General features: G+C 70.9%; 106 protein-coding genes and 1 riboswitch. Of the genes, 15 read left to right on the forward strand and 91 right to left on the reverse strand.

The genetic code is table 11. The features are described from left to right. Window positions 1-535 precede the first annotated feature (535 nt). Window positions 536-1,822: a tyrosine--tRNA ligase gene (gene tyrS / locus SALPAC6_RS0108940; protein ID WP_018253079.1), complete on the reverse strand. Its 1,287-nt coding sequence runs from the start codon at window positions 1,820-1,822 to the stop codon at window positions 536-538. A gap of 92 nt (window positions 1,823-1,914) precedes the next feature. Between tyrS and SALPAC6_RS0108945 the strand changes: the two genes are divergently transcribed. Next, window positions 1,915-2,307, forward strand: coding sequence for a PaaI family thioesterase (locus SALPAC6_RS0108945; RefSeq protein ID WP_018253080.1), 393 nt, complete (start codon window positions 1,915-1,917; stop codon window positions 2,305-2,307). A 39-nt stretch (window positions 2,308-2,346) separates the two neighbouring features. Here the strand turns inward: SALPAC6_RS0108945 and SALPAC6_RS0108950 are convergent, their stop codons facing one another. Both SALPAC6_RS0108950 and SALPAC6_RS0108955 read right to left on the reverse strand, forming a co-directional pair. Beyond that, the gene (locus tag SALPAC6_RS0108950) at window positions 2,347-2,970 is read right to left on the reverse strand and encodes a hypothetical protein (protein ID WP_018253081.1); all 624 of its coding nucleotides are present in this window, start codon (window positions 2,968-2,970) and stop codon (window positions 2,347-2,349) included. Window positions 2,971-2,988: 18 nt separating this feature from the next. Next, complete coding sequence (locus SALPAC6_RS0108955; protein WP_018253082.1) at window positions 2,989-3,492, reverse strand: GNAT family N-acetyltransferase; 504 nt, start codon at window positions 3,490-3,492, stop codon at window positions 2,989-2,991. Between the two features lie 133 nt (window positions 3,493-3,625). Here SALPAC6_RS0108955 and SALPAC6_RS0108960 point away from each other — a divergent pair, with 133 nt between their 5' ends. Both SALPAC6_RS0108960 and SALPAC6_RS0108965 read left to right on the forward strand, forming a co-directional pair. After that, window positions 3,626-4,510 carry a universal stress protein gene (locus tag SALPAC6_RS0108960; protein WP_018253083.1) on the forward strand — a complete coding sequence of 295 codons (885 nt, stop codon included), beginning with the start codon at window positions 3,626-3,628 and terminating at the stop codon, window positions 4,508-4,510. A 69-nt stretch (window positions 4,511-4,579) separates the two neighbouring features. Further along, window positions 4,580-5,419 carry a universal stress protein gene (locus SALPAC6_RS0108965; protein ID WP_026189460.1) on the forward strand — a complete coding sequence of 280 codons (840 nt, stop codon included), beginning with the start codon at window positions 4,580-4,582 and terminating at the stop codon, window positions 5,417-5,419. 11 nt (window positions 5,420-5,430) lie between these two features. On the opposite strand, the gene SALPAC6_RS25655 is transcribed toward SALPAC6_RS0108965, so the two are convergent. Both SALPAC6_RS25655 and SALPAC6_RS0108975 read right to left on the reverse strand, forming a co-directional pair. Further along, window positions 5,431-6,273, reverse strand: a complete 843-nt coding sequence (locus tag SALPAC6_RS25655) for an ABC transporter permease (protein ID WP_223874433.1) — start codon at window positions 6,271-6,273, stop codon at window positions 5,431-5,433. Next, window positions 6,270-7,193 carry an ABC transporter ATP-binding protein gene (locus tag SALPAC6_RS0108975; protein ID WP_018253086.1) on the reverse strand — a complete coding sequence of 308 codons (924 nt, stop codon included), beginning with the start codon at window positions 7,191-7,193 and terminating at the stop codon, window positions 6,270-6,272. Before SALPAC6_RS0108975 ends, SALPAC6_RS25655 begins: the two co-directional genes overlap by 4 nt. Window positions 7,194-7,317: 124 nt before the next feature. On the opposite strand from SALPAC6_RS0108975, the gene SALPAC6_RS0108980 reads away from it, so the two are divergent. Together SALPAC6_RS0108980 and SALPAC6_RS0108985 are read left to right on the forward strand one after the other, a co-directional pair. Further along, complete coding sequence (locus tag SALPAC6_RS0108980) at window positions 7,318-8,520, forward strand: sensor histidine kinase (RefSeq protein ID WP_018253087.1); 1,203 nt, start codon at window positions 7,318-7,320, stop codon at window positions 8,518-8,520. Continuing rightward, a complete protein-coding gene (locus tag SALPAC6_RS0108985; protein WP_018253088.1) occupies window positions 8,517-9,173 on the forward strand; it encodes a response regulator in 657 nt (218 codons plus the stop codon). The genes SALPAC6_RS0108980 and SALPAC6_RS0108985 overlap by 4 nt, the downstream gene beginning before the upstream one ends. A 34-nt stretch (window positions 9,174-9,207) precedes the next feature. On the opposite strand, the gene SALPAC6_RS0108990 is transcribed toward SALPAC6_RS0108985, so the two are convergent. Genes SALPAC6_RS0108990 through SALPAC6_RS0109000 form a run of 3 tightly spaced genes read right to left on the reverse strand, consistent with a single transcriptional unit; the run spans window position 9,208 to window position 9,937 of the window. After that, window positions 9,208-9,477 carry a hypothetical protein gene (locus tag SALPAC6_RS0108990; RefSeq protein WP_018253089.1) on the reverse strand — a complete coding sequence of 90 codons (270 nt, stop codon included), beginning with the start codon at window positions 9,475-9,477 and terminating at the stop codon, window positions 9,208-9,210. Beyond that, window positions 9,474-9,671, reverse strand: a complete 198-nt coding sequence (locus tag SALPAC6_RS0108995) for a hypothetical protein (RefSeq protein ID WP_018253090.1) — start codon at window positions 9,669-9,671, stop codon at window positions 9,474-9,476. Before SALPAC6_RS0108995 ends, SALPAC6_RS0108990 begins: the two co-directional genes overlap by 4 nt. Continuing rightward, window positions 9,671-9,937, reverse strand: a complete 267-nt coding sequence (locus SALPAC6_RS0109000; RefSeq protein ID WP_018253091.1) for a hypothetical protein — start codon at window positions 9,935-9,937, stop codon at window positions 9,671-9,673. The genes SALPAC6_RS0108995 and SALPAC6_RS0109000 overlap by 1 nt, the downstream gene beginning before the upstream one ends. Before the next feature lie 181 nt (window positions 9,938-10,118). Here SALPAC6_RS0109000 and SALPAC6_RS0109005 point away from each other — a divergent pair, with 181 nt between their 5' ends. The 3 genes from SALPAC6_RS0109005 (at window position 10,119) to SALPAC6_RS0109015 (ending at window position 11,513) form a co-directional block, all read left to right on the forward strand. Then, complete coding sequence (locus SALPAC6_RS0109005) at window positions 10,119-11,009, forward strand: helix-turn-helix domain-containing protein (protein ID WP_026189462.1); 891 nt, start codon at window positions 10,119-10,121, stop codon at window positions 11,007-11,009. Further along, on the forward strand, window positions 11,002-11,193 hold the full coding sequence (locus SALPAC6_RS0109010) for a DUF397 domain-containing protein (protein WP_018253093.1): 192 nt from the start codon (window positions 11,002-11,004) through the stop codon (window positions 11,191-11,193). Before SALPAC6_RS0109005 ends, SALPAC6_RS0109010 begins: the two co-directional genes overlap by 8 nt. A 125-nt stretch (window positions 11,194-11,318) precedes the next feature. Further along, window positions 11,319-11,513 (forward strand): DUF397 domain-containing protein, encoded by a 195-nt coding sequence (locus SALPAC6_RS0109015; RefSeq protein ID WP_018253094.1) that lies wholly within the window; start codon window positions 11,319-11,321, stop codon window positions 11,511-11,513. A gap of 48 nt (window positions 11,514-11,561) precedes the next feature. Here SALPAC6_RS0109015 and SALPAC6_RS0109020 read toward each other — a convergent pair whose 3' ends face one another. The 25 genes from SALPAC6_RS0109020 to rpe all read right to left on the reverse strand — a co-directional run bounded on the left by SALPAC6_RS0109020 (window position 11,562) and on the right by rpe (window position 35,532). After that, a complete protein-coding gene (locus SALPAC6_RS0109020) occupies window positions 11,562-12,209 on the reverse strand; it encodes a DNA-3-methyladenine glycosylase (protein ID WP_018253095.1) in 648 nt (215 codons plus the stop codon). Window positions 12,210-12,273: 64 nt separating this feature from the next. Then, on the reverse strand, window positions 12,274-13,737 hold the full coding sequence (gene argH / locus SALPAC6_RS0109025; protein WP_018253096.1) for an argininosuccinate lyase: 1,464 nt from the start codon (window positions 13,735-13,737) through the stop codon (window positions 12,274-12,276). 11 nt (window positions 13,738-13,748) lie between these two features. Continuing rightward, entirely contained in the window at window positions 13,749-14,957 is a 1,209-nt protein-coding gene (locus SALPAC6_RS0109030) for an argininosuccinate synthase (RefSeq protein WP_018253097.1), read from the reverse strand. Continuing rightward, entirely contained in the window at window positions 14,954-15,469 is a 516-nt protein-coding gene (locus tag SALPAC6_RS0109035) for an arginine repressor (protein WP_018253098.1), read from the reverse strand. The genes SALPAC6_RS0109030 and SALPAC6_RS0109035 overlap by 4 nt, the downstream gene beginning before the upstream one ends. After that, entirely contained in the window at window positions 15,466-16,431 is a 966-nt protein-coding gene (argF, locus tag SALPAC6_RS0109040) for an ornithine carbamoyltransferase (RefSeq protein WP_018253099.1), read from the reverse strand. Before argF ends, SALPAC6_RS0109035 begins: the two co-directional genes overlap by 4 nt. Continuing rightward, window positions 16,428-17,717, reverse strand: coding sequence for an acetylornithine transaminase (locus SALPAC6_RS0109045; protein WP_026189464.1), 1,290 nt, complete (start codon window positions 17,715-17,717; stop codon window positions 16,428-16,430). Before SALPAC6_RS0109045 ends, argF begins: the two co-directional genes overlap by 4 nt. Next, a complete protein-coding gene (gene argB, locus SALPAC6_RS0109050) occupies window positions 17,714-18,601 on the reverse strand; it encodes an acetylglutamate kinase (RefSeq protein ID WP_018253101.1) in 888 nt (295 codons plus the stop codon). The genes SALPAC6_RS0109045 and argB overlap by 4 nt, the downstream gene beginning before the upstream one ends. Before the next feature lie 58 nt (window positions 18,602-18,659). After that, complete coding sequence (argJ, locus tag SALPAC6_RS0109055; RefSeq protein ID WP_018253102.1) at window positions 18,660-19,832, reverse strand: bifunctional glutamate N-acetyltransferase/amino-acid acetyltransferase ArgJ; 1,173 nt, start codon at window positions 19,830-19,832, stop codon at window positions 18,660-18,662. Beyond that, the gene (gene argC / locus SALPAC6_RS0109060; RefSeq protein ID WP_018253103.1) at window positions 19,829-20,830 is read right to left on the reverse strand and encodes an N-acetyl-gamma-glutamyl-phosphate reductase; all 1,002 of its coding nucleotides are present in this window, start codon (window positions 20,828-20,830) and stop codon (window positions 19,829-19,831) included. The genes argJ and argC overlap by 4 nt, the downstream gene beginning before the upstream one ends. A gap of 172 nt (window positions 20,831-21,002) precedes the next feature. Further along, on the reverse strand, window positions 21,003-23,588 hold the full coding sequence (pheT, locus tag SALPAC6_RS0109065) for a phenylalanine--tRNA ligase subunit beta (RefSeq protein ID WP_018253104.1): 2,586 nt from the start codon (window positions 23,586-23,588) through the stop codon (window positions 21,003-21,005). A gap of 36 nt (window positions 23,589-23,624) precedes the next feature. Next, window positions 23,625-24,692 (reverse strand): phenylalanine--tRNA ligase subunit alpha, encoded by a 1,068-nt coding sequence (gene pheS / locus SALPAC6_RS0109070; protein WP_018253105.1) that lies wholly within the window; start codon window positions 24,690-24,692, stop codon window positions 23,625-23,627. A gap of 166 nt (window positions 24,693-24,858) precedes the next feature. Next, window positions 24,859-25,842, reverse strand: coding sequence for a TrmH family RNA methyltransferase (locus SALPAC6_RS0109075; protein WP_026189465.1), 984 nt, complete (start codon window positions 25,840-25,842; stop codon window positions 24,859-24,861). Between the two features lie 29 nt (window positions 25,843-25,871). Then, window positions 25,872-26,264, reverse strand: a complete 393-nt coding sequence (gene rplT / locus SALPAC6_RS0109080) for a 50S ribosomal protein L20 (RefSeq protein ID WP_018215009.1) — start codon at window positions 26,262-26,264, stop codon at window positions 25,872-25,874. 33 nt (window positions 26,265-26,297) lie between these two features. Continuing rightward, complete coding sequence (rpmI, locus tag SALPAC6_RS0109085) at window positions 26,298-26,492, reverse strand: 50S ribosomal protein L35 (protein WP_011905775.1); 195 nt, start codon at window positions 26,490-26,492, stop codon at window positions 26,298-26,300. Between the two features lie 20 nt (window positions 26,493-26,512). Next, window positions 26,513-27,127, reverse strand: coding sequence for a translation initiation factor IF-3 (infC, locus tag SALPAC6_RS0109090; RefSeq protein ID WP_018253107.1), 615 nt, complete (start codon window positions 27,125-27,127; stop codon window positions 26,513-26,515). A gap of 338 nt (window positions 27,128-27,465) precedes the next feature. Then, window positions 27,466-27,930, reverse strand: a complete 465-nt coding sequence (locus SALPAC6_RS0109095) for a PH domain-containing protein (RefSeq protein ID WP_018253108.1) — start codon at window positions 27,928-27,930, stop codon at window positions 27,466-27,468. 135 nt (window positions 27,931-28,065) lie between these two features. Further along, on the reverse strand, window positions 28,066-28,911 hold the full coding sequence (gene hisG / locus SALPAC6_RS0109100; RefSeq protein ID WP_026189466.1) for an ATP phosphoribosyltransferase: 846 nt from the start codon (window positions 28,909-28,911) through the stop codon (window positions 28,066-28,068). 48 nt (window positions 28,912-28,959) lie between these two features. Beyond that, window positions 28,960-29,223: a phosphoribosyl-ATP diphosphatase gene (locus SALPAC6_RS0109105; RefSeq protein WP_018253110.1), complete on the reverse strand. Its 264-nt coding sequence runs from the start codon at window positions 29,221-29,223 to the stop codon at window positions 28,960-28,962. A 73-nt stretch (window positions 29,224-29,296) separates the two neighbouring features. Next, window positions 29,297-29,794 carry a 6,7-dimethyl-8-ribityllumazine synthase gene (ribH, locus tag SALPAC6_RS0109110; protein ID WP_018253111.1) on the reverse strand — a complete coding sequence of 166 codons (498 nt, stop codon included), beginning with the start codon at window positions 29,792-29,794 and terminating at the stop codon, window positions 29,297-29,299. A 55-nt stretch (window positions 29,795-29,849) separates the two neighbouring features. Continuing rightward, window positions 29,850-31,052, reverse strand: a complete 1,203-nt coding sequence (locus SALPAC6_RS0109115; protein ID WP_018253112.1) for a bifunctional 3,4-dihydroxy-2-butanone-4-phosphate synthase/GTP cyclohydrolase II — start codon at window positions 31,050-31,052, stop codon at window positions 29,850-29,852. Continuing rightward, window positions 31,049-31,747 (reverse strand): nicotinamide riboside transporter PnuC, encoded by a 699-nt coding sequence (gene pnuC / locus SALPAC6_RS0109120; protein WP_018253113.1) that lies wholly within the window; start codon window positions 31,745-31,747, stop codon window positions 31,049-31,051. Before pnuC ends, SALPAC6_RS0109115 begins: the two co-directional genes overlap by 4 nt. Beyond that, the gene (locus SALPAC6_RS0109125; protein WP_018253114.1) at window positions 31,747-32,412 is read right to left on the reverse strand and encodes a riboflavin synthase; all 666 of its coding nucleotides are present in this window, start codon (window positions 32,410-32,412) and stop codon (window positions 31,747-31,749) included. Before SALPAC6_RS0109125 ends, pnuC begins: the two co-directional genes overlap by 1 nt. Window position 32,413: 1 nt before the next feature. Further along, window positions 32,414-33,475 (reverse strand): bifunctional diaminohydroxyphosphoribosylaminopyrimidine deaminase/5-amino-6-(5-phosphoribosylamino)uracil reductase RibD, encoded by a 1,062-nt coding sequence (gene ribD, locus SALPAC6_RS0109130; protein WP_018253115.1) that lies wholly within the window; start codon window positions 33,473-33,475, stop codon window positions 32,414-32,416. Between the two features lie 162 nt (window positions 33,476-33,637). After that, window positions 33,638-33,811, reverse strand: a riboswitch (FMN riboswitch). A 58-nt stretch (window positions 33,812-33,869) separates the two neighbouring features. Further along, window positions 33,870-34,850 (reverse strand): GGDEF domain-containing response regulator, encoded by a 981-nt coding sequence (locus SALPAC6_RS0109135; protein ID WP_026189467.1) that lies wholly within the window; start codon window positions 34,848-34,850, stop codon window positions 33,870-33,872. A 1-nt stretch (window position 34,851) separates the two neighbouring features. Further along, window positions 34,852-35,532 carry a ribulose-phosphate 3-epimerase gene (gene rpe / locus SALPAC6_RS0109140; protein ID WP_018253117.1) on the reverse strand — a complete coding sequence of 227 codons (681 nt, stop codon included), beginning with the start codon at window positions 35,530-35,532 and terminating at the stop codon, window positions 34,852-34,854. 223 nt (window positions 35,533-35,755) lie between these two features. Here rpe and SALPAC6_RS0109145 point away from each other — a divergent pair, with 223 nt between their 5' ends. Beyond that, window positions 35,756-36,637 carry a septum formation family protein gene (locus tag SALPAC6_RS0109145; protein WP_018253118.1) on the forward strand — a complete coding sequence of 294 codons (882 nt, stop codon included), beginning with the start codon at window positions 35,756-35,758 and terminating at the stop codon, window positions 36,635-36,637. A gap of 45 nt (window positions 36,638-36,682) precedes the next feature. On the opposite strand, the gene SALPAC6_RS0109150 is transcribed toward SALPAC6_RS0109145, so the two are convergent. The 19 genes from SALPAC6_RS0109150 to pyrR form a co-directional block, all read right to left on the reverse strand. Continuing rightward, window positions 36,683-38,212 carry an RsmB/NOP family class I SAM-dependent RNA methyltransferase gene (locus tag SALPAC6_RS0109150; protein WP_018253119.1) on the reverse strand — a complete coding sequence of 510 codons (1,530 nt, stop codon included), beginning with the start codon at window positions 38,210-38,212 and terminating at the stop codon, window positions 36,683-36,685. Next, window positions 38,209-39,135, reverse strand: a complete 927-nt coding sequence (fmt, locus tag SALPAC6_RS0109155) for a methionyl-tRNA formyltransferase (RefSeq protein ID WP_018253120.1) — start codon at window positions 39,133-39,135, stop codon at window positions 38,209-38,211. Before fmt ends, SALPAC6_RS0109150 begins: the two co-directional genes overlap by 4 nt. Window positions 39,136-39,142: 7 nt before the next feature. Further along, window positions 39,143-39,703: a peptide deformylase gene (gene def, locus SALPAC6_RS0109160; protein WP_018253121.1), complete on the reverse strand. Its 561-nt coding sequence runs from the start codon at window positions 39,701-39,703 to the stop codon at window positions 39,143-39,145. Window positions 39,704-39,750: 47 nt separating this feature from the next. Next, window positions 39,751-41,016: a cytochrome P450 gene (locus SALPAC6_RS0109165; protein ID WP_018253122.1), complete on the reverse strand. Its 1,266-nt coding sequence runs from the start codon at window positions 41,014-41,016 to the stop codon at window positions 39,751-39,753. A gap of 97 nt (window positions 41,017-41,113) precedes the next feature. Next, window positions 41,114-42,097: an AAA family ATPase gene (locus SALPAC6_RS0109170; RefSeq protein WP_018253123.1), complete on the reverse strand. Its 984-nt coding sequence runs from the start codon at window positions 42,095-42,097 to the stop codon at window positions 41,114-41,116. A gap of 256 nt (window positions 42,098-42,353) precedes the next feature. Beyond that, window positions 42,354-44,276, reverse strand: a complete 1,923-nt coding sequence (locus SALPAC6_RS0109175) for a primosomal protein N' (protein ID WP_018253124.1) — start codon at window positions 44,274-44,276, stop codon at window positions 42,354-42,356. Window positions 44,277-44,335: 59 nt separating this feature from the next. Next, complete coding sequence (gene metK / locus SALPAC6_RS0109180; protein ID WP_018253125.1) at window positions 44,336-45,535, reverse strand: methionine adenosyltransferase; 1,200 nt, start codon at window positions 45,533-45,535, stop codon at window positions 44,336-44,338. An 86-nt stretch (window positions 45,536-45,621) separates the two neighbouring features. Continuing rightward, window positions 45,622-46,833, reverse strand: a complete 1,212-nt coding sequence (coaBC, locus tag SALPAC6_RS0109185) for a bifunctional phosphopantothenoylcysteine decarboxylase/phosphopantothenate--cysteine ligase CoaBC (RefSeq protein WP_018253126.1) — start codon at window positions 46,831-46,833, stop codon at window positions 45,622-45,624. 13 nt (window positions 46,834-46,846) lie between these two features. Beyond that, window positions 46,847-47,113, reverse strand: coding sequence for a DNA-directed RNA polymerase subunit omega (gene rpoZ, locus SALPAC6_RS0109190; protein WP_013285517.1), 267 nt, complete (start codon window positions 47,111-47,113; stop codon window positions 46,847-46,849). 43 nt (window positions 47,114-47,156) lie between these two features. Then, entirely contained in the window at window positions 47,157-47,690 is a 534-nt protein-coding gene (locus SALPAC6_RS0109195; protein WP_018253127.1) for a nucleoside/nucleotide kinase family protein, read from the reverse strand. Window positions 47,691-47,715: 25 nt separating this feature from the next. Next, entirely contained in the window at window positions 47,716-48,033 is a 318-nt protein-coding gene (gene mihF / locus SALPAC6_RS0109200) for an integration host factor, actinobacterial type (RefSeq protein ID WP_007458370.1), read from the reverse strand. Window positions 48,034-48,210: 177 nt separating this feature from the next. Next, window positions 48,211-49,047, reverse strand: coding sequence for an orotidine-5'-phosphate decarboxylase (gene pyrF / locus SALPAC6_RS0109205; protein ID WP_018253128.1), 837 nt, complete (start codon window positions 49,045-49,047; stop codon window positions 48,211-48,213). A 106-nt stretch (window positions 49,048-49,153) separates the two neighbouring features. After that, window positions 49,154-50,428 (reverse strand): adenosylmethionine--8-amino-7-oxononanoate transaminase, encoded by a 1,275-nt coding sequence (locus SALPAC6_RS0109210; RefSeq protein WP_018253129.1) that lies wholly within the window; start codon window positions 50,426-50,428, stop codon window positions 49,154-49,156. 115 nt (window positions 50,429-50,543) lie between these two features. Further along, window positions 50,544-51,560, reverse strand: coding sequence for a quinone-dependent dihydroorotate dehydrogenase (locus SALPAC6_RS0109215; protein WP_018253130.1), 1,017 nt, complete (start codon window positions 51,558-51,560; stop codon window positions 50,544-50,546). Window positions 51,561-51,603: 43 nt separating this feature from the next. Next, window positions 51,604-54,951, reverse strand: coding sequence for a carbamoyl-phosphate synthase large subunit (gene carB, locus SALPAC6_RS0109220; protein WP_018253131.1), 3,348 nt, complete (start codon window positions 54,949-54,951; stop codon window positions 51,604-51,606). Then, window positions 54,944-56,104: a glutamine-hydrolyzing carbamoyl-phosphate synthase small subunit gene (gene carA / locus SALPAC6_RS0109225; RefSeq protein ID WP_026189469.1), complete on the reverse strand. Its 1,161-nt coding sequence runs from the start codon at window positions 56,102-56,104 to the stop codon at window positions 54,944-54,946. The genes carB and carA overlap by 8 nt, the downstream gene beginning before the upstream one ends. Window positions 56,105-56,162: 58 nt before the next feature. Then, window positions 56,163-57,440 (reverse strand): dihydroorotase, encoded by a 1,278-nt coding sequence (locus SALPAC6_RS0109230; RefSeq protein ID WP_018253133.1) that lies wholly within the window; start codon window positions 57,438-57,440, stop codon window positions 56,163-56,165. After that, complete coding sequence (locus tag SALPAC6_RS0109235; RefSeq protein WP_018253134.1) at window positions 57,437-58,363, reverse strand: aspartate carbamoyltransferase catalytic subunit; 927 nt, start codon at window positions 58,361-58,363, stop codon at window positions 57,437-57,439. Before SALPAC6_RS0109235 ends, SALPAC6_RS0109230 begins: the two co-directional genes overlap by 4 nt. 58 nt (window positions 58,364-58,421) lie before the next feature. After that, the gene (gene pyrR, locus SALPAC6_RS0109240) at window positions 58,422-59,003 is read right to left on the reverse strand and encodes a bifunctional pyr operon transcriptional regulator/uracil phosphoribosyltransferase PyrR (RefSeq protein ID WP_018253135.1); all 582 of its coding nucleotides are present in this window, start codon (window positions 59,001-59,003) and stop codon (window positions 58,422-58,424) included. Window positions 59,004-59,287: 284 nt separating this feature from the next. Between pyrR and bldD the strand changes: the two genes are divergently transcribed. Continuing rightward, window positions 59,288-59,776, forward strand: a complete 489-nt coding sequence (gene bldD, locus SALPAC6_RS0109245) for a transcriptional regulator BldD (RefSeq protein WP_018253136.1) — start codon at window positions 59,288-59,290, stop codon at window positions 59,774-59,776. Between the two features lie 100 nt (window positions 59,777-59,876). On the opposite strand, the gene nusB is transcribed toward bldD, so the two are convergent. The 6 genes from nusB to aroC all read right to left on the reverse strand — a co-directional run bounded on the left by nusB (window position 59,877) and on the right by aroC (window position 64,239). Continuing rightward, on the reverse strand, window positions 59,877-60,287 hold the full coding sequence (gene nusB, locus SALPAC6_RS0109250; RefSeq protein ID WP_188115247.1) for a transcription antitermination factor NusB: 411 nt from the start codon (window positions 60,285-60,287) through the stop codon (window positions 59,877-59,879). A gap of 23 nt (window positions 60,288-60,310) precedes the next feature. Then, on the reverse strand, window positions 60,311-60,868 hold the full coding sequence (gene efp, locus SALPAC6_RS0109255) for an elongation factor P (protein WP_011905742.1): 558 nt from the start codon (window positions 60,866-60,868) through the stop codon (window positions 60,311-60,313). Window positions 60,869-60,963: 95 nt separating this feature from the next. Beyond that, window positions 60,964-61,395: a type II 3-dehydroquinate dehydratase gene (gene aroQ, locus SALPAC6_RS0109260; RefSeq protein WP_018253138.1), complete on the reverse strand. Its 432-nt coding sequence runs from the start codon at window positions 61,393-61,395 to the stop codon at window positions 60,964-60,966. After that, complete coding sequence (gene aroB, locus SALPAC6_RS0109265) at window positions 61,392-62,465, reverse strand: 3-dehydroquinate synthase (RefSeq protein ID WP_026189470.1); 1,074 nt, start codon at window positions 62,463-62,465, stop codon at window positions 61,392-61,394. Before aroB ends, aroQ begins: the two co-directional genes overlap by 4 nt. 92 nt (window positions 62,466-62,557) lie before the next feature. Further along, window positions 62,558-63,061, reverse strand: coding sequence for a shikimate kinase (locus tag SALPAC6_RS0109270; RefSeq protein WP_018253140.1), 504 nt, complete (start codon window positions 63,059-63,061; stop codon window positions 62,558-62,560). Next, window positions 63,061-64,239 carry a chorismate synthase gene (gene aroC / locus SALPAC6_RS0109275; protein ID WP_033666522.1) on the reverse strand — a complete coding sequence of 393 codons (1,179 nt, stop codon included), beginning with the start codon at window positions 64,237-64,239 and terminating at the stop codon, window positions 63,061-63,063. The genes SALPAC6_RS0109270 and aroC overlap by 1 nt, the downstream gene beginning before the upstream one ends. Before the next feature lie 155 nt (window positions 64,240-64,394). On the opposite strand from aroC, the gene SALPAC6_RS0109280 reads away from it, so the two are divergent. Then, window positions 64,395-65,660, forward strand: a complete 1,266-nt coding sequence (locus SALPAC6_RS0109280) for a cation:proton antiporter (protein WP_018253142.1) — start codon at window positions 64,395-64,397, stop codon at window positions 65,658-65,660. Between the two features lie 36 nt (window positions 65,661-65,696). Here the strand turns inward: SALPAC6_RS0109280 and SALPAC6_RS27515 are convergent, their stop codons facing one another. The 25 genes from SALPAC6_RS27515 to SALPAC6_RS0109400 all read right to left on the reverse strand — a co-directional run bounded on the left by SALPAC6_RS27515 (window position 65,697) and on the right by SALPAC6_RS0109400 (window position 95,819). Then, window positions 65,697-66,440 carry a DUF1990 domain-containing protein gene (locus tag SALPAC6_RS27515; protein ID WP_317889033.1) on the reverse strand — a complete coding sequence of 248 codons (744 nt, stop codon included), beginning with the start codon at window positions 66,438-66,440 and terminating at the stop codon, window positions 65,697-65,699. Window positions 66,441-66,533: 93 nt separating this feature from the next. Next, window positions 66,534-67,472: a glycosyltransferase family 2 protein gene (locus tag SALPAC6_RS0109285; RefSeq protein ID WP_050563490.1), complete on the reverse strand. Its 939-nt coding sequence runs from the start codon at window positions 67,470-67,472 to the stop codon at window positions 66,534-66,536. Further along, window positions 67,469-68,041 (reverse strand): glycosyltransferase, encoded by a 573-nt coding sequence (locus tag SALPAC6_RS0109290; RefSeq protein ID WP_223874266.1) that lies wholly within the window; start codon window positions 68,039-68,041, stop codon window positions 67,469-67,471. The genes SALPAC6_RS0109285 and SALPAC6_RS0109290 overlap by 4 nt, the downstream gene beginning before the upstream one ends. A 149-nt stretch (window positions 68,042-68,190) precedes the next feature. Next, window positions 68,191-68,673 carry a glycosyltransferase family protein gene (locus SALPAC6_RS0109295; RefSeq protein WP_018253145.1) on the reverse strand — a complete coding sequence of 161 codons (483 nt, stop codon included), beginning with the start codon at window positions 68,671-68,673 and terminating at the stop codon, window positions 68,191-68,193. Window positions 68,674-68,775: 102 nt separating this feature from the next. Beyond that, the gene (locus SALPAC6_RS0109300) at window positions 68,776-70,038 is read right to left on the reverse strand and encodes a hypothetical protein (protein WP_018253146.1); all 1,263 of its coding nucleotides are present in this window, start codon (window positions 70,036-70,038) and stop codon (window positions 68,776-68,778) included. Next, entirely contained in the window at window positions 70,038-70,937 is a 900-nt protein-coding gene (locus tag SALPAC6_RS0109305) for a sulfotransferase domain-containing protein (protein ID WP_018253147.1), read from the reverse strand. Before SALPAC6_RS0109305 ends, SALPAC6_RS0109300 begins: the two co-directional genes overlap by 1 nt. Window positions 70,938-70,945: 8 nt before the next feature. Continuing rightward, a complete protein-coding gene (locus SALPAC6_RS0109310; protein WP_018253148.1) occupies window positions 70,946-72,523 on the reverse strand; it encodes a lipopolysaccharide biosynthesis protein in 1,578 nt (525 codons plus the stop codon). Then, window positions 72,520-73,911, reverse strand: coding sequence for an O-antigen ligase family protein (locus tag SALPAC6_RS0109315; protein WP_018253149.1), 1,392 nt, complete (start codon window positions 73,909-73,911; stop codon window positions 72,520-72,522). Before SALPAC6_RS0109315 ends, SALPAC6_RS0109310 begins: the two co-directional genes overlap by 4 nt. Before the next feature lie 2 nt (window positions 73,912-73,913). Beyond that, window positions 73,914-75,590 carry a hypothetical protein gene (locus SALPAC6_RS0109320; RefSeq protein WP_018253150.1) on the reverse strand — a complete coding sequence of 559 codons (1,677 nt, stop codon included), beginning with the start codon at window positions 75,588-75,590 and terminating at the stop codon, window positions 73,914-73,916. Next, window positions 75,583-76,125: an acyltransferase gene (locus tag SALPAC6_RS0109325; protein ID WP_026189474.1), complete on the reverse strand. Its 543-nt coding sequence runs from the start codon at window positions 76,123-76,125 to the stop codon at window positions 75,583-75,585. The genes SALPAC6_RS0109320 and SALPAC6_RS0109325 overlap by 8 nt, the downstream gene beginning before the upstream one ends. Before the next feature lie 85 nt (window positions 76,126-76,210). After that, entirely contained in the window at window positions 76,211-78,136 is a 1,926-nt protein-coding gene (locus tag SALPAC6_RS0109330) for a hypothetical protein (protein WP_018253152.1), read from the reverse strand. 248 nt (window positions 78,137-78,384) lie between these two features. Then, window positions 78,385-79,212: a shikimate dehydrogenase gene (locus tag SALPAC6_RS0109335; RefSeq protein ID WP_026189476.1), complete on the reverse strand. Its 828-nt coding sequence runs from the start codon at window positions 79,210-79,212 to the stop codon at window positions 78,385-78,387. Next, window positions 79,202-80,425 (reverse strand): endolytic transglycosylase MltG, encoded by a 1,224-nt coding sequence (mltG, locus tag SALPAC6_RS0109340; RefSeq protein ID WP_018253154.1) that lies wholly within the window; start codon window positions 80,423-80,425, stop codon window positions 79,202-79,204. The genes SALPAC6_RS0109335 and mltG overlap by 11 nt, the downstream gene beginning before the upstream one ends. Further along, the gene (ruvX, locus tag SALPAC6_RS0109345) at window positions 80,422-80,883 is read right to left on the reverse strand and encodes a Holliday junction resolvase RuvX (protein ID WP_018253155.1); all 462 of its coding nucleotides are present in this window, start codon (window positions 80,881-80,883) and stop codon (window positions 80,422-80,424) included. Before ruvX ends, mltG begins: the two co-directional genes overlap by 4 nt. 64 nt (window positions 80,884-80,947) lie before the next feature. Continuing rightward, window positions 80,948-83,626 carry an alanine--tRNA ligase gene (gene alaS / locus SALPAC6_RS0109350; RefSeq protein WP_018253156.1) on the reverse strand — a complete coding sequence of 893 codons (2,679 nt, stop codon included), beginning with the start codon at window positions 83,624-83,626 and terminating at the stop codon, window positions 80,948-80,950. Further along, a complete protein-coding gene (locus tag SALPAC6_RS0109355) occupies window positions 83,623-83,928 on the reverse strand; it encodes a hypothetical protein (protein WP_018253157.1) in 306 nt (101 codons plus the stop codon). The genes alaS and SALPAC6_RS0109355 overlap by 4 nt, the downstream gene beginning before the upstream one ends. A 32-nt stretch (window positions 83,929-83,960) precedes the next feature. Continuing rightward, a complete protein-coding gene (locus SALPAC6_RS0109360) occupies window positions 83,961-84,422 on the reverse strand; it encodes a DUF948 domain-containing protein (RefSeq protein ID WP_018253158.1) in 462 nt (153 codons plus the stop codon). 153 nt (window positions 84,423-84,575) lie between these two features. After that, window positions 84,576-85,385 carry a hypothetical protein gene (locus SALPAC6_RS0109365; RefSeq protein WP_018253159.1) on the reverse strand — a complete coding sequence of 270 codons (810 nt, stop codon included), beginning with the start codon at window positions 85,383-85,385 and terminating at the stop codon, window positions 84,576-84,578. Between the two features lie 1,487 nt (window positions 85,386-86,872). After that, the gene (locus tag SALPAC6_RS0109370) at window positions 86,873-88,378 is read right to left on the reverse strand and encodes a replication-associated recombination protein A (protein ID WP_026189477.1); all 1,506 of its coding nucleotides are present in this window, start codon (window positions 88,376-88,378) and stop codon (window positions 86,873-86,875) included. A 110-nt stretch (window positions 88,379-88,488) separates the two neighbouring features. After that, window positions 88,489-89,868 carry an MFS transporter gene (locus SALPAC6_RS0109375; protein ID WP_018253161.1) on the reverse strand — a complete coding sequence of 460 codons (1,380 nt, stop codon included), beginning with the start codon at window positions 89,866-89,868 and terminating at the stop codon, window positions 88,489-88,491. Then, on the reverse strand, window positions 89,868-90,464 hold the full coding sequence (locus SALPAC6_RS0109380; RefSeq protein ID WP_018253162.1) for an ArsR/SmtB family transcription factor: 597 nt from the start codon (window positions 90,462-90,464) through the stop codon (window positions 89,868-89,870). Before SALPAC6_RS0109380 ends, SALPAC6_RS0109375 begins: the two co-directional genes overlap by 1 nt. 167 nt (window positions 90,465-90,631) lie before the next feature. After that, entirely contained in the window at window positions 90,632-92,455 is a 1,824-nt protein-coding gene (gene aspS / locus SALPAC6_RS0109385) for an aspartate--tRNA ligase (protein ID WP_018253163.1), read from the reverse strand. Window positions 92,456-92,636: 181 nt separating this feature from the next. Beyond that, entirely contained in the window at window positions 92,637-93,572 is a 936-nt protein-coding gene (locus SALPAC6_RS0109390; protein WP_018253164.1) for an acyl-ACP desaturase, read from the reverse strand. A 148-nt stretch (window positions 93,573-93,720) separates the two neighbouring features. Further along, on the reverse strand, window positions 93,721-95,049 hold the full coding sequence (gene hisS / locus SALPAC6_RS0109395; RefSeq protein ID WP_018253165.1) for a histidine--tRNA ligase: 1,329 nt from the start codon (window positions 95,047-95,049) through the stop codon (window positions 93,721-93,723). Between the two features lie 53 nt (window positions 95,050-95,102). Further along, entirely contained in the window at window positions 95,103-95,819 is a 717-nt protein-coding gene (locus SALPAC6_RS0109400; protein ID WP_018253166.1) for an MBL fold metallo-hydrolase, read from the reverse strand. Between the two features lie 222 nt (window positions 95,820-96,041). Here SALPAC6_RS0109400 and SALPAC6_RS0109405 point away from each other — a divergent pair, with 222 nt between their 5' ends. Both SALPAC6_RS0109405 and SALPAC6_RS0109410 read left to right on the forward strand, forming a co-directional pair. After that, window positions 96,042-96,959 (forward strand): peptidylprolyl isomerase, encoded by a 918-nt coding sequence (locus SALPAC6_RS0109405; protein WP_018253167.1) that lies wholly within the window; start codon window positions 96,042-96,044, stop codon window positions 96,957-96,959. Between the two features lie 43 nt (window positions 96,960-97,002). Next, complete coding sequence (locus SALPAC6_RS0109410) at window positions 97,003-97,833, forward strand: peptidylprolyl isomerase (protein ID WP_018253168.1); 831 nt, start codon at window positions 97,003-97,005, stop codon at window positions 97,831-97,833. A gap of 64 nt (window positions 97,834-97,897) precedes the next feature. On the opposite strand, the gene SALPAC6_RS0109415 is transcribed toward SALPAC6_RS0109410, so the two are convergent. The 8 genes from SALPAC6_RS0109415 to ruvC form a co-directional block, all read right to left on the reverse strand. Then, window positions 97,898-100,357, reverse strand: coding sequence for a RelA/SpoT family protein (locus SALPAC6_RS0109415; RefSeq protein ID WP_018253169.1), 2,460 nt, complete (start codon window positions 100,355-100,357; stop codon window positions 97,898-97,900). A gap of 273 nt (window positions 100,358-100,630) precedes the next feature. Then, window positions 100,631-101,197: an adenine phosphoribosyltransferase gene (locus SALPAC6_RS0109420; RefSeq protein ID WP_018253170.1), complete on the reverse strand. Its 567-nt coding sequence runs from the start codon at window positions 101,195-101,197 to the stop codon at window positions 100,631-100,633. 87 nt (window positions 101,198-101,284) lie between these two features. Continuing rightward, window positions 101,285-102,469 (reverse strand): protein translocase subunit SecF, encoded by a 1,185-nt coding sequence (gene secF / locus SALPAC6_RS0109425; protein ID WP_018253171.1) that lies wholly within the window; start codon window positions 102,467-102,469, stop codon window positions 101,285-101,287. Between the two features lies 1 nt (window position 102,470). Next, window positions 102,471-104,501, reverse strand: coding sequence for a protein translocase subunit SecD (gene secD / locus SALPAC6_RS0109430; RefSeq protein ID WP_018253172.1), 2,031 nt, complete (start codon window positions 104,499-104,501; stop codon window positions 102,471-102,473). A 238-nt stretch (window positions 104,502-104,739) separates the two neighbouring features. Continuing rightward, window positions 104,740-105,078 carry a preprotein translocase subunit YajC gene (gene yajC, locus SALPAC6_RS0109440; protein WP_026189479.1) on the reverse strand — a complete coding sequence of 113 codons (339 nt, stop codon included), beginning with the start codon at window positions 105,076-105,078 and terminating at the stop codon, window positions 104,740-104,742. 144 nt (window positions 105,079-105,222) lie between these two features. Continuing rightward, on the reverse strand, window positions 105,223-106,281 hold the full coding sequence (ruvB, locus tag SALPAC6_RS0109445) for a Holliday junction branch migration DNA helicase RuvB (RefSeq protein WP_018253174.1): 1,059 nt from the start codon (window positions 106,279-106,281) through the stop codon (window positions 105,223-105,225). A 55-nt stretch (window positions 106,282-106,336) separates the two neighbouring features. Further along, window positions 106,337-106,939 carry a Holliday junction branch migration protein RuvA gene (gene ruvA, locus SALPAC6_RS0109450; RefSeq protein WP_018253175.1) on the reverse strand — a complete coding sequence of 201 codons (603 nt, stop codon included), beginning with the start codon at window positions 106,937-106,939 and terminating at the stop codon, window positions 106,337-106,339. After that, complete coding sequence (ruvC, locus tag SALPAC6_RS0109455; protein WP_018253176.1) at window positions 106,936-107,463, reverse strand: crossover junction endodeoxyribonuclease RuvC; 528 nt, start codon at window positions 107,461-107,463, stop codon at window positions 106,936-106,938. Before ruvC ends, ruvA begins: the two co-directional genes overlap by 4 nt. A 211-nt stretch (window positions 107,464-107,674) precedes the next feature. On the opposite strand from ruvC, the gene SALPAC6_RS0109460 reads away from it, so the two are divergent. Together SALPAC6_RS0109460 and SALPAC6_RS25660 are read left to right on the forward strand one after the other, a co-directional pair. Next, entirely contained in the window at window positions 107,675-108,457 is a 783-nt protein-coding gene (locus SALPAC6_RS0109460; protein WP_018253177.1) for a 3-hydroxybutyrate dehydrogenase, read from the forward strand. A gap of 43 nt (window positions 108,458-108,500) precedes the next feature. Further along, window positions 108,501-109,110 (forward strand): IS630 family transposase (locus tag SALPAC6_RS25660; RefSeq protein WP_033774414.1); only part of this gene is annotated, 610 nt, incomplete at its 3' end.

Here is a 109,110-nt window from a genome sequence, read left to right on the forward strand (position 1 = left end):
CGGCACTGGCTTTCCAAACACCCTGTTGAGTTCTCAAAGAACAACCACACACCATCAGAACCCCACACCAGGGCCCCTCCGGAGGCAACCGCTCCCACCCACCGCTCTCGCGTCAGGCACTTTTACTACTTTACCCGGTGGTTTCCGCCGTGTCAAACCGCTTTGCTGCGATCTGTTGACTTCGTCCACTTTTGGGCACCATGACATCACCGACTGTCGTCGCCTTCGTCATGGTTTCGGCAGACCGGCCGCTTGCGGTTTCCCGCTAGCGCGCCCGGCTCCTGCCGGCGGCTAACCATACCCGGTCGGTTTCGCCTCGCCAAATCCGCCTACCGGCGAACCTGGGGCACCGCCCAAGAGGACCATCCAAGCCATGCGGCTCGGTCAGTCCGAGAGGTCGCTTCCAGTGCTCTGGCCGCTCGGGGCGTCCGCCCCGTTTTCGTCCGTTCCGCGCTGGCAGAGAGAAAGTTACGCGTCCGAGGGAGTTGCCGTCAAATCCGCCGGACGCGTCCCCGGTCACATCATCAGGATCTAGCTATTTTCGCAGCTCAACACCGGCGAAGGAACGCTTTCCCCGACGCAGGACCAGGTAGCGGCCGTGCAACAGGTCCGCCGGAGTGACGACCGCGTCCGTCGAGGACACCCGGTTGTTGTTCAGGTAGGCACCCCCCTCGGCGATTACTCGACGGGCCTCCTTGTTGCTCGGCACCAGACCAGACTCCTTGAGTAGCCCGACCACGTCGGGCAACTCGTCGAGGTGGACCAGACCCGCCTCGGTCAGGGCGGCGCGCAGGGTCGCGGGCGAGAGATCCGCCAGCGACCCTCGGCCGAACAACGCCTGGCTCGCGGCGACCACCTGGGCCATTTCCCGCTCACCGTGCACCAGGGTGGTCAGCTCCTCGGCGAGCGCCCGCTGGGCGACACGTGCGGCGGGTCGCTCCGCCGCCTCCTTCTCCAACGCCTCCAGCTCGGCCCGGGGACGGAAGCTGAAGTAGCGCAGGTAGTGGGCGACGTCGCGGTCGTCCGCGTTGACCCAGAACTGGTAGAACGCGTACGGACTGGTCAGCTCCGAGTCGAGCCAGATCGCCCCACCCTCGGTCTTGCCGAACTTCGTACCGTCGGACTTGGTGACCAACGGCGTGGTGAACGCCTCCACCGGCCCCGCGCCCCGGCGACGGATGAAGTCGACGCCAGCGGTGATGTTGCCCCACTGGTCGGAGCCGCCGAACTGAAGCTGACACCCGTGGCGTCGGTGCAGTTCGAAGAAGTCGTTGGCCTGGAGGAGCTGGTAGCTGAACTCGGTGAAGCTGACCCCGCTCTCCAGCCGGGCCCGCACCACCTCACGCGCCAGCATCCGGTTGATCGGGAAGTGCTTGCCGACATCCCGCAGGAACTCCACCACCGACATCTCGCCGGTCCAGTCCAGGTTGTTGACCAGCCGTGCCGCGTTCGCACCCTGGTACGACACGAAGGGGGCCAGCTGCTCCCGAATCCGGGCCACCCATCCGGCCACCACCTCAGGTGGGTTGAGAACCCGCTCGGCACTCTCCTTCGGGTCACCGATCTGCCCGGTCGCCCCGCCCACCAGCAGCAGCGGCCGGTGGCCGGCGAGCTGGAGCCGCCGCGCGGTGACGACCTGCATGAGGTGACCGACGTGCAGGCTCGACGCGGTCGGGTCGAAGCCCACATAAAAAGCCGCTCCCGGGCCGTCGAGCAACGCGCGAAGCTCGTCGAGGCCGGTGCAGTCCTGGATCAGGCCACGCCACCGCAGATCGTCGAAGAGTGTGTCCCGCTCTGACAGCGGGGGGTTGGTGTCGGTCACGATCCCCAATTCTTCCGCATGACCGGCCGGGACCACTACCGGGATTGCCGGCCCGCTATGCTGGCCGCCCGGTAACGACGAAGGGCTATGCCGTGGACGAGCCAGATCCGAACGACGGCTTCGTGACGCTGCTGGGGCTGAGCTACGACGAGGTCGGTGCCGACCGGGTGGTCCTGCGCTGGCAGGTCCGCCCCGAGCTGCACCAGCCGTACGGGATCCAGCACGGCGGCGTCTACTGCTCGGTGGTCGAGACCGCGGCGAGCTTCGGCGGGGCTGCCTGGCTGGGCGACCGGGGGCGGGTCGTCGGCGTGTCGAACCAGACCGACTTTCTGCGCGCGGTCCGGTCGGGTGAGTTGACCGCCGTGGGAACCCCGGTCCACCGCGGCCGCAGTCAACAGCTCTGGCAGGTGGAGATCACCGACGGCGATGACCGTCTGGTGGCACGCGGCCAGGTCCGGCTGCAGAACCTGATGACGACCGAATAGCCGCAGCCGGCGGCCCCCGCCAGCAGCCGGTGCACCCCGCTACGCGGCGGCGGGGAGGTCCAGCACGTAGGCGTCGCCCTGCCGGCGGAAGCCGAGCCGGTGATAGTAGGGGGCGACCATGCCCGGCGGGCTGACGACCTGCCGGAACCCCTTGTCGGTGAAGAGGCGGCTACTCCGGTACACGAACTCGCCCGGGGTGAAGTCCCGAAACCGCTTGGTGACGTAGTCGAGGTCGACCTGGGCCACCCCGCCCGGCTCCGCGTGCGCCAGCACCACCCCGACCACCTCGTCGGCCCTGACGACCAGGAAGGCGGACCGCTCCCCGCTTCGGTGCCAGGTGAAGCCGGGGTTGAACCGGGCGATGTCGAGCGCGTGCACCCGCAGCGTGTGCGCGAGGAACTTGTCGTCCACGCCCACCTCGACCACCTGGTAGGTCGCCGCGTCGTGGCGGGTCGCCAGCATGCCGCGCAGGTACCACACGTTGATGGCGGCCAGCACGATGTTCAACCCGACCATCGGCCACACCGCGACCGCCGCGTTGTAGCCGATCAGCACGACACAACCGACGAGGTTCAGGGTGCGCAGCCGGAGAATCGCGGTCTGCAGCAGCGACCAGACCAACACCGCGGAGCCGGTCCAGCCGATCAGTTCCAGCCAGTTCACCTCGGCGAGGGTAATCCCTCAGCTCGGAGCGGGTGCTGGGGCCGGGCCGGCGAGCTCCAAGATCCATTCCTGGACCTCGACGCCACGCCCGGGGGCGTACCCCTGGTCCTCGCCGGTGACGACGAAGCCGCACTTGCGCAGCACGGCGAGGGAGGCACGGTTGTCCTTGGCCACCCGGGCGTGCACCGGCCGGCGGGTCAGCTCACCCAGCAGGACGGCGAGCGCACCGGTCGCGTATCCCCGACCCCAGCGACCTGGATCGATCCAGTAGCTGACCTCGGTGCGCCCATCGGCGGGAAAGGCGTTCACGTGGCCTACCACCTCATCGCCGACAACCACCGTCCGCGACACCACCGTCGGGTCGGCGCGGATCCGGGTCCAGTGCGCGTCGAACCCGATGCGGTCGGTGGGGTCGGCCGCGCCGAACGCCGCCATCCAGTTAGCCTCGATGTCCTGCTGGTGGAGGAAGAAGAACGGCAGGTCACTATCGAGTACGGGGCGCAGGCGCAGATCGGTGGGCATCGCGCGATGGTAGCGCCGGCCGAGGCCGCCGAGCGAAGGACCATTGGCCCCGGGCTTGGGCCGACCGCCCCTGATCGGGCGGCGGCCGGCCCGGCAGGCTGAAGGTGAAACGAGCCGAAGGAGGGCAGACATTATGACGAGCAACGCCGGCGCCCCGGTCGTGGTGGGTGTGGACGGTTCTGCCGCCGCGCTGGACGCGGTCCGGGTAGCGGTGCGCGAGGCGGAGTACCGGCAGCGCCCGCTCCGGGTGGTGCACGCCTTCATCTGGCCGTTGACCGGGACCCCGTTGACCCCGGTTCCCGGTGCCCCGGTCACCGCCGGGCTGCGCAACCAGGCCGAGGAGTACGTGCGGGAAGCGGTGGAACAGGCCCGCAAGATCTCCCCCGACCTGCGGATCACCGGTGTGGTGGTGGACGGCGCACCGACCCCGGTGCTGGTCGAGGAGGCACAGGAAGCGGTGCTGACGGTGCTCGGCCACCGGGGTCTCGGCGGCTTCGCCGGGCTGCTACTCGGCTCGGTCACCGTGCAGGTCTCCGCCCGCGCGAAGAGCCCGGTGCTGGTCGTCCGAGGTGAGCCGCGCGCGGACGGTCCGGTCGTGGTGGGTGTGGACGGTTCTCAGCTATCCACCGAGGCCGTCGCCTTCGCATTCGAGGAAGCGGCCCGCCGGGACGCACCGCTGGTAGCCCTGCACGCCTGGCTCTTCCCCACCCCTGTCGGCCCGGGGGACATCCTGCCCCTGGTCTACGACCTGGACGCCGTCGAGGGCGAGGAGGAGCGGACCCTCGCCGAGTCGCTCGCCGGCTTCGCCGAACGGTATCCGCAGGTGCAGGTACGGCACCGGGTCGTCCGTGGCTCGCCGGCGCGGGTGCTGGTAGAGGCGTCGAAGAGCGCGCAGCTGGTGGTCGTCGGCGCACACGGGCGCGGTGCCCTCGGCGGGCTGCTGCTCGGCTCGGTCAGCCACGCCGTCCTGCATCACGGGCACAGCCCACTGGCCATCGTCCGACGCCCCGCCGAATAGCCGCGCCGGCGCGGGTGAGCGGCAGCCACGCCGGCCCGGGGGACAATATGCCGACCGAGTCCGAAAGGGGTGCCGATGAACCGGCCCGTGGTGGTAGGGGTGGATGGCTCACCATCGAGCCTGGTGGCAGCGGAGCACGCCGCCCGCACCGCGGTGCAGCGGTCAACACCGCTGCACCTGGTGCACGGCTATCTGCACCCGTCGGGGTACGGAGTACCGATCAACCCGTACGAGTTGGGAATTCCGAAGCCGAACGACGAGGCGCAGTCGATGCTGGACCGCGCCGCCGCCGACCTGGCCGACCGCTGGCCCGGGCTGACCGTCCAGGTACGGCAGGTCGCCGGCGGGCCGGGCGCCACGCTGGTGGAGCAGTCCCGCCGGGCGGAGCTGGTCGTGGTGGGTAGCCGGGGTCACGGCGGCTTCGCCGGGCTGCTGCTCGGCTCGGTTAGTTCGCAGGTCGCCGCGCACGCGCACTGCCCGGTGCTGGTGGTCCGACCCACTGAGGCGCCGGTCGCGCTGGACGGGCCGGTGCTGGTCGCGGTGGATGGGTCGGAGTCGGCGGAGGTGGCGGTCGGGCAGGCCGCCGACGAGGCCACGCGGCAGCAGAACGAGCTGGTGCTGGCGCACGTCCACACCCCCGGTGCGACCGACGCCGCGGAGGTGCTCGACACCGCGGTGGCGGCGGCGCGCGGCAGCCACCCGGGGCTGGCCGTGACCGCGCGACAGCTACGGGCGGAGAAGCCGGACCAGGCACTGATCGAGGCAAGTCGGGACACTGCCCTGATCGTCGTGGGGACCCGAGGGCGAGGCGGATTCACCGGGATGCTGCTCGGCTCGGTCAGCCAGTCCCTGGTGCAGCACGCCCACTGCCCGGTGCTGGTGGCCCACCCGTACGGTCGAGCACGTTGACCCGTCCGGGCTCAGTGGTCCCGACGCTGCGCGACAACCACCGTAAGGATGGCGGCGAGAACCGCCCAGACGGCGTAGACGGTCCATGCCCCGGATGTCGTCCAGGGATACGGCTGGCTTCCGAACTCAATCTCGGCGATGCGTATCCACGCGCGGTAGGGCGTCAGGTGACCGAGTACGGCCGTGGCGTACAGCCGTTCGCTGAGGGCGAGCGGCAGAAGCATGAAGGCAAGTACGAAGGTGGTCAGCGTCCCGAAGCTGTGCCGCACAAGGACACCAATGACCATGGCGACCAACGCGGTCAGCGGCGCCATCAGCGCCGAGGCGAGCAGCCGTTCCAGCACACCCGGGTCGGTGATGGAAAGACCCACGTCCTTGCCGTCAAGGATCGCCTGGGTGACAAAGAAGGAGCCACCGACGACCACCAGGCCGTAGCCCAACGACACCGCTGTGACGACCGCCAGTTTCGCCGCCATCACCCCGCGCCGCGCCGGCACCGCCACGAAGGTAGCGCGGATCAACCCAGTGCTGTACTCGCTGACCACGACGTTCGCACCGATGGCGCCGATGGACAGCATGAGAGCTACACAGGAGGCGGGGGTGAAGGCATCGAACATCGCATACCTGCTGAAGTCCGCGCGGGCGGCGGCGGAGAAGTTCTCCAGATTTACATAGTCGCCATAGGCTGAATAGCAGTTGAAACCCAAAATCCCGAAGGCGCTCAACAGCAGCGTCCAAGCAGTCGAACGCAAAGACCAGAGTTTGATCCATTCAGCGGCGAGCAGATCACGGAAGCCTGCCTGAGCCTCCGTTCGTACAGTTTCGGGAGCTGACTCTTCCACCGTCACCTTCACTGCATCGCCCCCGCCCGATATTCGATACTGTCACTCGTCATCCTCATAAACGCCTCCTCCAGGGAGGTCAACCGAGGACTTAGCTCGTGCACTCGTATGGACTTTGCGAAGGCCAGGTCTCCGATGTCACTGGCGCTCATTCCTTCCACTGACAACAACCCGTCGGCGTGTTGGGCCACACTCGCGCCGGCCTCGGTCAACGCCCCAGTCAGCGCACCGGGGTCAGGTGTCCGTACGGACACCGACGACAACGTGCCGCCACGGGCTGCGAACTGAGCCAACGTCTCGGCCGCGATCAGCCGGCCTCGTCCCACGACGATCAGATCGGTCGCGGTGTGTTCCATCTCTGACATGAGGTGGCTGGAGACGAACACGGTGCGCCCCTCGGCCGCCAAACCCTGGAAGAGCCCGCGCACCCACTTCACGCCTTCAGGGTCGAGACCGTTCAGCGGCTCGTCGAACAACAGCACGGGTGGGTCGCCGAGCAAAGCCGCAGCGATACCCAGTCGCTGCTTCATACCCAGCGAATAGGTCTGCACGCGCCGCTGCGCCACGTCCGCCAGGCCTACCTCCGCCAGCACCTGAAGCACCCTGGCCTTCCCGATGCGGTTACTCCGGGCCAGCGCGGCGAGGTGGTCGTACGCGGTTCGTCCGCCATGAACGGCACGGGCATCCAGCAGGGCGCCGACATACCGCAGGCCGCGGGGATGCTCGGCGAAGGGAAGTCCGCCGATGATGGCAGTGCCGCGCGTAGGTGTGCTCAGTCCTACGAGCATGTTCAGAGTGGTGGTCTTACCCGCGCCGTTGGGTCCGAGAAAGCCGGTCACCCGTCCGGGCAGCACGGTGAAGGTCAGCTCATCGACGGCTACGGTGCCGCCGTAACGCTTCGTCAATTGTTTCACTTCGATCACGAGGACCATCGTCCTGATCAGAGTGTCTCGGCGCGTCCCGCCAACGCTGACACTTTTGCAGTCCTCATGTCATCCTCGGTCGTACAACTGTGGTCGGATGCGTTCGGTCGGTCCCCCGACTAGATTCGAGCCCGTGCACGCGGCGCGGAGTCTCCTCCCCACCAGGTTCCGTTCCGACGAGCTCGGATCGTTTTGGCTCATCAGCCTCCTGATCTTTACTAGCTGGCTGGTAACGGTCTACCCATGGATCTGGTTCCTGACCGAACCGCCCGATCAGCGCTGGTCGTTGCTCTTCCCACCGGACGTTCTCTCCCCCACCACAAGCCAGGGGATTCTGCTGGTAGCCGCAGCGGCCGCGCTGGCCGGAAGCATCCGGTTGCGGCAGACGCCCCGGCTCGCCTTCACGCTCCTGCTCGCGAGCATTGCGATACCCACCCTGGTGTGGCGGCAGCCAGAGATCTGGTCGCCGCAGATCCTTCCGATCGATATCGCCCTGGTACTCCTCACGCTCTACTACCCCCGCCGGTTGGCACTGACCGCGGCCGGCCTGGCCCTACTCTTCCTCACCACCTATCTGACGGCTCGATTGACGCTCGGCGGCGAGGGCGGCATCCCATCGGAGCCCGGCGCTGCGCTCTCCGTCTGCACGGCCGTACTTCTCGGCACAGTGATCCGCCAGCGACGAACGCAGGCCGCAGCCGCACGCGAACGGGCGACCGCCGAGGCGATCAGCGCCGAACGGCTTCGCATCGCCCGCGACCTACACGACATGGTGGCGCACAGCCTGGGAGTCATCACCCTGCAGGCAGGCGCGGCGGGCCGGGTCATGCGAACGCAACCGGAAGCGGCCCGAGAAGCAATCGGCAGCATCGAAACGGTCGGCCAAGAGACTCTTGCGGGCCTGCGGCGGGTCCTCTCCTCCCTGCGTGAGATCGACCCGGACCAACCAGGGGTCCCCTCGCTCTTCGCCCTCGACGAGCTCATCTCCACCACTCGGTCAGCGGGCATAGACATCGAACTGCGGCAACAGGGCGAGCCCCAGGCCCTGCCGATGGAGGTCGACGCCGCCGCCTACCGGATCGTCCAGGAGGCCATCGCCAACGTGATTCGCCATGCCGGCACCGATGTCTGCCGAATCCTGATCAGCTTCCGGGAGGCGGAGTTGTTCGTCGAGGTAGTCGACGACGGATCCGGTCGCGGCCAACGGCCCGGGAGCGGATTAGGGTTGGTCGGCATGCGGGAGCGAGTCGAGATGCTGCACGGCACGATCACCACCGGTCCACGCCCAGAAGGCGGCTTCCGGGTGGCAGTCCGCCTCCCTCTCCCGGTTGCATGACCATCGAGGTTCTGGTCGTTGACGACCAGCCGCTCGTCCGGTCGGCGTTGCGCATGTTCATCGCGGAAGCTGACGACATCGTGCTTGCCGGCGAGGCCGGTACCGGGGAGGAAGCGGTCCGCCTCGCCCGCGAACTGAGACCGGACGTCGTCCTAATGGATTTACGGATGCCCGGCATGGGAGGCGTCGAAGCTACGGTTCAAATCGCCACGCTGGCCCCCGAGACGCGTGTACTCGTTCTGACCACCTTCGACGAGGACAATCACGTGTTCGGGGCGTTGCGGGCGGGTGCCGCCGGATTCCTGGTCAAGGACATGCCTCTGGAGGACATCCTCGATGCCGTCCGCGCCGTGGCACACGGAGACGGCCAACTTGCTCCCGGTGTCACCCGACGCCTGATCAAGCACTTCGTCGACACCCGCGCCGCACCTGCTGCCACCCGCCGACAGCTCCCCCGGCTCACCGACCGGGAACGGGAGGTACTCACGCTGGTGGGACGAGGGCGGTCCAACTCCGAAATCGCCGACGAACTTGTGCTGAGCCAGGCAACCGTCAAAACCTACGTCACCCGCCTACTCAGCAAGCTGGCCGCCAGAGACCGGGTCCAACTGGTCATTGCCGCTTACGAAGCCGGCCTGGTCACCGTGGCTTGACCTGTGTCTTCAACCTGCCGTCGGGTGGATCTCATCAGACCCACGACAGGAAGCGGCGATAGAGGTCGGATGCTCTATTGACCTGCGAAAGTTGTGCATCCGCCTCGGCCATCAGTGCGCTCAGATAGACACGCAGCGCAACCAGGTTGTCGCGGTACTCGATCAGGAGGGCGGCCCGGGCCGACTGGCACGGCCACTCGGCCCGGCAGGTGTCGCAACCCCACAGCGGGCGCATGGGTAGGTGCGGCCGGTCGGCGGCCGGGTCGCCCGGATTCGGGCGTGGGGGCCTCGGGCTGGTCGTCATCGCAGCACCCGGAGCACGACAGCGGCCACGACGATCACCAGAATGAGCGCCGCGATCACCTGGTGCCGGGTGGTGGCGGGCGGTGGGGGCGTGCTCGGCGTACGCGACCGCACCCGGTCGCCGTCGGGCAACGGCGGCGTGCCGTACGGGTCGGGATGTGCGCGCCGGTCGACGGGCGGGTCGTCGTCGGCCATCACAGCCTCCTCAGTCCGCTGAGCACAGCCTCAAGGACATCGACGCCCGGGTACGAGGTGTAGTACACCCGCGCACGGCCGATGGCGGGCGGGTGTACTACAGGCAGGTCGGATGAGTCCAAGGTGGGGGCAGCGGTCTTCTCGCCCTCAGCACTGACGTTTCGCTCTTGCAGATCCACCCGACTACTCCCTGCGCGAGCAGCATTGACCATAAGGCCCACGGCCAGTCCAAACGTGCCAGCGAGCGCGGCCACGATGATCGTCATTGACTTGATCCTCCTAGCGTCAGGATTGCCCCAGTGGGTGGATAGAGCATCACCCGACGGACCACCGACCGCAACAGATCGATCCGTAATTTGCACGCTGGTATTTACATTGACTCGGATGCCGGGCATCCTGTGCGTCAGGCGAGACAGTTTGCCCGCCAGAGCGAGACATGAAGGTGAGGTGACCTTGACAAACGCAGGATCTAGCGTGCCCAAGCGACAGCTCGGCCGGCTCCTGAAACAGGCTCGCGAGGAAGCAGGCATCCCGCTCGACACCGCTGCAAAGCGGCTGGAGTGGAGTCGGGCGCGCATGTATCGCATCGAAGGCGCACAGACCTCGGTCCGGACCCATGACGTGGAGCTCATGTGCCGCATTTATGGCACATCGGATGAAATGCGGTCGGTCCTGGTCGCACTGGCCGCGGAAAGCAAGTCGCGCGGCTGGTGGCACGCGTACGGCGACGCCATACCTGAATGGTTCGAACTGTACGTCGGACTTGAAGCCGCAGCCTGCCACCTTCGCCAGTACGAGCCCGCGCTCATTCCCGGGCTTCTACAGACCCCCGAGTACATGGCGGCAGTCTTCAGGACCAAGCCTGGTCGAACACCGGCCGAGGTGGCACGAAAGGTGGCGCTGCGATTGGAGCGTCAGCGCCTACTGACCAGGCGCTCGCCGGCAGCACCGCAACTCCAGGTGGTGATTGACGAATCCGTGATCCGGCGACCTCACGAGGACGTGGAGGGATGGCGGACACAGCTCGCCCACCTCGGCGGCATCGCAAGCACCGGTCCCGGAAACGTCTCCGTCCGCGTGCTCCCCATGCGTGTCGGCCCGCACATGGCGTCCGTTGCGGGCGCGTTCGTCGTGCTGGACTTCCCCAGGCTGGGCACGCGCCCGGCCGAACCCTCCACCGTCTACAGCGAGTCACTAACCGGCAGCCTCTACCTTGACCGACCGAACGAGGTTTCTGCGTACGTTGATGCCTGGACTACTCTCTGGGCATCTGCGCTTGACGAGCATGCGTCAGCAGATTTGTTAAACAGTGCCATCAAGGAGAATTACGATGAGTAATCTTTCGCAGCCTATCTGGCGCAAGAGCAGCAAGAGCGGCAACGAAGGCAACTGCGTCGAAGTCGCTGACAACCTTCCGGGCGTCGTGGGTGTCCGGGACAGCAAGGACCCGACCGGACCGGCGCTGATGTTCGGGCCGGTGGCATGGCAGGCATTCGTCGCGCAGCTCTCCGAGCAGCACTGATCCACCATCAACGCGCAGGCCCGACCCCTGCGAGCCGGGCCTGCGCACCAGTGTCCTGAGTCGTTAACCGTAAGGTCGGTTGCGCTTCCGCGTAGCCAAACCATCGATTTCCTGAAAGCGCGATCATGGCTGACCTGAGCAGCGCCCAGTGGCGCAAGAGCACCCGTAGCAGCTCCAATGGCGGCAACTGCGTCGAGGTCGCCGACAACCTTCCGGGCGTCGTGGGCGTCCGGGACAGCAAGGACCCGACCGGACCGGCGTTGGTGTTCGGGCCGGCAGCGTGGCGGGCGTTCGTCGCGCAGCTCCCCGAGCAACACTGACCCACCATCAGCGCGAAGGCCCGACTCCCCGCGAGGCGGGCCTTCACGCTATCGGGCACCGGGGCGAGCCGGCCGGCGCCGGGGGACGTGGCGGCGGTAGGTGCTGACGGTCGGGTCGCCGGCGATCCAGAACCGCCACGGCACGTCGTGCGCACCGGTGACGCCGACCCTTGGCCCGGCCGCTACCGCCGCTTCCGGCACGGGTTCGCGGGGTGGACGCAGCCGGATCGGGCCGTCGCCGAGCAGGTACTGCCCGTACGCCGAGCGGTCAACGCCCAGTGCGGCGCAGAGCCGGGCCGGCCCCCGGGCGAGGTCGCGGTCGGATCGCGCCGTCTGACGGCGGGTCCGGGCCTGGGCGTGGCCGGCGACCACTTCTCCCGCCCGCACCAGCACCGCCGAGGCCTCGCCGTCCGGCCCGGTCACCACGTTCAAGGCCCAGTGCATGCCGTACGTGAAGTAGACATAGACGTGCCCGTCCGGGCCGAACATCGCCGCGTTGCGGGGAGTGCGCCCCCGGTGGGCGTGCGAGGCCGGGTCCTGGGCGGTGCCCGCGTACGCCTCGACCTCGGTGATGCGGAGGGTGACCTCGCCGGCGCGGAGCTGGGCGCCGAGTAGGCCGCGCGCCGCCGGCACGACCGGCCCGGCGAGCAGGCCCGCCAGCCGCGCGAGACCGGCTGCGGATTCGGGGTATGCCATCACAGCCGCGACGCTACCCGGCGGGTGTGGGCTGCCCGAACAGGCGGCCCACACCTGCGCTGGGTCAGCGGGGAACGACCTGCCCGGCGGCCCACTCCCGCCAGCCGGTGAGCTGGTCGGCGGCGGCGGCGAGCTGCTCGGCGACCGGTCCCGGGCCGGTGGAGCCGGGGGTGGTGCGGGCGGCGAGCGCGCTCTGGACCGACAGCACGTCGCGCACCGACGGGTCGAGGTGCTCGCTGACCGCGGCGAGGTCGGTGTCGGAGACCTCGTCGAGCGCGCAGTCCCGGGCCACGCAGAGCGCCACCAGCCGGCCGGTGATCTCGTGCGCCTCGCGGAACGGCACCCCACGGCGGACCAGCCAGTCCGCCACCTCGGTGGCGAGCGAGAAGCCCTCCGGCGCGGCGGCGACCAGCCGGTCGGCCCGTACCGTCATCGTGGAGATCATCCCCGCGAGGGCCGGCAGGAGCAGCTCCAGCGTGTCCACCGCGTCGAAGGCGGGCTCCTTGTCCTCCTGCATGTCCCGGTCGTAGGTCATCGGCAGGCCCTTGAGCATGGTGAGCACATTCACCAGCCCGCCGACGAGCCGGCCGGACTTGCCTCGGGCCAACTCGGCGATGTCCGCGTTCTTCTTCTGCGGCATGATCGACGAGCCGGTGGCGAAGGCGTCATCCAGCTCCACCCAACCGAACTCCCGCGACGTCCAGAGCACCATCTCCTCGCCGAGGCGGGACAGGTGCACGCCGATCAGCGCGGTGGTGAAAAGGAACTCGGCGACGAAGTCCCGGTCGGCGACGGCGTCCATCGAGTTGGCGAAGGACGTGCGGAAGCCCAGTTCCCGGGCGACCGCCACCGGGTCCAGCGGCAGCCCGGAGCCGGCGAGCGCGCCGGCTCCGAGCGGACTGACCGCGGTGCGGTGGTCCCAGTCGCGCAGCCGCTGTAGGTCGCGCAGCAGCGGCTGCACATGGGCGAGCAGCCAGTGCCCGAAGGTGACCGGCTGGGCGGGTTGCAGGTGGGTCATGCCCGGTGTAGCGGTGTCCACGTGCCGTCCGGCCTGCTCGACCAACGCCTCGGCCAGCTCGACCAACCGAGCGGCCACGCCCCGGGCGTGGTCGCGCAGGTAGAGCCGCAGGTCCGTGGCGACCTGGTCGTTGCGGGAGCGGCCGGCGCGCAGCTTGCCGCCGAGCCGGCCGAGCCGCTCCAGCAGCCCCCGCTCCAGAGCGGTGTGCACGTCCTCGTCGTCAACGGTGGGCCGGAACGTGCCGGCGGCGCAGGCGGCCTCCAGGTCGTCCAGGGCCGCCAGGATCTGCCCCAGCTCCTCGGCGTCCAGCAGGCCGGCGCCGGCCAGGACCCGGGCGTGCGCCCGGGACCCCGCGAGGTCGTAGGGGGCGAGCCGCCAGTCGAACTGCACGCTCACCGACAGCCGGGCGAGCGCCTCGGCCGGGCCGCCGGCGAAACGGGCTCCCCACAGGCTGGTCCGGTTGGTGGCTGCGCTGTTCTCGGTCAGGCTCGTGTCGTCCACCCCGCCCATTGTGGCAGCGCTCACCGCGCCCCACCCAGCCGGGCGTCCCGCGCCGCCGACATCTTGCTGGGCAGGCCCCACAGCTGCACGAACCCCTTGGCCAGGGACTGGTCGAAGGTGTCACCGGTGTCGTAGGTGGCCATGCCGAAGTCGTACAGGCTGGCGTCGGACCGCCGGCCGGTGGCGGTGACCCGTCCGCCGTGCAGGGTGAGCCGTACCTCGCCGGAGACGTGCTGCTGCGAGTCGTCGACGAAGGCGTCCAGCGCGTCCTTCAGCGGGGAGAACCACAGGCCGTCGTAGACCAGCTCGCCCCAGCGCTGGTCCACGCTGCGCTTGAACCGGGCCAGGTCACGCTCGACGGTGACCGCCTCCAGCTCCTGGTGGGCGGTGATCAGCGCGATCGCGCCCGGCGCCTCGTACACCTCGCGGCTCTTGATCCCGACGAGCCGGTCCTCGACCATGTCCAGCCGGCCGACGCCCTGCGCGCCGGCACGCCGGTTCAGCTCCACGATCGCCTGGTACGGGGTGACCGTCTCCCCGTCGATCGCGACCGGGTTACCGGCGTCGAAGGTGATGACCACCTCGTCCGCGTCCCGCGGCTGGGCCGGGTCGGCGGTGTACGAGTACAGGTCCTCGATCGGCGGGTTCCAGATGTCCTCCAGGAACCCGGTCTCGACGGCCCGGCCCCACAGGTTCTGGTCGATCGAGTAGGGCGACTTCGCCGACACGTCGATCGGCAGCCCCTTCTCCTCGGCGAACGCGATCGCCTTGTCCCGGGTCCAGGCGTAGTCCCGGGCCGGCGCGACGATCCGCAGATCCGGGGCGAGCGCCCCCAGGCCGACCTCGAAGCGAACCTGGTCGTTGCCCTTGCCGGTGCACCCGTGCGACACGATGGTGCCGCCGTGTGTGCGGGCCGCGGCCACCAGGTGCTTGACGATCAGCGGCCGGGACAGGGCGGAGACCAGCGGGTACCGGTCCTGGTAGAGGGAGTTGGCCCGGACCGCGGGCAGGCAGTACTCGGCGGCGAACTCGTCGCGCGCGTCGACCACCTCGGACTCCACGGCCCCGCAGTCGAGCGCCCGCTGCCGGATGGCCTCCAGGTCCTCACCGCCCTGCCCGACGTCGACCGCCACGGCGATGACCTCGGCACCGGTCTGCTCGGCCAGGTACGGGATCGCGACGGAGGTGTCCAGCCCTCCGGAGTACGCCAGAACGACCCGCTCAGTCATGATGTGATGCTCCTTTCAACGTTGTCTTCGCGGCGGGCCCAGCCGGCGAGTTGGTCGCCGAGCGCGGCTCCGCCGTCGGCCTCGCGGGCCACGACGAGGATGGTGTCGTCGCCGGCGATCGTGCCGACGACCTCGGGCAGGCCGGCGCGGTCCAGCGCGCTGGCCAGGTATTGGGCCGCACCCGGTGGGGTACGGAGCACGGCGATGTTGCCGCTGGCGTCCACTCCGTTGAGCAGCTCGCGCAGCAGGCGCACGAGCCGCGCCGGCGCGGTCTCGGCCTCCCGCAGCGGACGCTGGCCGTCCTCCGGGATCAGGTAGACCCCGCGTCCGTCGCCACCGCGCACGGTCACCGCGCCGAGTTCCTTCAGATCCCGGGAGAGGGTCGCCTGGGTGGCCTGGATACCCTCCCCGGCCAGCAGGTCGCCCAGTTCGGTCTGCGAGTGGATCGCCTTGTCCCGGATCAACTCGACGATGCGGGCGTGCCGGGCGGCACGGGTCAGCGGGGCGCTCACGCGCTCTGCCCGGTGTGGCTGCCCGACGCTGGCGCGTCCGGCGTTGTCCCGAGGAGGAACGTCAGCAGCGCCTTCTGGGCGTGCAGCCGGTTCTCCGCCTGGTCGAAGACGGCGCTGCGCGGGCCGTCGAGCACCGCATCGGTGATCTCGTCGCCGCGGTGCGCGGGCAGGCAGTGCAGCACGATCGCGTGTGGCGCGGCATGTGCGAGCACCGCGGTGTTGACCTGGTATGGGCGGAACGAGGTGACCCGGTCCAGCCCGTCGGACTCCTGCCCCATCGAGATCCAGGTGTCGGTGGCGACGGCGTCGGCGTCGCGGACCGCCGCCACCGGGTCGGTGCCGGTACGCACCGACCCGCCGGTGCCGGCGGCGATCTTCTCCGCCCGGGCCAGCACCGCCGGGTCCGGGCTGGACCCGGTCGGCCCGGCGATCCGGACGTGCATGCCGGCGGCGGCGCCGGAGAGCAGGTACGAGTGGCACATGTTGTTCGCCGTGTCGCCCAGGTAGGCCAGTGTCCGCCCGGCGGTGCCGCCGAGATGCTCGCGGATGGTGAGCAGGTCGGCCAGGAGCTGGCACGGGTGATACATGTCCGTGAGCGCGTTGATCACCGGCACGGTCGCGTGCGCGGCGACCTCGGCGATCCGGTCGTCCCCGTGGGTCCGCAGCACGATCGCCGCCACGTAGCGGGAGAGCACCCGCCCGACGTCGGCGAGGGTCTCACCGCGGCCGAGGTGGGTCACCTGGCTGTCCACCACCAGCGGGTGCCCGCCCAGCTCGGCGATGCCGACGTCGAAGGACATCCGGGTGCGCAGGCTCGGCTTGTCGAAGAGCACCGCCACCGCGCGCGGGCCGGCCAGGGGGCGGTACCCGAAGCGGTCCGCCTTCATGCCGGCGGCCAGGTCGAGCACGGTCGCCTGTTCGGCGGGGGTGAGGTCGTCGTCCCGCAGGAAGTGCCGGATCATGCCCTGGTCTCCGTCGTGGTTGGGGTGGTCGGGGTCGGAATTCTGGCCGGTTGGGCCGGCGGGCTGGGGTTGCCCGGGCCCGTTGACCGGGGCCCGGTGGTCGGGGTCGAGCCGGCGGCGGCGTGGGTCGCGGCGAGTGCGCCCGGCAGGGCGGCCAGGAAGGCCTCGGCCTGGTCGGCGGTGAGAATCAGCGGTGGGGCGAGCCGGATGACACCCGGCTGCACCGCGTTGGCCAGGAAGCCCACCTCTCGCAGCGCCTCGACGGCGACCGCCGCGACCGGCGCGGTCAGCACGATCCCGAGCAGCAGGCCGGCGCCCCGCACCTCGGCGACCAGTGGATGGTTGAGCGCCTGGATGCCCCGCCGGAGCCGGTCCCCGACCCGCTCGACGTGGTCGAGCAGCCCGGTGCCGGCGATCGTGGACAGCACCGCCAGCCCGGCGGCGCAGCTGATCGGGTTCCCCCCGAAGGTGGTGCCGTGTGAGCCGGGGCGCAGCAGGTCGGCCGCGGGGCCGAAGGCGATGCAGGCGCCGAGCGGGAGGCCACCGCCAAGGCCCTTGGCGAGCGTCACCACGTCCGGTTCGATGCCCTCGGTCTGGTGGGCGAACCAGTGCCCGGTGCGGCCGATTCCGGTCTGCACCTCGTCGAGCACCAGCAGGGCACCGTGCTCGGCGGTGATCCGGCGGGCCTCGGCGAGGTAGCCGGCGGGCGGTACGACGATGCCGTTCTCCCCCTGGATCGGCTCCAGGATCACCATCGCGGTCGCGTCGGTGACGGCCGCCGCCAGCGCGGCGCTGTCGCCGTAGTCGACGTGGGTGACGGTGGCGGGCAGCGGACGGAACGGGTCGGCCTTGGCCGGCTGGCCGGTGAGCGCCAGCGCCCCCATGGTGCGGCCGTGGAAGCCGCCCCGGGTCGCGACGACCTCGGTCCGTCCGGTGAGCCGGGAGATCTTGAACGCCGTCTCGTTGGCTTCGGCACCCGAGTTGGCGAAGAAGACCCGTCCCGGTCGGCCGGCGAGGGCGAGCAGCAGCTCGGCCAGGGCCACCGGCGGCTCGGCAACGTACAGGTTTGACACGTGCCCCAGCGTGGCGACCTGCTTGGAGACGGCGGAGACCACCGCCGGGTGGGCGTGGCCGAGGGTGTTGACGGCGATGCCGCCGAGCAGGTCCACGTACTCCCGGCCGGCCTCGTCAACCACCACGGCGCCGGCCCCGCCGACCAGTGCCAGCGGCGGCGTGCCATAGCTGTCCATCATGGATTCTTGCCAGCGGTCACGAAGCGGGCTCATCCGGGAATCACCATGGTTCCAAAGCCTTCCGAGGTGAAGATCTCCAGCAGGGTCGAGTGCGCGACCCGCCCGTCCACGACGTGCGCGGCGGGCACGCCCCCGCGCACCGCCCGCAGGCACGCCTCCATCTTGGGGACCATCCCCGACTCCAGGGACGGCAGCAGCTTCGCCAGCTCGGTCGCGGTGACCTTACCGACCACGCTGGACCGGTCCGGCCAGTTGGCGTACAGGCCCGGCACATCGGTCAGGACGACCAACTTGCGCGCCCGCAGGGCGATCGCCAACGCCGCCGCGGCGGTGTCCGCGTTGAGGTTGTGCGGCACGCCGTCCACGTCCGGGGCCACGGTCGAGAGCACCGGGATCCGGCCGGCCTCGAGCAGGTCGGTCACCACCGAGATGTCCGCCGACTCCACATCGCCGACCTGACCGACGTCGACCGGCCGCCCATCGACGTACGCCGGGCGTCGGACCGCGGTGAACAGACCCGCGTCCTCGCCGGAGAGCCCCATCGCGAACGGACCGTGCGCGTTGATCAGCCCGACCAGTTCCCGGCCGACCTGCCCCAGCAACACCATCCGGACCACGTCCATCACCTCTGGCGTGGTGACCCGCAGCCCGCCCCGGAACTCGCTGTCGATGCCGAGGCGGTCCAGCATCGCCGAGATCTGCGGACCGCCGCCGTGCACCACGACCGGCTTCAGGCCGGCGTAGCGGAGAAAGACCATGTCCGCGGCGAACGCCCGCCGCAGCTCCGGATCGGTCATGGCGTTGCCGCCGTACTTGACCACGACGGTCGAGCCCGCGAACCGGGCCAGCCACGGCAGCGCCTCGATCAGGGTGGCGGCCTTGGCCTGAGCGCCGGTGAGATCCGCGGTGGAGCTCATGCCCGAACCTGCCTTCCGTATCCGGTTGCGGCGCCGCGCCACGCGGCGATCCTCGTGCTCACGACGAGTACGCCGAGTTCTCGTGCACGTACCCGTGGGACAGGTCGTTGGTCCAGATCGTCGCCGCGGCCACGCCCGCCCCCAGGTCGATGCAGATCGTCACGTCCATGCCGCTGAGGTCGACCTTGGACCGGTCCTCGGCGGCGGCACCGCCCCGGCACACCCACACCCCGTTCACGGCCACGTCGACCCGCTCCGGCTCGAACGCCGCAGTGGTGGTGCCGACGGCGGCGAGGATGCGCCCCCAGTTCGGGTCGTTGCCGAACAGCGCGGTCTTGACCAGATTGTTCCGGGCCACGCTCCGGCCCACCTCGACCGCGTCATCCTCGCTCGCCGCGCCGACCACGTCGATCGTGATCTGCTTGGTGGCGCCCTCAGCGTCGGCGACGAGCTGCTGCGCGAGATCGTGAGCGACGGCGGTGACCACGGCGGTCAGCTCGGCCTCGGTGGGCACAACGCCGCTCGCACCGCTGGCCAGCAGCAGCACCGTGTCGTTGGTGGACATGCAGCCGTCCGAGTCGACCCGGTCGAAGCTGACTCGGCAGGCGGCCCGCAGCGCCGCGTCCAGGGTCTCCGGGTCGGCGACCGCGTCGGTGGTGAGCACGCTGAGCATCGTGGCCATCGCCGGCGCGAGCATGCCCGCGCCCTTGGCCATCCCACCCACGGTGAAACCGGCACCGTGCCCGACCGCGTTCTTGGGCCGGGAGTCGGTGGTCATGATGGCCTCGGCGGCGGCCGGTCCGCCGTCCTGGCTCAACGCCTCGACCGCCGTACCCACGCCGGGCAGGAGCCGGTCCATGGGCAGCCGCTCGCCGATCAGACCGGTGGAGCAGACGGCCACCTCGCCCGCACCCAGGTTCAGCCCGGGGGCGACGGCGGCCAGTACCGCCGCGGTGTGCTCCGCGGTGGCGTGGGTGTCCTGGAAGCCACCAGGGCCGGTGCAGGCGTTGGCGCCGCCCGAGTTGAGCACCGCGGCGCGGACCAGACCGCCCTGGACGACCTGCTCGGTCCAGAGCACCGGCGCCGCCTTCACCCGGTTGGTGGTGAAGACACCGGCCGCACCGGCCTGCGGGCCGTCGTTGACGACCAGGGCGACGTCGGTCGCCCCGCTCTCCTTGAGCCCGGCGGGCACCCCGGCCGCCCGGAAGCCACGGGGAGTCGTGACGCTCACGGGGTAACTCCCCAGACGGACAGGCCGGTGGTCTCCGGCAGGCCGAGCATGATGTTGGCGTTCTGCACCGCCTGGCCAGCCGCGCCCCGACCGAGGTTGTCCAGGCCGCTGACCACGATCAACCGCCCGGCGTCAACGTCAACGGTCGCCTGGAGATGGCAGGAGTTGGAGCCGAGGGTCGCGGCGGTGTGTGGCCACCGCCCCTCCGGCAACACGTGCACGAAGGGCGCGTCCGCGTACGCCTCGGCGAGCACCGCCTGCGGGTCGACCTCGCGTACGGGCACGGCGGTGACGGTCGCGAGGATCCCCCGTGGCATCGGCGCCAGCACCGGGGTGAACGACAGGCTGGTCGCCCCGGTCGCCTGCTTGATCTCCGGAACGTGCTGGTGCGCGCCGACCCGGTACGGCGACAGGTCACCCATGACCTCGCCAGCGAGCAGGTGCGCCTTGGCAGCGCGGCCGGCGCCCGAGGCCCCGGAGGCGGCCACCACCACCACGTCGGCAGGCTGGGCCGCACCGGCGGCGATCAGCGGGGCGAGCGCCAGGATGATGGCGCTGGCGTAGCAGCCGGGGTTGGCCACCCGGGTCGCGGCGGCGACCCGCTCGCGCTGACCCGGCAGCTCGGGCAGACCGTAGGTCCACTGCCCGGCGTGGGTGCCGCCGTAGTAGTTGGCCCAGGCGTACGGGTCGGCCAGCCGGTGGTCGGCGCCGAGGTCAACCACGCGCACCTCCGGTGACAGCTGCGCGGCCAGCGCCGCCGACTCACCGTGCGGCAGCGCCAGGAAGACCAGGTCGGCATCGGCCAGGGCCGCCGGGTCGGTCTTGGCCAGAACCAGATCCAGCCCGGTCAGCTGTGGGTGCACGGTGTCCAGCCGGTGCCCGGCCTGGCTGTGCGCGGTGGCGGCGACCAGGTCGAACTCCGGGTGCCCGGTGATCAGGCGCAGCAGTTCACCTCCGGCGTAACCGCTCGCCCCAGCGACCGCAACTCGGATCCCCATACCTACCTCCGTATAACAATGCAGGGAAGGCTAGCAGTGACTGCATGATCATACAAAGCATTGCATGGCGATGAGGCCGTGTTCTGGGTCACGGCCACCCACTCGCGGAGAGGGCCCGCGTCGCGATACGCGACGCGGGCCCTTTGAACTGCGGTAAAGGCGAGGTCTGCCCTCACACGCCGCGGAGGGTAGCGCCGAAGCGCTCCGCGACACAGGCAACCGCCGCGTCCCGCGCCGCGACCGCCTCCTCCACCGTCAGCGTCCGGTCCGGCGCCCGGAAGGTCAGCTTGTACGCCAACGACCGACGACCCGCGCCGAGCTGCTCACCGGCGTAGACGTCGAAGAGCCGAACCGACTCCAACAGCGCACCGGCCCCCGCCACCAGCGCCCCCTGCACCTCGGCCACCGGCACGTCGACATCGACCACCAGCGCCACGTCAATCAGGGCGGGCGGGAAGGAGGAGAGCACCGGGGCCTGCCGCACCGGGGCCGCCGGGACCGCGTCCAGGTCCAGCTCCATCGCGGCGGTACGGCGGGGCAGCTCCAGCTCGGCGATCACCGCCGGATGCAGCTCCCCCGCATATCCGACAGCCGCGCCATCCACCACCAGCCGCGCACAGCGCCCGGGGTGCCAGGGGGCCTGCTCCACGGCCCGTACGGCCACCCGGTCCTCGGGTATGCCGGCGGCCGCGAGCACCGCCCGGGCCGCCGCGACCGCATCCGCCCAGCCGGCCGGGCGTCCCTCGCCCCACCAGCCACCCGGCTCGACCTCACCGGCGAGGACCACGGCGACGTGCCGAGGCTGCTCCGGCAGCACCGCATCGGCGGCGGCGAGCTCCGCGTCCGACGGCCGGTGCTCCACCCCCATCGTCGGCGGAGTGCCGACCGCTGCCCGCGGGTGGAAGACCGTACCGATCTCGTACAGCGCGAGATCCCGTTGGCCTCGGCCCAGGTTCCGTCGGAGCACCCCGAGCAGCGGGCCGAGCAACGTCGTCCGCAGCACCGGCTCCTGCTCCGACAGCGGGTTGGCCAGCCGCACCGCCCGCCGCCGAGCGTCATCGGCCGGCAGGCCTAGCTGGTCAGCCAGCTCGACTGCCACAAACGGCGCGGAGAGCACCTCCACGTACCCCTGGTCGGCGAGCATCCGGGCCACCGCCCGCTGACGCCGCTGCTGCCAGGTCAGGCCCCGGCCGGCGGGGGCCACCGGCAGCACCGCCGGCACCCGGTCGTAGCCGTCGAGGCGGACCACCTCCTCGACCAGGTCGGCCGGGTCGGTCAGGTCGGGTCGCCAGGACGGCGGGGTAACCAGGAACGACACCGCGCCACCGGCGGCGACGCCCACCTCACCCGGATCCGCGGCGAGCCGATCCGGGCCGGTCACGACCGTGCAGCCGACCTCGGTGAGCAGAGCAGCCACCCGGTCCGGCGAATAGGCCACCCCGACCCGTCGAGCTGGCAGATCCGCCGGCATGACCACCGGGGTCGGCGACGACACATGATCGATGTCGAGGATCTCCGCACCGGCCGCGCCGCCGCCATGCTCCACCAGTAGCTGAACCGCCCGGTCGATGGCGACCAACGGCAGGGCCGGGTCAACGCCCCGCTCCCACCGCTTCGCCGCCGCGCTGAACAGCCGGTGCCGGCGGGCCGTGCGCCCCACCATCACCGGATCCCAGTGGGCAGCCTCGAACAACACGGTGCTGGTCTCCGCGACCACCTCACTGCTCTCGCCACCCATCACGGCAGCGAGCGAGATCGGCACACCGGCATCCGCGCCAGCCGCCGGGGTCGAGTTCGACAACCCGGCATCACAGATCACCATGTCCTCGGCCACGAGCGTGCGCGCCACCCCGTCCAGGGTGGTCAACCGCTCCCCCGCCACCGCCCGGCGCACCACCAGCGAGCCGGTGATCCGGTCGGCGTCGAAGGCGTGCATCGGCTGGCCCAGCTCGAGCATCACGTAGTTGGTGATGTCGACCGGCAGCGAGAGGCTGCGGATACCGGCGGTGGTGAGCCGTTGGACCATCCAGGCCGGCGACGGCGCGGCCGGGTTCACACCGCGGACCATGCGCGCCGCGAACCGGTCACAGCCGACCGGATCCCGCACCTCCACCGGGTACGCGGGCGCCTCGGTCCCCGCCGGGGCGGACGCGAGGCCCGGGTCCCGAAACGGCACCCCGAATGCGTGCGACAGCTCCCGGGCGATCCCCCGCACCGACATCTGGTAGCCCCGGTCCGGGGTCAGCTCGACCTCGACCACCACATCATCGAGGCCAACCACGGGGCGGGCGTCGTCACCCGGCTTGGCGGGGCTGGAATCGGGCAGCACGATGATGCCGCCGTGGTCGTCGCCCAGGCCCAACTCCTTCGCCGAGCAGATCATGCCCTTGGAGTTGCGCCCGTACGTCCGGCGCGCCCCGATGGCGAAGTCACCAGGCAGCACCCCGCCGGGGAGGATCACCACCACCCGGTCGCCGACCGCGAAGTTGCGCGCCCCGCAGACGATCTCCTGCAACTCGCCGGTGCCGTTGGCGTCGCCCACGTCCACCCGACAGAAGCGAATCGGCTTCTTGAAGCCGGTCAGCTCCTCAATCTCCCGCACCTCGCCGACGACCAGCGGCCCGGTGACCGTACCGGCCAGGTCCACGACGGACTCCACCTCGAGACCGAGGCCGACCAGGGACTGCTCAAGGTCGGCCGGGGTCAGGTCGGCCGGCAGGTCAACGTACTCACGCAGCCAACTGACAGAAACTCGCATGACTCAGATCACCGTCTCCGTAACTCGTGCCCGCGCCTACGCGCCGTACCCGAACGCCCGGGTGAACCGGACGTCTCCCTCCACCAGGTCCCGCATGTCGCCGACGCCGTGCCGGAACATGACCGTACGGTCGATGCCCATGCCGAAGGCGAATCCGGAGTAGACCTCCGGGTCGATGCCGCAGGCCCGCAGCACCCGCGGGTTCACCATGCCGCAGCCACCCCACTCGACCCACTGCGCACCCTTGCGGTGCTCCGGGAACCAGACGTCGAACTCCGCCGACGGCTCGGTGAACGGGAAGTAGTGCGGCCGGAAGCGGGTCCGCGCCTGGGGCCCGAACATCGCCCGAGCAAAGTGGTCCAGCGTGCCGCGCAGGTGCGCCATCGTGATGCCACGGTCCACCACCAGGCCCTCGACCTGGTGGAAGACCGGCGCGTGGGTGGCGTCCAACTCGTCGGTCCGGTAGACCCGGCCCGGGCAGATCACGTAGATCGGCGGTGTGCGGGTCAGCATCGTCCGCGCCTGCACCGGCGAGGTGTGGGTCCGCAGCACCATGCCGGAGTGCTCCGGCGCGACGTGGAAGGTGTCCATCAACCCCCGCGCCGGGTGGTCCGGCAGGATGTTGAGCGCGTCGAAGTTGGTCCACTCCAACTCGACCTCGGGGCCCTCGGCCACCTCGTAGCCCATTCCGACGAAGAAGTCGGTAATCTGCTCCATCAACGTACTGACCGGGTGGCGGGCCCCGGCCGGACGCCGGGCGGCCGGCAGGGTGACATCCACCCGCTCCTCGACCAGCATCCGCTCGGCCTGCTCCCGCTCCAGTACCTGAGCGCGCGCGGCGTATGCGCTCTCGATCGACCGGCGGGCCTCGTTGACCCGCTTGCCGGCGTCGGCCTTGGCGGCCGGCGGCAACGCGCCGATCTCACGTCGGGCCAGCGACGCCGGGGCCCGGTCCCCGAGGTGGGCCGGGCGCAGCGCGGTCAGCTCATCCGGACTGGCGGCGGCGGCGAACGCCGCCTCGGCGGTGGCGACAGCCTCGGCCAGTGCGGCCGGGTCGAGCAGGGCGACCTGCTTCGGGTCGTACGGGTCGTTGCGGTAGGACATGGCGTACAGGCACTCCCTCACGGCGGCGCCGGCCTTGTCAGGCGGCGAAGCGAGTCTACGGACGCGCGGCTGTGCCGCAGCCCGCCGGTGGGAGTCGTGCGGAGAGCGGGTCAGGCCCGCCGCCCGCCGGCACCGGCGGGCTGGCTAAACGAACGCCGTTGCGCGTTCACGGGCGGCCGCTCTCCTTTGCTGCGGTCTCGATCGCAGTTTCTGCCTCAACAGCGGCTACGTCCTCGACCGCTGCTACTTCCTTGACCACGGTCACGTCCTCGACCGCAGTTGTGGCCTCGACCGGGCGCGGGGACGACGGCCGGCGCTGCGCTCTCGCTGAAGCGTACAGGCACACCGCCGCCGCGGCAGCCAGGTTAAGGCTCTCCGCCCGCCCATGCAGCGGTACCCGAACCCGGGCGTCGGCGGCCGCGGTCAGCTCGGTGGGCAAGCCATGCGCCTCGGAGCCAAGGACCCAGGCGGCGGGGGCGGCCAACCGGCCGGCGTCCACCAGGTCATCCAGGTCGTCCGCGCCGTATCCGGTGGTGGCCAACACGGCGAGCCCGGCGGCCCGCAGGTCGGCGATCACCTGAAGCGGATCGGGCGCCCGCACCACGTCCACGTGGAACAGGCTGCCCGCCGACGCCCGCACCACCTTGCCGTTGTAGGGGTCGACAGCCGTGCCGGCGAAGACCACCGTCTGGGCGCCGGCCGCGTCGGCGGTACGCAGGACCGTGCCGGCGTTGCCCGGATCCCGGATGTCGGCGAGGACTGCGACCAGCCGCGGCGCTCGCGCGAGAGCGGTGGCCAGCGGCAGGTCAAGGTGTTGACAGACGCCGATCAGGCCCTGGGGAGCGACGGTCTCGGCGAGCCCGGCGAGGGCCGCGTCGGTTACCTCGGAGACGGGAAGGTCAGCGGCGGCAGCCTGCGCGGCCAGGTCCCGGTGCCGGTCCAGGGCGGCCGGCGTACCGAAGAGTTCCAGGACCGTGCCCGACCGAGCCAGGGCCTCGCGGACCGCCTGCGGGCCCTCGGCCAGGAACCGACCGGTGGCCTCGCGGTCGCGGCGGCGGTGCAGTCGACGGGCCGCCACAATCCGTGGAGTGCGGGGGGTGAGTGGTCCGGAGACGGCGTCGAGGCGCCTCCCGTGCGATCGTGACTGCATGGGAGACGCCTCGCGCTGCCGTGGGTGGATCAGGCGGCCTGGGCACCGGCGCCGCCGGTGCCCTGCTCCGCGACGGCCGCACGGGCCTTCTCGACGATCGCCGCGAAGGCGGCGGCGTCGTTGACGGCCAGGTCGGCCAGGATCTTCCGGTCGACCTCGATGCCGGCCAGCTTGAGGCCCTGGATCAGGCGGTTGTAGGTGAGCCCGTTGGCGCGGGCGCCCGCGTTGATCCGCTGGATCCACAGCTGCCGGAAGTCGCCCTTGCGGTCGCGACGGTCCCGGTAGGAGTACTGCATCGAGTGCAGCACCTGCTCCTTGGCCTTGCGGTACAGCCGGGAGCGCTGACCGCGATAGCCACTCGCGGTCGCCAGCAGGGTACGGCGCTTCTTCTGGGCGTTCACAGCCCGCTTGACGCGTGCCATCTCAGCTCCTTCGTTGGTTCAGGGTGGCGCGCGTCAGCGGCCGAGCAGCTTCTTGATGCGCTTGACATCCGGCTTGGCCACCTCGACCAGCCCGGTCAGCCGGCGGGTACGGGTGGAGGACTTCTTCTCCAGGTTGTGGCGCAGGCCGGCCTGCTGCTTCACGATCTTGCCTTTGCCGGTCACCCGGACGCGCTTGCCCATCCCGGTGTGGCTTTTCATCTTCGGCATGTGGAACGTCTTCTCCCCTGCTACTCGCCGGCAGTTCCGGCGGGTCCGGCCGCCTCGGCCGGCGGTGCTGCCTCGGCGGCACCGGATTCCCGCTCGCCCCGCGGCAGCGCGCCGCCGCGGGCCGCCGTGGCGGCAGCCTTGGTGGCGCGGTGCGGTGCGAGCACCATGATCATGTTTCGACCGTCCTGCTTCGGCGCGGCCTCGACGTACCCCAGCTCCGAGATCTCGGACTCGAGCCGACGCAGGAGCCGGTAGCCCAGCTCCGGGCGGCTCTGCTCGCGACCCCGGAACATGATCGTCACCTTGACCTTGTCGCCCGCCTTGAGGAACCGCACCACGTGACCCTTCTTGGTCTCGTAGTCGTGCGGATCGATCTTCGGCCGAAGCTTCATCTCCTTGATGACGGTCTGCTGCTGATTACGCCGCGCTTCGCGCGCCTTCAGTGCGCTCTCATACTTGAACTTGCCGAAGTCCATGAGCTTGCACACCGGCGGGCGCGCCATTGGCGCAACCTCGACCAGGTCCAGGTCGACGTCCGCGGCCAGCTGAAGGGCGCGCTCCAGCGGGACGATGCCCACCTGCTCACCCTCGGGACCGACCAGTCGGACCTCACGTGCCCGGATCTGCTCGTTCACGCGTGGTTCGACGCTGATGGGGCCTCCTCGAGTCGAGTCTCCTGCATTGCCGACCCGGCGGTTCCCGGGTGGGAACCGACCCGGAAAGCAGAAGGCCCCGGCAGCTACCGGGGCCCGCTCGACCGGTCGGCACGACCATATAGTCGCGCATCCGAGACCGAGGCGTGCCCGGAATCGGGGACCGGACCCGGCCACCACGCGGCGACTCAGGTGGGAGCAGGCGCTCCACTTTCAAAGCCACCCGCGAAGACGCAGCTGGCCTGGTCGTTTCCGGTAGCTTACACCCCGCGCCGGTCCGCCCCACACCGGGCATCAGCCGCACGCCTCGGTCCGCCGGTTCAGTGGCCGGCGGCACCCTCAGCCACCCGGGCCTGATGCAGCTGACGCAGCCTGCGGACCGCGTCAACGGCCAACTCCTTGTCGGCGGCCTGGAGGGCAAGCATCGGCACCAGGTCGTCATCGTGCAGCTCGAGGCTGGCCCAGGGCGCCCCGCGGTCAAACCGGATGCCACGGACGAGCTCCCAGGGCAGCTCGTACGAGCCGATCACGTTCTGCACCCGGATCCGCTGCGCGTCGGCCTCCACCCGTGGCCGGGTGAAGAGCAGGAAGGCAAGTGCACCGAGTACGCCGAGGCCGACCATGCCGAGTTGGTCGCCTCGCTGGAACGAGCCATAGCCGCTGCCGGTCGCCCCGTGCAGTGACGTCGCCAGCACCGTGAACAGCAGCACCAAGGCAATCGCCGAGGCCCAGCAGACCAGCCGGACCCGCCGGGGCCGGATACGGAACGCTTCGGTTTTGCTCACCCCACCAGTCTGCCACCCACACCCGAGCGACCCGCGCCCGGCACACGGCCGGGCGCGGCGAGGCTCAGGCGGGGTGGCGGCCCGACCGGCGAGGGACATCCCCGCTCTGCGCCCGGCTCCGCGCCCGGACTCGGGTCAGAGGCGACAGGCCTGAATGCTCGTGACCAGGATCGCGCGGGCTCCGACCTGGTACAACTCATCCATGATCCGGTGCACATCGTCTCGCAGCACCATCGCCTGCACCGCCACCCAGCCCTCCCGGTGCAGCCGGGAGACGGTTGGCGACTCGATGCCCGGAGTCAACGAACTGGCCCGAGCCAACAGATCGACCGGAACGTCGTACGTCAGCATCACGTAACGCCGGGCGACGAGCACACTGTGCAGGCGGCGGAGCAGCAGCTCGCACTGCGGGTGCGGCGGCGCGGCAGCGCGGCAGACCAGGACGGCGGACGAGCGCAGCAGCGGCTCACCGAAGACCACCAATCCGGCCTGACGCAGCGTGGCACCGGTCTCCACCACGTCGGCGACCACGTCGGCGAGGCCCAGCCGGATGGCGTTCTCCACCGCGCCGTCCAGGCGGATCACGTCGGCCTTGACGCCCAGCTCGGCGAGGTGCCGCTCCACCAGGCCGGGATACGCGGTAGCGACCCGCCGCCCGTCCAGGTCCTGCACCGAAGCGATGTCCTCGGGCCGAGCGGCGAATCGGAAAGTGGCCTGACCGAAGGCCAGGTCGACCACCTCGGTGGCGGGCGCACCGGAGTCGACCAGTAGGTCCCGGCCGGTGATGCCGACATCCAGGTCCCCGGAGCCGACGTAGGTGGCGATGTCCTTCGGACGCAGATAGAAGAACTCAATATCGTTTGTATCGTCCCGGCAGACCAGGTCCTTCGGGTCGGTTCGCTGGCGGTAGCCCGCCTCGCGCAGCATCTGAGCGGCCTTCTCGGCCAAGGTCCCCTTGTTGGGTACCGCGACTCGCAGCATGACGGAATGCTCCTTGTCGGAAAACGGGAGGGTCGGCGCGGGGAACACTCACAGATGTCGGTAGACGTCCTCGAGGTCGAGACCGGCGACGAGCATCAACACCTGCACCTGGTAGAGCAGCTGGGAGATCTCCTCGGCGGTCCGCTCGGGCCCCTCGTGCTCGGCCGCCATCCAGGACTCGGCCGCCTCCTCGACGACCTTCTTGCCGACGAAGTGCACCCCCTTGTTCAGGGCCGCGACGGTGCCCGAGCCGGGGGTGCCGGCCGCGGCCTTGGTCTGCAGCTCGGCAAACAACTCCTCGAACGTCTTCACAGGTCGATTCTTGCAACCCGCCGGCAACCACGGCTCCACCGGGGCTCGGAGTGTCCCACGATGCCGGCAACTCTCAGGCGCCGAAGCCCACCTGGGGGGTGGTGCCAGCCAGGTCCCGAACCGCGAGCGCCGCGTCGAGGACCGCGACAGTCGTCGCCCATCCCTTGTCCTCCGCCGAGCCGGGCAGCCCGGCCCGGTCCCGAGCCTGCTCGATCATGTCCACGGTCAGCACACCATGCCCGACCGGCTTCCCCTCATCCAGGGCGATCCGGGTAAGCCCGTCGGTGACCGACCGGCAGACGTAGTCGAAGTGAGCGGTGGCTCCCCGGACCACCACCCCGAGCGCCACCACCGCGTCGCAACGCCGGGCGAGCGCCTGCGCCACCACGGGTAGCTCCACCGAGCCGGCCACCCGGGCCACCGTGGCGCCGGCCCCACACGCTTCGGCAGCGGCGACTGCCCGGTCGAGCATGTGGTCGGTGAACTCGCCGTGCCAGCGGGCAGCGACCACCCCGACGGTCAGACCCGCGGCATCGACCGTGTTGACGCCCGGCTCCCCGAAACCCGCCATTCCTACGCTCCAATCCGATCGCCGAGGGCCCAGTGCCTCGATAACCTCGTCTCACCTACTCCAGCAGGTGCCCCATGCGGTCCCGCTTGGTCTGCAGGTAGCGCGCGTTCTCCGCGTGCTGCCGAACCGGTAGCTCCAGGCGGCCGGTAATGGTCACGCCATACCCTTCCAGACCGGCCTGCTTGGCCGGATTGTTCGTGAGCAGCCGCATCGACCGCACCCCGAGGTCGTAGAGGATCTGCGCGCCGGTGCCGTAGTCCCGCGCGTCCGCCGGCAGGCCGAGCTCCAGGTTGGCTTCGACGGTGTCCAGGCCCAGGTCCTGTAACTGGTACGCCTGAAGTTTATGCAGCAGCCCAATGCCACGCCCCTCATGGCCACGCAGGTAGAGCACGACTCCACGCTCCTCCCGGGCGACCAACTCCAGCGAGGCGTTCAGCTGGGGCCCACAGTCGCAGCGCAACGAGCCGAAGACGTCACCGGTGAGACACTCGGAGTGCACCCGCACCAGCACGTCCCGACCGTCGCCGAGATCACCCATCACCAGCGCGACGTGCTCGGCTGAGTCGTAGTCGCCGCGGTAGCCCAGGATCCGGAAGAGCCCGTGCCGGGTGGGCAGTCGAGCCTCGGCGACCCGCTCGACCTGTTTCTCAGTCCGCCGCCGGTAGGCGATCAGCTCCGCGATGGTGACCAGGACCAATGAGTGCTCGGCACAGAACCGCTCCAGGTCCGGGCCCCGCATCATGGTGCCGTCGTCGTTGACCAGCTCGCAGAGGACCCCTGCGGGGCGCAGCCCGGCCAGCCGGGTGAGGTCGGTCGCGGCCTCGGTGTGACCGGGCCGACGCAGCACCCCCTCCTCGTGGGCCCGCAGTGGGACCACGTGACCGGGCCGGGCCAGATCCTCCGGCGCGGTGCCGGAGCTGGCGAGCAGCCGGATCGTGTGCGCCCGGTCGGCGGCGGAGATGCCGGTGCTCACACCCTCCCGGGCGTCCACCGTCACCGCGTAGGCGGTGCCGCGCCGGTCCTGGTTGGTGTGGTGCATCGGCGGCAGGTCCAGCCGGTCGCACTCGCTCCCGGGTAACGCCGTGCAGATGTAGCCGGAGGTGTAGCGGACCATGAAGGCGACCAGCTCCGGCGTGGCCAGCTCGGCCGCGAAGATCAGGTCACCCTCGTTCTCCCGGTTGGCGTCGTCAACCACGACGACGGGCCGGCCGGCGATGATCTCCGCCATCGCTCGTTCGATCCTGCCAAAGGTGGTCACGCCACAGCCTCCGCATAGCTCGATGGGATCGGTGCGAGGTCGGTGCGAGCAGCACGCGACGTCCGCCACCAGGCGGCGAGCCCCCAGACGCAGAAGGCGCCGTAGACGAGGTACATCACCGCAGAGGGGTAGAACCCGCCGCGCAGCAACAGTGGCAACCCGACCAGGTCAACGGCGATCCAGATCAGCCAGAAGTCCACATATCCGCGGGCCATGCCGTAGGTGGCGAGCAGGCTGCCGGTCAGGATCCAGGCATCCGGCAGCGGCCCCCACGAACCCAGGGCGGCGAGGACCGGGTAACTGACGGCGGTGCCGACCACGGCGGCTGTCAACAGTCCGAGCCGCTCCCGCCCGGTAGCCCAGCGGGGCTCCACCGCGGCAGCAGTACCGTCGCCGCCCCGGCGACGGTGTCGCGACCAGCGCCACCAGCCGTAGAGGCCGAGCCCGAAGAAGAAGACCTGCCGGCCGGCCTGGCCGTAGAGGTCATGAGCCTGTGGGGTGGCGAACGCTCCGCCGAGGAAGACGGTGAACAGCAGCGCGTTGCCGATCATGCCGACCGGCCAGGCCCACACCACCCGGCGGAGGCCGAACATCGCGGCGGCCAGGCCGAAGACGTTGCCGACGATCTCGCGGACCAGCACCGGCGAGCCGGCGAGGCTCACCTGCGCGTCGAGCAGCCAGCCGAGCGGCCCCATCACGCCGGCCCACCCGTCGGCGCGGCACCGGGCAGGCCAACAGCGACGGGCAGGTCGTCCGGCCCGGCAGGCTGGCCCCCGCCGAGCAGCCGCTCGACGTATTTGGCCAGGACGTCAACCTCGAGGTTGACCGGGTCACCGACGCTACGGGAGCCCAGCGTCGTCAGCCGCAGGGTGGTGGGGATCAGGCCCACCTCGAACCAGTCGGGCCCGACCCTGGCCACGGTCAGGGACACCCCGTCAACGGTGATCGACCCCTTCGCCACCACATACCGAGTCAGGTCAGTGGGCAGGCGGAAGCGAACCGTCTCCCACCGCGCGGCCGACTCCCGGGCCAGCAGCTCGCCGACGCCGTTGACATGCCCCTGAACCAGGTGGCCGCCGAGGCGGCTGCCGAGGGTGACGGCCCGCTCCAGGTTCACCGGGTCACCGGGGCGCAGCCCGCCGAGCGCGGAGCGGCGCAGCGTCTCGCCCATCACGTCGGCGGTGAAGGCCCCACCGGCGAGTTCCACCACGGTCAGACAGACCCCGTTGACCGCGATGGAGTCACCGGGCCGGGCGTCGGTGACAACCAGTGGGCCGTTGATGGTGACCATCGCGGAGTCCTCCGCGGTCTCCACGATGTGGATGACCTCACCGAGTTCCTCGACGATGCCGGTGAACATGTCAGCCCTCCCTCTTCCGGGGCAGTGCGGTGATCCGCAGGTCGGGACCGACCTGGGTAACGTCAACGACCTCGCAGTCGATGGCATCGGTGATCGTGGTCACCCCCGTGTCTGCCAACGCGGTGGGTCCGGCGCCGAGCAGCCGGGGCGCGACGTAGCCGACGATCTTGTCGACCAGCCCGGCGGCGAGAAAGGCACCGGCCAGCCGCGGCCCTCCCTCCAGCAGCGCGGCGCGCACCCCGCGCTGGTGCAGCGCGGCGAGCAGCGCCGGCAGATCGACCCGGCCCGCCGAATCGGTACCAACCTCCTCGGCGGTGGCGATCCAGGTGGGCGCGGCGTCGTCGCGGACCCGTGCTCCGGCCGGGGTCTGGCCCGTCGAGTCCACCACCACCCGCAACGGCTGCCGGATGGCGAGACTGCCGTCGCGCAGGTTCCGAACGGTCAGGCGCGGGTCGTCGGCGAGCACGGTCCCCACCCCGGCGATGACAGCGTCCACGGTGCCGCGCAGCGCGTGCACATCCATCCGGGCCGCCTCGGAGGTGATCCACATGCTGGTGCCGTCGGCGGCAGCGGACCGCCCGTCCAGCGTCGCCGCGTATTTCCAGACGAGGTACGGCCAGCCCCGACGCGTTGAGGTCAGCCACGCGATGTTGCCCGCCTCCGCCTCAACGGCGCGTACACCCAGATCGACCCGGACCCCGGCGGCGCGTAGCGTGGCGGCACCACCGGACGCGGCCTGGTTCGGGTCGGGTACGGCGATCACCACCCGGGCGACGCCGGCCTGCACCAGAGCGGTGCTGCACGGACCCGTACGGCCGGTGTGGTCGCAGGGTTCCAGCGTGACCACCGCGGTGCCGCCCCGCGCCCGCTCCCCCGCGTGGGCGAGCGCGACGATCTCGGCGTGCGGCCCACCGGCGTAGGCGTGGAAGCCCTCACCGACCACCTGACCATCCGGGTCGAGCAGCACGCAGCCGACGACCGGGTTGGGGCTGGTGGTGCCGAGGCCACGCGCGGCGAGCTCAACTGCGCGACGCATCGCCTCATCTACGGAGACGCCGGCCATGCCCTGCCCTCCCGCCCTCCCGCCCTCGGTGCGCGGGCGGCGATGGGAGCGGCGGCATCGGGCCGCGGGCGTGCGGTGGCGGAGATCCGGGAACGGCACAGCCGCCCCGGGAGGACCGCACGGCACGCCGACACCGGCGGCCGGGCACGGCCCATCCGTCCCGCGCGCTGTCTCCCATCCGGACTGTCTGGACGCGGGCATGCCCGCACCCAACCGTCGGCCCCGGATTTGCACCAGGTCCACCGGGCGGACGAACCGCTCCCGGGTCGCGGGCTTACCACGGTCAGGCCGTGGATCACCGCCGGTTCGGAATTACACCGAGTCCCGCCAGCGCGTGGTGGGTACTACCCGAAGTCTTACATGCTCTGGGGGGTCAGCGGCTACCCACAGCGTGCTACTTCACAGAACGATGACTCGAATCCGACACTCCGCGACGCCGGTCCACCGCCACGTACGACCCCGGCTGGCTCTTGGCCACCGACTTCATCTCGGAGGCGATCGTCATCGCCGCCAGCGGATTCGTGAGCCGCTTGTCGGCGTCCGAGACCGAGACGCCGATCGAGAGGGTGACCAGCGCGGCACGGCGTAGATTGCCCCGCCGGTCCTTGAGCTCCACGTAGCCGCGGGCGGCGTCGGGCGGGTCGTACAGCGCGTCGGCCGCCTGCTCGAAGTCCGCGGAGACCTGCGAGGTCAGCTGCCGGACCTGTTCCGGCGTGCTGACGAAGATGAAGTCGTCGCCGCCGACATGGCCCAGGAAGGCCGATGGGAGCCCCACCGAGACGACCGCCTGGTGCAGGCTGTGGGCCAGCGCGCAGATGAAGTCGTCGCCGCGAACAAACCCGTAGACATCGTTGACGCTCTTGAAACGGTCAATGTCGATGTAACCGACCGCGTAGTCGGATCCAACCCGAATCCGGTCGGTGATCTCCCGGCGGATCCGGGTGTTGCCGGGTAGCCCGGTCAGCGGCGAGACCTCGCGGAACTCCTTGTTCCGACGCAGCGTGGAGCTGACCCGGGCCACCAACTCGGCGGTGTCGAAGGGCTTGACCAGGTAGTCGTCGGCCCCGGCGCTGAGGCCGTGCACCTTGTCCACGGTCATCCCCTTGGCGGTCAGCATGATCACCGGCAGGGCGGCGGTCATCGGGTCGGCCCGGAGCCGTCGGGTCAGCTCCAACCCGTCCATCCGGGGCATCATCAGATCGACCACGGCCAGGTCCGGGCGGTGCCGCGCAATCACCTCGAGCGCCGCCTGGCCGTCCCCGGCATGGATCACCTCGTACCCGTGCAACCGCAGGTTGAACTCGACGAACCGAGCGATGTCCTCGTCGTCGTCAACGACCAGAATGACGTCCTGGCGATCCCCGTCGGGTTCCACGTCAGGCCCGGGGCGCCGCGCACCGGGCCAGGGACCGCAGCCGGCGTACGGCCTCGGCCGGGTCGTCGGCACCGAAGACCGCGGTGCCGGCGACGAAGGCGTCCGCGCCCGCCTCGGCAGCCTCGGCGATGGTGTCCGCGGCGATCCCACCGTCGACCTCGATGCGCAGCTCCAAGTGGCCAGCGTCAACATGGTGACGGGCCGTGCGCACCTTGTCCAACAGGTGCGGGATGAACCGCTGCCCACCGAACCCGGCCTTGATCGTCATGATCAACAGAGTGTCGAAGCTGGGTAGCAGGTCCAGGTACGGTTCGATCGGGGTGTCCCGGTCGATCGCCAGCCCTGCCTTCGCACCGGCCGAACGGAGCTCCTTGGCCAACGCGACCGGATCGTCACAGGCCTCGGCGTGAAACGTCACGTTGTACGCCCCGGCGTCGGCGTAGCCGGGCGCCCACCGCCGCGGATCCTCGATCATGAGGTGCACGTCAAAGGGGAGCCGGGTGGCGGCCCGCAGGCTCTGCACGACCGGCAGCCCGATCGTGAGATTCGGCACGAAATGGTTGTCCATGACATCCACGTGCACCCAGTCTGCGGCGCCTTCGATGGCACGGACCTCGTCGGCGAGGCGGGCGAAGTCGGCGGCCAGAATGCTCGGTGCGACGATTGGCAGCGGTACGGTCACGAGGCCAGTGTACGAACGCAGCCCCCCACCGCCACCGGCGCGGCACCGACCGAGGCGCCGGGCGCACCCCCGCGGCCACCCGGAGGAACTGGCCACAACAGAACCAGGGACGCCGGGCAGCAACGTCGATGGCCCACCGGAACGGCTTGCCACGTGCCGTAAGCTGCCGCACCGTGGCGTGTTCGACGCCATACCTACCGACCCCACCCGGAGAGGCCGCCGGATGAAACGAGTCACGCTCTGCGCCACGCTGGTGGCCCTGACGCTCGCCGGATGTGCCACCGCACCGGCGGGAACCGACGGAGATCTGGTTGACGACTGGGCCCCCCTCGCCGCCGCGACGGGTTTCACGCCCGAGGCGGGCACCTGCCACCCCACCGTGACCGAGGTCGGCTACCGCAGCGCGTACGCGCCGACCCCATGCGACCGGCCACACGTGGTGGAGACCCTGCACGTCGGCACGCTGACGGGGGCCGACGCGACGGATTCCCGGCCACCGGAAGCCGGCTCGGCCGCGAGGCAAACCGCCTACGCCACCTGTGAGCGGGAGGTGAACCAGGCGCTGGGCGCCGACTGGCGCAGCGGACGGATCGGCCTCTCCGTCATCTTCCCGTCGCGAGCTGGATGGGAGGGGGGCTTCCGCTGGTTCCGCTGCGACGTGAGCGAGGAGCAGAGCCTGGATGATCCGAGCGCGGTGTCCCGCACCGCCAGCCTGGTTGACGCACTCAAAAAGGGCGACTCCCCGCTTCGGCACACCTGCTTCGAGCCGGTACTCGACGATGACCACGTGGCCGAGATGACACCCGTGGCGTGTACCGAGAAACACCACGCCGAGTTCGTCGGCGCCTGGACCGCACCGGACACCGACTACGCCGACTTCCAGCGCAACGAGGACCGGACCAGCAAGGGCTGCCTCAAGCTGATTGCCGAGTACGTCGGGGTGCCCCGCAGCGACGTGGAGTACCGCACCGGCTACATCTACTACGAGCCGCTGGAGGAGCAGTGGCTCACCGGCGCCCGGGGGGTGTGGTGCTTTCTCTGGGTCGACGACCGGAACCTGACCCGGTCGATGAAGGACGCGGGCAAAGCGGGTCTGCCGAGATAGCGCCGGCCGTGCCCGGGCGGTCACCCGCCCGGGCACGGGAACAGGTCAGCCGCGGCGTAGCACCGCCAGGAACATGGCGTCGGTGCCGTGCCGGTGCGGCCACAGCTGCACCGTCGGCCCGTCGCCGAGCCCCGGCATCCCCTTCGGCAGCAGCGGACGGGCGTCAACGAAGTCGACCGGCATCCCCGCGCGGCGCGCCGCCTCGGTTACCGTCACGTGCGTCTCGACCACGTGCGGCGAACAGGTCACGTAGGCCACCAGCCCACCCGGGCGGACCGCCCGCAGCCCCGCGCTGAGCAGTTCCCGCTGCAACCGGGTCAACGCCGGCAGGTCCGACGGCTGCCGACGCCAGCGCGACTCGGGCCGCCGACGCAGTGAGCCCAGACCGGTGCAGGGCGCGTCAACGAGCGCCCGATCGAAGTGCCCCTCCGCGAGCTTCGGCGTCGCCCCGACGGTACGACCATCAGTGTTGAGCACGGTCACCGGCAGGTCGCGGGTGGCCTGCCCGACAAGACGGGCGCGGTGCTCGGACACCTCCACGGCGGTCAGGCGCGCGCCACGCTGGGCAGCGACGGCACCGAGCAGGCCGGACTTGCCGCCCGGCCCGGCGCACAGGTCGAGCCAGCGCCCGTCCGGGCCGTCCAGTGGCGCCGCCGTAAGAGCGTCGGCCACCAGCTGGGAACCCTCGTCCTGGACGTGGGCCCGTCCCTCGGTGAGCGCCGGCAGATCACCCGGGGCGCCCCCGCCGGAGTAGACCGCGTATGGGGAGAAGGCACCCGGGGCACCGCCGACCTCGTCGGCCAGGGCCACCGGATCGGCCAACCCCGGTCGGGCACAGAGGTGCACCGGCGGACGCTCGTTGTCCTCGATGAGCAACCGGGTGGTCTCACCGAGATCGCCGCCGAGCGCCTCGGCGAACGCCCGCACAATCCACTGCGGATGGCTGTACGCGATCGCCAGGTGCCCGATCGGGTCGGTCTCCAGCGGTGGGGCGAGCCGGGCCACCCAGGCGTCGACATCCCGGCCGGCGACCTCTCGGAGCACCGCGTTGGCGAACCCGGTCGCCCCCGCCCCGACCGACCGCACCAGGTCGACAGTTGCCGAGACCGCAGCGTGGGCGGGCACCCGGGTGTACAGCAGTTGGTAGGCACCGAGCCGCAACGCGTCCCGAACCGGCGGGTCGATGCGGGCCACGTCCCGCCCAGCAGCCTCGGTGAGGATCGCGTCGAGGGTGCCGAGCCGACGCAGCGTCCCGTACGTCAGCTCGGTGGCGAAGGCCGCGTCCCGGCCGACCAGACCCGCGTCGCGCAGGATCGCCGGGAGCACAAGATTGGCGTACGCGTCGTCCCGGTTGACCGCGGCGACCGCCTGATACGCGGCGTGCCGAGGTAGGTCAACAGCGCTCCGGCCAGGGGGACGACCGCGCCCGCCAGCCGTCGGCCGCTGGCCACCGCGCCCCCGCTGCTCCGGGCGGCGCTCGGGTCCGGCACCGGAGCGACCGCGGCCGGTGGCGGGACGACCGCCCCGGAAACCACCGGGCCGCCCCACGTCCTGGCCGTCTACCGGGCCCGTCATGCGAGGACCTCCCCAGCAGTCACCCGGACGCCGCGCGCCCAGTCGCTCGCCGGCATGGCTCTCTTGCCCGCCGCCCGGATCTCACCGAGCGCAACCGGGGTGGTGGCGGTGCCGGCAAGCACCCGGGACTTCTCCACCAACAGCTCGCCCGGCTGCAGCTCGGGACCATCCGCGACGGGGGTGACCGGGCCGAGCTTGACCCGCTCGTCGCGGAAGGTCGTCCACGGGCCGGGGGCCGGGGAGCAGGCACGGACGCGCCGGTCCACGGCGAAGGCGGGGTCACCCCAGCGCACCCGGGCATCCGCCCCGGTGAGCTTCGGCGCCAGACTCACCCCGTCGTCCGGTTGCGGCTGCGCCCGGGCGCTGCCCTCCTCGATCGCGTCCAGCACGGCGATCAGCAGCTCGGCACCGGAGTGCGCCAGCCGCTCCAGCAGGTCGCCCGAGGTGTCGGCGGGCCGAACCTCGTCGGTGACGGTGCCGTACACCGGGCCCGTGTCCAGGCCCTCCTCGAGCTGGAAGACGCTGGCACCGGTCAGCTCGTCGCCGTGCAGCAGGGCGTGCTGCACGGGAGCCGCGCCGCGCCAGGCGGGCAGCAGGGAAAAGTGCAGGTTGACCCAGCCATGCCGCGGGATCTCCAGGGCGGCCGGCGGGACCAGCGCACCGTAGGCGACGACCGGCACGCAGTCCGGTGCCAGTGTGCGCAGCCGGTCGAGGAACTCCGGCTCCCGCGGCCGGGCCGGGGTGAGGACTTCGACGCCGTGCTCGTCGGCCCAGGCGCCGACCGGGGAACGGGACAGGCCACGGCCCCGGCCCGCCGGAGCATCCGGGCGGGTGAGAACCGCTACCAGTTCATGGCGGGAGGCGGCCACCGCGGCGAGGGTGGGGACGGCGACGGCCGGCGTACCGGCGAAAATCACGCGCATCGGCCGGTCACCGCCCGAGGCCGAACGGGTTGTCGGCGGCGTGTGGGCTGAGCTTCACCGTCGGCGGGGCCGCCGGGTCGTACCACTCGGCCCGGCGGATCTCCTTCATCGCCGCCTTGCGGCCGGCCGGGTCCAGCCGGTCGATGAACAACACCCCGTCCAGGTGGTCGGTCTCGTGCTGCACACAGCGGGACATCAACCCGGTGCCGACGATCTGCACCGGATCGCCGTACCCGTTGAAGCCCTTGGCGACCACGTTCTGCCGGCGCTTCGTGTCGAAGTACAGACCCGGCAGCGACAGGCAGCCTTCCGGGCCGTCCTGCTCCTCGGCGTCGGGAAACTCCAACAGCGGGTTGACCAGGTGACCGACCACGTCGTCCACGTCGAAGGTGAACACCCGCAGGCCCACACCGAGCTGTGGCGCGGCCAGACCGGCGCCGCTCTGCTCACGCATCGTGTCGGTCAGGTCAGCGACGAGCTTGCGCAGTTCGACGTCGAAGTCGACCACCGGGTCGGCCGGCGTGCGCAGCACCGGGTCGCCGAAGAGGCGGATGGGCTGGACGGTCACGCGGATTGGCTCCTTCGTGGGCTTGGCAACGGGCGTTGCGCACCAGTCTACGGAGTGCCCAGAGCGGCTCCGGCCGGCGTACCGTGATCGGCGGGGGCGGCACCGACGGTCACCGGAAGCGTCTCGTAGCCGCGCAGGGTCAACCGGTTCCGGCGGGTGGGCTCGCCGGCCAGCGCGAGCTCGGGCAGCCGGCGCAGCAACAGCGGAAACGCGACCTGAGCCTCCAGTCGGGCCAGCCCGGCGCCGAGGCAGTAGTGCGCGCCAGCGCCGAAGGACAGCGGGGGCGACTGGGCCCGCCCCGGGTCGAATCGGGCCGGATCAGTAAAGCGCGCCGGGTCGCGGTTGGCCGCGCCGAGCAGAACCAGCAGCCAACTCCCCGCGGGCAGCTCAACCCCGGCGAGAGGCATCGACTCGCGGACCGTACGGGTGGTCAACTGCACGGGTGAGTCGTACCGCAGAAGCTCGTCCACGTAGCGGGGAGCGAGCTCGGGCTGGTCCCGCAGGGCGGTCGCCGACCCGGGCTGGTTCAGGAGCACGACCAGACCGTTGCCGAGCAGGTTGGTGGTGGTCTCGAAGCCCGCGACCAACAGCAACACGAGGTTGGCCAGCAGCTCCTCGCCGGACAGCCGGTCACCGTCGGCGTCGTGCGCCTGCACCAGCGCGGTGGTCAGATCCTCGGCCGGGGTCCGGCGGCGCTCGGCGATCAGCTCGGTGAAGTAGTCGCGCAACCCGCTGGCACCGGCGTCGGCGACGGCCAACTCCTCGGGGGTGATCTCCGGCTCCAGGACGCCGGTCAGTTCACTGGCCCAGCGCCGAAACTGAGCCCAGTCAGCCGCCGGCACCCCGAGCAGGGCGCAGATCACCGTGACCGGCAACGGGTAGGCGAAGCTGCCCATGAAATCCACCGGAGCACCGCCCCGACCGGCCCGGGTCATCTCGTCGATCAGTTCGTCGGCCTGGGCGGCTACCACCTCGCGGAGGGCGGCGACCCGGCGCGGGGTGAACACCCCCGCGGCCAGGCGGCGCATTCGACTGTGGTCCGGCGGATTGGCCCGGATCATCGACCGGGAGATCGACATCATCGCCGGGCTGTCCTGCCAATGCGGGAAGACATCGGCGCGCTCTTCGTCGTCCATCACCCCAAACCGGGGGTTTCGCAACACCGTGTCGGCCTCGGTGTACCCGGTGACCACGAAGAAACCGGCCGCCGTCGGAACCACCGGGCCGTGCGCACGCAGCTGCTCGTACGTGGGATAGGGGTCGAGCCGGCCCGGCGGTGACATCAACAGGGCGACCGCCTCAGATGCGTCCATTCGCCACCTCCTATGTCAGGGTCAGGTGGCCCATCATGCACGCTCAGTCGGCGGGCCGTAACCCCTGCGCCGGGGACGCGGGGACGTGGCGTGACCGTCAGGCGCCGGCGCCCGGCTCCCCCGCCAAGACCGCACCGCCGCCCAACAGCGCCGGTTCGGGCAGCGGCAGCTCGATCCCGTGCGCGGCCGACCAGTCGTGGATCATGCTGGGCCGCACCTGGGCGGTGAAGTACTCGATCGCGCTCATCCCACCGACGACGGGCTCATCGACCTCAGCGACGAGCTGCGCGGACACCAGCCGGTACCCGTCCTGCAACGCGGCGCTGAGTCGACGGTGCCCGTCCACAACGAAGAAGTGCTCGCCCGTGTAGCCGATCCGCAGCGGCTCCAGCGGCTCGTCGCCCGCCGCGACGACACCCCCGACAGATTCGGCGTCCCACTGGCCGCGGAGGGTGACGATGTCCTCGGTCGGGTAAACCCGAGCCGGGTCAAGCAGCAGCAGCGGCGGGGCCTCCCGCAGCACCTCGGGGCAGAGCCGCCCCTCGTACGCGGCGACGATGCGCTCGATCACCTCCGCGGCGCTGGCCCGGGTGGTGTCACAGATCAGGTCGTAGTTGCGCAGCTTCGCCTTGTCCACGCCGTAGCGGATGATGAACCGACTCCGCTCACTCTCGCTGCGCTCCATGAGTCGGGCCTTCGCCTCCGCCAGGGAGGTGTACTGCTCAGCCGGGCCGGACGGACGCAGCAACACCCGCCGGGCAGCCTCCCCGGGCTCGGTGATCATGTGCACCTTGAGTGCGTCGGTAAAGAAGTGCCAGGCGAGCCGCGAATCCATCACCAGGCGCTCGCCGGAGGCCGCGATGTCCCGTTGGAGCTGGTCAACGTAGCCGTCAACAGCCTGGTCCAGCTCGGCGTGCAGGTTGAGCTGGAGGGCGGTCATCTGCCGCTCCTGGGCCATCTGCCGGTAGAGATCACCCACGCTGACCCGACGCATGCCGAGGCGCTTGGCGATCTCCACGGAGACGGTGCTCTTGCCACTGCCGAGGTCGCCGTTGAAGACAATCGATTGAGGAACGGTCACGACTGGTCCACCTATGATTGCGGGCTGTTAACACTCGTCGGCACCGCGCCACCCGACGCGCTCCGTCGCCATCGCCGCCGAACCGGCGCCGGCTCCGGCCGGGCGTATCGAACGACACAGCACGACCTGAGCCTTCGTCCGGCCCGACATGAGGGGCGATGCTATCACCCGGATCCGCCCCCATCCCCACACAGCGTGTCCGTCACGCCAACTTCAGTAACTCATAGTAATATCAAGCCTCCGCTGAGTCAGCGGGTCAGAAGAGGGTCAGCGGGTCGACCTGGAGCCGGAGTGGATCGGCCGCCTTCCGGGCGGCGCGTACCCCCGCCGCGGCGTGCAGGGCCGCGGCCAGGACGGCGGCCTGGGCGCGGGGAACCCGGACCAGCATCCGCTCCCGGTCATCATCGGCGGGCACCGGCCCCAGCAGCTCCGCCTCCACCGGTAGTCGGGACTCGGCGAGCAGCTCGGCGACGGCCGTCGGCGGCCCGGTGACGCTCGCCATCCGCACCGCCGGCGGAAAACCAAGCTCCCGGCGCTCGGCGAGTTCGCGGGCCGCAAACCAGCCCGCGTCCCAGCGGAGAAGCGCCTGCACCGGGGCGAGCGCACCGTCGGCTACCACCACCACCCGGCCGCCGGCGGGCCCGGGGCGGGCCAGGGCGGCGGCGGCGAGCCAGCGCCGCAGCGCCTCCTCCCCTGCCCGCAGATCGGCCCGGGTCAGCAGGGCCCACGAGTCCAGCAGCAGCACCGCCCCGTAACCGCCATCGGCTACCGGCTCGGCGCCCGGGGTGGTGATGACCAACCCGGCGCCACCGGGGACGGCCGCGAGGACCTCCTCCCGCCCGGAGGTGCGCACCGGCACGCCGGGAAAGGCCCGGCCCAGCTCCTCCGCCGTCCGCCGGGCACCGATGACCGCGGCGCGCAGCCGCCGGCCCCGGCACTCCGGGCAGGCGTACGCGGCGGCGACCCGCGCGCACCAGCGGCAGACCGGCGCCCCCCGCGCCGAGGGCAGCGCGAGCGGCCCGGCGCAGTGCGGGCAGCGCGCCGGAGTCCGGCACGTGGCGCACGCCACCGCCGGCAGGTAGCCGCGCCGGGGCACCTGGACGAGGACCGGCGCATCGGCGGAGAGGGCATCGCGCGCCACCGTCCAGGCCAGGCTGGGCAGCCGGGCGGTAGCCGCACCCGGGTCCCGGGCCAGCTGGGGGTCGTCGCCGGTGGGGGCGATCGCCGGCGTCCGCGCCCGGACCACGGCGCGGGCGGCCGTGACCTCGCGGGCCCACCCGGTCTCCACGAGCAGCTGCGCCTCGGCGGTGCGGGCATAGCCGCCGATCAGGGCTGCGGCGCCAGCCAGCTGGGCGCGGGTCAGCAACACCTCGCGGGCGTGCGGGTAGGGGGCCCGGGGCTCGGCGTGCAGGTCGTCACCGTCGTCCCAGATGGCGACGAGGCCGAGTCGTGGTACCGGCGCGAACATGGCGGCCCGGGTGCCGATCACCACCGGGACCTGGCCCCGCCGGGCGGCGAGGAACGCCCGGTACCGGCGGGCCGGGCCGAGCGCGGCGGTGAGCTGGACGTGCTGGCCGCTGCCGAGCACGGCGGTCAGGGCCGAGTCGAGCCGGTCGAGGTCGCGGGCGTCGGCGACGATCACGACCGCGCCCCGGCCACCGGCGACGGTCGCCGCGACCGCCTCGGCGTAGCGAACGGGCCACTCCTCCCCCGGCAGGGCAGACCAGACCGCGCGGGGGGCACGGCCATCGGCGAGGGCCCGCAGCAGGGCGGGGCCAGTCGGGTACCCCGACCAACCACCCGGGCCGGCCGACCCGGTTCCCGGATCCGGCGAGGCCGCACTGGCCGCGGGCGACGGTTGCTGTTCCTTCTCGACCCGGGCGTGCCGGGGCGGAACAGCGAGGCGAAGCACGTCGGCGAGGCTGCCGGCGTACCGATCGGCGACGGCGCGGGCCAGGCGGGCGATCTCCGGCGCGAGGGCCGGCTCCGGGGAGACGACCTTCTCCAGGTACGCAAGCCGGGGGTGGGCGGATTCACTCACCCGCTCCAGCAGCCAGCCGTTGACGAGCTGACCGGCGAAGCGGACCTTCACCCGAGTGCCGGGGACGGCATCAGCGTCCAGGCCCTCGGGCACCAGGTAGTCGAAGGGCCGATCGAGGTGGGCCAGGGGAACGTCCACGCAGACACGAGCGACCGGCGACCCGTTGGCAGGCCGCCGGTCGCTACGCGGGGTACTACTCAGGCGCCCGCCACCGACTTGAGGTCACCGGCGCGGTCGGTGCTCTCCCAGGTGAAGTCGGGAAGCTCTCGACCGAAGTGTCCGTACGCCGCGGTCTGCGAGTAGATCGGCCGGGTCAACTTCAGGTCCCGGATGATCGCCGCCGGCCGAAGGTCGAACACCTGCGTCACCGCCTTCTCGATCCGCTCCACCGGCACCGTCTCCGTGCCGAACGTCTCCACGAACAGGCTCACCGGCTGCGCCTTGCCGATGGCGTACGCCACCTGCGCCTCGCACCGCTCCGCCAGCCCGGCCGCCACCACGTTCTTGGCCACCCACCGCATCGCGTACGCCGCCGACCGGTCCACCTTGGACGGGTCCTTGCCCGAGAACGCCCCGCCGCCGTGCCGCGCGTACCCGCCGTAGGTATCCACGATGATCTTCCGGCCGGTCAGACCCGCGTCTCCCATCGGGCCACCCACCTCGAACCGGCCCGTCGGATTCACCAGCAACCGGTAGCCTTCGATGTCCAGCCCCAGCCCGAGACCTTCCACCTCCGGCGCGATCACGTGCTCCCGGATGTCCGGCGTCAACAGCGAATCCAGCGACACGTCGGCCGCGTGCTGCGACGACACCAGCACGGTGTTCAGCCGCACCGGCCGAAGTCCCTCGTACTCCACCGTCACCTGTGTCTTACCATCCGGACGCAGGTACGGCACCACGCCTTCTCGCCGCACCTGGGCCAGGCGGCGCGACAGCCGATGCGCCAACGCGATCGGCAACGGCATCAACTCCGGGGTCTCCGAGCAGGCGAACCCGAACATCATCCCCTGGTCACCAGCGCCCTGCGCATCCAACGCGCTGTCGGAAACGCCGGTGCGCAGCTCAAACGCGTTGTCGACCCCCTGGGCGATATCTGCCGACTGTGACCCAATCGACACACTTACCCCGCAGGATGACCCGTCAAAGCCCTTTCGTGACGAGTCGTAACCAATATCCAAAATCGTCCGACGCACGATCGACGGGATGTCGGCATAGGCCTGGGTGGTTACCTCGCCCGCAACATGCACCTGACCGGTTGTGATCAGCGTCTCCACTGCAACCCGGCTACGCGGGTCCTCTGCCAGCAACGCATCGAGGATCCCGTCACTGATCTGGTCCGCAATCTTGTCTGGGTGACCTTCGGTGACCGATTCGGAAGTGAAGAGGCGGCGTGTCACGGCACTCCTAAGTCAGGGAAACTCGTTCCGCGGCAGTTTAGTCACTCGCGTCCGGTACCGGAGCCCCCTATCGTGCGCTAATCCAGCTATCCGGGATGGTCGGCAAGCCGGGAGACGATGAGGTCCCAGACACCGTCGGCGAGATCTTCCTTGGACTGCTCGGGCATCCGGCTGACCGATCCGTCCGCGCCGATGACGGTCGCCGCGTTGGTGTCGGCGCCGAAAACCCGGTCCAGGCCGACCTCGTTGATGACGATGAGGTCCGCCCGCTTGCGGGCGAGTTTGGCTCGGCCGTTGGCCTCGGCGTCGCTGGTCTCCGCGGCGAACACCACCAACACTTGCTCCGGGCGACGACGTTTCCCGAGCTCGGCGGCGATGTCCGGGTTCGCGACGAGCTCAACGGTGGGCGCGCTGCCGTCGTCCGACTTCTTGATTTTGCCAGTCGCGTACGTCGCGGGCCGGAAATCGGCGGGAGCCGCCGCCAGCACCACCGCGTCCGCGCGGTCGGCAGCCGTCAGCGTGGCTTCGCGAAGCTCCGCGGTCGTGCTGACCCGCACCAGGTCCACGCCGGCCGGATCGGGCAGCGCGACGTTGGCGGAGACCAGGGTGACCCGGGCTCCTCGCGCCACCGCGGCGCGGGCGAACGCGTACCCCTGCTTGCCGGAGGAGCGATTACCGAGGAACCGGACCGGGTCGAGCGGCTCCCGGGTGCCCCCGGCGGTGACCAGCACATGCTTTCCGGTGAGGTCCGCCGGAGCGGCGGTGCCGCGAGCGAGGACGCGTCGGGCCACGGCGAAGAGCTCCGCCGGATCTGGTAGCCGCCCCTTGCCGGTGTCCATCCCGGTGAGCCGGCCGACCGCCGGCTCGACGACCAGCACCCCACGGGAGCGCAGCGTCGCCACATTGGCCACCGTCGCCGGATGTTCCCACATCTCGGTATGCATCGCCGGCGCCAGGACGACCGGGCAGCGAGCCGTCAGCAGAGTGTTGGTGAGCAGGTCGTCCGCGAGCCCATGAGCGGCCCGCGCGAGCAGGTCGGTGGTGGCCGGAGCCACCACGACCAAGTCTGCCTGCTGACCCAGCCGCACGTGCGGCACCTCGTGCACGTCGGACCAGACGTCGTCGGCGACTGGTTGACCGGAGAGCGCCGACCAGGTCGCGGCCCCGACGAAGCGGAGCGCCGACGCGGTCGGCACGACCCGGACGCGGTGACCGGACTCGGTGAGGAGGCGCAGCAGTTCGCAGACCTTGTACGCGGCGATCCCGCCACCGACCCCGAGGATGATCCGGGGGGACATCGCTGGGTACGCGCTACGGCTGGTCGGTGGGCTCAGCGGTGAGCAGGCCCGCGTTGATCTCCCGCATGGCGATCGAGAGCGGCTTCTCCTGCGGGGTCGTCTCGACCAGCGGGCCGACATACTCCAGCAGGCCCTCGCCGAGCTGGCTGTAGTAGGCGTTGACCTGACGGGCCCGCTTGGCGGCGAAGATGACCAGCGCGTACTTCGAGGTGGTCTTCTCGAGGAGCTCGTCGATCGGCGGGTTGGTGATGCCTTCGGGGTTGGTGGCGATGGATCCCACGTGTTGACCTCTGTGTCTGTGACACCGCTCGCGGTGCTGGCGGTCAACCGCGCACGCGCGGTCGCGCCGGAGCTTTGAATGACGAACCGAACAATCCTACCAGCTCGTCCACGACCTGCACGGTCCGGCCATGCACGATGGTTTGCGCGACATGCGGCTCGGTGACCGGATCGGCCACGTAGCCGGGTGGGTGCAACAGCACCAGCCGGGCCGTCGGCAACACGGCCCGCAGCCGCAGCGCCCCGGCCAGATCCATCGACAGCAGAGCTGACGTCCCGGCGGCCAGTCGGGACCGCAGTGGCTGCCCCGGCGTACCGCGCCGGTATCGGCCGATCTGGCTCCACTCCAGCAGACCACCGGCGGCCAGTAGCCGGTCGAACTGGACCGAGTCGAGGAAAATCCGGTCGACCCCGGCCACCTCGCAGTCCCGCCGCGGCCGGGTGGTCACCGGCACCGGCGTCCACACGCTAGGCAAGCGCGCCCGGACCACACCGACGACACCATCCCGACCGGAACCCGAGGGCCCGGTCAGGATGGTGAGCCGGCCCGCCGGGCGCGCCTCACCATCCGTGCTCACTGCTCGTTTCTACACGGCTGCCACCTCAGTTGGCGGCGAACTCCCCAAGCAGGGCCTTGCGCTGCTGCTCGCCGAGGCCACGCAGGCGCCGACTATCGGCGATCTTGAGCTTCTCCATGATCTGGGTCGCCCGGATCTTGCCGATTCCCGGCATCGCCTGCAGGACAGCGGATACCTTCAGCTTGCCGACGACATCGTCGGACTCGGCCCGCTCGAGAACGGCTCCGAGAGTTGTCTTGCCCTGCTTGAGCTGCTCCTTCAGCTCAGCACGGGCCTTGCGGATCTCCGCGGCCTTCTCCAGCGCTGCTGCGCGCTGCTCAGGGGTCAGTGACGGGAGCGGCACCAGTTCTCCTCAGGTCCCTATCGCGACGGGCGAATGCACCGCCGCACTGTGAAACGTGGTGTCGCTGCGAACCAGGGAGGCCCAAGGTTCCCAGCGCGGGGAAAACTAGCGGTCAACGGCGCATTCGGCAACGTGGGCACGCGAAGATCGGCGGAAAGTGACCGAGCAGTCAGTCAGTCACGAACCGGTCAAAGCCGCCCGGCAGTCGCCCAACACCCGTTCCGCAGCGCCGCGCAGGGCCGCCGGATCGGGCCCCGCGGCCAGCACCTCACGGGAGTACGTGGGGAGCACTTCGGGCAGGCTGGAGCCGAAGACCACCCGTAGGTCGGCGGCGCTGGCGCCCTGCGCGCCCAGGCCTGGAGCGAGCAGCGGGCCGTTGACCCCGGTAAGATCGTGACCCGTCTCACCGATGGTCGCCCCCACCACCAGCCCCATGCTGCCCAGTGGTTGCGCACCAGCGTTGAGCTGGGCAATCTCATCGATCACCAGCTGCGCGACGGTCCGCCCGTCGGCGGTACGAGCCCGCTGCACCGCAGCGCCCTCGGGATTGGAGGTGAGCGCCAGCACGAAGACCCCACCACCCTGCACGGCGGCCAGCTCGAACATCGGGGCGAGCGCACCAACGCCGAGATACGGGCTCACCGTCACCGCGTCGACATGCAGTGGATTCGATGAGTCAAGGTACGCGGAGGCGTACGCGGCGACCGTCGAGCCGATGTCGCCACGCTTGGCGTCAAGGAGGACGAGCGAACCAGCCGCGCGTAACTGTCGGATAGTTGACTCCAGGATCGCCACGCCCCGAGCGCCGAACCGCTCGAAGAAAGCCGACTGCGGTTTGACCACCGCGACCCGGTCACCCAACGCCTCCACGACCGTGCCCGCGAACCGCTCCAGCCCGCGAACGTCGTCCTCGAGGCCCCACCGCGCGAGCAGACCCGGATGCGGGTCGATGCCCACGCAGAGCGGACCCCGCTCGCCAACCGCCCGATGCAACCGGGCGCCGAAGCTCTCCATGGCAGACCTCCCTCGTGCGTGCCGCGCACGCATCGTCTCGGCGGGCGGCTGATGCCGCCCGCACCCGGCGGGCTCCGCACCGCCCGCCCTTCCCCCAGCCGGCAGATCAGCCCGCCCGCGCCGCGGCGGCGATCCCGGCGGTGATCCGGGCCAGATCGGCGTCTGCGGTGACGTACGGGGGCATGGTGTAAACCAGATCCCGGAACGGTCGCAGCCAGACGCCGGCGGCGACCGCGGCGGCGGTCGCCGCCGGCAGGTCCACCTCATGGTCGAGCTGCACCACGCCGATCGCACCGAGCACTCGGACGTCAACGACGCCCGGCACCGCCCGTAGCGGCTCCAGACCGGCCCGCAGACCCGTCTCGATCCGCGCCACCTGCGCCGGCCAGTCTCCGGCCCGCAGCAGGCCGAGAGAGGCGTTCGCCACCGCACAGGCGAGCGGATTACCCATGAAGGTCGGACCATGCGCGAGCACACCGACCGCGGAGATCCCACGGGCGATCTCCGCGGTGCACAGCGCGGCGGCCAGGGTGAGGTACCCCCCGGTGAGCGCCTTGCCCACACAGAGCACGTCCGGTGTCACGCCAGCGTGCTCGGCGGCGAACATCGCCCCGGTACGACCGAAACCAGTGGCGATCTCGTCAAAGATGAGCAGAACCCCGTGGGCACGGGTGACCTCCCGCAGCACCTGTAGGTAGCGCGGGTGGTGAAACCGCATGCCACCGGCCCCCTGGACCACCGGCTCGACAATCACCGCGGCCAGTTCGTGGGCGTGCCGGGCGACCGCGTCCGCCAGGGCCGCCTCGTACGCCGGATCCGGCGGTGCGGTGAACCCCGCCGGTGGCACCGGCGCGAAGACCTGCCGGGGCAGCAGATCCCCCCAGAGGTGGTGCATGCCCCCCTCCGGGTCACAGACACTCATCGGGTGGAAGGTGTCGCCGTGGTAGCCACCCCGCCAGGTACCCAGCCGCCGGCGTTCCGGCCGACCGGTGGCCCGCTGGAACTGCAGGCACATCTTGACGGCCACCTCGACACTCACCGAGCCGGAGTCGGCCAGGAATACCTGCTCCAACCCATCCGGTGCCAGCTCGACGAGGGTATGGGCCAGGGTGACGGCCGGCTCGTGGGTGAGCCCACCGAACATCACATGGCTCATCCGGCCGAGCTGATCGGTCACGGCCGCATCCAACACCGGGTGCCGGTAGCCGTGGATCGCCGCCCACCACGACGACATCCCGTCAACCAGTTCCCGCCCATCGGCCAGTTGCAGCCGCACCCCGGCCGCGCTCTGCACGACGTACGGCGGGGTGGCCGGGGGCAGCGCCGCGTACGGATGCCACACGTGGGCCGCGTCCGCGGCGCTGATCTCCTCCGGGGTCAACGACGTCGCCTCCTCACTAGCCGGTCACCGGGTCAACCGGCCCTCGGGTCCCGGTGGCCCGGCCGGTGACCGGCGAGCGGTCCGCAGAGCTACCGGGCGAGTAGCCCGCACGGTGTCACGGTGTCCGGGCCGCCACCGCGGCAGCCCGCACCAAGGCCGGCCCCTGGTAGATGAAGCCGGTGTAGAGCTGCACCAACGACGCGCCCGCGTCGAACATGCGCTCGGCGTCGTCCGGAGTGAGAATGCCGCCGACGCCGATGATCGGCAGCCGGCCGCCGGTCTCGGAGTGCACGAAGGAGACCACCTCCCGGGCCCGGTGCGCCAGCGGACGGCCGGAGAGCCCACCCGTCTCAGCGCCACCGGCCTGGTCAGCAGGGGCGAGGCCGGCTCGGGAGAGCGTGGTGTTCGTGGCGATCACCCCCGCCGCCCCCCGCGCCAGGCAGACCTCCAGCAGCTCCGCGATGGCCGAATCCGGAAGGTCTGGGGCGATCTTCACCAACACCGGCTTCTCACCGACCAGAGCGGCCAGCAGAGCGTCCAGGTGCGCCCGGTCCTGCAGCGCACGTAGCCCCGGTGTGTTCGGCGAGGAGACGTTGACCGCGAAGTAGTCACCGTACGCGCGCAGGGCCTGGTACGACGCCTGGTAGTCCGCAACCGCCTCCTCGAGCGGGGTGACCTTGGACTTGCCGAGGGAGATACCCAGCGGCACCCCGAGCGGGCGGGGCAGCGCCGCCAACCGCGCCGCGAGCGCCTCGGCGCCGGCGTTGTTGAAGCCCATCCGGTTCACCACCGCCCGGCTGTCGGGTAGCCGAAACAGCCGCGGCCGTGGGTTGCCGGGCTGCGGATGCGCAGTGACCGTACCCACCTCGACGAAGCCGAAGCCCAACGCCGGCCAGGCCGGCAGCGCCACCCCGTTCTTGTCCATCCCGGCGGCCAGCCCGACCGGGTTCGGGAAGCGGAGCCCGAACACCGTTCGGGGAGCCGAAACGCCGTACCGGGCCCGGAGCACGGCCAGCGCCGCGGGCACCCGGGCCAGGCCGGCCAGCCGCCGCACCGTGAACTCGTGCGCCATCTCCGCGTCCCCGCCCCCGAGCCGGAACAGCCGCGGCCGCACCACCCGTTCGAAGATCACCCCATCCTCCCCGGCCGGGTGCGCGACATCGGCCCGCTCGGGCTCACCGAGCGCTCCGCAGCGAGGCGTGCAGCGCCTGCAGCGGACGGACCACCATGTCACCACGGACCCGGGCCTCGACCGCCATCACCACGGCGGCGGCGCCCGGGACGGTCGTGATGCAGGGGATGTCCGCCGTCACGGCGGCACTGCGGATCTCGTAGCCATCCGAGCGGGCGCTCGCTCCCGAGCCCTGCGGGGTGTTCACCACGAGCACCACCTCGCCAGACCGGATCAGCGAGACCGCGTCCTCGCTCTCCCCCGACTCGTAGTGCTTGCGGACCTGCTCGCAGGCGACGCCGTGTCGGCGCAGCACCTCAGCGGTGCCCGTGGTGGCGATCAGCTGGAAGCCCAGGTCAGCCAGGCGCATGATCGGGAAGATCATGCCACGCTTGTCCCGGTTGGCGACCGAGACGAAGATCTTCCCGCCGGTCGGCAACGAGCCGTACGTGGCCGACTGCGACTTGGCGAAGGCGTACCCGAAGGCCGTGTCGATGCCCATCACCTCGCCGGTGGACTTCATCTCCGGCCCGAGCAGCGAATCGATCCCCTTCCCGGTCGGGGTGCGGAACCGCTTGAACGGAAGCACCGCCTCCTTGACCGCGATCGGCGCATCCGCGGGCAGGGTGCCGCCGTCGCCGTCGGCGGGGAACAGGCCCTCGGCGCGCAGCTCGGCGATGGTGGCACCGAGCGCGATCCGAGCCGCTGCCTTGGCCAACGGCACCGCGGTGGCCTTCGAGACGAACGGCACGGTCCGGGACGCACGCGGGTTGGCCTCGAGCACCCAGAGCTGGTCGTCCTTGAGGGCGTACTGCACGTTGAGCAGGCCCTGCACGCCGATACCTCGGGCGATCTCCTCGGTGTACCGGCGGACCTCGGCGACGTGGGAACTGGCCAGGGTGATCGGCGGCAACGCGCAGGAGGAGTCGCCGGAGTGGATACCGGCCTCCTCGATGTGCTCCATCACGCCACCGAGGTAGACCTCACCGGCGGCATCGCAGAGCGCGTCCACGTCGATCTCGATGGCGTCATCGAGGAACCGGTCCACCAGCACCGGATGATCCGGGGAGATGTCGGTGGCCCGGCCGATGTAGTCACGCAGCGTGGCGTCGTCGTAGACAATCTCCATGCCCCGACCACCGAGCACGTACGAGGGACGGACCAGCACCGGATAACCGATCTCGGCGGCGATCGTCTTCGCCTCGTCGTACGAGATGGCGGTGCCGTGCGCCGGCGCCCGCAGCCCGGCGCGGGCCAGCAGCGCGCCGAACGCGCCCCGCTCCTCGGCGAGGTGAATCGACTCCGGGGAGGTCCCGACGACCGGCACCCCGGCGTCCTTGAGCCGCTGCGCCAGCCCCAACGGTGTCTGGCCACCAAGCTGTACGACCACCCCGACCACGCCGGGGCCTCCGGCCGCCCGGCCGGAGGAGTCCTCGGCGTGCCACACCTCGAGGACGTCCTCGAAGGTCAGCGGCTCGAAGTAGAGCCGGTTCGCGGTGTCGTAGTCGGTGGAGACGGTCTCTGGATTGCAGTTGACCATGACCGTCTCGTATCCGACGTCCCGCAACGCCATGACGGCGTGCACACAGGAGTAGTCGAACTCGATTCCCTGCCCGATCCGGTTCGGCCCCGAGCCGAGGATCAGCACCTTGGGCCGGTCCGACCCGGCCACCTCGGTCTCCGCGTCGTAGGTGGAGTAGTGGTAGGGCGTCATCGCCTCGAACTCCGCCGCGCAGGTGTCCACGGTCTTGTAGACCGGCCGAACGCCCAACCGGTGCCGCAGCGTCCGCACACCGTCCTCGGCGGCCAGTTCCGGGCGCAACGCGGCGAGCTGCCGGTCGGAGAGCCCGGCCCACTTGGCCCGGCGCAGCAGGTCGCCATCGAGCACCGGGGCGGCAACGATCTCGGCCCGCAGTTCAACGAGGCCGACGATCTGGTCGAGGAACCACGGGTCCATCCCGCCGGAGGCCGCCGCCACCTCGGCGATCGAGGCGCCGAGCCGCAGCGCCCGTTCCACCGTGTACAGCCGCCCGTCGTGCGGCACCCGCAGCGCCGCGAGGGTGTCCTCCCGGGTGGCACCGGCCGGGTCGGGCACGGTCCAGAAGCCGGCGGCCTTCGTCTCCATCGAGCGCATCGCCTTGTTCAGCGCCTCGGTGAAGTTGCGGCCCAGGCTCATCGCCTCACCGACCGACTTCATGGTGGTGGTCAGCTCCGGGTCGGCGCCGGGGAACTTCTCGAACGCGAAGCGCGGAATCTTGACCACCACGTAGTCCAACGTCGGCTCGAACGCGGCCGGCGTCTTCAGCGTGATGTCGTTGGGGATCTCGTCGAGGGTGTAGCCGATGGCCAGCCTCGCGGCGATCTTCGCGATCGGGAAGCCGGTCGCCTTGGAGGCGAGCGCCGACGAGCGGGAGACCCGGGGGTTCATCTCGATCACCACGATCCGGCCGTCGGCCGGGTTCACCGCGAACTGGATGTTGCAGCCCCCGGTGTCCACCCCCACCTCGCGCAGCACCGCGATGCCGAGGTCCCGCAGACGCTGATACTCCCGGTCGGTGAGGGTCATCGCCGGGGCCACGGTGACGCTGTCGCCGGTGTGCACGCCCATCGGGTCGACGTTCTCAATCGAGCAGACCACCACGACGTTGTCGTGCCGGTCGCGCATCAGCTCGAGCTCGTACTCCTTCCAGCCGAGCACGCTCTCCTCGATGAGCACCTCGTGCACCGGGCTGGCGGCCAGGCCGGCACCGGCGATGCGTTCCAGGTCCGCATCGGTGTGGGCCATGCCGGAGCCGAGGCCGCCCATCGTGAACGACGGCCGGATCACCGCCGGCAGGCCCAGCTCGGCGACGGTCTCGCGGACCTCGTCCATCGAGTGGCAGACCCGGGAACGCGGCACCAGCGTCGCGGGGTCCTCGATCCCGATCCGAACCGCCGCCTTGGCAACCACGTCCTTGAACAGCTGCCGGTCCTCGCCGCGCCGAATCGCGTCGATGTTCGCGCCGATCAACTCGACGCCGTACTTCTCCAGTACCCCGGACTCGTGCAGCGCGACCGCCGTGTTCAGCGCGGTCTGGCCGCCCAGGGTGGGCAGCACCGCGTCCGGCCGCTCCTTGGCGATGACCAGCTCGACGAACTCCGGGGTGATCGGCTCGACGTACGTGGCGTCGGCGAACTCCGGATCCGTCATGATCGTCGCTGGGTTCGAGTTGACCAGGCTGACCCGGATCCCCTCGCTGCGTAGTACCCGACACGCCTGGGTGCCGGAGTAGTCGAACTCGCAGGCCTGCCCGATCACGATCGGCCCGGAGCCGATCACCAGGACGTGTTTGAGGTCGGTCCGCTTAGGCATTCGTGCGCCCCCCGCTGTGGTTGCGACCCTCGATGAGCTCGGCGAAGCGGTCGAACAGATAGTCCGCGTCATGCGGACCGGCCGCCGCCTCCGGGTGGTACTGGACGGTGAAGGCGGGCACGTCACGCGCTCGCAGCCCCTCGACCACGTTGTCGTTGAGGCAGACGTGCGAGACCTCGATTCCGCCGAACTCGGTCTCGACCACCCGGTCCGGCACGACGGCCCCCGGCTCGGCGCCGGGGAACGCGACGGCGAAGCCGTGATTGTGGCTGGTCACCTCGACCTTACCGGTGGCCCGGTCGAGCACCGGCTGGTTGATCCCGCGGTGGCCGTAACCAAGTTTGTACGTGCCGAATCCCAGCGCCCGACCAAGGATCTGACTGCCGAAGCAGATGCCGAAGAGCGGCACCCCGCTGGCGAGCGCCGCGCGCGCCAGGGCCACCGGGCCGTCGGCGGTCGCCGGGTCACCGGGGCCGGGCGAGAGGAAGATCGCATCCGCGCCGGTGGCCCGCAGTTCATCGATGCCCGAGTGAGCCGGCAGGACATGGGTGGTGACACCCCGCGCCGCGAGCCGCCGGGGCACGTTCCGCTTGATGCCGAGGTCCAGGGCGGCGACGGTGAACCGGTGCTCCCCCTCGGCCTCGACAACGTACGGCTGCGGGGTGGTCACCTCGGCGGAGAGGTCCGCGCCGATCATCTGTGGGGCCTGCCGGACCCGGGTCAGCAGCGCCTGCGGATCGGTCTCCACGCTGGAGACCCCGGCCCGCATCGCGCCCCGCTCCCGCAGGTGCCGGGTGAGCGCCCGGGTGTCCACACCGCTGATGCCGACCACCCCCTCAGCGGTGAGCCGGTCCTCCAGACCACCGGTGGCTCGCCAGTTCGAGCCGATCCGGGCGGGATCACGGACCACGTACCCGGCGACCCAGATCCGGCCGGACTCGTCATCCTCGCCGTTGACCCCGGTGTTGCCGATGTGCGGCGCGGTCTGCACCACCACCTGCCGGTGGTAGGACGGATCGGTGAGCGTCTCCTGGTAGCCGGTCATTCCGGTGTTGAAGACCGCTTCGCCGAAGGTCTCCCCGACGCTGCCGTACGCCTCGCCGTGGAACGTGCGCCCGTCCTCCAGGACGAGAATCGCCGGTCGCCGCCTCACGCCGCGCACCCCGCGCTCCGGGTCACGCGGCACTGCCCCACCGCACTGCGTACTCGCATCACTTCACTGCCTTTCCGTCCAGAACCGTCGCCTCGCCGCGCAGGAAGGTCGCCACGATGCGACCCGGCAGCGTCATGCGGGCGTACGGGGTGTTGCTGCTGCGGCTGGCCAACTCGGTCGGCTCGATCACGCGCTGCGCCGCCGGATCCACCAGGGTCAGGTTCGCCGGTGCGCCCGGCGCCGGGTCATGGCCGTGTTCGGTGAGGCCAGCGATCCGGGCGGGGGTGCGGGACATCCGCTCGGCGATGAGGTCCCACCGCGGGCCGAGCACGTCCAGCGTGATGGAGAGCGCCGTCTCCAGGCCGAGCATGCCCGGCCGGGCGTACGCCCACTCGCACTCCTTGTCCTCCACGGCGTGCGGGGCGTGGTCGGTGGCGACGATGTCCACGACCCCCTCGGCCAGCGCGGTGCGCAGCGCGGCGACATCGGCGGCGGTCCGCAGCGGCGGGTTGACCTTGTAGACCGGGTCGTAGGTGACCGCCTTCTCGTCGGTCAACAACAGGTGGTGCGGGGTGACCTCGGCGGTGACCCGAACACCGCGGGCCTTGGCCTGCCGCAGCACCCCGACGCTGCCGGCCGTGGAGACGTGGCAGATGTGCAGGCGGCTCCCCACGTGCTCGGCGAGCAGCACGTCCCGGGCGATGATCGCCTCCTCGGCGACCGCCGGCCAACCAGTCAGGCCGAGGCGGGTGGAGATCTCCCCCTCGTGCATCTGGGCGCCCTCGGTCAGCCGTGGCTCCTCGGCGTGCTGGGCAACGACGCCGTCGAACGCCTTCACGTATTCCAGGGCCCGGCGCATCAACCGCGGGTCGGCGACGCAGTGTCCGTCGTCGGAGAAGATCCGGACCCGGGCGGCGGAGTCGGCCATCGCGCCCAACTCGGCCAGGCGCTCGCCGGCCAGCCCGACCGTGACGGCGCCGATCGGCTGCACGTCCACCAGCCCGGCCTCCCGACCCAGCCGCCAGACCTGCTCCACCACACCGGCGGTGTCGGCGACCGGAGAGGTGTTCGCCATCGCGCAGACCGCCGTGTAGCCGCCGAGCGCCGCGGCCCGAGAGCCGGTCTCGACGGTCTCGGCGTCTTCCCGGCCGGGCTCGCGTAGATGGGTGTGCAGGTCCACCAGGCCGGGCAGGGCGACCAGGCCGGTGCCGTCGACCACGACCGCGCCGGCGGCCGTCAGGCCCACGCCGGTCTCGGCCACGACGCCGTCGCGGATCAGCAGGTCGGTCGGCGCGGCGCCGAGGACGCTCACGTTGGTGATCAGATACGCGGTCACCGGTTGTTCCCTCCGAGTAGCAGGTAGAGGACGGCCATCCGGACGGAGACGCCGTTGGCGACCTGTTCGACAATGGTGGAGCGGGGCGAGTCGGCCACCTCGGAGGTGATCTCCATGCCCCGGTTCATCGGGCCGGGGTGCATCACGATCGCGTGCTCCGGCAGCCGCCGCATCCGCGAGCCGTCCAGGCCGTAACGGCGGGCGTACTCGCGGGCGGACGGAAAGTAGGAGTCGTTCATGCGCTCCCGCTGCACCCGCAGCATCATGACCACGTCCGACTGCGGCAGCACCGAGTCCAGGTCGTAGCAGACGGCGGTGCCGGGCGCGAGGGCCGCGGCGATGTCCACCGGGATCAGCGGGGGCGGGCCGACCAGGGTGACCTTGGCGCCGAGGGTGGAGAGCAGCAGGACATTGGAGCGCGCCACCCGGCTGTGCAGCACGTCACCGACCACCGCCACCGACAGACCGGCGAGCCGGCCCAGCCGGGAACGCATCGTGTACGCGTCGAGTAGCGCCTGGGTGGGGTGCTCGTGGGTACCGTCGCCGGCGTTGACGACCGAGCCGTCGATCCAGTCGGCCAACTGGTATGGGGCGCCGGAGGCGGGGTGTCGGACGACGACGGCGTCGGCGCCCATCGCCTGGAGGGTGAGCGCGGTGTCCTTGAGGCTCTCGCCCTTGGCGACGCTGGAGCCCTTGACCGAAAAGTTGATCACATCGGCGCTGAGCCGCTTGGCGGCGGCCTCGAAGGAGATCCGGGTCCGGGTGGAGTCCTCGTAGAAGAGGTTCACCACGGTCCGACCGCGCAGCGCCGGCAGCTTCTTGACCTCCCGCCCGGCCACGGTCGCCATCTCGGCGGCGGTGTCCAGGATCTGGAGGGCGGTGCCAGCGTCCAGGTCGGCGCTGGAGAGCAGGTGACGGATCATGCGCCGAGCTCCCTTCCGGTCGTGACCAGCAGACGGCGCCGCGCCGCGCCCCGCGGGCTCACCGGGCACCGCCGTAGAGCCGGACCTCGTCCACGCCGTCGGGCTCGGCCAGGGTGACCCGGACACTCTCCGCGAGGGCGGTCGGGATGTTCTTGCCCACGTAGTCGGCGCGGATGGGCAGCTCCCGGTGACCGCGATCGACCAGGACGGCGAGCTGCACCGATGCTGGACGACCGACGTCGTTCAGCGCGTCGAGCGCCGCCCGCACGGTGCGGCCGGAGAAGAGGACATCGTCGACGAGGACGACTCGCTGGCCGTCGATGCCGCCGGGGGGCACGTCGGTGGGGCCGACCGCGCGGGTGCCGTGCTGACGCAGGTCGTCCCGGTAGAGGGTGATGTCGAGCACGCCGACCGGGACATCCACCCCCTCAAAGGCGCTGATCCGGGCGGCGAGCCGCCGGGCGAGCGGTACTCCCCGGGTGGGGATCCCGAGCAGCACAGTCTGCTGGGCACCCTGGGTCTTCTCGAGGATCTGGTGGGCGATGCGGTCCACCACGCGCTGCACGTCGGCGCTGGTGAGTATCACCTTCACCGAGGGTTGTCGGGTGGTCGTCGAATGGGCAGCCGGTGGGTACGCCACGGCAGACCTCCTTCCCCGCCTCACGGGACGGGTCGTTAAAGGATGTCGGAGTGACCGGCGCGAACCGCGAACGGACCGGGCCGGGGCTTCGGGCAACGTTACCAGTGGTCACCGTCTCGACCGTCGCGGGCCGAGGGCCCGGCGACAGAACGGCGAAACTGGGACAACTCCCCCAGGATGAAACGGGAAAGTTCACGACCACTTGACCGGCTGTCCCAATCCCCGTACCGTCACGCTCCGTAGCGATCGACGGGAGAACCCCGAGCAGCACTGGGAGTGTCTGAATGCCCTCTGAGTACGCCAAGTCGCTGGGCGCCCGCCTGCGCTCCATTCGCCAACAGCAGGGCCTTTCCCTGCAGGGCGTAGAGGAAAAGTCCAACGGACGGTGGAAGGCCGTCGTGGTCGGCTCCTACGAGCGCGGCGACCGAGCCGTCACCGTGTCCCGCCTAGCCGAGCTGGCCGATTTCTACCGTGTTCCCGTCTCCGAGCTGCTGCCCGACGGCAGTGGTGTCCGCCACGAGCCAACCAGCAAGATCGTGCTGGACCTCGAGCGGCTCTACGACGAGGCCTCGGAGGAGCTCGCCTATGTCGCCCGGTACGCCCGCGCGATTCAGCAGCAACGCGGCGACTACAACGGCCGGGTGCTGTCGATCCGCGCCGACGACCTGCGTGCCCTGGCGATCGTCTACGACGCGTCGCCGTCTGGCCTGATCGAGCGGCTGAACGAGCACGGGGTCCTGGTCGCCGACCCCAGGGCGTTCTTCGCCTCCTGAGTAGCGCCACCCGAAAGGGCCCGTGCCGAGCGGCACGGGCCCTTTCGACCATCCGGTCTCGCTTCCGGCCAGCTCGCTGCCGAGCCAGCACCCCGGGTGGCTACCGGGTGGTGTACTCCGCGATCCGGCCGAGGATGCCGTTGAGGAACCGCGGTGAATCGTCGGTCGACATCTGCCGCGCCAACTCCACCGCCTCGCTGATCGCCACCGCGTCGTCGATCTCGTCCACGTAGAGCAGCTCGTAGACCGCGATCCGGGCGAGGTTGCGATCAACAGTCGGCATCCGGTCCAGCGTCCACCCCTCGGCGTAGCTGGCGATCAGCTCGTCAACCCGGTCCAGGTGGGCAGCGACCCCCTCCACCAGGCCGACCGCGTAGCCCAGGTGCTCCGGTCGGGGCTTCTCGATCCGCTCCACGTAGCCGGCGAGCACCTCAACCGGTGGACGGCCCCGCAGGTCCGCCTCGAAGAGCACGTCCAGCGCCCGTTTCCGCGCCTTGCGGCGCGCCGGCATCTGCTGCTTGGGCCCCTCGGCCATCAGGCGCGGCCGAGGTAACGGCCGTCGCGGGTGTCGACCTTGATCTTCTCGCCGGTGGTGATGAAGAGCGGCACCTGCACGGTCGCGCCGGTCTCGACCGTGGCCGGCTTGCTACCACCGGTCGAACGGTCTCCCTGGAGGCCCGGCTCGGTATACGTGATCTCGAGCACCACGCTGGTCGGCAGCTCCACGTAGAGCGGCACCCCCTCGTGGGTGGCGACAGTCGCCTCGGCCTCGGGCAGCAGGTAGTTCGCAGCCTCGCCGACCGTGTCGCCGAGCACATTGATCTGGTCGAACGTCTCCAGGTCCATGAAGACGAAATCCTCGCCGTCGGCGTACAGGTACTGCATCGTACGCTTGTCGACGGTGGCGGTCTCGACCTTGGTGCCCGCATTGAAGGTCTTGTCGACCACCTTGCCGGAGAGCACGTTCTTCAGCGTGGTGCGCACGAACGCACCACCCTTTCCGGGCTTGACGTGCTGGAACTCGACGACGGCCCAGAGCTCACCGTCGAGGTTGAGTACCATGCCGTTTTTCAGGTCGTTGGTGGTGGCCATTTCCTGCCTTGATCATAAGGTGGCGGACAGACCCAGCAAGTCTACTAGGCCGCGTTTGGGCAGGCTCGCCCGAGCAAGCCGCGCCCTGCCGGCGGTCAGCGAGCCCGGGCCGCCAGGTGATGCAGAGCCAGGCGGTAGCCGTCCACGCCCAGCCCACAGATCACCCCGGTCGCCACTGCCGAGACCACCGAGTGGTGCCGGAACGCCTCCCGGGCATGGATGTTGGAGAGGTGCACCTCGACCAGCGGGGCACGCAGCAGGGCACAGGCGTCCCGTACCGCGATCGAGTAGTGCGACCAGGCAGCGGGATTGAGCACCACGCACGCGCCCAGGTCAGCAGCCTCGTGCAGCCAGCCGAGCAGCTCATGCTCGGCGTCGGTCTGCCGGACGACCACCTCCAACCCCAGCTCCCGCCCGGTCTGCTGGCACAGCTCGACCAGGTCGGCGTAGGTGGTGGTGCCGTAGACCTCCGGTTGCCGGGTGCCCAGGCGGCCCAGATTGGGCCCGTTGAGCACGTACACCCTCATTCGGCAATCTCCTGGTAGGCGGCGTACAGCAGATCGTCGGCGGGCGCCTCGAGAATCGTCGGGCGGGCGAGCCCGGCCAACACCACGAAGCGCAGGATGCTGCCCCGCGCCTTCTTGTCCACCCGCATCGTGGCGAGCAGGTCCGGCCAGGCCTCCGCCCGATATCCGGTGGGCAGGCCGAGCGCCTCCACCACCGCTCGGTGCCGCTGCGCGGTCCGCGCGTCCAGCCGGCCTTCGAGCTGGGCCAGGGTCGCCGCGTAGACCAGCCCCACCGCGACCGCGTCCCCGTGCCGCCAGCGGTAGCCCTCCACCTTCTCGATGGCGTGCGCCAGGGTGTGCCCGTAGTTCAGTATCTCCCGGGCTCCCGACTCGCGAAGGTCACCGGCGACGACCTGCGCCTTGACCCGGATCGCCCGCTCGATCAGCTCCCGGAGCACCGGCCCCGCCGGGTCAACGGCGACGGCGGGATCCCGCTCGACCAACTCCAGGATCACCGGATCGGCGATGAAACCACATTTGACCACCTCGGCCATTCCCGCAGCCAGGTCGGCCGGGGAGAGGCTGTCCAGCGCGGTCAGGTCACAGATCACCCCGGCCGGTGGGTGGAAGGCGCCGACCAGGTTCTTGCCGGTGGAGGTGTTGATCCCGGTCTTACCACCCACCGCCGCGTCAACCATGCCCAGCAGCGACGTCGCCACCGGCACCCAGCGCACCCCGCGCAGCCAGCAGGCCGCGACGAAGCCAGCCAGGTCGGTGACCGCGCCGCCGCCCACGCCAACGACGGCGTCGGCGCGGGTGAAGCCCGCCGCACCGAGCCGTTCCCAACAGCTGGCGGCGACCTCGATCTGCTTGCCCGCCTCCGCGTCCGGCACCTCGACCAGCAGCGGCGTCACCCCGGCCGCCCGGGTCCGCTCCGCCAGCTGCTCGGCCCGGCCCCGCATCGGCGACGCGTACAGCACGGCCAGCCGCTGCGCGCCCGGCAGCAACTGTGGCGGGTCGACCAGGTCCCGCCCCACCAGCACGTCGTAGGGTCGGTCACCACCAACCACGATCCGGGTCATCTCGTTCATCGCGGGCAGCCTAGCTGAGGCGACCGGGCCGATCGCGGCGACGGGCACCGCGTCCCGCAACCGTTGACCGCCCGGCTGACCCACAGTGCCGGTCAGGCGGGGAACAGCGCGGCGACCTCGGCCGCGAGCTGCTCCGGCGTCCGGCCGTCGGTCACCACCGTCGCGGTCGCCACCGCGGCGTAGTGCGGCCGGCGCTGCTCCAGCAGATGTTTGAGGGTGGCCCGGGGGTTGACCGCGAGCAGGGGACGCCCCGCGCCGAGACCGACCCGGCGGACCGCGTCGGGCAGCTCCACCGACAGGTACACGACGGTCTGCCCAGCCAGCGCGGACCGGGTCTGTTCGGCGAGCACGGCACCACCGCCGAGGGCGAGCACGCCGTCGGCGGTGGCGAGCGCCGTCGCCACCGCCGCCCGTTCCAGGGTACGGAAGTGTTCCTCCCCCTCGTCGATGAAGATCTCCGAGATCGGCTTGCCCGCCATCGCCTCGATGTCGAGATCGGTGTCCCGGAACCCCACTCCGAGCAATTCGGCGAGCGCCCGCCCGACGGTGGTCTTACCCGAGCCGGGTGCGCCGACCAGGACGCAGACCGGCGCCATCAGCGGACGACCAGCGCGTCGAGGTAGCCGGCGAGGTTTCGGCGCTGCTCGGCCACCGAGTCGCCGCCGAGCTTCTCCACCGCCGCCTCGGCCAGCACCAGCGCCACCATCGCCTCGGCGACGACCCCCGCGGCCGGAACCGCACAGACGTCCGAGCGCTGGTTGATCGCGGTGGCGGGCGCACCGGAGGTGATATCCACCGTCGACAGGGCGCGGTTCAGGGAGGAGATCGGCTTCATCGCGGCCCGCACCCGCAGCGGCTCCCCGGTGGTGATGCCCCCCTCCAGGCCGCCGGCCCGGTCGGTGACTCGCCGCACACCGGTCGCGGTGGGGATGATCTCGTCGTGCGCGACAGAGCCCCGGGAACGCGCCTGCTGCCAGCCGTCGCCGATCTCCACCCCCTTGATCGCCTGAATGGACATCAACGCGGTGGCCAACCGGGCATCTAGCTTCCGGTCCCACTGCACGTGGCTGCCGAGCCCCGGGGGCACCCCGTACGCCAGCACCTCGACCACGCCGCCGAGCGTGTCGGCGTCCTTCTTTGCCGCGTCAACCTCGGCGACCATCCGGAGGCTCGCCTCCGGGTCCAGACAGCGCAGCGGGTCCGCGTCGATCCGCTCGGCGTCGGCCGGGCTGGGTCGCAGCCCCGGCTTCGTGGCGACTGTCCCCAGCTCCACGACGTGCGAGACGACCTCGATGCCCAACGCCTGCCGGAGCAGGGCCTTGGCGACGGTGCCGACGGCGACCCGGGCAGCCGTCTCCCGGGCGCTGGCCCGCTCCAGGATCGGGCGGGCATCGGTGTGCCCGTACTTCTGCATGCCGGCCAGGTCGGCGTGCCCCGGTCGGGGACGGGTCAACGGCGCGTTACGGGCCTGCCCGGCCAGTTCCGCCGAGTCGACCGGGTCGGCGGCCATGACCGTGCGCCACTTGGGCCACTCGGAGTTGCCGACCCGGATCGCCACGGGACTGCCCAGGGTCACCCCGTGCCGCAGCCCGCCGATGATCTCGATCTCGTCCTGCTCGAACGCCATCCGGGCGCCCCGCCCATAGCCGAGTCGACGCCGGGCAAGCTCACCAGCGATCTCCTCGGTGGTCACCTCGACCCCGGCCGGGACCCCCTCGAGCAACGCGACGAGGGCGGGACCGTGTGATTCCCCTGCAGTCAACCAGCGCAACACAACGGTCAGTCTGGCACGCCCGGTCGGCACCAGGTGCCACACCCGCCCCGTCCCGCCCTGCGGACACGGCTGTCCGCGGGACGGTCACGATCACCCCGTTGGGAGGGAATCCGTACGATCATGGCGGCCCTCCCGGAAGTCTGGTCGGCGACGACGTGGTTTCGACCCACCCGGAGGCCCCGGTGCTGCTCCTCGCGTTCGCAGCCGTGCTGCTGCTGGCCGTCCTGCTGTCCAGCCTCGCGCACCGCAGCATCCTCTCCACCGCCGTGCTCTTCCTCCTGGCCGGCTTCCTTCTCGGTCCGGACACCACCGGTGTCCTGGAGATCACCGCCGACAGCGAGCTCGTCGCCGGCCTCGCCGAGCTGGCGCTCTTCACCGTGCTCTTCACCGACGGCATGCGAGTCGGCTTCGCCGACCTGCGCTCGGCGTGGCGGCTGCCCGGGCGGGCGCTCGGCTGGGGGCTACCGCTGACCCTGGGGATCACCGCCGTGTTGGCGCACTACGTGGCCGGACTCGACTGGCCGGAGGCGCTGCTGATCGGGGCGGTCCTGGCCCCCACCGACCCGGTCTTCGCCGCCGCCCTGGTTGGCAACGTGGGCGTTCCGCGCCGACTGCGGCACCTGCTCAACGTCGAATCCGGCATCAACGACGGGCTCGCGTTGCCGTTCGTCATCCTCTTCCTGGGGATCGTCGAGGGCTCCGACGACCTGCACCTCGACGAGCTGGGCATCGAGTTGCTCCTGGGCCTGGTGATCGGGGTGGCGGTGCCATGGCTGGCCCTGCGGTTGGAGAAGGGGCGGTACTTCTCCGCCTCCACCCAGTACGAGCCCCTCAACGGCGTGGCGATCGGCCTCCTGGTCCTCGCCCTGGGGCTGATCACCCACGCCAACCTCTTCCTCGCCGCGTTCGCCGCCGGCATCACCGTGGCCACCTTCGGCGAGCGGCAGCGGGAGAGCTTCGAACATCTCGGCGAGCTGGTCGCCGAGGTGTTCAAGCTCGCTGCCCTGCTGGTGTTCGGCGCCCTGATCTCGGTGAGGTTCCTCAGTGAAATCAACTGGACCGGCTGGGTCTTCGCGGTGTTGGCCATCGTGGTGGCCCGCCCACTCGCGCTCGCGGTGTCGTTCCTCGGTACGAATCTGAGCCGCACCGAGCAGTTCGCCGCCATGTGGTTCGGCCCGAAGGGTTTCGCGTCGGTGGTCTACGGCCTGCTCGTGCTCCAGGCCGGTATCGCCGCGGGAGACGAGGTGTTCCACCTGGTGGCGCTGACCGTCGTGTTGTCGATCCTGGCGCACTCGTCAACCGACATCCTGGTCGCCCGGATCTTCGACCCGGCGATGACCCCCCAATGGTATGAACGACTGCGGGCGGCCTCCGTCGATCGGCGAGAACGCCACGGCGACGGGGATCAGCCGCCGCCGTAGGCTGCTTCCCGGACTGTCGGGAGTGGTGCGAGCCGGTCAGGCGGCCCTGGACAGGGACCGCATCGCGCCAAGATATCTCGACGTTATTACATCCTGCGCGAACCGACCCAGCGGCCCAGCTATTCGAGCAGTCAGCGAATCCGGCCGCGAAAAGGCTCGTATCTCGAAAGATGACCTCCCGGCCCCGTCAAGACGAACCAGAAATGCCTCCTCGCCACACTCAGGATGCCCCGGCAACGTACCGTAGGCAAATCCAACACGATCACTCTCGTCAATCGTGTAGACGACACGGCAGGGAGCCTGCACCAGCAGTCCTCGCCACCCGATCCTCAACCGAAAGTCCACACCCGGCTCCGGCCGCAGATCTGGGCGATCAATGCTGATCCCAGCCCGACGGTGCATGCGCCACGAAAGCAATGCGTGAACAGCCCTGTCAAAAACCCGAGCATCCGCACCAAGAAAGGCGCCACGGTGGACGTGCCGATACCCGGACGGAAGAACGCCCGCGGACGCACCAACCTCCGGGTAGGTTAGATCATCCCACTCCAATACGGTCACCCCAAAGACAAGGCCACACATTATTTGATCGCACCCGCAATGCCAGCATAACACCACGACCCGACGCCCCCGATCTTGGTGAACCCGCGCACCGATCACCCCCGGGGGGGGCGATTTTCGAATCGCAATGAACGGTTCTACATTCACCATGTGCACGTGTGCCGGTCGGACCGGCACCGTTGCCCAGCCTTCCACCCGTCCACCGGGGTCTGGCACGTTCATCTCGGCAAGGTCGGGAAAGGTGTCGGAGAGCCAGACCGTCAACAGGGGTCGCTGCTCTCGCGGCTGGTACGGGATGAGTGGGCGGTCTGTGGCCTAAATTCCCCGGCCGCGCTTGTGCAGCATGCGCAGTACCGCGTCCGCCCGGACCAGCCGCCCGGCCACCGCGAGCGCCAGGTAGGCCCGTGGCTCGCGCGGGTTACACCGGAGGGTGTGGCGTGCCCAGCTCAACGCGCCCTGGCGGTCGCCGGACGCGGCGCGGGCGAAGGCGATCTGCCCCGCCACCCGGGCCGCACCGGCCGGCTGGGTGCCAAACTCCGGGTAGCGGTCCAGCAGCCACTGCAGCGCCGCCGAGATGGTGTCCCAACGCTGCGCGAAATACGACCGTTTGTGCCAACGCACCAGCACCAGCGGGGTGCGCAGGTTGACCAACGGTGCGCTGCGGGCCGCCCGCAGCAGGAACTCGTAGTCCTCCGCGTAGCTGCCCGGAATCTCCTCGTCGACCAATCCGAAGCCGTCGTGGAGCGCGGCGGCACGGATGAGGAACGTCGACGGGTGCAGCTCGGTCATCCGGTCCCGCAGCAGGTCCGCGAGAGTGATCCGGTCCCGAGACAGCGACCGGTCGACGGTGTGTCCGTCGTAGCTCACCCGGATGCCACACGAGACGAGCTCGGCGCCCGGAGTGGTGGTGAGCGCCTCGACCTGCGCCGACAGCTTGCCAGGCAGCCACTCGTCGTCGTCGTCGCAGAAGGCGATCAACTCGCCGGTGGCGGCCAGGGTACCGGTGTTGCGGGCACCCGCGAGGCCCGGTGTCCGACCGTTCTCGGTGATCCACACCGGTCGATCCGGTCGGGACAGCTCGGCCAGGGTCGGATCCGGCTCCGAACGGTCATACACGACGACCACCTCGAGCTCACCCGGATAGCCCTGGTCAAGGATGGCGCGGACCGCGGCCCGCAGCGACTCCGGGCGGTCCCGGGTGGGCACCACCACACTCACCCTCGGCCGTGCGGTCACCCGCGGCAGCGCGGTCATCCTCGCGCTCCGCCCCGCGGCGACCGTGACCACGGCCGCCACCAGGACCGTCGGCCGTTCGCCGCGGCCACCAGCCGCTCCACGGTCTCCCCGACCCGGGCCACGGCGGCCTCCCGTGCCCGGGCCGCATCCGGGTCCGCCCGGACGGTGAACCGGGACGGCTCGGCCAGACCAGCGGTGAGCTCCGCCACGAACGCCGCTCGGCTCTCGCACACCACCACCAGGCCCGCCGCCCCGAGCCGACGCGCGAACCGCAGTTGGTGGTCGTCAACGTGTTCGCCGTGGGACGGATCCCGGGGGACCACGATCGGCACCCGGCCGCACCGACGGACCTCCAGGATGGTGGCCGGGCCACCATGACAGATCACGAGGTCAGCCGTGGAGATCGCCGCCTGGAGCTCGTCGTGCCCCAGAAAGGCCACCGCGCCGGGAACGTCGGCCGCTCCGGTATGACCATGTTGTACGGTCAGCACCACTCGATCTGCGACTGTGGGTTGCCAACCCCGCAGCCAGTCGACCAGCCGGTCAAACGGGTGCTTGTCGGTACCGACGACGACCAACACCTGCATCCGACCGACACCAGACCGGTTCCGTTGCCGGGGGACGTGGCTGGACTCAGACCCAACGGTGCCACGACTCGCCTCGTACTCACGCATCCCCTCCACCCTGGCTGACGAAACCTGGCATCGTTCGTCGTCGCTTCGCCGCACCTCCGCGTTCACAGCAGCGGCCCCACCACAGTGGCCTCCGGGTAGTGCCGGCGTTGCTCCTCCCACTGCACGAGCATCGCGGAGAGAAACGGGCGGCACAGGCGCGCGGTCAGGGTCGGGGTGTCGATCCGGTCGTACACCTCGACATAGACGGTGGGAACTCGCCGCAGCCAGGCGAAGACCACGAACGGCACCGCAACCCCGGCTCCGGTCGTCACCACCGCGGCGACCCGACGCCGCCGCAGGACCCGTACCGCCAGCACCACGTTGCGCACCAGGTTGGGCACGTTGCGGGTGGTCGGGTGGTGCGCCGGGACAACCTCTTCCCCCGCGAGCCGGGAGAGCGCGTCCGGGGTGCCGAAGGTCACCCAGCAGCGACGCCAGCGCTCGTACCAGGAACGCAACGCCAGCAGCTGGGCCAGGTGCCCGCCACTCGATCCGACGAGCAGCAGGACCGGGGAGTCGCCGCGGCCCTTGGGGTACGTCTCCATGCAGCCTCACCGTCCGCTTTCTTCGATCCGCTTCGGCCTCGATCGATGGCTTGCGAAAGCAGACCACGTATCGCGCGGTGGGGACATCGGGAAACTGGACTGTCACCAGTGGTCCCGCTGCACGAGGAGCTCCAGCAGAGCGGGGTGCAGCGCGGGGTTCCAGCCCGCCCCGGCATTGGCCAGACGCCAGGTCCGCAGCCACAGCTCCAGCAGGTACGCCTCAGCCACCAGGCGCTGCCCAGCCTGATTCAGGCCGAGCGCGTCGCCGTACCGCCGGAGTTGAAGATCAACAGTGCTGGCCGCGGCGGCGACGGAGGAACCCCGCAGCACCAGGGCCCGTTGGAACGCGTCGTGCGCCAGGTCGAAGCCGACCGGGACGTCCGCGGCGCTGTGCTCCCAGTCCCAGGCGACCAGCCGGCCGGCATGCCGGCCGAGATTCCACGGGACCCAGTCGCCATGCCAGTGCCCGAACTCGACCCGGGTCTCCCCATGCCGCGAGGCGAGCCCCGCCACCGCCACGATCGCCCGGGTGTCGGCCGGCATCGTGGCGGCGGCCCGGTGCGCGGTCCGGGTGAGCCGAGCCAGGAAGCGCGATCCGGCCAGTGGCCGAAGCGGGGCGGGCGGGCGGCCCCGGCGAGCCACCGCGAGCATCGCGGCTACCTCGGGCTCGGCAGTGGTGGACAGACCACGGACCGCCGGCGGCAGCGGCTGCACCAACGCGACGGACCGCCCGGCCCACCGAAGCTCGGCCAGCAGCCGTGGCGCCACCGGGTGGTTCGCCACCCGGGCCAACGCGGGTAGTTCCCGCAGGGCCGCCGCCTCGGCGGTCACCAGGACCCGGGTGGCGTCGTTCCAGCCGATCTTCGCGAAGCCGAGCGGACGGCCATTCGGAGCGAACAGCTGCAGGGTCGGCTTGTGGTTCGGATCCGGCGGTCGCACCCCACACGCCGCGTATGCGGCTCCCCCACCCAGCAGGGCGGCGAGTCGGTGGACGAGCAGCGCCTCGTCCACGGCGGCCGCGTCGGGCAGCGACACGGTCAGAACCGGGAACCGGGCCAACTCCATCCCACCGAGCCGGGCGAGCCCACCGAGAACCGCCCGCACCGCCCGCACCCGGGGTGGTCGCAGCGCGTTGTACGCCAGCAGCGACGCCGCCGTCGCCCGCGGGGAACCCAACGGCAACAAGAACCGGGCCCGCTGCACAGAGGGCACAATCGCGTACCGCGCCACCGCCCGATGCCCGGCCGGCGACACACCGTCCACGGTGAGCCCGACCTGCTCGGCACCGAAGACCGCCCGGGTGACCCAACCCAACCCGTCGGTACGGGTCCGCGGGTCGGCGGAGGTGGTGGCCGGCTCGGTCATCAGGCGCCGCCCGACCAGTCGAGGTCCATTCCGAGCCGCTGCCGCAGCGCCTCGTTGTAAGGGCGGTAGTAGGCCGTCAGCTCCGCCTGAAGTGCCGGGTCCAGCGGCGCGGAGCGGCGGTCGTTGTAGACCTGGAAGCTCGCCAGGTCGTAGGCCGGCAGCCCGAGGAAGGACAGGGTACGGCGGTACGTTGACCGGGCGTCTCGATAGAGGTCTTCGCTGCGCAGGAAGAGAAACTGCGTGCGGTCGAACCGGTCCAGCCACGGCTGAAGGTGCTCGAGGTAGCGGCCCCGGGCCCGGTAGCTGTACCAGTCGTACGCCTCACTGACGTACTCGGGCTCGGCAACCAGCCGCTCCCGCTCCCCCCGGATGCGCCCCGGCTCGGCGCCGAGGGCGGCGGCGAAGTCCAGCGGCTCGATGCCGTGGGTGCGCCGCTCCTTCCAGTGCGAGTAGGCCCGCTGCACCGGATCGCGCAGCAGCACGACCAGCTTGACCGACGGCATCAGCGCCGCGACCCGCTCGGCGGCGAGCGGGTGGAACATGTAGAGCGGGGCGGCTTCACCGGTCCGGACCGGGCCGCCGTGCCGCCGCTCCAGCGCCGCCCGCTGGCGCCGAGTCGGGAAGTGTGAGCGGTACCATGCCTCGCCACGCCGCCAGTGCTCCTCGAAGTAGTGCGTGGACTTCGTGTTCCAGGCCGGGAAGAGCCGCGGCACCAGCGGATGCTGGATCAGGTAGTTCCACAGGGATGTGGTGCCACCCCGCTTGGTGCCGATGACGAGGAAGTCTGGCAGTGGCCGCCGGTCGCTGGTCTGCACGCCGTAGCCGACAAGGGACTCCCGCACCCGCTCGGTCACCTGGTTCGGCACGAACCGCTTCACTCGATCACGCATCACCGACACGACGGCCCTCACCTGTCCTTCTGCTCTGGTAAGCCGGGAGCTGCCGGGACGGCCACCGCTCCCCCACGCAGTTGCCGCAAGCTCGCCCCGACGTCGGGACGGATTCGGGACAACGTCCCGACCCCACCGACGACCAGCACCGCCACCGCCACCAGCAGCCCGGGAATGCCCCGCCCGCCGACCAGCACCCCCACCCCGGCGGCGGAGCCCACCACGGCGGCGGTGCTCGCCGCCGCGCGCAGCAGCACCGGGTCCACCAGCGGGTGCCGCACCACGAGCCAGGCATACGTCACGGCGGTGAGGTTCTCGGTGAGGATGCCCGCGGCCCAGGCCACTGCCGCGCCGGTGGCGCCGTGCCCGGGGATCAACACCAGGCCAAGCGAGACCGTCACCAGCAACCCACCCAGGGTGGCTGCCAGGTGCAGACCACTGCGGCCCCCCATCAGCAGCAGGCTCTGCACGTTGCCCACGCCCGTACGCACCAGCATGGCCAGCGCGAGGACGGTCAGTGCGGTGGCTCCGGCGGTGAAGTCGGGCCCGAACAGTTCCAGGAAGGCCACCCCGAAGACAGCGAGCAGCAGGTACACCGGCCAGGAGAGCACCAGCCCCCAGGTGGTCAGCTGCCGGTGCACGGCCGCCGCGAGGGCCGTCTGGCCCGCGCCGAGCAGCCGGGACAGCCGGGGGGCCACCGTCACCCGCAGCCCCTGCATGGCGAGCTGGCCGGCGAGGACGTACCGGCCGACGGCACCGAACACACCGGCCTCCTCCGCCCCGGCGAGCGCCGAGGTCAACAGCACCCCGATCCACAGGTTGCCGGCGTCGATGGCGGCCGAGACGGCCCGGGGCAGCGCGAACCGCCAGAAGGTTGACCAGTCCCGCGGTTCGGGGCGGAGCCGGGCGCCACGCCCGACGTCCAGCGGCCCCACGACCAGGGCCAGGCAGACCAGCAGGGCCAGGGCGGCCGGAGCCAGCCAGGCGGACACGCCGGCCACCAGGCCACCGCCAACCAGGACCGCGCCGCCAACCAGGACCGGCCGGGCCACCGGTAGGAGAAAGAACTGCACCGACACGTACGCCCGGATCGGCCGGACACACCGCAGGGCGGCGAGCAGCAGCGTCAGGAGGACGACCACCGGAACGGCGGCGAAACTCACCGCCAGCAGCTCCGGCCCTGCGGCCGGGCCGAACACCCGGGGCGCCAGGGAGTCGGCGGCGAAGAACCCGGCCAGCGCGACCACGGCGGCAACCACGAACGGTGGGAGTAGGGCCACCGGCAGCACCTGGGCGACGTCCCCCCGCCCGGCCATGCGGCGGCGCGGCAGCGCCCACAGCAGACCGGTCTCGGCACCCAGCGTGCACACGGCGGTGGCCACTGTGATCACCCCGATCGCGGCGAAGAAGACGCCGGAACCGGTGGGGCCGTAGCCGCGGGTGATCACCACCGCAAGGACAAAGCCGAAGAGGCCGCTGGTGGCCGCACCGAGCAGCCCAGCGATCCCGCTGCGCGCACTGTCCCGGCGCTCCGTCTCGTCCGGCTGCCCGGCAGTGCGGCCGGACGAGGCGGCCGGAGCGGTGCCGGCGGTCATCCGGCCGTCCTGCCACGCATCGTCGGCAGCGGCGGGGGCTGCCCTCGTGCCGGTCCAGCCGGACCGGTGTCCCGCAAAGGACGAGGCCGTGGTGCCAGTTCGTCCTCGGTGCGCGCCATGGCGAAGGCGATCACGTAGAAGGCGACGGCGAGGTTCTGGTTGGCCATGCCGTAGAAGGGGATCTGCACCAGGCACACCACCGGGACGATCGCCAGCCACTGCCCCGCCGGCGAGGCCGCCCGGGCACAGCAACGAGCAGCCACGACGAACCAGGCCAGAAAGCAGAACAGGGCGGGGATCCCGTGGCTGAACAGCACCATCCACAACTGCCCCTGGGTGCCGATCGGCGCCTCGGCCGAGACCGTGTCGACGTTCACCGGAGCGCCGTAGCCGAGCCACGGCGAGTCACCGACCCGCCCCAGCACCGCCCGGTAGAGGGCGAGCCGGTCGGTGTTGGTGCCGCTGTTCCCGACCCGGTCCCCGATCAGCTGGGCGACCGGGATGAACACGGTGGCGAGGAGACCCACCAGCAACACGCCGACAATCGAGGTGGCCACCCGGGTGTTGCCGTGCCGGCCGGCCCGGATACCGAGCACCAGCAGGCCGACGCCGAGGCTGAGGAACATCGCTCGGTTCAACGTGAGAAAAGCCGGTACCAGGGAGAGCGGCAACGACCCGAGCAGCAGCCAGCGCAGCACCCCGCGTCGCCGCAGCATGATCACCGCGACCACACCGGGCAACACCATCGCGTACGCGCTGCCGTAGTTGTTGGTGTACGCGTACGGCGCCGCGGGACGGTAGATCGGGTTCAGCGACCGGGCACTGTACTCGGCGGTGGAGAGGTGGACCATGTCGTGGACGAATGGTTCGGCGGCGATCGCGCCGGGCAGCAGGATCTCCACCGGGGTGGTCATGCCGAGCCGAGGTGCGAGCACGCTCAGCCAGCCCAACGCCACCAACCCGAGCCAGAACGCGCAGAGGGGCAGGAGCACCCCGCTGCCTGCCGCCCGCTCCCGGGCCACCACATAGACGTAGACGCCGACCACCAGCGCGGTGGCGTAGAAGCCCAACCGCAGCCCAAAGGTCAACACCGAGTGGGGCGACCCCAGCCGAGTAGCGCTGACCAGGACCACGGCGAGGAAGAGCAGCCAGATCCCAGCTCCCGGCGGCAGCGGAACCCGACCCCGAACCAGCAGCAGGGCCAGCAGCACCGCGCCCAGCAGCGGCCAGCCCAGATAGAACGCGCCGGCCAGCCACCAGATCGGCACCAAGCCGAACATCAGCGCCAGTGGCCAGATCGGTAGCCGCAATGGGGGTGGCGACGGAAGGGCTTCGGTGGCCCCGTCCCCGGCCGGCTCGCTCGTCGCCGGGGTCCCGCCCACGGGCATGGTCAGCCCCGACCGCGGTGGGTGAGGACGAAGCCGAGGGGGGCCACGCCTGCCGCTCGCAGCCGCTCCGCCAGCCGACGTAGGTCGCTCTCCCGGGTCTGGTCCTGCTCGACCACCACCACCGCGGCACCCTGTCGGGCCGCCGCGACGCCCCGCTCATCGGCCTCGGCCGGTGGGGAGTTGAACAGCACCACCCCGCTGGCCGGCCGCTGCCGCCAGGTGCCGAACCGGATGGTGCCGGCGCCCACCACAACCGTGTCGGTGGGCGCTCCGACTGCGCTCCTTCCGCTGGTCGGCGCGGTGGATGAGATCCGGGGCAGCAAGATCGTGCCATCCGGGTCGTCGGGCACCGGGCCGTTGGCGGCGGTAGCGTGGCCGGCCGTGGTCGCGCGCTGGACGGTGGCCTGGCGCGGAAAAGCCGTCGGGCGGGGGGAGGGCCGCCGGACGGTGATCTGCTCGGTGACCTCGTCAACGGGGGCCGTCCTTCGGCTCTGGCGCGGCTGCGGCACCACCGACCGGGCGGAGTTCGCCGTCGCCGGCAGGCGCGCCACGCCAGCCAGCACCTCGCTGCGCAACCGTCCCAGCCGACCGATGTCGTCGGCGAGGTACACCTCCCGGCCGGTCGCCGCGAGCGCCACCGCCAGCCCGGCGCTCAGCACGGTCTGATCCCCCCGGGTGGTCAACAACACGATCCGGGCCGGTTCCCGAGTCCGCCCAGCGATGGCCATCGCCACATACCGAAAATCGGCGTCCACGGCGCGCCGGGAGCCGCGCGCCTTCGGGCCGCGGGCGGTACCGAGTAGTGGCAGGCCGGTAGCGTCCCGACCGTCGTCAACCGACCGGATACGCCGGTCCACCGACTCCCACCCGTACGCCAACACGGTGCCGAGCAGCACCCCACCCAGCAGCCCCGCGAGCAGGCGGAGCAGGCTGCCACCGCCCGGGGCGACCAGGTTCGTCTCCGCCTCGCGGGTGACCCAGCCGGGGTTGACATCGACCGCGGCGATCTCGGTACGGGCCGAACCGAGCTGGACCAGTTGGCTGTTCACACCGGACAGTTCGGCCACCGCCGCATCCGCCTCACCCTCCTGAGCACTGGCGATCCGACGTTGCAACGCCTCCTGCTGGGCCTGAACCTTGCTGATGCTCTCGTCGTACGAGCGCAGGATGTCCGCCCGCTGCTGCTCGTACATGGTGCGGCGCACGTCCAGGTAGGCCGCTGCGGCGAGATTGACGCCCGCGACCGCGTCCTGGGGTGAGTTCGCGGTGAATCGGAAGCGCAGGATCTGGCCGCCCGTGGGTACCTCGAGTTCGAGGGCGTCCTGCACGTCACGCTGGTCCCGGCCGGTGGCGTCCACCAGCCGCCGCACCACCTCGGTCCCGGTGGCGATGCCGCGCTCCACGTTCATGTTCACCGCGCGGTCGGCGGACGCGCCACTCGGCGTGAAGGCGTCGGTGACCACCGGTCGGACCGCCACCACGGCGTCTGCGGTCACCGCGCTCGGCACCAGCAGCACGTAGCCGAGTGCGGCGAGCAGCCCGAGCACGGCGGCACCGGCCAGCACGCGGATCCGGTGCAGCGGCACGCGGAGCAGGTCGGTCAGGGTGACCGTTCGACTCGATGTCCCCCCACCGGAGGCGGCGGTGGCGGTCCAGCCACCACCAGCGGCGCTAGTCATCGAACTTCTTCACCGTCTGCTGCGGATTTCCCATAACCACCACCCGCGGCGGGACATCCGTCCGGACCACCGTGGCGGCGCCCACGACACTGTCCCGACCGATCCGCACACCCTTCAGCACGAGTGCGTGTGCGCCGACCCAGACGTTGTCCTCAAGGACGATCGGGGCTCGGGCAGGTGGGGTGGGCGGGTCGTGTCGCACCTCGGGCCGCAGATTGTGGAAGTCGTTGTCCCGCACCTCACAGTTCGACAAGAGGCAACGATCACCGACCGTGACCGAGGTCCAGGCACCCACCCAGGTCGCACTCAACAGACAGTCGGCGCCGATGTGGACCTCCCCCGGACCGGCGAACCGCACCAGCTTGTTGATCCGGGTCCGGTCACCGATGCGCACCCGTACGCCACGGCGCAACCGGACCCGCCCCCGGATCTCCACATCCCGGCCGAGACTCAGCCTCGGATAGCGCAGCCGGTACCAGCCGCGCTTCAGCGCGAACCCGGCTCTAACCCCAAAACCACGGCGGATGCCCCGCAACGATCCTCCCCACGTCCGGGACGACGGCATAGATCACCGCCAGCCAACGTGAATCATCCACCATAATCGACAATAGTCAGTCGCCTTACTGCACAGCGAAGAACAGTCGCGAAGTAGACCAGGACAGCTCTGGGCTCGCGGTCACGAGCAGGACGCTCTCCGCGCCGTCCACCACCGGATCGGCCGCCGGCTGGTAGGGGACGCTCCGCAGGTTCCCGTCGGTGTTTCCGTACACGATCTTGCCGTTCACCCAGGCCATACCCCGCAGCGTTGACCAGTCGATCCCGGTGGTGGGCAGCGTGAACTCGGTGGCACCGAGGTAGTTCCCGTCCGTCTCGAAGTACCGGTAGTGGAGGGCGTCGGAGTCGGCCCGGGTGTAGTGGAGGCGCCCGTCGAGGAAGAAGGCGCCGGTCAGCTCCGCCGCATCGAACCAGTCGTTGTAGCCGGACGACTCCCACGGGACACCGATCACGCCCCCGGGAAGCATCGAGATGTCGATCCGGCTGCCCGTCGGGGTACCGGCGACGGTGTGTGCCCAGTAGATCCGGTCACTCATTCCCCAGGTCGCCCCGGCACCGGTGTAGTTCGGCTGGCTGACCGTGGTCGGTGCGCCGATGCCGGTGCCGTCGAACGGAACCCGGGTCAGCTCCCCCTCCCCGGTGCCCAGGTAGAGATTGCCGCTGGTCGCGGTTGACGGGTTCTTCGGGGTGATCGTCCGACCACCGGCGCGGGGGAACATCCCGAGCCGGCCGTGGTACTCGCCCCCCATGCCGTCGGAGTTGTGCCCGAAGTACAGCCCGTCGTCGCCTCGCCAGAGCACCGGCACGGCGGAGCCCCACGGACTGGTGCCGGCGGGTAGCGACGAGCCGCCGCTACGACGCGGATTCCAGTTCACCGGCATCCCGGTGGCCGGGGTGACCGCGGCGATACCAAGCCGGTCAATGGCGCCGTCGCCGGCGCTGTCGTGTCCGTTCGGATTGTTCAACCAGCGAAAGTGCCCACCGAGGTAGATGACGTTGTCGACCACCTCGACCGAGGTGATGGTGTCCCGACCGGTGTAGTTCACCCAGGTGCCGAGTTGACCGTCGCCGCGGGCCGCGGTCTCGAAGCGCACGAGCGCGTCACAGTATCCCGCCGGCCAGCCCGATCCGCCGTTGGTACCGACGACGAACCAGCCGCCGTCACCGCCGAACCGGACATCCTGCACGTAGGAGAAGGCCGGCCGTCCTTCGCACGGCGCCACGAACTTCTCCGTGCTCCAGTCGTGGACGCTCGGCGTACCGGAGAGGTCAACGAGCGCCAACTGGTTCCGCGACAGGCCGTTGACATCGGTGAAGTTGCCGCCCGCTACCAACGTCTGCCCGTCCGGGGAGACGTCGATGGTCCAGACGTACGAACTGGTGCCGGCTCGTCCCGCCGTGGCGTTGACGGCAAAGGTCGGGTCGATCGCTCCCGTGCTGACGTGCAGTCGAGCGAGCCCGGCGTGCGGGGTGCCGTTCACCCAGTTGAAGGCGCCCGCCAGGTAGAGCCAGTCACCGTGCAGCGCCATGTCCCGCACGGTGCCGCCGTCGGAGCGGCCCACCCAGCCGTCGACGGTGGCGCCGGTGCTCGGGTCGAGCGCCACCAGGTTCCTCCGGGACACCCCGTTGGCGTTCCGGAAGGCCCCGCCGACGATCAGCGTGTCGTTCGGGCCGGCGACCAGCGAGTTCACCGCACCGTCGAGCTCCGGCAGGAAGGTCGTCGAGATCGCCCCGGTGACCTTGTCGTAGCCGAACAGGTAGCGCTGGCTGACCCACGCCGCAGTCGGGTCCTCCCGGACCTGGGTGAAGGTGCCCCCCACGTACACCGTCGAGCCGATGTGCGCGAAGGCCCGGGTCTCGCCGTCGCGGGCGTGCGGTGTCTGGTCAACCGGATCGCCCGACACCAGGACCTGTGTCTCGGGCACCGGCGGGACGGTGGCGGAGGCCGCGGATGGTGCGAGCAATGCGGCGGCGACGGCTATCGAGCACATCACGGCCGTCCGAACAGGGCGACCCGAAATCCGCCGACGACGCAAGAACCCAGCCACGCCAGACCTCCACAGGGTGAGAACTCGCGTAGCGTGCCTCGCCCGACCCCCTCAGCGATATCCACCGATTGGTCGGCACTTGCCCCGCTGGCCCCAGCCCCGGCCGCTCCGACGGCGCCCCGGCCTCCCCGGCTCGTGGCACGCCACTGCCGGTTCGCCCCATTGGCACGCGACGAGTCGCCGCAGCGGGGTCAGCCCGCCCGAGCCGCGGTGAGCGCGGCGGCCATCGCCGCACGCGGCGCCGGCACCCCGGTGAACTGCTCGAACTGGCCGACCGCCTGGGCCAGCAGCAGATCGAGACCGGAGCAGACCCGGCAGCCGGCGGTCTGCGCGGCGGACGCGAGCGGGGTCGGCCAGGGGTCGTAAAGGGCGTCGAAGAGCACAGTGGTGGGCCGCCAGGCCACCGCCGGGGCTAATGGGTCGGCGGCCCCGGCCGGCACGGTCGAGATCACCACGTCGGCGGTGCAGGCCGCAACAGCGTCGGCCCAGGGAACTCCGGTCAGCGACACGCCCGCCGCCGCGGCCACCGGGCGCAGGTCGGCGATCGCGGCCTTCCGCCGCGCCACCACGGTCACCGTCCGGGCGCACAGCGCCGCCGCCGCGGCCACCGCCGCCCGGGCGGTACCGCCGGCACCGAGTACCGTCAGCGTCGACCCCGGGCGAACCCCGGCCGCGGTCAGCACCTCCACCATTCCGGCGACATCGGTGTTGTCCGCGTGCCAGGAGCCGTCCGGCCGGCGGACCAGGGTGTTGGCCGCGCCGACAGTGACCGCGACCGGCGACGCCGTCGCGGCGACCGCGAGCGCCGTCTCCTTGCCCGGCATGGTGACCGAGAGCCCCGCCCACTCCGGGCCCAGACCGGCGACCAGGGCCGGCAGCCGCGCCTGGGCACACTCGAGGCGGGTATACGACCAGTCGTCCAGGCCGACTGCGGCGTAGCCGGCGTTGTGGATCACCGGGGAGAGGGAGTGCGCGATCGGGGCGCCGACCACCGCCGCCCGCACGCGCTCAGATGACACCCGCCTCCCTCGCCTTGGCCTCGTTGCGCAGCTGTTCCTCGTAGGTCTCCGAGAAGGCGGACTCCCCCTCCTTGTTGATCGCGACGAAGTAGAGCCACTTTCCCGGCGGCGGGTCCATGGCACCTTCCATCGCCAGCTGGCCCGGATTGTTGATCGGCGTGGGGATCAGACCCTCGAGCTGACGGCTGTACGGGCTCTCCGTGTCCAGCAGCTCATCCTGGGTCATCTCGGCCGAGGTCTTGGTCTCTTGGCCGGTCAACTCCAGGTAGTAGTTGATCGTGACGTCCATCTGCAGGCAGTTGCACTGGAAGTCGCCGTAGACCCGGTTGTAGGCGACCCGGGCAACCTTGCCGAGGTCCTCCGGAGTGCCCGCCTCGGCCTGGGCGAGCGACGCGACGATCAGCGCCTCGTACGGTGCGATCTGCCGTTCGTTCTGCACCCGGTCGACGAACTCCAGTTCCTCGGCGACGGTGAGGAATCGCTCCACCATCAGCGCGAGAATCGACTCAGCCGTAGGTTCCGCGGGAAGCTCGTAGGTGTCGGGGAAGAGGAAACCCTCGATCGACGGCTCGACCGTCCGGTCATCCGTCCGCGTGAACCACCACTCCGGGACACCGAGCGCGAGCGGATCCTTCGCCGCCGCCTCGAACTCCTTCGCGGGGATGTCGGTCTCCTCGGCGAGCAGCTTGTAGATGTTCTTCGCGGTCCGCCCCTCGGGCACAGTGATCCCGTTCACGACCCGATTCTTCGGGTCCAGCATCGCGGCCACGGCATACTCGCCACTCATCTGCTTACGCAACTCGTACTGGCCGGGCTGGATGTTCCGGCTCTGGCTGTTCTCCTCCGCCGCGTTGACGAAAGCCTTGGTGCTCTTGATCACCCCGGCCTCGTAGAGCGTGACCGCGATGGCGGCGATCGGAGCGCCCTCCGGGATCTCGACCGTCACCGCCTCGGTCCCGGAACCGTTATAGTCTGGCGTGCCGAGAAGACCCTGAATCCGTTCGAAACCGTAGTAGGCGCCACCACCGAGGCCGCCGAGTAGAGTCAGGGTCAGCAGGAGGGCCAGCACGGTCTTGCCGCGCCCACCGCCAGAGCCGCGGCCGCCGCCAGAGCCGCGCTCTCGCTCGCGCTGACGCTTACGCACGTAGCCGCGCCGATGCCGGCCCTTCTCCCCCCGATCCGCATCGAACTCGGGGTCCAGATCCTCGATCATTGCATCCGCCTCCGCTGCGCATCGAGCCAGCTCTGCAGGATTTCCACCGCGGCCGCCTGGTCCACCACCGCCCGCTGCCGCCGCCCCCGAACGCCACGCTCCGCAAGCCTACGACTAGCCACCACCGTTGACATCCGCTCGTCGGCGAGCGTCACCGGCACAGGCGAAATCACCTCGACCAGACGGCCGACATACGCCTGCACGTGTACGGCGGCGGGGCCCTGCCGACCGGCGAGATTCACCGGAAGGCCGACCACCACCTCGACCGCCTCGTGTTCGGTCACCAACGCGGCCAGCTCGGCCATATCGCTGGGGACCGCCTCCGGCGCGGCGGTGCGATCCCGAGCGAGGGTGACCAGCGGGGTAGCCAGGACGCCGTGCGGATCGGATCGAGCCACGCCGACCCGGACCTGTCCGACATCCACCCCGAGGCGTACGCCCCGGGACCACTGCGCCACGAATGGTCACCTCCCTGGGAGAACGAGCGGGCGGCACCTCCGGCACCGGGCATCCCCCGGCACATTACGCCCCGGCGATGGCATTCTCGACCGTGCGGAGCAGCCCCGGCGCCTCGGCCGCCGGAAGACCGCCCCCCTGGGCCAGCTCGGGGCTGCCCCCACCTCGACCGGCGAAGGCTACCTTGACCAGATCCGCCGCCGACAGCCCCTGACTCCGGGCGGCTGGGTTGACCGCCACCACCAGCGAAGCCTTGCCGTTTGCCCGGGCCGCCACCGCGACCACCGCCGGACGCGCCGGATCGATCCGGCTACGGATCTCCTGCGCGAGGGTCCGCACATCATTGCCGGCCGCGCCCTCGGGCGCTTCGGTCCCGACGTACGCCACCCCACGCACCTCGCTCGCCTGGGCGGCGAGGGCCGCCGCGCCACCGAGCACCAGCTGCGCGCGCAGCTTCTCCAGCTCCTTCTCGGCGTCGCGCAGCTGGGTGACGGTCTGCTCCACCCGCTCCGCAACCTGGTCGGATGGGACCCGGTACAGCTCGGCGAGGCGGGCCACGAGCAGGTGCTCGCGGGCAAGGAAGTTGAACGCGTCGATCCCCACCAGCGCCTCGACCCGGCGAACCCCGGACCCGATCGACGACTCGGAAAGAATCTTCACCAGGCCGAGCTGGCCGGAACGGCCCACGTGGGTACCACCGCACAGCTCTCGCGCGTAGTCGCCGACCTCGACGACTCGCACCTGCTCGCCGTACTTCTCGCCGAAGAGCGCCATCGCACCGATCCGCCGCGCCTCGGCCAGCGAGGTGACGAACGCACGCACCTCCAGGTCCGCCAGGAGCGCCTCGTTGACCTGCTGTTCCACATCCCGCAGCACACTCGGCGCCACCCCGGTCGGGGTGTTGAAGTCAAACCGGAGCCGCCCCGGTGCGTTCAGCGAACCGGCCTGGGTGGCGGACTCACCGAGGAAGTTGCGCATGGTCTGGTGCACGAGGTGGGTTGCGGTGTGCGACCGGGAGATCGCCCGCCGGCGATCAGTGTCAATCTCGGCGAAGCCGGTCTCGCCCACCCGCACCTCGCCCCGCAGCACCCGGGCCCGGTGGACGATCAACCCCGGCACCGGCTGCTGCACGTCGAGGACCTCCACCTGGCCCCCACCGACGGTGATCACGCCGAGATCCGGCTGCTGACCACCACCCTCGGCGTAGAACGGGGTGGTGTCGAGTACCAGCTCGACCGTCTCGCCCTCCACCGCCGCGGCGTGCGGGCTGGCCGCGCCGAGCACCGCCCGCACCGTCGACTCGCGGGAGACCTCCTGGTAGCCGGTGAAGGTAACCGGGCCACCCTCGTCCAGCACCATCCGGTACGCGGAGAGGTCCACGTGCCCCGTCTTCCGGGCCTGCGCGTCGGCCTTCGCCCGAGCCCGCTGGTCGGCCATCAGCCGACGGAAGCCCTCGGCGTCGACCTGTAGGCCCTGCTCGCTGGCGATCTCCAGGGTCAGGTCGATCGGGAAGCCATACGTGTCGTGTAGCTGAAACGCCTTCGCGCCGGAGATCGCCCGCCCACCCGCGGTGCGGGTCTCGGCGATGGCCGTGTCCAGGATCGTGGTGCCGGCGCGCAGCGTGGACAGGAACGCGTCCTCCTCCGCGTACGCGTAGTCGGCGATCCGGCCGAAGTCCGTCGCCAGCTCCGGGTACGAGGCAGCCATGCAGTCGCGGGCCACCGGCAGTAACTCGGGCATCGCCCGTTCCTGCCAGCCCAGCAGCCGGACCGAACGGATCGCCCGACGCATGATGCGGCGCAGCACGTAGCCCCGCCCCTCATTACTCGGGGTCACCCCGTCCCCGATCAGCATCAGTGCGGTGCGGACGTGGTCGGCGACGACCCGCAACCGGACATCGTCCGGGTGCGACTCACTGGCGACCTGACCGGAGTGCGCGCCGTACCGCTTGCCGGTCAGCTCGGCGGCCTTGGCCAGGATCGGCCGCACCTCGTCGATCTCGTAGAGGTTGTCCACGCCCTGGAGGATGGAGGCCATCCGCTCCAGGCCCATTCCGGTGTCGATGTTCTTGGCCGGTAGGTCGCCGAGGATCGGATAGTCCTCCTTGCCGGCACCCGGCCCCCGCTCGAACTGCATGAAGACGAGGTTCCAGAACTCCACGTAGCGGTCCTCGTCAACCGCCGGGCCGCCCTCCGGGCCGTACGCGGGGCCGCGGTCGTAGAACAGCTCGGAGCACGGCCCGCACGGGCCGGGGATGCCCATCGACCAGAAGTTGTCGGCCTTGCCGCGACGCACGATCCGATCCGCCGGCACCCCGACCGACCGCCAGATCTGGAACGCCTCGTCGTCGTTGTGGTAGACCGTCGGCCAGATCCGCTCCGGGTCGAGCCCGAGCCCCCCGGCCTCCACCGGCTTGGTGGACAGGTCCCAGGCCAGCCGGATCGCCTCGTCCTTGAAGTAGTCCCCGAATGAGAAGTTGCCGTTCATCTGGAAGAACGTGCCGTGCCGGCTGGTCTTGCCCACCTCGTCGATATCCGGCGTACGGAGGCACTTCTGCACGCTGACAGCCCGCTTGTAGGGCGCGGTCTGCTGCCCCAGGAAGTAGGGGACGAACTGCATCATGCCAGCGGCGACGAACAGCAGGTTCGGGTCGCTGATGGCGGGCAGCGGAGCGGACGGCACCACGGTGTGACCGTTCGCCTCGAAGTGCGCGAGGTACCGCCGCCTGATCTCCGCCGTCTTCATCGCTGGTGCTCCTCCGGGAAAGTCTCTCGGTCGCCGGTGCGCGGATATCCCCGCAGGTCGGCGACGGTGTCGTCGAACGCCTCGCCGCGGGCGAAGGCCTCGTGAATCTCCTGCTCGCGCTCGGCCATTCCGATCCGGACGTCCGACACGAAGCTACGTACCGACTCGGCCAGGCCGCCAGCGGATTCGGACAGCCCGCCGGCGATCCCGGCCGGCGTGTAGGCCTGGGCCGTCCGGGCGGCCTTGCGGACCACCAGCACGCCCACGGCCAGCCCGACGCCCAGCCAGAACAACCGCCTCATGACCTTCCCCCTCCTACGTGCCCCGGCGCTGCTCAGCGGCGACCGCGCCGACGGTCTCGCTGTTGTTGCTTGATGGTGTCCCGCACCTCACGTTCGGTATCCGCATGCCGGCGGGCGGCCGTGGCCCGACGCACGCCGTAGCCGAAGGCGGCCACCTTGACCAGCGGGCTCGCGGCGGCGGCGGAGACGATCGTGGCGAGGTTGGCGACGTTGGCAGTGATGTTCTGCGCGTGGTTGGTCATGGTATCGACCTTGGCGAGCTGGAGATTCACCCCATCCAACGAGGTCTGCACCTGATCCAACGCGGTGTTGACATTCTTCACCGTGGTATTGACCTCGCTGAGCAGCGGCGCGGTACGGTCATTGACGTCGTTGATCATCCGAGTGGCCGCGTCAACCGTGTGCCGCAGCCGCAGGATCGGCAGCACCAGGATCAACACCAACATCGCGAACGCGATCGCCGCGATCAGCGCCGCGACTTCTCCAAGGTCCACGCCTGTCCTCCTCAAGCCGAATCAGCGGGCACCGGACGTCTCGCAGCAAGCCGCCGTCGTCCCCCACGTCCGTGCCGCGCGCCCCGGCCACTGGTCGGCCGGAGGCAGGCGGGCCTGCCAGCCCAGACCCTACCGTCCGTGATGGAGACCGCCTCAGGATGGTGAGGGGGTCAGTTCACCGAGCGGATCCTCCGACAAGGTCGGGAACGGATCCTCGCCGGTGAGCGACGGGTCGGTGCTCGGCTGCGGTCGCGTCCGGTCGTCGTCGATGGCGTTCCGCACCTTCACCGAGACCAACGAGCCGGTGCACTCCGCCGCCTGGGTTGATGGGTCCGGGGACGGCACGAGCGCCGGCTCGCCGTCGACTGGTGGCGGCACACAGGCTGGCTCGCGTACCCACAGATCGAGGGTCAGCTCATCGCGTCGCCAGCAGGTGTAGCTACCCTTCCCCGGTTGCTCGGGGCAACGGTCGACCTGCCACGGCCGCCAGCCATCCCCCCGCAGCGACGCCTCGTAGACCTGGACAGTCTCCTCTGGAGAACGTTCCGAGGCCACGGTGCGCTCGCGGAGTCGACAGTCCAGCAGACACCAGCGGCTGCCACTGACATCGTCCACCGTCTCGACCGCTGCCCAGCTGGGAACCGCCAGCCGGTCGAGGGTGTCGAAGACCGGGTCGCGACTGAGCGTCTGCAGCCCGAAGACGGCCGGAACAACACCGAGCAGCACGATGATGGCCAGCGCCAGGGCTCCGGTCCGGAGCCGCTGCTGCGGTTGCCGGCGCAGGTACGACCGGGCTCCACCGGGTCCGTCCGGTGCGGCGGTGTCGACCGCGGGGGGTTCTGCCCGGCCGTGCGGCGGCCCCTCCGGCGCGGCGTCCGGCGATGCTGGCGGGACGCCCGGGGGCGTGGCCCGGGCCGGCTCTCGAGGTGGCGGCAGCGCGCGACCCGACGGTCGCTCGTCCACGCTGGGACGGGGGCCGACGGGCCGCGCCGTCCCGGCCGCGGGTCGCGGACCAACTGGCGGATCGCCGGGCCGGGCGGCGCCGGGCGGGGCCGTCATCCCGGGTGGACCGTCCGGGATGACGGCGGGTCGGGCCACTCCGGGTGGAGGAGCGCCGCCCACGGGCGGAGTCGGCGGGCTGGCCCGCCGCGGGGCAACCGTGCCCGGCGGCGGCCCGGCGGCGGCCCGTGGCGGCGGCTGATCCGGACGGCCCGGACGGACAAGGCCTGGGCCGGGCGGGGGCGGCTCACCGATCGCGCCGCTCGCGGCAGCGGACGGGCGGGGCCGCTCGGCAGCCGGTCCAGCGGGCGGATGCGGCCGCGCGGGGCTAGCCGCTCCCGGGTGCGGACCGGCGGGGCCGGGTCGCACTCGCCCGGTGGCGGGACCACCCCGGGACGGTTCGGGTCCAGAACGCGAACCGTCAGCGGGTACCCGGCCGCCGACGGGCGGCGCGCTACGCGGGGCTACCGGCGAGCCCGGGGGAACCGCCGGTTGATTGAGGGAACGCAGCGTGGGGTCGGTCTGGTGGGGAGTACGGCCGGCCTGCCGCAGCCAGTCCGCGGGCCGCTTCGGTCGAGCTAGCCGCCCCTCGCTGGTGGTCGGGTCGGCGCTGTCGGTTCGCGGGCTCGGGATGTCGGTGTTCACCGTGGGAGTGGCCCGCCCCGGGCCGCCCTCGGGGGCGGACGGGCGGCCACGCGGTACGACGGTGTCCTCCTCCGGCGTCTCCCGTCGGCCATGCCGGGCGACACCACCGGACGGTGGGGCAGCACGGTGGCTGGGTGACCTGCCGCCCTCTGGCGCACGGTGTCCGCCCGCGGCGGGAGGAATCCCGCCGGTCGGATCGTCGCCGGCCCGGCCTGGGGCCGCCGGCGGGGCGCCCGGAGCGCCCGTCGGCTCACCGGCGCCATGTCGTCCGCCCTGGCGTGCCGATGGGGCGAGGCCCGGCTGGGGCACCGCGGGGGCCGGCGGACGGGCCGCCGCCGGGCGGCCACGGCCGACCGGCTCGGCGGTCGGCGGCCCGGGCGGGCCACCGCGCCCGTGCGGCCGGGGGGCTGAGGGGCCAGGAGGAGCGGAGGGCCCGGAAGGAGCGGGCGGCCCCACCGGTGGGACGGAAGGCACCGGCGGGGCCGGCTCCACGGCGCCGGGCCGCCGGCCAGCGTCGGGGCGCGGACCGGGCGCTTCGGGCTCGTCTCGCCGCACGGGCGGTGTAGCCCCAGTGCCGCTCGGACCCGGGTCGGCACCGGGGCGCTGCGGCGGCGTGGACGGGCCGGGCCCGCCCTCCGGACCCAACTCCGCCCGCTGCGCCTTCGCCGTACGCAGGTCGTCGATCCAGCCGAACTCCTCGCCGGTGACCGGCTCCTCGGCCGCGGCCTCGGCCTTCCCCCGTCCCCAGCGGCGCCCCTTGCGCCGCCGGTCGGCGCTCTCCTCGGGCTGGTCCGCCCCTCGCGACTTCACTGCTGCCCCTCCTCAGTGGCGTCCACGCCACCCTCGTACGCCCCATCGTCACCCGGTCTTTCGGGTTGGCGGCCGTTGCCCGCCCCGGCGCCGCAGGGCGCCGCCGGCCGGCGGTCAGCCGTCGGCGCCGACCGGCGAATGATCCGGCGCAGCAGCGGCAGTCGATCAGCGACAGCTCGCTCGGCCCCGTGCTGGCTGGGCCGGTAGTAGTCGGTGCCGACGAGGTCATCGGGCACGTACTGCTGATTGACCACACCCCGCTGGTCGTCGTGGGGATAGCGGTAGCCGGTGCCGTGGCCGAGCCCCTTGGCGCCGGAGTAGTGCGCGTCCCGCAGCCCGCGCGGCACCGCCCCGCCCCGGCCAGCCCGGACATCGGCGAGGGCTGCCCCGATAGCGGTGGTCGCCGAGTTCGACTTCGGCGCCGTGGTCAGGTGGATCACCGCCTGGGCGAGGTTGAGCTGGGCCTCCGGCAGGCCGACGTACTCCACTGCGTGGGCGGCGGCGGTGGCCACGCCGAGCGCACCCGGGTCGGCCATGCCGACGTCCTCGCTGGCGAAGATGACCATCCGTCGGGCAATGAACCGCGGGTCCTCGCCGGCGACCAGCATCCGGGCCAGCCAGTGCAGCGCCGCGTCCACGTCGGAGCCACGCATGCTCTTGATGAAGGCGCTGGTCACGTCGTAGTGACTGTCGCCGTCGCGGTCGTAGCGGACGGCGGCGCTGTCCACCGCCTGCTCGGCGGTGGCCAGGTCGATGCGGCTGGCGCCGACCGCGGTGGCGGAGGCGGCCGCGGCCTCCAGGGCGGTGAGCGCCTTGCGAACGTCACCGGCAGCGAGCCGGACCAGATGCTCCTCGGCGTCGGGGGCGAGGGCGGGCGCGCCGCCCAGGCCGCGTCCGTCGGCGACCGCACGGCGGAGCAGGCTGCGCACCGCGTCGTCATCCAGCGGCTGCAGGGTGAGGAGCACACACCGGGACAACAGCGGCGAGATGACGGAGAAGTATGGATTCTCGGTCGTCGCCGCCAGCAGCGTGACGGTCCGGTCCTCGACCGCGGCGAGGAGTGAATCCTGCTGGGTCTTGCTGAACCGATGCACCTCGTCAATAAAGAGCACGGTCTGCGGGCCACCGGTGCGGCGCTGCCGGCGGGCGGCCTCGATGACGGCACGGACGTCCTTCACCCCGGCGTTCAGCGCCGACATCGCCACGAAACGACGATCGGTCGCCCCAGCCACCAGGTGCGCGATGGTGGTCTTCCCACTGCCCGGCGGGCCCCAGAGGATCACCGACATCGGCGCGGCCCCGGAGACGAGTTGGTGTAACGGAGCGCCGGGGGCACGCAGGTGGTCCTGGCCGATCAGCTCGTCGAGCCCGGTCGGACGCATCCGGACGGCCAGCGGCGCATCCTGACCGACCGGTGTGAACCCAGCCATGCCGGTAGTACCCGCGGGCACAACAGCCGCGGCGGCGGGCTCTCCGAAGGAGAAGAGGGCGTCGGGATCCATCACGGGAACAGTACCGGGCGCGGCCGGGGTCAACAGAATCAGCGCCGCCGGGCGGAGCTGACCTTCCCTTCGGTGCCACCGGCCGCGTGGTGCGGTCGGTGGCACCGCCATCAACGCCGAGCCGTGCCCGCGCCGGTGGTCGGGTCACCAGCGCGGGCCGGGGGGACGCCGGGCGCTCCGCTGACCGGTGCCGAGCCCTCGGGCTGGGTCGCCGGGGGCGCGGGCGAGGCGGCGGCCGTCGGCGTACCGACCGAACCATCGCGGCTCGCCCGCCAGGCGGGCAGGTACAGCGGCGCGGCGATCGCGAGCACCACCGCGCCGGCCAGCATCGCGACGCTGACGCCGGCCCGGTCCGCGACCAGGCCGAGCACGATCCCCCCGGCGGCGCCCGCGGGCATGGCCACCATCGAGTTCAGGGAGACCACACTGGTCCGGTACGGCCCGTCGACCTGCCGGTGCACCAGCCCCATGTGCAACGGGTTCGAGGCGCCGTGCACGACGTAGCACACGACGAAGGCGATCAGCACGCCGACCGGACCGGCGAGCAGCGCCATCCCGACCACGGTGACGCCCTGCGCGATCCGCAGCAGCGCCGCGGCGGGCGCGGCGCCCAGCCACCGGGTGAGCAGCGGGGTCGCCGCCGCGCCACCGGCATTCGCGAGCCAGGCCACCATGGTTGCCGGACCGAGCAGCGCCCCGGCTCGATCCGAGTCACCGAGCACCTCGGCGAGCCGAACCGGCAGGAGAGCTTCGAAAGTGACCATGCCGAAGCCCCAGAAGAGCTCGACCGAGAGCAGGGCGAGCAGCACCCGGGAGCGGCGCACCAGCCCCATCGCCTGGCCGACCATCCGGGGGGCCTCCGCGATCGACTCGCGGAGTGCCGACGACCCGGCGGTGGGACGACGCTCGCGCATCAGGGCGAGGAGTGCCACCAGCCCGACGACCTGCAACACCACGATGGCCACGATCGGCATGGTCAACGCAGTGAACGGGCCGACCGGGCCGAACGCGACCAGCGCGCCGCTGAGCAGGGCACCGACCGCCATGGCGACGCCGAGCGCCGTCCCGCCCTGGCTCAGGCCGCGCTCGTACTCGGCATCGGGATCGGCGGCGAGGGTGCTGTCCACGAACCAGGACTCGAGCGGGCCGCTGTCCAGCGCCCGATAGACCCCCTGCAACGCCCACACCGCCACCAGGAGGGCGAACGAGTCGGCCACGACGAAGAGCGCCATGGAGACGAGGTTGACCACCGCGGCGAGCACCAGCACCGGCCGGCGGCCCACGGCGTCGGCGAGCCCGGCGGTCGGCAACTCGAGCGCGAGGACGAGGACACCCTGGGCGGCGAAGGCCATGCCGATCTCGGTGAGGGTGAGGCCCCGCTCCTGCATCAGCAGGACGAAGACCGGGACCAGCAGGCCGACCGGCAGCCAGCGCAGGCCGAGCAGGATGAGGTAGCGGTGGCGGACCTGTCGGACCGAGAGGGTGGCCATCACGCCTCCTTCGGCAGCGGGTAGGCGGCGAGGTAGACCTGAACCTGCTCGGCGCCGGGCTCCGGCGGGTCGGCCGCGGCGCGGTACCGCTCCAGGACCTGCCAGAGTTCGTCGTTGAGCGCCTTCAGCCGGTCCACCGGGAGGGTCAGGAAGGCGTCGCCCATCCCGAAGGCGTCCCGCCACTCCGACGACCACTGGCTCTGGGCCGCGTACCACCGCTGCGCCTGCTCCGTCAGCAGGCGCACCTGGTGACCCTGGATCCACTCCAGGGCGGCGCGGGCGTCCGGATCGTCGTCGAAGTCGGTGGGCTCGAAGTCGGTGATCTCGTGCACGGCCCGCCACCAGCGTTGCCGGCCGGCACCCCGGTCGGAGTCCTCGGCGACCAGCCCCACATCGGCGAGCTGACGCAGGTGGTAGCTGGTGGCACCGGTGTTGGTGTCGAGCTGTTCGGCCAGCATGGTGGCGGTCGCCGGGCCCTGCACCCGCAGCGCCCCGAGGAGCCGGATCCGCAGTGGGTGCGCCAGCACCCGCACCTGCCGGTGGTCGATGTGCACCGCGCGCGGGGTGGGCCCGGCCCGTTCCCGGTCATCAGTCATACGTGCACACTATCTTTGCATGGATACTGTGCACAACTTTTATGCACAGAAGTTGTGCAACATCGTCGGATGCGACCGGCCCACACCACGCCGGCCGCGGTGCGCGGAACACGGCAGTGGCGGCCCGGCACAAGCCGAGCCGCCACTGGAATGGCCAACGAGGGGCGTCAGGTGGGGTCGGCCACCGGAGCGGCCGGGCCGGCGGTGCCGGCCTGCGCCCGCGCCTCGGGCTTGGGCCGGGCGTCCACGCCCGCCTCCAGGCGCTGCGCCGCGGTGATCGGGGTCGGCGCGGCGGTCAACGGGTCAAACCCGCCACGGGTCTTCGGGAAGGCGATGACCTCACGGATCGAGTCGGCGCCGGCGAGCAGCATGCAGACCCGGTCCCAACCGAAGGCGATACCGCCGTGCGGCGGCGCGCCGTACTTGAACGCCTCCAGCAGGAAGCCGAACTTGTCCTGCGCCTGCTCGGGCGTGATGCCGAGCAACTCGAAGACCCGCTGCTGCACGTCGTTGCGGTGGATACGGATCGAGCCGCCGCCGATCTCGTTTCCGTTGCAGACGATGTCGTACGCGTAGGCGAGAGCCCGGTCCGGCGCCTCCTCGAAGCGGTCCACCCACTCGGCGTTCGGCGCGGTGAACGGATGATGCACCGCGGTCCAGCCGCCCGCTGCGCCCTCCTCGCGGTCGGTGACCCGCTCGAACATCGGCGCGTCAACCACCCAGCAGAACGCCCAGGCGCTCTCGTCAATCAGCTTCGCCCGGCGGGCGATCTCCACCCGGGCCGCGCCGAGCAGTTCCTGAGCCGCCCGGCTCTCCGCGCCGGCGGCGAAGAAGATCGCGTCGCCGGGCTTCGCGCCGACGGCGTCGGCCAGACCCGCCAGGTGCTCGGTGGAGAGGTTCTTGGCGACCGGGCCCCGTGCCTCACCCGTCTCGGCGTCGAGCACCACGTACGCCAGGCCCTTCGCACCCCGCGCCCTGGCCCAGTCCTGCCAGCCGTCCAGCTCCTTACGGGACTGCGCCGCACCGCCGGGCATCACGACCGCACCGACGTAGCCGCCCGCCTCGATCGCGCCGGCGAAGACCCGGAACCGGGTGCCGCGCAGGTAGTCGGTCAGCTCGGTCAACTCCACGCCGTAACGCAGGTCCGGCTTGTCCGAACCGTACCGGGCCATGGCCTCGTGCCAGGTGATCCGTGGGATCGGCCGAGTGATCTGGTGGCCGGCCAGTTCCCGCCACAGCCGGGACACGATCGCCTCGCCGAGGTCGATCACGTCGTCCTCGGTGACGAAGGACATCTCGATGTCCAGCTGGGTGAACTCCGGCTGCCGGTCGGCGCGGAAGTCCTCGTCCCGGTAGCAGCGGGCGATCTGGTAGTACCGCTCCATCCCGCCCACCATGAGCAGCTGCTTGAACAACTGCGGCGACTGGGGCAGCGCGTACCAGGTGCCGGGCTGCAGCCGGACCGGCACCAGGAAGTCCCGGGCCCCCTCCGGCGTCGAGCGGGTCAACGTCGGAGTCTCGATCTCCAGGAAGTCCCGCTCGTGCAGCACCGTGCGAGCGATCTGGTTGGCCGCGGAACGCAGCCGCAGGGCGCTGGCCGGACCGCTGCGGCGCAGATCCAGATACCGGTAGCGCAGCCGGACGTCGTCACCGGCCTCGACCTGGTCGTCCACCGGCAGCGGCAGGGGCGCCGCCTCGGAGAGCACCTCCAGTTCCTCCGCCGTCACCTCGACCTCGCCGGTGGCCAGTTCCGGGTTCTCGTTGCCCTCGGGACGGCGGGTCACCTCGCCGGTGACCCGGACGCAGTACTCGTTGCGCAGCACGTGGGCGTCCTCCTCGCGGAGGACGACCTGGGCCACCCCGGAACCGTCCCGCAGGTCGACAAAGATGACACCGCCGTGGTCGCGCCGGCGGGCCACCCAGCCGGCGAGCGTCACCGTGGTGCCGGCGTCCGTCGCGCGCAGGCTTCCGGCGTCATGGGTACGGATCACGGCGTGCGTCTCCCTCGTCTGCGAATGAATCTGCCCAGCATTGTCGCCGGGCCGCCCCGGGGCCGCATCCTCGTTTCCAGCCTGTTCCGGGGCAGAATGTCCCTGCCCCGGCATTCTGTCAGGGCTGCCGCACCGGCGGTTGCCGGGTGCGCGGAAGGCGGGTCTGCCGCGCCCCGGGCCGTCAGCTCCGGGCCGCCTGCCGGGCGCGCCGGGCGTCGCGCTTCTCCTCGAATCGGGACGCGGCGAGCTCCAGGCCATCGAGGTGGGCCGCGATGTCGTCCCGGGCCGCCTCGCCGTCCGCGTTCAGGCCCGACACCTCGAAGATGTCCCACTGCCGCAGCACCGGCAGCACCACCTCGTCCCGGTGCTGGCGCAGGTCGTAGATGCCGGCCAGGGCGATCGCGACAGACTTCCGGGCGAACCCCTCGATGCCGTTGCCCGGCATCTGGAACTCGGCCAGTACGTCGGCCACCGCCCGCATCGTCTGGCTGGGCGCCAGCTCGAAGGAGGCGGCGAGCAGGTTTCGGTAGAAGAGCATGTGCAGGTTCTCGTCGGTGGCGATCCGCGCCAGCAGCGCCTCGCAGAGCGGATCCCCGGTGGCCCGACCGGTGTTGCGGTGCGCGATCCGGGTCGCCAACTCCTGGAACGACACGTATGCGAGCGAGTGCAGCATCTCCTCGTCGTGCGCGTTGCGGTAGCCGGCCGACATGTGCGCCATCCGGGCCCGTTCCAGGGCCACCGGGTCGACCGCCCGGGTCACCGTCAGATAGTCCCGAATCGCCGTGCCGTGCCGCGCCTCCTCGGCCGTCCACCGGTGCACCCAGGTCCCCCACGCCCCGTCCCGACCAAAGAGCGTGGCGATCTGGTGGTGGTACGAGGGCAGGTTGTCCTCGGTGAGCAGGTTGACGATCAACGCGGTACGGGCGACCTCGGGCAGCCGCGAGTCGGCCGAGGTCCACGCCTGCCCACCGAGCGGACCGTCGAAGGTCCGCCCCTCGCTCCAGGGCACGTACTCGTGCGGAAACCACTCCTTCGCGATCGACAGGTGCCGGTCGAGGTTCTTCTCCACGACGACTTCCAGCTCGTGCAGGAGTGCGGTCTGACTGAGGACGCTCATGCGGGTCTCCCTACGGCGGCGTAACTTACGCCACCGTAGGTCCGATCGTCGGTACGCGCCAGTAGCATCCCAGGCGCGCCCCGACACAACGCCTTCCTGCCGAAACACCCACCCCTCGACCGAAGGGAGGGCTGGCGGTCGCATGAGCTCAGCTCACCACCGGCCGCAGGTCCGCCGCGGGTGGCTGCCACACCTCGGCCCGTGCCGACACCTGCGCACCGGTACGGATGTCCTTGACCTCGTCCGCACCCTCGTCCGTGCCGGGGAACCACACATACGGGATGCCCCGCCGCTCGGCGTAGCGGATCTGCTTGCCGAACTTCGCCGCGCTCGGCGCGACCTCGGTGCAGATGCCCCGGGCCCGCAGCGCCTCGGCGACCCGGTTACTCACCGCCCGCTGCGCCTCGCTGGTCACCGCCACCACCACGCAGGTGGGGACCGGGCGGGAAATGGTCAACTCCCCGGCACCGAAGAGCAGGCCGAGCAGCCGGGTCACGCCGATCGAGAGGCCCACTCCCGGGAAGGCGACGGCACCGGCGCTGGCCAGGTTGTCGTACCGGCCGCCGGAGCAGATCGAACCAAACCGCTCGTACCCGACCAGCTGCGTCTCGTAGACGGTCCCGGTGTAGTAGTCCAGGCCGCGGGCGATGCGCAGATCGGCGACGCAGAGGCCGGGGGCGTGCTCGGCGGCGGTCTGCATCACCTGGACCAGCTCCGCGAGACCCTCGTCGAGCAGCGGGTGACTGACCCCGAGCGCAGTCACCGCGTCGGCGAACGACGCGTCCGGCGCCGAGATCTCGGCCAGCGCCAGCACCGCCTTCGCCTGCGCCTCGGTCGCCCCGGCCGTGGCGGCCAGGAGGTCGGCCACCCGGGCCGGGCCGATCTTGTCCAGCTTGTCGACCGCGCGCAGCGCCGCCTCCGGGTCGGTGATTCCCACCCCCCGGTAGAAGCCCTCGCAGATCTTGCGGTTGTTGACCTGGATCCGCACCGGCGGAATCGGCAGCGAGCGCAGCGCGTCCCCGATCACCAGCGGCATCTCGGCCTCGTGGTGCGGCGCCAGCGTGTCCCGGTCAATGATGTCGATGTCCGCCTGCAGGAACTCCCGGTAGCGGCCCTCCTGCGGTCGCTCGCCCCGCCACACCTTCTGGATCTGGTAGCGGCGGAACGGGAACTGGAGCTTGCCGGCGTTCTCCAGCACGTACCGGGCGAACGGCACGGTCAGGTCGAAGTGCAGGCCGAGCGCGTCGTCGCCGGCCGGTCCGTCGGGGTCGGCCTGCAGCCGCCGGAGCAGGTAGACCTCCTTGGAGGTCTCCCCCTTGCGCAACAGCTGGTCGAGCGGCTCGACCGCGCGGGTCTCCAGTGGGGCGAACCCGTACCGCTCGAAGGTGTCCCGGATCCGCTCCAGGACATACTGCTCGATCATCCGCTGGGCGGGCGTCCACTCCGGAAAGCCGGAGATCGGCGTGGGCTTACTCATGGTGCTCCGTTCGCGAACCCCGCACGGTCCGCGCGGGGAAGAGGATGCGGCGACTACAGGCCGCGGGCAGGGGCCGCCGGTCGCGCCTGCTCGCCCGCCACCTCAAGGAGGTACGGGTTGGCGGCGCGTTCCTGGCCGATCGTCGTGGCGGGACCGTGACCGGGCAGCACGACCGTGTCATCCGCCAGCGGGAGGATCTTGCTCCGCAGGCTGGCGAGCATCGTCGGATGGCTGCCGCCCGGCAGGTCGGTACGGCCGATCGAACCGGCGAAGAGCACGTCACCGGAGAGGCAGAGCTCGTCCGCCTCCCAACGGGAGCCCGCGCCGGGCAACCGGAAGAGCACCGACCCACCGGTATGGCCCGGGGCATGGTCAACGGTGATCTCCAGCCCGGCGAGGTCGAGGGTGGCACCGTCGGCCAGTTCAGCGACGTCCTCCGGCTCGGTGTACGGCAGCCGGCCGCCGAAGAGCCCGGCCAGGTCGGCCGAGAGCCCTTTCGCCGGGTCGGCGAGGAGTTCCCGGTCGGCCGGGTGAACGTACGCGGTGACCCCACGCGCACCACAGACCGGCGCGACGGAGAAGGTGTGGTCGAGGTGGCCGTGAGTCAACAGGACGGCGGCCGGATGCAGCCGGTGCTCGGCCAGCAGGGCGTCGAGTCGGTCGAGCACCCCGATGCCGGGATCGACCACCACACACTGCTCCCCCGGCGCCGTCGCGACCACATAGCAGTTGGTGCCGAAGGCGTCCGCGGGAAAACCGGCCACGAGCACGACGGCTCCCCTTCCCTCGAAGTGTCAGGTCGTCTGCTGAGCCTAGTCGCCGAAGCAACCGATCTCGCACGGTGCAGCACGGTCCGCGAGTCACCACCGCGCCACCTCGTACACGACAATCCCCGCCACTGGCCGTACACTCTTGCGGGCGTGTGGCATGGCACACCTGACCAACGGTCGGGCCGCCCGTCACGGAACCAGGGTAGAGGAAGGGGAGCGCGGGTGGCCTCCAGCAGGGATCGGCAGCGCAAGCTGGCGCGGGCAAAACTCGACCGACAGCTGGCCCGGCGGGCCGCTCGGGCCCGCCGCCGACGGCAGGTGCAGGCCGGGGTGGGCGTCGCAGTCGTCCTCGCCCTGATCGTGGCCGGCTCCGCCTGGGCGCTGGGCGCCTTCGATCAGGAGCCGGTCGAGGACGCCGCGGCCCAGGAGATCTGCTTCTGGAACCCGGAGGACGCCAGCGCCAACACCAACCTGACCGACGTCGGCACACCGGCCACCACCGGGCTGCCGACCGAGGGGGTCCGGACGATGACGGTCGTCACGAACCAGGGCGCCCCGGTCACCGCCGAGCTGGACACCGCCGCCACCCCGTGCGCCGTGGCGAGCATCTCCCACCTGGCGGCGAACTCCTTCTACGACAACACGAAGTGCCACGAAATCACCACCGAGGGTGCAGTGCGCTGCGGCGACCCGAGCGGCACCGGACTGGGCGGACCCGCCTACTCCTTCTATGACGAAAACGTTCCCACCCCGACGGATGCCCCGGCGAGCCCGGCAGACGCGTCAGCCACCCCGGCGGAGGCCTCGGCCAGCCCCGCGCCCGACCAGCCCGCGACCTACCCGAAGGGCACGGTCGCGACGGTCGGCAACAGGCCCGGCGCCAACGGAAGTCAGTTCCTGATCTTCTTCAAGGACTTCACCACCGCCGACCCGGCGTACACGGTCATTGGCCGCGTCACCGGTGGCCTGGATACGGTCGAGAAGATCGGTGCGCTACCGACCGTGGAGAATGCGGGCGGGGCGAAGGTCAAGCCGAAGGACGACGACGTGGTCATCCAGAGCCTGACGGTCACCGAGCCGGCGACGACGCCGACCGCCACCACGTCGGCCACCCCGGCGGTCGAGTCGAGCGCCGGCTGACCGATCCAGCCACACCCACACCGTGCAGGAGGATCCAGGCGTGATGTCCACCAGTGAGCGGCAACGCGCGGCGGCCCGCGCTCGGCTCGAGAAGGAGATGGCCGAGCGGACCGCGCGGGCTCGTCGGCGTCGACAGACCCAGGCGATCGCCGGGGCGAGCGCGGCTCTCCTCCTGGTGGTCGCCGGCACCGTCTGGCTGGTGTCGAGCCTCGGCGACGACTCGGCGACCGACCCGACCACCACCGCCGGCGCCACCGAGTGCGTCTTCACCGAGATCCCCGCCGACCAGCGGACCCCACAGATCAAGGACGTCGGCCTGCCGAGCACCCCGCAGCCGAACACCGGCACCCAGACCCTCACCATCGACACGAACCTCGGGCCGATAACGGCCAAGGTCGACCGGTCCCAGACACCGTGCACCAGCGCCAGCTTCACCCACCTGGCCGAGCAGAACTTCTTCGACAACACCAAGTGCCACCGCCTCGTCACCGAAGGAATCAAGGTGCTCCAGTGCGGTGACCCGAGCGCGACCGGCGACGGCTGGCGGGAGACCGACGGCACCGGCGGGCCGAGCTTCCGGTTGGCCGAGGAGAACCTGCCTACGGACAAGCGGCCCCCGTACCCGGAGGGCGTTATCGCGATGGCCAACTCCGGCGCACCCGGAAGCACCGGCAGCCAGTTCTTCATCGTCTACGGCGACTCGCCGCTCCCCCCGAACTACACCGTCCTCGGCACGGTCACCGGTGGGCTGGACATCGTCAAGGAGGTCGCGGCGGCCGGCGACGACGCGGCCTACGCACAGCAGGCCGGCGGTGGACACCCGAAGAAGGAGGTCACCATCACCGACCTCACGATGAGCGCACCACAGGGCTGACGCGCCAGCGAGAGACCACGACGCGCCCCCGGCTCCGGCCGGGGGCGCTCGTGCGTGCTGATACTCAGGAGCCGGAGGTAACCCGGTAGGCGTCGAAGACGCCGTCAACCTTGCGCACCGCGGCCAACAGATGCCCCAGATGCTTGGGGTCGGCCATCTCGAAGCTGAACCGGCTCACCGCCACCCGGTCCCGCGTGGTCGTCACGGTCGCCGAGAGGATGTTGACCCGCTCGTCGGAGAGCACCAGGGACACGTCGGTGAGCAGCTTGTGCCGGTCGAGCGCCTCGACCTGGATGGCGACGAGGAAGGTCGACGCGCTGGTGAGCTTCCAGCCCACCTCCACGACCCGCTCCCCCTGCGCCTTGAGGTCCTCGGCGTTGGCGCAGTCGTCCCGGTGCACGCTCACCCCGCCGGAGCGGGTGACAAACCCGAACACCGAATCCGGCGGGACCGGGGTGCAGCAGCGGGCCAGCTTGATCCACACATCGCTGACGCCCCGGACGACGACACCCGGATCGTTGCTGCTGGCCCGACTCCGCGGCGGGCGAGTGGCCACCGCGGTCTCGGCGATGTCCTCGACCGCGCCCTCCTCACCGCCGTAGGAGGCCATCAGCTTCTGCACCACCGACTGGGCGGAGACGTGACTGTCGCCGACCGCCGCGTAGAGCGAGGCGACATCGGCCAGGTGCAGATCCCGGGCGATCGCCATCAGGTTGTCGGAGCTGAGCATCCGTTGTAGCGGCATGCCCTGCTTGCGCATCGCCTTGACGATCGCGTCCTTGCCGGCCTCGATCGCCTCCTCGCGCCGCTCCTTGTTGAAGTACTGCCGGATCTTCGTGCGCGCCCGCGGGCTCTTGACGAACCCGAGCCAGTCCTTGGTCGGGCCGGCCGTCTCCGACTTCGAGGTGAAGATCTCGATCACATCGCCGTTGGAGAGCGTCGACTCCAACGGCACCAACTTGCCGTTGACCCGCGCCCCGATGCACTTGTGCCCCACCTCGGTGTGCACCGCGTACGCGAAGTCCACCGGCGTTGACCCCGTCGGCAGCGGAAAGACGTCACCCTTCGGGGTGAAGACGTACACCTCCTGGCTGGACAGGTCGAAGCGCAGCGCGTCCAGGAACTCGCTCGGGTCGGCCGCCTCCCGCTGCCAGTCCAGCAGCTGCCGCAGCCAGGTCATCTCATCGATGTGCGCCGGCGGGCCCACGATCTGGGTGCCCTTGTGCTCCTTGTACTTCCAGTGCGCGGCGATACCGAACTCGGCGGTACGGTGCATCGCGTACGTGCGGATCTGCATCTCCACCGGCTTGCCGGTGGGCCCGATCACCGTCGTGTGCAACGACTGGTACATGTTGAACTTCGGCATCGCGATGTAGTCCTTGAACCGGCCCGGCACCGGCTGCCAGTTCGCGTGAATCACACCCAACGCCGCGTAGCAGTCCCGCACCGTGTCGACCAGGATCCGTACGCCCACCAGGTCGTAGATGTCGTTGAAGTCCCGCCCCCGCACGATCATCTTCTGATAGATCGCGTACAGGTGCTTCGGCCGACCGGTCACCTCCGCCCTGATCTTGGCAGACTTCAGGTCGGTGCCGACCTTCCTGGTCACCTGCCGCAGCAGCGCCTCCCGCTGCGGCTGGTGCTCCCCGATCAGTCGGTTGATCTCCTCGTACCGCTTCGGGAAGAGGGTGCCGAAGGCCAGATCCTCCAGCTCCCACTTGATCGTGTTCATACCCAGGCGATGTGCCAGGGGAGCCAGGATCTCCAGCGTCTCCTTGGCCTTCTGCTCCTGCTTCGGCCGCGGCAGGAAGATCAGGGTACGCATGTTGTGGAGCCGGTCGGCCAGCTTGATCACCAGGACCCGTGGGTCCTTCGCCATGGCGACGACCATCTTGCGGATCGTCTCCGCCTTCGCCGCGTCGCCCAGCTTGACCTTGTCGAGCTTGGTCACCCCGTCAACCAGCAACGCCACCTCGCCACCGAAGTCGGCCCGCATCTGGTCAAGCGTGTACTCGGTGTCCTCGATCGTGTCGTGCAGCAGCGCCGCGACCAGCGTGGTGGTGTCCATGCCCAGATTGGCCAGGATGGTGGCCACCGCGAGCGGATGGGTGATGTAGGGGTCGCCGGACTTACGGTACTGACCGGAGTGCCAGCGAGCCGCCGTGTCGAAAGCGCGTTGCAACAGCCGGGCGTCGGCCTTCGGGTGGTTCTCCCGGTGACTTGAGATCAGTGGTTCCAGCACCTCGCTGACCTGCGAGGACTGCCAGGGCGCGTTGAACCGGGCCAGGCGGGCCCGCACCCGGCGCCCGGTCGGCGCGCTGGAGAGCGCGAATCCGCCGCCGGGAACGGTCTCGGGCACCAGGTCGCCCCGCTTCGGAACGACCGCCTCCTCGCTCCCCGCGTCCGGACCGGTGCGGAGGGCGCCGGTTGCTCCGGCGCCGCTACCGGGACCAACCCCGGGACGGGAGCCACCACTGCGGTCGGTCACCGAGCCGTCGCCTGTCGGGTGCACCGTGTCCTCCACCGGAGGGGCGACATCGTGAGACACCGTCCTCCTCACCGCTCGCCGGACGCGCCGGCCAGGCGGCCGACGTCGGATTCAACCGGCCGCACTGGCCGGCGTTATCGATCCAACCGGCCGCATGGCCGGTGTGGCCCGCCGACCTTCGGCCGCCGGTTCCTCGCCACCGGACGAATCGACGCGCCCGGTTAGCAACTGGCAATGCTACCCGCACTCACGGTGCGCCGCCGTCTCGCCGACCCGGGCCGCACCGGGTCATCCGCCCGACCACAGCGATCAAACGGTCAGCAGGGCATGGACCGGGCGCGGCGCCAACCGCTCGCGACCGCCGAGGAAACCCAACTCCAGCAGGACCGTGAAGCCCGCCACCGTACCGCCGGCCCGCTCGACCAGGTCGAGGGTCGCCTCGGCGGTGCCCCCCGTGGCGAGTACGTCGTCCACCACCAGAACCCGGTGCCCGGCCGTGAACGCGTCCTGGTGCACCTCCAGGGTGGCCTCACCGTATTCCAGCGCGTACGACGCCGAGTAGGCCACCCGGGGCAGCTTGCCCGCCTTGCGCACCGGCACCACCCCGACACCGGCGGCGTACGCGATCGCTGCCGCGACCACGAACCCACGGGCCTCGATCCCCACCACGGTGTCGAACGAGTCTCGCCCGTGGTGGCGCACGATGCCGTCAATGACCTCGCGAAAGGTGTCGCCGTCGGCGAAGAGCGGCATCAGGTCCTTGAACATGACCCCGGGCTTCGGGAAATCCGGTACGTCCAGCACCCGGCTGGCCACCAGTTCGGCCATCGCCCGGCCGCTGTCCCCCCGTACCCCGGTGGTGTGGGTCTCTGTCACGCAGCTCCGCTCCCTCGTTCCGACGACGGCGTCCTCCACGCTGCTCGCACAGCCTGAAGGACGCCGTCGTTCCGTTCCATCGACGCGTCAGCGCCGCTTGCCACCCGGACGGTTACCGCCACCGGCGGGGCGCCCACCGCGCGCACCGGTCGGCCGCCTACCCGCCGGCCGTGCCCCCACCTTCGGGGCCGCGCTGGCGAGGGCCGGTGCCTCCGGGTCGATCTGCTCGTCGGCGTTCTCCGTCGGCCGCGGCGCGCTCTTCGCCGAGCCCTCGCCGCGCTCCAGCGCGGCCCGCCGGGCCAGTACCCGCTTGTTGTGCGCCTGGATCCGCGGCTCCCGGTTCTTCAGCAGCACCAGCAGCGGGGTGGCCAGGGTGATCGAGGAGAAGAAGGCCACCGCCATCCCGACGAAGAGCACCAGGCCGAGGTCCTTCAGGGTGCCCGCGCCGAAGAATCCGGCACCGATGAAGAGCAGGCCGCCAACGGGGAGCAGGGCCACGATCGAGGTGTTCAGCGACCGCATCAGGCTCTGGTTGATCGCCAGGTTGGCCGCCTCGCCGTACGTCTGGTTGCTGTTCGCGGTGATGCCGCGGGTGTTCTCCTGGACCTTGTCGAAGACCACCACCACGTCGTAGAGGGCGAAGCCCAGGATGGTGAGGAAGCCGATCACCGTCGACGGGGTCACCTCGAAGCCGACCAGCGAGTAGATGCCGGCGCTGAGGACCAGGTTCATCAGCAGGGAGCTGACCGCACCGACCGCCATCCGCCACTCGAAGCGCAGCACCAGGTAGACCATCACCAGCACGAGGAAGATCACCAAACCGAGCACCGCCCGCTCGGTGACCTGGCTACCCCACGCCTGGCTGACCTGCTCGCCGCCGACGTCGCCGACCGGGAGGCCGAACTCCTGGGCTACCGCCGCCTTGACCGCGTTGGCCTGCTCCGCGCTGAGCTGCGAGGTACGCATCTCGTAGAAGTCGTCACCGGTACCGCCGACCTTCTGCGCGGTCACCACCTCCGCGCCGCCACCCTCAGTGGCCAGCGCGGTGTTGACCGCCTCCTCGGCCTGCTCCAGGGTGCCGACGCTGGCCGGCACCTGGATCGAGTTACCACCGGCGAACTCGATGCCGAGGTCGAACCGGAGGAACGCGAAGCTCAGCACCGAGATCAGGGCCAGCGCCCCGGCGACGCTGAACCACACCTTGCGACGGCCGACAATGTCGAGGCCGGCCTCACCACGGTAGAGGCGACTCGCGAGACCAGCACCGGCCATCTCAGGCCTCCTTCGCGCGCGGGTTGCGGGGCTGGGCCGGCTTGTCCCGGGCCGGCAACGCCCGGCCGAGGCCGCTGACCCGCGGGGACAGGAACGCCCGGGTGCGGGCGAACATGGTCATGATCGGGTGTCGGAAGAGGAAGACCACCACCAGGTCGAGGATCGTGGCGAGGCCCAACGCGAAGGCGAAGCCCTTGACCACGCCGACCGAGACGATGTAGAGCACCACCGCGGACATCAGGGTGATCGCGTTGGCGGAGATGATCGTCCGACGGGCACGGATCCACGCCCGGGACACCGCGCTGCGCGGACTGCGCCCTTCCCGGATCTCGTCCTTGAGTCGTTCGAAATAGATGACGAAGGAGTCCGCCGCCACACCGAGCGAGACGATCATGCCGGCGATTCCGGCGAGGGTGAGGGTGAATCCGATCTGCCGGCCGAGAACCACCAACGCACCGAAGACGAGCAGCGCGGAGAGGACCAGGCTCAGGAAGATCACGGAGCCGAGCAGCCGGTAGTAGAAGAACGAGTAGATGATCACCAGCAGCATGCCGATACCGGCCGCGAGCAGGCCAGCCCGTAGGTGGCTGGCGCCCAGGGTCGCGGTGACGTTCTGCTGCGCCTGCGGCTCGAAGGTCACCGGCAGCGCGCCGTAGCGCAGCGTGCTCGCCAGGTCGCTGGCGTCCTGCTGGGTGAAGTTGCCGGTGATCTGCGAGTTGCTGGTCAACACGCCCAGGATCTCCGGCGAGGAGACGACCTGGTTGTCCAGCACGACGGCGACCCGGCAGTTGCCACTGTCCCCGAGCGCGCTCGGGTCGCAGGCAGCCTGCTCGTTGTTGAACGCCTCGCGGGTCAGCGCGGTCCACTTCTCCTGGCCGGAGCCGGTGAAGTCCAGGCTGACCACCCACTGGCTGGTCTGGTCGAGCACGGCGTTGGCGTCGTTGATGTCGGTGCCGACAACCTTGGCCTGGTCGAGCAGGTACTTGATGCCGCCGAACTCACAGGCGACGACCTGTTGGTCAACGGCGGAGATCGACGCCGGCGGGCGGGCGTCGAGCTGGGCACAGGTGATCTGCGGGACGTTGAACTGCACCTGGGCCGGGAGCACCGCGATCTCGCGGTCGGTCAGCGATGCGAACGGCTTGAGCTTCTCGACCAGCGACGGGTCGGTGGCCACATCGGTGGGCGACTGAAGCGCGTTCGCGGCCTCCCAGGCGGCCGCACCGACCTTCTGCTCGACCGCCCTGCGCTGCTCCTCGATGCTGGCCGGCACCGGGGTGGCGCTGTCGCTCGCCGCCGGTGTCGCGCTGGGCGAGGAGGACGCGCTCGGCGTGGGCGTGACGCTCGGCGAGGCCGCGGGGGTCTCGCTCGGCGAGGCCGCGGGGGTCTCGCTCGGCGCCGCGGCACCACCGCCCTCACCGCCGGTCGGCGAGGCCGTGACCTGGACGCTGCTCGACGGGGTGGGCGAAGCGCTACCGCTAGCGGACGGCGTGGCGGAACCAGAGGGCGCCGCGGAACCAGACGGCGCCGCGGAGCCAGACGGCGCGGCGGAACCAGACGGCGCCGCGGAGCCAGACGGCGCGGCGGAGCCAGACGGCGTGGCGGAGGGGGTGGCGGTCGGGGTCGGCGGCGGGTTCGCCGCCGCACCACTACCGTCGGCTATCTGGAGCACCTTCCGGAAGCGCAGCTCCGCGGCGCTGCCGACCTCGGTCAGGTCCCGGTTCTCACCGGGAAGGGAGATCACGATGTTCCGGTCGCCCTCGGTGACGACCTCGGCCTCGGCGACCCCGAAGGCGTTGACCCGACTCTCGATGATCTGCCGGGCCTCCTCCAGGTTCTCCGCGGTCGGCGCCTGGCCGTCAACGGTGTTGGTCGCCTCCAGCGTCAGCCGGGTGCCGCCGACCAGGTCGAGACCGAGCTTGGGCTCAAGCCGGTCCTGCCAGCTACCGCTCGCGCCGCCGCCGAAGAAGACCAGAAGATAGAGGACCACGAAGATGGCCCCAAGCACGGCAAGCTGCCGCCCGGGGCGCATCTGTTTCTGGGGTGGTGCCACGGCTGTCCTGTCTCCCTGTAGGGTCACGCCGCCACGCCAGCGGCGGCTGTCGGCCGGGCGAACCGGCCGAAGCTATGTGGGGGTCGCCGCAGCGGCGCACGGGTGCCGACGCGGAACGCCACCACACCCTGCACCTACCAAGGGTGGCGGATCGACCCGATTGTCAAATTTTCGTCCAACTCATGCGCTGCCCGGCCGCCGGAGTGGCGGGCGGGTGTCACTCCTTGATTGCGTCCGCGTCGTCGGCCGCCGCCTCGGCGGGCTCTTCCGCCTTGGTGACGACCCGCGCGATCGCAGGACGGGCGTACCGGGTCTCCACGCCAGGGGCGACCTCCAGCAGCACCGTCTCGTCGTCCACACCGGTGACGGTGCCGTAGAGCCCGCCGATGGTGACGACCTCGTCACCGTGCCCCAACGAGGACTGCATGTTCGCCGCCTCTCGGCGCCGCTTCTGCTGCGGACGGATCATCATGAAGTACATGACTCCGAAGAGCAGGACGATCATAAGGATGGGCGTGAAGCTGCCGGCGCCGCCGCCATCTTGTGCCAAAAGCACGGTGGTAAAACCTTCCCATTGGCCCTCATACCGGCACGAGGGCACCGGGGTGAAGGCGATTTCTCACATCTGTACAGACCGCGGCGAGTCTAGTCGGTCCACCTGGGAACACCGAATGCGGCACAGATCACGTTCGCATCACGGCTAATCAGGCTCCACCGAGAACAGGTCACCCGCGGGAGGAGCATCCGGACCAAATGTACCATTCGGCGGCGTACGCCCCAGGTGGTGCCAGGCCGCCTCGGTGGCGACCCGACCACGCGGTGTTCGGGCGAGGAGACCGGCCCGCACCAGGAACGGCTCACAGACCTCCTCCACCGTGTCCGGCTGCTCCCCCACCGCCACCGCCAGCGTGGAGAGGCCGACCGGACCACCCCGAAACAGATCCACGAGCGCGGTGAGCACCGCTCGGTCCAGCCGGTCCAGCCCCAACGCGTCCACGTCGTACACGGTGAGTGCCGCCTGCGCGGTCTCCCGGGTAACCACGCCGTCGGCCCGGACCTCGGCGAAGTCACGCACCCGGCGCAGCAGTCGGTTGGCGATCCGGGGAGTGCCCCGCGCGCGGCCGGAGATCTCGGCCGCGCCGTCGGCAGTGATCGGCACGCCGAGGATGCGGGCCGAGCGGTTCAGCAGCCGCTCCAGGTCGGCCGGGGAGTAGAAGTCCAGGTGCGCGACGAAGCCGAACCGGTCCCGCATCGGGCCGGTGAGCAGCCCGGCGCGGGTGGTCGCCCCCACCAGGGTGAACGGCTCCACGTCCAACGGGATGGCGGTCGCGCCGGGACCCTTGCCCACCACCACGTCAACCCGGAAGTCCTCCATCGCGCTGTAGAGGAGCTCCTCCGCCGGCCGGGCGATCCGGTGAACCTCGTCGATGAAGAGCACATCCCCCTCGCCGAGACTGGTCAGGATGGCCGCCAGATCACCGGAACGCTCGATCGCCGGGCCGCTGGTCACCCGGATGCTGGTGCCAAGCTCAGCGGCGACGATATTGGCCAGGCTGGTCTTACCCAGCCCCGGTGGGCCCGACAGGAGGATGTGATCGGGGGGGCTGCCGCGGCGTAGCGCGCCCTGGAGCAGCAGATCGAGCTGATCCCGAACCCGCTCCTGCGCGATGAAATCGGCCAGCCGGCGCGGCCGGACGCTGGCCTCCGCGTCCCGCTCGGCGTCGTTCACATACGCCGACACCAGATTGTCACCCGTCATCCCGACTCCTCACCCATGACCCGGATGCGGTCGCCCGACGCACTCCGCCCACCCGTCACCGGGTCCGGCCCAACAGCCGAATCGCCTGCCGGAGCAGGACCGGGACCGGGGGCGCCTCCCCCTCCACCGTCTCCGCCACCGCGGCGACCGCCTGATCCGCCTGCGCCGCCGTCCAGCCGAGCCCGACCAGGGCCTGACGCACCTGTTCCGGCCAGTTGCCGCTCGTGACGCCGGCCGCGGCGTCGGCACCGACCGGGGCCGGACCGATCCGGTCCCGCAGCTCCAGCACGAGCCGCTCGGCGCCCTTCTTGCCGATCCCCGGCACCCGGGTCAACGCGGCGACGTCGGCGTTGGCGATGGCCGCCCGGACCGCCTCCGGCGCGTGCACCGCGAGGACGGCCTGGGCCAGTCGGGGGCCGACTCCGCTGGCCGTCTGCAAGAGCTCGAACAGGGCCTTGGCGTCGTCGTCGGCGAACCCGTAGAGGGTCAGCGAATCCTCCCGGACGACCAGGCTGGTGGCGAGGCGGGCCGGCTGGCCCACGCGCAGGTCGGCGATCGTGCCCGGCGCACACTGCACCGCCAGGCCCACCCCGCCGACCTCCACGACGGCGTGGTCGGGACCGGTCGCGGTCACCACCCCCCGGACGCTGGCGATCATCGGCCTCCTCCTCGTCGGGCCCGGTCGGCGGCGGTCGCCAACTTCGAGCGGGTGCCACCGCGCCACACGTGGCAGATGGCCAGAGCCAGGGCGTCGGCGGCGTCGGCCGGGCGGGGCGGGGCGGAGAGCCGCAGCAGCCGTGTCACCATCGCGGTCATCTGGGCCTTGTCGGCCTGGCCGGAGCCGGTCACCGCCGCCTTCACCTCGCTCGGAGTGTAGGTCTGCACCGGCAGGCCCGCCCGCGCCCCGGCGAGAACGGCGACCCCGCTGGCCTGCGCCGTGCCCATCACCGTGCGGACATTGTGCTGGCTGAACACCCGCTCGACAGCCACGCTGTCCGGCCGGTGCTCGACCACCAGGGCGGTGAGTAAGCGGTCCAGGGTCAACAGGCGCAGCGGCAACTCGTCATCGGGATCGGTCTGGACGACGTGGTAGGCGACCAATGTGCAGGGACGCCCCGGCACTCCCTCGACCACGCCGACCCCGCACCGGGTCAGCCCCGGGTCAACGCCGAGCACGCGCACGCCGCCTCCTCCCCGACCCGCCAGCAGTACGTGTGTTCGACACCCTACCGAGATCGTCGGAGCCGCACCCGGCGGGACACGCCGGAGCCCGACGGCGGTCCCGGCGCCGCCGGGATTCGCCCGATGTCGACTGCGCCCACACCGCACCGACGACGAGTATGTGCCGCTACCCCATGTGCGCCCGACCGTACAGGTCGTAGTTTCATGCGCCATGACGGCAGATCCGAGGACGACCCCCCACGTCGTACAGGTCGATCTCACCGGCCGAACCGCCCTGGTGACCGGGGGCGGCAGCGGCATCGGGCGGACGTGCGCGCGACGACTCGGCGCCGCCGGCGCCACCGTGGTGGTGGTGGACCGGGACCTCATCGCCGCCCGGACGGTCGCCGCCGAAGTGGGCGGCCGGGCCGTCGGCGCCGACCTGGCGGACCCGGAGACGGTCAACCGCCTCGACACCAAGGTCGACATCGTGGTCAACAACGCCGGACTCCAGCACGTCGCCCCGCTCCCGGAGTTCGCCGTAGAACGCTTCGAACACCTGCACCGGGTGATGGTCGAAGCCCCGTTCCTGGTCATCCGCCGGGCCCTGCCGCACATGTACGCCGCCGGCTGGGGACGCATCGTCAACATCTCCTCGGTGCACGGGCTGCGCGCCTCGCCGTACAAGGCGGCGTACGTCTCGGCGAAACACGCATTGGAGGGTCTGTCCAAGGTGGTCGCGTTGGAGGGGGCCGCGCACGGCGTGACCGCCAACTGCGTCAACCCGGCGTACGTGCGCACCGCGCTGGTGCAGCGCCAGATCGCCGACCAGGCCGCCCGCCACGGCATCCCGGAAGCCGAGGTCGTCGAGAAGATCATGCTGGGCCGGGCGGCCATCAAGCGGCTACTCGAACCGGAGGAGGTGGCCGAGTTGGTGGCGTACCTGTGCTCACCACCGGCGGCGTTCATCACCGGCGCGTCCATCGCTCTCGACGGGGGGTGGACGGCGAACTAGTGTCCCGCGCCAGAAATTCGTTGAATAACTGTAGGATTGGTGGGTGGCGCGTAGAGGTCGGCCGGTGGCCGTGGTGACGTTGACCGATGAGGAACGCGCGACGTTGGTGCGTTGGTCACGGCGGGCCAAGTCGTCGCAGGCCCTGGCTCAGCGGTGTCGGATCGTGTTGGGCTGCGCGGAAGGCAAGTCCAATCAGGATGTTGCCGCGGAGCTGGGGATCTGGCCGCAGACGGTGGGCAAGTGGCGTAACCGGTTCGTGGCCCGCCGGTTGGAGGGCCTGGTTGACCAGCCCCGGCCGGGCGCACCACGCACGATCGGTGATGAGCAGGTCGAGCAGGTCGTGGCCGCTACCTTGGAGCGCACACCGACCGACGCCACGCACTGGTCGCGGGCGTCGATGGCGGCCGAGTCCGGGCTGTCGCGCTCGACGGTGGGCCGGATCTGGAAGGCCTTCGGCCTTCAGCCCCACCGGGTAGAGACGTTCAAGCTGTCGAACGACCCGCAGTTCATCGACAAGGTCCGTGACGTGGTCGGGCTGTATCTGGACCCGCCGGAGCGTGCGCTGGTGCTGTGCGTGGACGAGAAGTCCCAGATTCAGGCCCTCGACAGATCGGCGCCGGTGCTGCCGATGATGCCCGGCCTGCCCGAGCGGC

It is taken from the genome of Salinispora mooreana (genome assembly GCF_000379065.1).
Classification (GTDB): domain Bacteria; phylum Actinomycetota; class Actinomycetes; order Mycobacteriales; family Micromonosporaceae; genus Micromonospora; species Micromonospora mooreana.

Excerpts from the sequence above, each read along its gene's own strand:
- SALPAC6_RS0109165 (WP_018253122.1), bottom strand. The coding sequence starts at position 41,016 with ATGGACGCATCTGAGGCGGTCGCCCTGTTGATGTCACCGCCGGGCCGG.
- SALPAC6_RS0109295 (WP_018253145.1), bottom strand. The coding sequence starts at position 68,673 with ATGGAGACGTACCCCAAGGGCCGCGGCGACTCCCCGGTCCTGCTGCTC.
- SALPAC6_RS0109355 (WP_018253157.1), bottom strand. The coding sequence starts at position 83,928 with ATGAGGCGGTTGTTCTGGCTGGGCGTCGGGCTGGCCGTGGGCGTGCTG.
- SALPAC6_RS0108995 (WP_018253090.1), bottom strand. The coding sequence starts at position 9,671 with ATGGCCGACGACGACCCGCCCGTCGACCGGCGCGCACATCCCGACCCG.
- SALPAC6_RS0108985 (WP_018253088.1), top strand. The coding sequence starts at position 8,517 with ATGACCATCGAGGTTCTGGTCGTTGACGACCAGCCGCTCGTCCGGTCG.
- argF (WP_018253099.1), bottom strand. The coding sequence starts at position 16,431 with ATGATCCGGCACTTCCTGCGGGACGACGACCTCACCCCCGCCGAACAG.
- pyrF (WP_018253128.1), bottom strand. The coding sequence starts at position 49,047 with ATGGAGAGCTTCGGCGCCCGGTTGCATCGGGCGGTTGGCGAGCGGGGT.
- SALPAC6_RS0109375 (WP_018253161.1), bottom strand. The coding sequence starts at position 89,868 with ATGGCCACCCTCTCGGTCCGACAGGTCCGCCACCGCTACCTCATCCTG.
- SALPAC6_RS0109320 (WP_018253150.1), bottom strand. The coding sequence starts at position 75,590 with ATGACTAGCGCCGCTGGTGGTGGCTGGACCGCCACCGCCGCCTCCGGT.
- SALPAC6_RS0109410 (WP_018253168.1), top strand. The coding sequence starts at position 97,003 with ATGTCCACCAGTGAGCGGCAACGCGCGGCGGCCCGCGCTCGGCTCGAG.
- SALPAC6_RS0109145 (WP_018253118.1), top strand. The coding sequence starts at position 35,756 with ATGAAACGAGTCACGCTCTGCGCCACGCTGGTGGCCCTGACGCTCGCC.
- SALPAC6_RS0108990 (WP_018253089.1), bottom strand. The coding sequence starts at position 9,477 with ATGACGACCAGCCCGAGGCCCCCACGCCCGAATCCGGGCGACCCGGCC.
- pheT (WP_018253104.1), bottom strand. The coding sequence starts at position 23,588 with ATGCGAGTTTCTGTCAGTTGGCTGCGTGAGTACGTTGACCTGCCGGCC.
- hisS (WP_018253165.1), bottom strand. The coding sequence starts at position 95,049 with ATGAGTAAGCCCACGCCGATCTCCGGCTTTCCGGAGTGGACGCCCGCC.
- alaS (WP_018253156.1), bottom strand. The coding sequence starts at position 83,626 with ATGAAGACGGCGGAGATCAGGCGGCGGTACCTCGCGCACTTCGAGGCG.
- secF (WP_018253171.1), bottom strand. The coding sequence starts at position 102,469 with ATGGCCGGTGCTGGTCTCGCGAGTCGCCTCTACCGTGGTGAGGCCGGC.
- rpmI (WP_011905775.1), bottom strand. The coding sequence starts at position 26,492 with ATGCCGAAGATGAAAAGCCACACCGGGATGGGCAAGCGCGTCCGGGTG.
- argH (WP_018253096.1), bottom strand. The coding sequence starts at position 13,737 with ATGGGCGGGGTGGACGACACGAGCCTGACCGAGAACAGCGCAGCCACC.
- ribH (WP_018253111.1), bottom strand. The coding sequence starts at position 29,794 with ATGGCGGGTTTCGGGGAGCCGGGCGTCAACACGGTCGATGCCGCGGGT.
- SALPAC6_RS0109045 (WP_026189464.1), bottom strand. The coding sequence starts at position 17,717 with ATGAGCCCGCTTCGTGACCGCTGGCAAGAATCCATGATGGACAGCTAT.
- bldD (WP_018253136.1), top strand. The coding sequence starts at position 59,288 with ATGCCCTCTGAGTACGCCAAGTCGCTGGGCGCCCGCCTGCGCTCCATT.
- SALPAC6_RS0109020 (WP_018253095.1), bottom strand. The coding sequence starts at position 12,209 with ATGGCATACCCCGAATCCGCAGCCGGTCTCGCGCGGCTGGCGGGCCTG.
- rplT (WP_018215009.1), bottom strand. The coding sequence starts at position 26,264 with ATGGCACGCGTCAAGCGGGCTGTGAACGCCCAGAAGAAGCGCCGTACC.
- SALPAC6_RS0109150 (WP_018253119.1), bottom strand. The coding sequence starts at position 38,212 with ATGACGGGCCCGGTAGACGGCCAGGACGTGGGGCGGCCCGGTGGTTTC.
- SALPAC6_RS0109330 (WP_018253152.1), bottom strand. The coding sequence starts at position 78,136 with ATGTGCTCGATAGCCGTCGCCGCCGCATTGCTCGCACCATCCGCGGCC.
- SALPAC6_RS0109030 (WP_018253097.1), bottom strand. The coding sequence starts at position 14,957 with ATGACTGAGCGGGTCGTTCTGGCGTACTCCGGAGGGCTGGACACCTCC.
- SALPAC6_RS0109235 (WP_018253134.1), bottom strand. The coding sequence starts at position 58,363 with ATGATCCGTCACCTGCTCTCCAGCGCCGACCTGGACGCTGGCACCGCC.
- SALPAC6_RS0109390 (WP_018253164.1), bottom strand. The coding sequence starts at position 93,572 with ATGAGCGTCCTCAGTCAGACCGCACTCCTGCACGAGCTGGAAGTCGTC.
- ruvA (WP_018253175.1), bottom strand. The coding sequence starts at position 106,939 with ATGATCGCCAGCGTCCGGGGGGTGGTGACCGCGACCGGTCCCGACCAC.
- SALPAC6_RS0109310 (WP_018253148.1), bottom strand. The coding sequence starts at position 72,523 with ATGACCGCCGGCACCGCTCCGGCCGCCTCGTCCGGCCGCACTGCCGGG.
- ruvB (WP_018253174.1), bottom strand. The coding sequence starts at position 106,281 with ATGACGGGTGACAATCTGGTGTCGGCGTATGTGAACGACGCCGAGCGG.
- SALPAC6_RS0109270 (WP_018253140.1), bottom strand. The coding sequence starts at position 63,061 with ATGGCGCCGGTCTGCGTCCTGGTCGGCGCACCCGGCTCGGGTAAGACC.
- SALPAC6_RS0108960 (WP_018253083.1), top strand. The coding sequence starts at position 3,626 with ATGACGAGCAACGCCGGCGCCCCGGTCGTGGTGGGTGTGGACGGTTCT.
- SALPAC6_RS0109015 (WP_018253094.1), top strand. The coding sequence starts at position 11,319 with ATGGCTGACCTGAGCAGCGCCCAGTGGCGCAAGAGCACCCGTAGCAGC.
- SALPAC6_RS0109315 (WP_018253149.1), bottom strand. The coding sequence starts at position 73,911 with ATGCCCGTGGGCGGGACCCCGGCGACGAGCGAGCCGGCCGGGGACGGG.
- carB (WP_018253131.1), bottom strand. The coding sequence starts at position 54,951 with ATGCCTAAGCGGACCGACCTCAAACACGTCCTGGTGATCGGCTCCGGG.
- SALPAC6_RS0109125 (WP_018253114.1), bottom strand. The coding sequence starts at position 32,412 with ATGTTCACCGGCATCGTCGAGGAACTCGGTGAGGTCATCCACATCGTG.
- SALPAC6_RS0108955 (WP_018253082.1), bottom strand. The coding sequence starts at position 3,492 with ATGCCCACCGATCTGCGCCTGCGCCCCGTACTCGATAGTGACCTGCCG.
- SALPAC6_RS0109010 (WP_018253093.1), top strand. The coding sequence starts at position 11,002 with ATGAGTAATCTTTCGCAGCCTATCTGGCGCAAGAGCAGCAAGAGCGGC.
- nusB (WP_188115247.1), bottom strand. The coding sequence starts at position 60,287 with ATGCCGGCGCGCCGCAAGGCGCGGAAACGGGCGCTGGACGTGCTCTTC.
- SALPAC6_RS0109285 (WP_050563490.1), bottom strand. The coding sequence starts at position 67,472 with ATGACCGCGCTGCCGCGGGTGACCGCACGGCCGAGGGTGAGTGTGGTG.
- mltG (WP_018253154.1), bottom strand. The coding sequence starts at position 80,425 with ATGATCGAGGATCTGGACCCCGAGTTCGATGCGGATCGGGGGGAGAAG.
- ribD (WP_018253115.1), bottom strand. The coding sequence starts at position 33,475 with ATGGCCGGCGTCTCCGTAGATGAGGCGATGCGTCGCGCAGTTGAGCTC.
- coaBC (WP_018253126.1), bottom strand. The coding sequence starts at position 46,833 with ATGTCCCCCCGGATCATCCTCGGGGTCGGTGGCGGGATCGCCGCGTAC.
- SALPAC6_RS0109300 (WP_018253146.1), bottom strand. The coding sequence starts at position 70,038 with ATGACCGAGCCGGCCACCACCTCCGCCGACCCGCGGACCCGTACCGAC.
- SALPAC6_RS0109370 (WP_026189477.1), bottom strand. The coding sequence starts at position 88,378 with ATGGATCCCGACGCCCTCTTCTCCTTCGGAGAGCCCGCCGCCGCGGCT.
- aroQ (WP_018253138.1), bottom strand. The coding sequence starts at position 61,395 with ATGAGGGTGTACGTGCTCAACGGGCCCAATCTGGGCCGCCTGGGCACC.
- SALPAC6_RS27515 (WP_317889033.1), bottom strand. The coding sequence starts at position 66,440 with ATGAACGTGCCAGACCCCGGTGGACGGGTGGAAGGCTGGGCAACGGTG.
- pnuC (WP_018253113.1), bottom strand. The coding sequence starts at position 31,747 with ATGGGGCCGCTCGGCTGGCTGCTCGACGCGCAGGTGAGCCTCGCCGGC.
- SALPAC6_RS0109460 (WP_018253177.1), top strand. The coding sequence starts at position 107,675 with ATGACGGCAGATCCGAGGACGACCCCCCACGTCGTACAGGTCGATCTC.
- SALPAC6_RS0109000 (WP_018253091.1), bottom strand. The coding sequence starts at position 9,937 with ATGACGATCATCGTGGCCGCGCTCGCTGGCACGTTTGGACTGGCCGTG.
- hisG (WP_026189466.1), bottom strand. The coding sequence starts at position 28,911 with ATGCTGCGAGTCGCGGTACCCAACAAGGGGACCTTGGCCGAGAAGGCC.
- argB (WP_018253101.1), bottom strand. The coding sequence starts at position 18,601 with ATGAGCTCCACCGCGGATCTCACCGGCGCTCAGGCCAAGGCCGCCACC.
- SALPAC6_RS0109075 (WP_026189465.1), bottom strand. The coding sequence starts at position 25,842 with ATGCAGTCACGATCGCACGGGAGGCGCCTCGACGCCGTCTCCGGACCA.
- secD (WP_018253172.1), bottom strand. The coding sequence starts at position 104,501 with ATGCGCCCCGGGCGGCAGCTTGCCGTGCTTGGGGCCATCTTCGTGGTC.
- SALPAC6_RS0109290 (WP_223874266.1), bottom strand. The coding sequence starts at position 68,041 with ATGCAGGTGTTGGTCGTCGTCGGTACCGACAAGCACCCGTTTGACCGG.
- aroB (WP_026189470.1), bottom strand. The coding sequence starts at position 62,465 with ATGAACGAGATGACCCGGATCGTGGTTGGTGGTGACCGACCCTACGAC.
- efp (WP_011905742.1), bottom strand. The coding sequence starts at position 60,868 with ATGGCCACCACCAACGACCTGAAAAACGGCATGGTACTCAACCTCGAC.
- argC (WP_018253103.1), bottom strand. The coding sequence starts at position 20,830 with ATGGGGATCCGAGTTGCGGTCGCTGGGGCGAGCGGTTACGCCGGAGGT.
- pheS (WP_018253105.1), bottom strand. The coding sequence starts at position 24,692 with ATGTCCTACCGCAACGACCCGTACGACCCGAAGCAGGTCGCCCTGCTC.
- SALPAC6_RS0108975 (WP_018253086.1), bottom strand. The coding sequence starts at position 7,193 with ATGGTCCTCGTGATCGAAGTGAAACAATTGACGAAGCGTTACGGCGGC.
- fmt (WP_018253120.1), bottom strand. The coding sequence starts at position 39,135 with ATGCGCGTGATTTTCGCCGGTACGCCGGCCGTCGCCGTCCCCACCCTC.
- SALPAC6_RS0109380 (WP_018253162.1), bottom strand. The coding sequence starts at position 90,464 with ATGACTGATGACCGGGAACGGGCCGGGCCCACCCCGCGCGCGGTGCAC.